Annotated in this window: 103 protein-coding genes, 1 tRNA gene and 1 pseudogene (2 of these 105 running past the window's edge); 48 read left to right on the top strand and 57 right to left on the bottom strand. The window is 66.9% G+C overall.

Going from position 1 to position 115,343, the window contains the following annotated elements:
* The 5 genes from QP045_RS07470 to glmM all read right to left on the bottom strand — a co-directional run.
* Positions 1-134 carry the beginning of a site-specific DNA-methyltransferase gene (locus QP045_RS07470; protein WP_422514345.1) on the bottom strand. The gene continues 997 nt to the left of window position 1, outside the view, so the window shows 134 of its 1,131 coding nt (coding positions 1-134); it begins with the start codon at positions 132-134; the stop codon falls past the left edge of the window.
* A gap of 182 nt (positions 135-316) precedes the next feature.
* Positions 317-925 carry a ribonuclease HII gene (locus QP045_RS07465; RefSeq protein ID WP_422514344.1) on the bottom strand — a complete coding sequence of 203 codons (609 nt, stop codon included), beginning with the start codon at positions 923-925 and terminating at the stop codon, positions 317-319.
* Entirely contained in the window at positions 918-2,111 is a 1,194-nt protein-coding gene (gene thiD, locus QP045_RS07460; protein WP_422514343.1) for a bifunctional hydroxymethylpyrimidine kinase/phosphomethylpyrimidine kinase, read from the bottom strand. The genes QP045_RS07465 and thiD overlap by 8 nt, the downstream gene beginning before the upstream one ends.
* Positions 2,108-2,332: a DUF1272 domain-containing protein gene (locus QP045_RS07455; RefSeq protein ID WP_422514342.1), complete on the bottom strand. Its 225-nt coding sequence runs from the start codon at positions 2,330-2,332 to the stop codon at positions 2,108-2,110. Before QP045_RS07455 ends, thiD begins: the two co-directional genes overlap by 4 nt.
* Positions 2,332-3,672, bottom strand: a complete 1,341-nt coding sequence (glmM, locus tag QP045_RS07450) for a phosphoglucosamine mutase (protein ID WP_422514341.1) — start codon at positions 3,670-3,672, stop codon at positions 2,332-2,334. Before glmM ends, QP045_RS07455 begins: the two co-directional genes overlap by 1 nt.
* Before the next feature lie 71 nt (positions 3,673-3,743).
* Between glmM and QP045_RS07445 the strand changes: the two genes are divergently transcribed.
* A complete protein-coding gene (locus QP045_RS07445; RefSeq protein ID WP_422514340.1) occupies positions 3,744-5,027 on the top strand; it encodes a dicarboxylate/amino acid:cation symporter in 1,284 nt (427 codons plus the stop codon).
* Between the two features lie 30 nt (positions 5,028-5,057).
* On the opposite strand, the gene gor is transcribed toward QP045_RS07445, so the two are convergent.
* Positions 5,058-6,407 (bottom strand): glutathione-disulfide reductase, encoded by a 1,350-nt coding sequence (gene gor / locus QP045_RS07440; protein WP_422514339.1) that lies wholly within the window; start codon positions 6,405-6,407, stop codon positions 5,058-5,060.
* A gap of 104 nt (positions 6,408-6,511) precedes the next feature.
* Positions 6,512-8,011, bottom strand: a complete 1,500-nt coding sequence (gene pgi, locus QP045_RS07435) for a glucose-6-phosphate isomerase (protein WP_422514338.1) — start codon at positions 8,009-8,011, stop codon at positions 6,512-6,514.
* 112 nt (positions 8,012-8,123) lie between these two features.
* Here pgi and lepB point away from each other — a divergent pair, with 112 nt between their 5' ends.
* The 3 genes from lepB (at position 8,124) to era (ending at position 10,569) form a co-directional block, all read left to right on the top strand.
* Positions 8,124-8,930, top strand: a complete 807-nt coding sequence (gene lepB / locus QP045_RS07430; protein WP_422514337.1) for a signal peptidase I — start codon at positions 8,124-8,126, stop codon at positions 8,928-8,930.
* Entirely contained in the window at positions 8,927-9,598 is a 672-nt protein-coding gene (rnc, locus tag QP045_RS07425) for a ribonuclease III (protein ID WP_422514414.1), read from the top strand. Before lepB ends, rnc begins: the two co-directional genes overlap by 4 nt.
* Before the next feature lie 68 nt (positions 9,599-9,666).
* Positions 9,667-10,569, top strand: a complete 903-nt coding sequence (gene era, locus QP045_RS07420) for a GTPase Era (RefSeq protein WP_422514336.1) — start codon at positions 9,667-9,669, stop codon at positions 10,567-10,569.
* Between the two features lie 4 nt (positions 10,570-10,573).
* Here the strand turns inward: era and QP045_RS07415 are convergent, their stop codons facing one another.
* A complete protein-coding gene (locus QP045_RS07415) occupies positions 10,574-11,278 on the bottom strand; it encodes an NAD-dependent deacylase (protein ID WP_422514335.1) in 705 nt (234 codons plus the stop codon).
* A gap of 123 nt (positions 11,279-11,401) precedes the next feature.
* Here QP045_RS07415 and QP045_RS07410 point away from each other — a divergent pair, with 123 nt between their 5' ends.
* The 3 genes from QP045_RS07410 (at position 11,402) to nth (ending at position 13,245) form a co-directional block, all read left to right on the top strand.
* The gene (locus QP045_RS07410; protein ID WP_422514334.1) at positions 11,402-11,725 is read left to right on the top strand and encodes a hypothetical protein; all 324 of its coding nucleotides are present in this window, start codon (positions 11,402-11,404) and stop codon (positions 11,723-11,725) included.
* 129 nt (positions 11,726-11,854) lie between these two features.
* Entirely contained in the window at positions 11,855-12,583 is a 729-nt protein-coding gene (gene dapB / locus QP045_RS07405; protein WP_422514333.1) for a 4-hydroxy-tetrahydrodipicolinate reductase, read from the top strand.
* Positions 12,580-13,245, top strand: a complete 666-nt coding sequence (nth, locus tag QP045_RS07400; protein ID WP_422514332.1) for an endonuclease III — start codon at positions 12,580-12,582, stop codon at positions 13,243-13,245. Before dapB ends, nth begins: the two co-directional genes overlap by 4 nt.
* A 66-nt stretch (positions 13,246-13,311) precedes the next feature.
* Here the strand turns inward: nth and QP045_RS07395 are convergent, their stop codons facing one another.
* The 3 genes from QP045_RS07395 to QP045_RS07385 all read right to left on the bottom strand — a co-directional run bounded on the left by QP045_RS07395 (position 13,312) and on the right by QP045_RS07385 (position 15,448).
* Complete coding sequence (locus QP045_RS07395; RefSeq protein ID WP_422514331.1) at positions 13,312-14,187, bottom strand: MipA/OmpV family protein; 876 nt, start codon at positions 14,185-14,187, stop codon at positions 13,312-13,314.
* 81 nt (positions 14,188-14,268) lie between these two features.
* Complete coding sequence (locus tag QP045_RS07390) at positions 14,269-14,718, bottom strand: DUF2141 domain-containing protein (protein WP_422514330.1); 450 nt, start codon at positions 14,716-14,718, stop codon at positions 14,269-14,271.
* Positions 14,624-15,448: a sterol desaturase family protein gene (locus QP045_RS07385; RefSeq protein ID WP_422514329.1), complete on the bottom strand. Its 825-nt coding sequence runs from the start codon at positions 15,446-15,448 to the stop codon at positions 14,624-14,626. The genes QP045_RS07390 and QP045_RS07385 overlap by 95 nt, the downstream gene beginning before the upstream one ends.
* Positions 15,449-15,531: 83 nt before the next feature.
* Between QP045_RS07385 and crtY the strand changes: the two genes are divergently transcribed.
* Genes crtY through QP045_RS07365 form a run of 4 tightly spaced genes read left to right on the top strand, consistent with a single transcriptional unit; the run spans position 15,532 to position 19,775 of the window.
* The gene (gene crtY, locus QP045_RS07380; RefSeq protein WP_422514328.1) at positions 15,532-16,713 is read left to right on the top strand and encodes a lycopene beta-cyclase CrtY; all 1,182 of its coding nucleotides are present in this window, start codon (positions 15,532-15,534) and stop codon (positions 16,711-16,713) included.
* Positions 16,710-18,188: a phytoene desaturase gene (locus tag QP045_RS07375; protein ID WP_422514327.1), complete on the top strand. Its 1,479-nt coding sequence runs from the start codon at positions 16,710-16,712 to the stop codon at positions 18,186-18,188. The genes crtY and QP045_RS07375 overlap by 4 nt, the downstream gene beginning before the upstream one ends.
* A 35-nt stretch (positions 18,189-18,223) precedes the next feature.
* Positions 18,224-18,805 (top strand): TIGR00730 family Rossman fold protein, encoded by a 582-nt coding sequence (locus tag QP045_RS07370; RefSeq protein ID WP_422514326.1) that lies wholly within the window; start codon positions 18,224-18,226, stop codon positions 18,803-18,805.
* Between the two features lie 4 nt (positions 18,806-18,809).
* On the top strand, positions 18,810-19,775 hold the full coding sequence (locus QP045_RS07365) for a phytoene/squalene synthase family protein (protein WP_422514325.1): 966 nt from the start codon (positions 18,810-18,812) through the stop codon (positions 19,773-19,775).
* Positions 19,776-19,927: 152 nt separating this feature from the next.
* On the opposite strand, the gene QP045_RS07360 is transcribed toward QP045_RS07365, so the two are convergent.
* Positions 19,928-20,014 (bottom strand) — tRNA-Leu (locus QP045_RS07360).
* A gap of 194 nt (positions 20,015-20,208) precedes the next feature.
* On the opposite strand from QP045_RS07360, the gene QP045_RS07355 reads away from it, so the two are divergent.
* Positions 20,209-21,549, top strand: a complete 1,341-nt coding sequence (locus QP045_RS07355; protein ID WP_422514324.1) for an MATE family efflux transporter — start codon at positions 20,209-20,211, stop codon at positions 21,547-21,549.
* On the opposite strand, the gene QP045_RS07350 is transcribed toward QP045_RS07355, so the two are convergent.
* Complete coding sequence (locus QP045_RS07350; protein ID WP_422514323.1) at positions 21,536-22,336, bottom strand: MJ0042-type zinc finger domain-containing protein; 801 nt, start codon at positions 22,334-22,336, stop codon at positions 21,536-21,538. The genes QP045_RS07355 and QP045_RS07350 overlap by 14 nt on opposite strands.
* Positions 22,337-22,486: 150 nt before the next feature.
* Between QP045_RS07350 and ftsE the strand changes: the two genes are divergently transcribed.
* From ftsE to QP045_RS07330, 4 genes are read left to right on the top strand one after another with little or no spacing between them, the layout of a single operon-like run.
* Positions 22,487-23,197 (top strand): cell division ATP-binding protein FtsE, encoded by a 711-nt coding sequence (ftsE, locus tag QP045_RS07345; RefSeq protein ID WP_422514322.1) that lies wholly within the window; start codon positions 22,487-22,489, stop codon positions 23,195-23,197.
* On the top strand, positions 23,197-24,078 hold the full coding sequence (locus QP045_RS07340) for a cell division protein FtsX (RefSeq protein WP_422514321.1): 882 nt from the start codon (positions 23,197-23,199) through the stop codon (positions 24,076-24,078). The genes ftsE and QP045_RS07340 overlap by 1 nt, the downstream gene beginning before the upstream one ends.
* The gene (locus QP045_RS07335; RefSeq protein ID WP_422514320.1) at positions 24,075-24,614 is read left to right on the top strand and encodes a YdcF family protein; all 540 of its coding nucleotides are present in this window, start codon (positions 24,075-24,077) and stop codon (positions 24,612-24,614) included. Before QP045_RS07340 ends, QP045_RS07335 begins: the two co-directional genes overlap by 4 nt.
* The gene (locus QP045_RS07330; protein WP_422514319.1) at positions 24,611-25,312 is read left to right on the top strand and encodes a lysophospholipid acyltransferase family protein; all 702 of its coding nucleotides are present in this window, start codon (positions 24,611-24,613) and stop codon (positions 25,310-25,312) included. The genes QP045_RS07335 and QP045_RS07330 overlap by 4 nt, the downstream gene beginning before the upstream one ends.
* A 7-nt stretch (positions 25,313-25,319) precedes the next feature.
* On the opposite strand, the gene QP045_RS07325 is transcribed toward QP045_RS07330, so the two are convergent.
* Together QP045_RS07325 and QP045_RS07320 are read right to left on the bottom strand one after the other, a co-directional pair.
* Positions 25,320-26,081: a molybdopterin-dependent oxidoreductase gene (locus tag QP045_RS07325; RefSeq protein ID WP_422514318.1), complete on the bottom strand. Its 762-nt coding sequence runs from the start codon at positions 26,079-26,081 to the stop codon at positions 25,320-25,322.
* Positions 26,078-26,791, bottom strand: coding sequence for a cytochrome b/b6 domain-containing protein (locus QP045_RS07320; RefSeq protein WP_422514317.1), 714 nt, complete (start codon positions 26,789-26,791; stop codon positions 26,078-26,080). The genes QP045_RS07325 and QP045_RS07320 overlap by 4 nt, the downstream gene beginning before the upstream one ends.
* A gap of 68 nt (positions 26,792-26,859) precedes the next feature.
* Between QP045_RS07320 and QP045_RS07315 the strand changes: the two genes are divergently transcribed.
* Entirely contained in the window at positions 26,860-27,471 is a 612-nt protein-coding gene (locus QP045_RS07315; protein WP_422514316.1) for a flavin reductase family protein, read from the top strand.
* A 42-nt stretch (positions 27,472-27,513) separates the two neighbouring features.
* Positions 27,514-28,188 carry a hypothetical protein gene (locus QP045_RS07310; protein ID WP_422514315.1) on the top strand — a complete coding sequence of 225 codons (675 nt, stop codon included), beginning with the start codon at positions 27,514-27,516 and terminating at the stop codon, positions 28,186-28,188.
* Here the strand turns inward: QP045_RS07310 and QP045_RS07305 are convergent.
* The 4 genes from QP045_RS07305 to QP045_RS07290 form a co-directional block, all read right to left on the bottom strand.
* Positions 28,179-28,934, bottom strand: a complete 756-nt coding sequence (locus tag QP045_RS07305) for a sulfite exporter TauE/SafE family protein (protein ID WP_422514314.1) — start codon at positions 28,932-28,934, stop codon at positions 28,179-28,181. The genes QP045_RS07310 and QP045_RS07305 overlap by 10 nt on opposite strands.
* A gap of 7 nt (positions 28,935-28,941) precedes the next feature.
* Complete coding sequence (gene rlmN, locus QP045_RS07300; RefSeq protein ID WP_422514313.1) at positions 28,942-30,156, bottom strand: 23S rRNA (adenine(2503)-C(2))-methyltransferase RlmN; 1,215 nt, start codon at positions 30,154-30,156, stop codon at positions 28,942-28,944.
* A gap of 68 nt (positions 30,157-30,224) precedes the next feature.
* Entirely contained in the window at positions 30,225-30,716 is a 492-nt protein-coding gene (locus QP045_RS07295) for a hypothetical protein (protein WP_422514312.1), read from the bottom strand.
* Positions 30,713-31,369, bottom strand: coding sequence for a histidine phosphatase family protein (locus QP045_RS07290; protein WP_422514311.1), 657 nt, complete (start codon positions 31,367-31,369; stop codon positions 30,713-30,715). The genes QP045_RS07295 and QP045_RS07290 overlap by 4 nt, the downstream gene beginning before the upstream one ends.
* 138 nt (positions 31,370-31,507) lie before the next feature.
* Between QP045_RS07290 and QP045_RS07285 the strand changes: the two genes are divergently transcribed.
* Positions 31,508-32,161: an outer membrane protein gene (locus QP045_RS07285; protein ID WP_422514310.1), complete on the top strand. Its 654-nt coding sequence runs from the start codon at positions 31,508-31,510 to the stop codon at positions 32,159-32,161.
* 185 nt (positions 32,162-32,346) lie between these two features.
* The gene (gene dnaN, locus QP045_RS07280) at positions 32,347-33,465 is read left to right on the top strand and encodes a DNA polymerase III subunit beta (protein WP_422514309.1); all 1,119 of its coding nucleotides are present in this window, start codon (positions 32,347-32,349) and stop codon (positions 33,463-33,465) included.
* A 60-nt stretch (positions 33,466-33,525) separates the two neighbouring features.
* Here the strand turns inward: dnaN and QP045_RS07275 are convergent, their stop codons facing one another.
* On the bottom strand, positions 33,526-33,855 hold the full coding sequence (locus tag QP045_RS07275; RefSeq protein ID WP_422514308.1) for a hypothetical protein: 330 nt from the start codon (positions 33,853-33,855) through the stop codon (positions 33,526-33,528).
* Positions 33,856-33,959: 104 nt separating this feature from the next.
* Between QP045_RS07275 and recF the strand changes: the two genes are divergently transcribed.
* The 5 genes from recF to QP045_RS07250 all read left to right on the top strand — a co-directional run bounded on the left by recF (position 33,960) and on the right by QP045_RS07250 (position 42,316).
* Positions 33,960-35,027, top strand: coding sequence for a DNA replication/repair protein RecF (gene recF / locus QP045_RS07270; RefSeq protein ID WP_422514307.1), 1,068 nt, complete (start codon positions 33,960-33,962; stop codon positions 35,025-35,027).
* A gap of 187 nt (positions 35,028-35,214) precedes the next feature.
* The gene (locus QP045_RS07265) at positions 35,215-36,618 is read left to right on the top strand and encodes a DEAD/DEAH box helicase (RefSeq protein WP_422514306.1); all 1,404 of its coding nucleotides are present in this window, start codon (positions 35,215-35,217) and stop codon (positions 36,616-36,618) included.
* Between the two features lie 97 nt (positions 36,619-36,715).
* Entirely contained in the window at positions 36,716-37,474 is a 759-nt protein-coding gene (locus tag QP045_RS07260; RefSeq protein WP_422514305.1) for a ZIP family metal transporter, read from the top strand.
* Between the two features lie 58 nt (positions 37,475-37,532).
* Positions 37,533-40,049: a DNA topoisomerase (ATP-hydrolyzing) subunit B gene (gene gyrB, locus QP045_RS07255; RefSeq protein WP_422514304.1), complete on the top strand. Its 2,517-nt coding sequence runs from the start codon at positions 37,533-37,535 to the stop codon at positions 40,047-40,049.
* 254 nt (positions 40,050-40,303) lie between these two features.
* On the top strand, positions 40,304-42,316 hold the full coding sequence (locus QP045_RS07250) for an FUSC family protein (RefSeq protein ID WP_422514303.1): 2,013 nt from the start codon (positions 40,304-40,306) through the stop codon (positions 42,314-42,316).
* On the opposite strand, the gene QP045_RS07245 is transcribed toward QP045_RS07250, so the two are convergent.
* The 12 genes and pseudogenes from QP045_RS07245 to QP045_RS07190 form a co-directional block, all read right to left on the bottom strand.
* Positions 42,288-43,520, bottom strand: coding sequence for an SLC13 family permease (locus QP045_RS07245; RefSeq protein ID WP_422514302.1), 1,233 nt, complete (start codon positions 43,518-43,520; stop codon positions 42,288-42,290). The two genes, QP045_RS07250 and QP045_RS07245, sit on opposite strands and share 29 nt — an antisense overlap.
* A gap of 80 nt (positions 43,521-43,600) precedes the next feature.
* Positions 43,601-44,836 carry an ammonium transporter gene (locus QP045_RS07240; RefSeq protein WP_422514301.1) on the bottom strand — a complete coding sequence of 412 codons (1,236 nt, stop codon included), beginning with the start codon at positions 44,834-44,836 and terminating at the stop codon, positions 43,601-43,603.
* A 25-nt stretch (positions 44,837-44,861) separates the two neighbouring features.
* A complete protein-coding gene (gene yut, locus QP045_RS07235; protein ID WP_422514300.1) occupies positions 44,862-45,911 on the bottom strand; it encodes an urea transporter in 1,050 nt (349 codons plus the stop codon).
* A gap of 19 nt (positions 45,912-45,930) precedes the next feature.
* Complete coding sequence (locus QP045_RS07230) at positions 45,931-46,866, bottom strand: urease accessory protein UreD (protein WP_422514299.1); 936 nt, start codon at positions 46,864-46,866, stop codon at positions 45,931-45,933.
* 3 nt (positions 46,867-46,869) lie between these two features.
* Entirely contained in the window at positions 46,870-47,523 is a 654-nt protein-coding gene (gene ureG, locus QP045_RS07225) for an urease accessory protein UreG (RefSeq protein ID WP_422514298.1), read from the bottom strand.
* Positions 47,524-47,545: 22 nt separating this feature from the next.
* Positions 47,546-48,259: an urease accessory protein UreF gene (locus QP045_RS07220; RefSeq protein WP_422514297.1), complete on the bottom strand. Its 714-nt coding sequence runs from the start codon at positions 48,257-48,259 to the stop codon at positions 47,546-47,548.
* The gene (locus QP045_RS07215) at positions 48,256-48,855 is read right to left on the bottom strand and encodes a hypothetical protein (protein ID WP_422514296.1); all 600 of its coding nucleotides are present in this window, start codon (positions 48,853-48,855) and stop codon (positions 48,256-48,258) included. The genes QP045_RS07220 and QP045_RS07215 overlap by 4 nt, the downstream gene beginning before the upstream one ends.
* Before the next feature lie 43 nt (positions 48,856-48,898).
* The gene (locus QP045_RS07210; protein ID WP_422514295.1) at positions 48,899-50,617 is read right to left on the bottom strand and encodes an urease subunit alpha; all 1,719 of its coding nucleotides are present in this window, start codon (positions 50,615-50,617) and stop codon (positions 48,899-48,901) included.
* A gap of 137 nt (positions 50,618-50,754) precedes the next feature.
* Positions 50,755-51,072, bottom strand: a pseudogene (locus QP045_RS07205) (urease subunit beta); the annotation flags it as partial.
* Between the two features lie 14 nt (positions 51,073-51,086).
* Positions 51,087-51,389, bottom strand: coding sequence for an urease subunit gamma (locus QP045_RS07200; protein ID WP_422514294.1), 303 nt, complete (start codon positions 51,387-51,389; stop codon positions 51,087-51,089).
* A gap of 197 nt (positions 51,390-51,586) precedes the next feature.
* Positions 51,587-51,985 (bottom strand): CrcB family protein, encoded by a 399-nt coding sequence (locus tag QP045_RS07195; RefSeq protein WP_422514293.1) that lies wholly within the window; start codon positions 51,983-51,985, stop codon positions 51,587-51,589.
* A gap of 37 nt (positions 51,986-52,022) precedes the next feature.
* Positions 52,023-52,403 (bottom strand): fluoride efflux transporter FluC, encoded by a 381-nt coding sequence (locus QP045_RS07190; RefSeq protein WP_422514292.1) that lies wholly within the window; start codon positions 52,401-52,403, stop codon positions 52,023-52,025.
* A gap of 356 nt (positions 52,404-52,759) precedes the next feature.
* Here QP045_RS07190 and QP045_RS07185 point away from each other — a divergent pair, with 356 nt between their 5' ends.
* Positions 52,760-53,359, top strand: coding sequence for a HupE/UreJ family protein (locus tag QP045_RS07185; protein WP_422514291.1), 600 nt, complete (start codon positions 52,760-52,762; stop codon positions 53,357-53,359).
* A gap of 108 nt (positions 53,360-53,467) precedes the next feature.
* Positions 53,468-56,143 (top strand): phosphoenolpyruvate carboxylase, encoded by a 2,676-nt coding sequence (ppc, locus tag QP045_RS07180; RefSeq protein WP_422514290.1) that lies wholly within the window; start codon positions 53,468-53,470, stop codon positions 56,141-56,143.
* A gap of 27 nt (positions 56,144-56,170) precedes the next feature.
* On the opposite strand, the gene QP045_RS07175 is transcribed toward ppc, so the two are convergent.
* The 5 genes from QP045_RS07175 to QP045_RS07155 form a co-directional block, all read right to left on the bottom strand.
* A complete protein-coding gene (locus QP045_RS07175) occupies positions 56,171-57,742 on the bottom strand; it encodes a peptide chain release factor 3 (RefSeq protein WP_422514289.1) in 1,572 nt (523 codons plus the stop codon).
* 105 nt (positions 57,743-57,847) lie between these two features.
* Positions 57,848-58,861 carry a DNA polymerase III subunit delta gene (gene holA / locus QP045_RS07170; protein WP_422514288.1) on the bottom strand — a complete coding sequence of 338 codons (1,014 nt, stop codon included), beginning with the start codon at positions 58,859-58,861 and terminating at the stop codon, positions 57,848-57,850.
* Positions 58,858-59,367 carry an LPS assembly lipoprotein LptE gene (gene lptE, locus QP045_RS07165; RefSeq protein ID WP_422514287.1) on the bottom strand — a complete coding sequence of 170 codons (510 nt, stop codon included), beginning with the start codon at positions 59,365-59,367 and terminating at the stop codon, positions 58,858-58,860. Before lptE ends, holA begins: the two co-directional genes overlap by 4 nt.
* The gene (leuS, locus tag QP045_RS07160; RefSeq protein ID WP_422514286.1) at positions 59,364-61,865 is read right to left on the bottom strand and encodes a leucine--tRNA ligase; all 2,502 of its coding nucleotides are present in this window, start codon (positions 61,863-61,865) and stop codon (positions 59,364-59,366) included. The genes lptE and leuS overlap by 4 nt, the downstream gene beginning before the upstream one ends.
* 16 nt (positions 61,866-61,881) lie before the next feature.
* Positions 61,882-62,322 (bottom strand): DUF3576 domain-containing protein, encoded by a 441-nt coding sequence (locus QP045_RS07155; protein ID WP_422514413.1) that lies wholly within the window; start codon positions 62,320-62,322, stop codon positions 61,882-61,884.
* A 212-nt stretch (positions 62,323-62,534) separates the two neighbouring features.
* Between QP045_RS07155 and QP045_RS07150 the strand changes: the two genes are divergently transcribed.
* Positions 62,535-63,224, top strand: a complete 690-nt coding sequence (locus tag QP045_RS07150) for a hypothetical protein (protein ID WP_422514285.1) — start codon at positions 62,535-62,537, stop codon at positions 63,222-63,224.
* An 11-nt stretch (positions 63,225-63,235) separates the two neighbouring features.
* On the opposite strand, the gene QP045_RS07145 is transcribed toward QP045_RS07150, so the two are convergent.
* On the bottom strand, positions 63,236-63,727 hold the full coding sequence (locus QP045_RS07145) for a thiamine phosphate synthase (protein ID WP_422514284.1): 492 nt from the start codon (positions 63,725-63,727) through the stop codon (positions 63,236-63,238).
* Positions 63,728-63,785: 58 nt separating this feature from the next.
* Between QP045_RS07145 and QP045_RS07140 the strand changes: the two genes are divergently transcribed.
* Positions 63,786-64,451 carry a YggS family pyridoxal phosphate-dependent enzyme gene (locus QP045_RS07140; RefSeq protein ID WP_422514283.1) on the top strand — a complete coding sequence of 222 codons (666 nt, stop codon included), beginning with the start codon at positions 63,786-63,788 and terminating at the stop codon, positions 64,449-64,451.
* Positions 64,451-65,113: an HAD family hydrolase gene (locus QP045_RS07135; RefSeq protein WP_422514282.1), complete on the top strand. Its 663-nt coding sequence runs from the start codon at positions 64,451-64,453 to the stop codon at positions 65,111-65,113. Before QP045_RS07140 ends, QP045_RS07135 begins: the two co-directional genes overlap by 1 nt.
* Positions 65,114-65,137: 24 nt before the next feature.
* Here the strand turns inward: QP045_RS07135 and QP045_RS07130 are convergent, their stop codons facing one another.
* Complete coding sequence (locus QP045_RS07130) at positions 65,138-67,210, bottom strand: M3 family metallopeptidase (RefSeq protein ID WP_422514281.1); 2,073 nt, start codon at positions 67,208-67,210, stop codon at positions 65,138-65,140.
* Between the two features lie 257 nt (positions 67,211-67,467).
* On the opposite strand from QP045_RS07130, the gene QP045_RS07125 reads away from it, so the two are divergent.
* The 7 genes from QP045_RS07125 to QP045_RS07095 all read left to right on the top strand — a co-directional run bounded on the left by QP045_RS07125 (position 67,468) and on the right by QP045_RS07095 (position 76,699).
* Positions 67,468-68,187, top strand: a complete 720-nt coding sequence (locus QP045_RS07125; RefSeq protein ID WP_422514412.1) for an ImuA family protein — start codon at positions 67,468-67,470, stop codon at positions 68,185-68,187.
* Complete coding sequence (locus tag QP045_RS07120) at positions 68,105-70,276, top strand: DUF6504 family protein (protein ID WP_422514280.1); 2,172 nt, start codon at positions 68,105-68,107, stop codon at positions 70,274-70,276. Before QP045_RS07125 ends, QP045_RS07120 begins: the two co-directional genes overlap by 83 nt.
* Positions 70,273-73,632, top strand: coding sequence for an error-prone DNA polymerase (locus QP045_RS07115; RefSeq protein WP_422514279.1), 3,360 nt, complete (start codon positions 70,273-70,275; stop codon positions 73,630-73,632). Before QP045_RS07120 ends, QP045_RS07115 begins: the two co-directional genes overlap by 4 nt.
* Positions 73,633-73,711: 79 nt before the next feature.
* A complete protein-coding gene (locus QP045_RS07110; RefSeq protein ID WP_422514278.1) occupies positions 73,712-74,485 on the top strand; it encodes a TSUP family transporter in 774 nt (257 codons plus the stop codon).
* Positions 74,486-74,890: 405 nt separating this feature from the next.
* Positions 74,891-75,307: a hypothetical protein gene (locus QP045_RS07105; RefSeq protein ID WP_422514277.1), complete on the top strand. Its 417-nt coding sequence runs from the start codon at positions 74,891-74,893 to the stop codon at positions 75,305-75,307.
* Positions 75,297-75,593 carry a hypothetical protein gene (locus QP045_RS07100; RefSeq protein ID WP_422514276.1) on the top strand — a complete coding sequence of 99 codons (297 nt, stop codon included), beginning with the start codon at positions 75,297-75,299 and terminating at the stop codon, positions 75,591-75,593. Before QP045_RS07105 ends, QP045_RS07100 begins: the two co-directional genes overlap by 11 nt.
* Positions 75,590-76,699 (top strand): acyltransferase family protein, encoded by a 1,110-nt coding sequence (locus QP045_RS07095; protein WP_422514275.1) that lies wholly within the window; start codon positions 75,590-75,592, stop codon positions 76,697-76,699. The genes QP045_RS07100 and QP045_RS07095 overlap by 4 nt, the downstream gene beginning before the upstream one ends.
* Here the strand turns inward: QP045_RS07095 and QP045_RS07090 are convergent.
* Positions 76,696-77,715 carry a cell wall hydrolase gene (locus QP045_RS07090; protein WP_422514274.1) on the bottom strand — a complete coding sequence of 340 codons (1,020 nt, stop codon included), beginning with the start codon at positions 77,713-77,715 and terminating at the stop codon, positions 76,696-76,698. The two genes, QP045_RS07095 and QP045_RS07090, sit on opposite strands and share 4 nt — an antisense overlap.
* A gap of 108 nt (positions 77,716-77,823) precedes the next feature.
* On the opposite strand from QP045_RS07090, the gene QP045_RS07085 reads away from it, so the two are divergent.
* Positions 77,824-78,231, top strand: a complete 408-nt coding sequence (locus QP045_RS07085; protein WP_422514273.1) for a Rap1a/Tai family immunity protein — start codon at positions 77,824-77,826, stop codon at positions 78,229-78,231.
* A 38-nt stretch (positions 78,232-78,269) separates the two neighbouring features.
* Here QP045_RS07085 and QP045_RS07080 read toward each other — a convergent pair whose 3' ends face one another.
* From QP045_RS07080 to QP045_RS07060, 5 genes are all read right to left on the bottom strand, one after another.
* Positions 78,270-80,489: a GumC family protein gene (locus QP045_RS07080; RefSeq protein WP_422514272.1), complete on the bottom strand. Its 2,220-nt coding sequence runs from the start codon at positions 80,487-80,489 to the stop codon at positions 78,270-78,272.
* A gap of 130 nt (positions 80,490-80,619) precedes the next feature.
* Positions 80,620-81,228, bottom strand: a complete 609-nt coding sequence (locus QP045_RS07075; RefSeq protein ID WP_422514271.1) for a polysaccharide biosynthesis/export family protein — start codon at positions 81,226-81,228, stop codon at positions 80,620-80,622.
* A 204-nt stretch (positions 81,229-81,432) separates the two neighbouring features.
* On the bottom strand, positions 81,433-83,847 hold the full coding sequence (locus QP045_RS07070; protein WP_422514270.1) for an O-antigen ligase family protein: 2,415 nt from the start codon (positions 83,845-83,847) through the stop codon (positions 81,433-81,435).
* A 275-nt stretch (positions 83,848-84,122) separates the two neighbouring features.
* On the bottom strand, positions 84,123-84,383 hold the full coding sequence (locus tag QP045_RS07065; RefSeq protein ID WP_422514269.1) for a hypothetical protein: 261 nt from the start codon (positions 84,381-84,383) through the stop codon (positions 84,123-84,125).
* Between the two features lie 174 nt (positions 84,384-84,557).
* Positions 84,558-85,391: a metallophosphoesterase family protein gene (locus QP045_RS07060; protein WP_422514268.1), complete on the bottom strand. Its 834-nt coding sequence runs from the start codon at positions 85,389-85,391 to the stop codon at positions 84,558-84,560.
* A 224-nt stretch (positions 85,392-85,615) separates the two neighbouring features.
* Between QP045_RS07060 and QP045_RS07055 the strand changes: the two genes are divergently transcribed.
* The 5 genes from QP045_RS07055 (at position 85,616) to QP045_RS07035 (ending at position 91,243) form a co-directional block, all read left to right on the top strand.
* Positions 85,616-86,137, top strand: a complete 522-nt coding sequence (locus tag QP045_RS07055) for a glucuronosyltransferase (RefSeq protein WP_422514267.1) — start codon at positions 85,616-85,618, stop codon at positions 86,135-86,137.
* Positions 86,134-86,652, top strand: coding sequence for a glycosyltransferase (locus QP045_RS07050; RefSeq protein ID WP_422514266.1), 519 nt, complete (start codon positions 86,134-86,136; stop codon positions 86,650-86,652). Before QP045_RS07055 ends, QP045_RS07050 begins: the two co-directional genes overlap by 4 nt.
* 471 nt (positions 86,653-87,123) lie before the next feature.
* On the top strand, positions 87,124-87,675 hold the full coding sequence (locus QP045_RS07045) for a polysaccharide biosynthesis/export family protein (protein WP_422514265.1): 552 nt from the start codon (positions 87,124-87,126) through the stop codon (positions 87,673-87,675).
* A gap of 119 nt (positions 87,676-87,794) precedes the next feature.
* Complete coding sequence (locus QP045_RS07040) at positions 87,795-89,060, top strand: outer membrane beta-barrel protein (RefSeq protein ID WP_422514264.1); 1,266 nt, start codon at positions 87,795-87,797, stop codon at positions 89,058-89,060.
* Between the two features lie 62 nt (positions 89,061-89,122).
* On the top strand, positions 89,123-91,243 hold the full coding sequence (locus QP045_RS07035) for a GumC family protein (protein ID WP_422514263.1): 2,121 nt from the start codon (positions 89,123-89,125) through the stop codon (positions 91,241-91,243).
* A gap of 459 nt (positions 91,244-91,702) precedes the next feature.
* On the opposite strand, the gene QP045_RS07030 is transcribed toward QP045_RS07035, so the two are convergent.
* The 9 genes from QP045_RS07030 to QP045_RS06990 all read right to left on the bottom strand — a co-directional run bounded on the left by QP045_RS07030 (position 91,703) and on the right by QP045_RS06990 (position 103,339).
* Positions 91,703-94,030, bottom strand: a complete 2,328-nt coding sequence (locus QP045_RS07030) for a hypothetical protein (protein WP_422514262.1) — start codon at positions 94,028-94,030, stop codon at positions 91,703-91,705.
* A gap of 118 nt (positions 94,031-94,148) precedes the next feature.
* The gene (locus tag QP045_RS07025) at positions 94,149-94,970 is read right to left on the bottom strand and encodes a WecB/TagA/CpsF family glycosyltransferase (RefSeq protein WP_422514261.1); all 822 of its coding nucleotides are present in this window, start codon (positions 94,968-94,970) and stop codon (positions 94,149-94,151) included.
* Positions 94,936-96,114 (bottom strand): hypothetical protein, encoded by a 1,179-nt coding sequence (locus tag QP045_RS07020; protein WP_422514260.1) that lies wholly within the window; start codon positions 96,112-96,114, stop codon positions 94,936-94,938. Before QP045_RS07020 ends, QP045_RS07025 begins: the two co-directional genes overlap by 35 nt.
* Before the next feature lie 113 nt (positions 96,115-96,227).
* Positions 96,228-97,586 carry an O-antigen ligase family protein gene (locus tag QP045_RS07015; protein ID WP_422514259.1) on the bottom strand — a complete coding sequence of 453 codons (1,359 nt, stop codon included), beginning with the start codon at positions 97,584-97,586 and terminating at the stop codon, positions 96,228-96,230.
* A 9-nt stretch (positions 97,587-97,595) separates the two neighbouring features.
* Complete coding sequence (locus QP045_RS07010; RefSeq protein ID WP_422514258.1) at positions 97,596-98,720, bottom strand: glycosyltransferase; 1,125 nt, start codon at positions 98,718-98,720, stop codon at positions 97,596-97,598.
* Positions 98,717-99,868, bottom strand: coding sequence for a glycosyltransferase family 4 protein (locus QP045_RS07005; RefSeq protein WP_422514257.1), 1,152 nt, complete (start codon positions 99,866-99,868; stop codon positions 98,717-98,719). Before QP045_RS07005 ends, QP045_RS07010 begins: the two co-directional genes overlap by 4 nt.
* Positions 99,865-101,187, bottom strand: a complete 1,323-nt coding sequence (locus QP045_RS07000) for an oligosaccharide flippase family protein (RefSeq protein ID WP_422514256.1) — start codon at positions 101,185-101,187, stop codon at positions 99,865-99,867. Before QP045_RS07000 ends, QP045_RS07005 begins: the two co-directional genes overlap by 4 nt.
* Entirely contained in the window at positions 101,184-102,176 is a 993-nt protein-coding gene (locus QP045_RS06995; RefSeq protein ID WP_422514255.1) for a glycosyltransferase, read from the bottom strand. Before QP045_RS06995 ends, QP045_RS07000 begins: the two co-directional genes overlap by 4 nt.
* Positions 102,173-103,339, bottom strand: a complete 1,167-nt coding sequence (locus QP045_RS06990; protein WP_422514254.1) for a glycosyltransferase family 4 protein — start codon at positions 103,337-103,339, stop codon at positions 102,173-102,175. Before QP045_RS06990 ends, QP045_RS06995 begins: the two co-directional genes overlap by 4 nt.
* Positions 103,340-103,416: 77 nt before the next feature.
* Between QP045_RS06990 and QP045_RS06985 the strand changes: the two genes are divergently transcribed.
* Positions 103,417-105,330, top strand: a complete 1,914-nt coding sequence (locus tag QP045_RS06985) for an acyltransferase family protein (RefSeq protein ID WP_422514253.1) — start codon at positions 103,417-103,419, stop codon at positions 105,328-105,330.
* Here QP045_RS06985 and QP045_RS06980 read toward each other — a convergent pair.
* Positions 105,305-106,741 carry an O-antigen ligase family protein gene (locus QP045_RS06980; RefSeq protein WP_422514252.1) on the bottom strand — a complete coding sequence of 479 codons (1,437 nt, stop codon included), beginning with the start codon at positions 106,739-106,741 and terminating at the stop codon, positions 105,305-105,307. The two genes, QP045_RS06985 and QP045_RS06980, sit on opposite strands and share 26 nt — an antisense overlap.
* A gap of 434 nt (positions 106,742-107,175) precedes the next feature.
* Between QP045_RS06980 and rsgA the strand changes: the two genes are divergently transcribed.
* The 3 genes from rsgA (at position 107,176) to QP045_RS06965 (ending at position 109,244) form a co-directional block, all read left to right on the top strand.
* Positions 107,176-108,210, top strand: a complete 1,035-nt coding sequence (gene rsgA, locus QP045_RS06975; RefSeq protein WP_422514251.1) for a ribosome small subunit-dependent GTPase A — start codon at positions 107,176-107,178, stop codon at positions 108,208-108,210.
* Between the two features lie 3 nt (positions 108,211-108,213).
* Positions 108,214-108,369 carry a hypothetical protein gene (locus QP045_RS06970; RefSeq protein ID WP_422514250.1) on the top strand — a complete coding sequence of 52 codons (156 nt, stop codon included), beginning with the start codon at positions 108,214-108,216 and terminating at the stop codon, positions 108,367-108,369.
* A gap of 170 nt (positions 108,370-108,539) precedes the next feature.
* Positions 108,540-109,244: a DUF2161 family putative PD-(D/E)XK-type phosphodiesterase gene (locus tag QP045_RS06965; protein ID WP_422514249.1), complete on the top strand. Its 705-nt coding sequence runs from the start codon at positions 108,540-108,542 to the stop codon at positions 109,242-109,244.
* Between the two features lie 25 nt (positions 109,245-109,269).
* On the opposite strand, the gene QP045_RS06960 is transcribed toward QP045_RS06965, so the two are convergent.
* Together QP045_RS06960 and QP045_RS06955 are read right to left on the bottom strand one after the other, a co-directional pair.
* A complete protein-coding gene (locus tag QP045_RS06960; protein WP_422514248.1) occupies positions 109,270-111,177 on the bottom strand; it encodes an NPCBM/NEW2 domain-containing protein in 1,908 nt (635 codons plus the stop codon).
* 14 nt (positions 111,178-111,191) lie between these two features.
* Positions 111,192-113,867 carry a glycoside hydrolase family 3 C-terminal domain-containing protein gene (locus tag QP045_RS06955; RefSeq protein ID WP_422514247.1) on the bottom strand — a complete coding sequence of 892 codons (2,676 nt, stop codon included), beginning with the start codon at positions 113,865-113,867 and terminating at the stop codon, positions 111,192-111,194.
* Between the two features lie 696 nt (positions 113,868-114,563).
* Between QP045_RS06955 and QP045_RS06950 the strand changes: the two genes are divergently transcribed.
* Positions 114,564-115,343 carry the 5' portion of a TonB-dependent receptor plug domain-containing protein gene (locus QP045_RS06950; RefSeq protein ID WP_422514246.1) on the top strand. The gene runs 2,193 nt beyond the window's last position, so only the first 780 of its 2,973 coding nucleotides appear in the window; it begins with the start codon at positions 114,564-114,566; its stop codon lies off the right edge, out of view.

Below are 115,343 nucleotides of genomic sequence, written 5' to 3'. Positions count from 1 at the left end.
TCGACCGACGCAGTCGGCAGCGCGCGCATGTGCGCGATGCAGTCCCCCTGCAGGATGGTGTCCAGCGGCAGGGCCGCGCGCGGTCCGGACGCCGATTTCGGCGTACGCGTCCGCACTTTCTCCAGCACCCCCATTGATTCACGCCCCCTTGTTAACCTGTGCGATCCTGCGGATCGGCGGACTCGGGTCAAGCAAACATTTGTTTACCAGATTCGCCCGCGATTCCCGGGAGATTCCCGAACGGGACCCCGATCCGAAGATGTTGAGTCTGTTGTTGCCATGATGCCCCCACCACTGGTGGTGTGGCGCAAAGGACTCAGCCGGCAGTTTCCAGCGGCAGCCACGCCTGGGCGACCGGCGCGAAGGAGCGGCGGTGCAGCGGCGTCGGCCCCAGCGACTTCAGCGCCTCAAGATGCGCCTTGGCCGAATAGCCCTTGTTGGAGGCCCAGCCATAGCCGGGATGCCGGGCATCGGCCTCGATCATGATGGTGTCGCGATGGTGCTTGGCCACGATCGAGGCGGCCGCGATCGACACGCACAGCGCATCGCCGCCGACCAGCGCGCGCGAAGGGTGCGGCCAGTCCGGGCAGCGGTTTCCGTCGACCAGTACCATGCCGGGGGCCACCCCCAAGGCGTCCACGGCGCGGTGCATCGCCAGCATCGTCGCCCAGAAGATGTTGATGCTGTCGATCTCCTCGACGCTGGCGATCCCGATGCCGACCTTGGCGCAGGCCAGGATCTCGCCACACAGGCGCTCCCGGCGCAGCGCGGTCAGCGCCTTGGAGTCATCGATCCCGTCAGGGATGCAGTCGGGGTCGAGCACCACTGCGGCGGCGACGACGGGACCGGCGAGGGGGCCGCGACCCGCCTCGTCGACGCCGGCGACGGGCCCCGGGTGCAGGCGTTCATGGGCGTAATCAGGCATTTGCGATGCGCCATGGCGGAAACCGCCGCATCTCGCCAGCCTGATAGAGACAGATGGCATTGCCGGCGGGATCGGTGAGCCGCGCCTCGCGCCAGCCCCAGGGCTGCTCGACCGGCTCCTGGGTGAAGACCACGCCCTGCTGGCGCAGGTAGCGCACCGCGATTTCGAGGTCGCCGACCTCGAAATAGACGACGGGACGATCGGTCGCCTCGGCCATTTCGATCGAGAAGGTGGCGCCGCCCTCGCTCTCGAACCGGGCGTAGCGGCGGCTGGAGCGGACGATCTGGCGCAGGCCGAGCATGCGGTAGAAGCGCTCGCTTGCGGCAAGATCAGTCGCGGGCACCGTCACCTGGTTGAGCATGGGCGACCAGCGGCTGGCGTTGAGGTCGAGCCGGACGCCCTGCTGCGCCATCGGGCCATGGCCCTGGCCCAGCGGCTCGGCACCCAGCATCGCGATCCGCACGAACCGGCGCGCCCGCGCGATCGCTTCGGGGAGGCTCCACTCGCCCGCAAGACCGCAGGCGATGGCGGTGGATAGGGTGCAGCCGGTGCCGTGTGTCGCGGTGCTGTCGATGCGGGGGTCGCTCCACTCCACGACCGGCGGCCCGCCGCGTTCGGCAGGGTAAAGCCGGTCGACGACGGTCGGCCCATCGTCATGGCCGCCCTTCACAAGGACGGCGCAACCATGCGCCCTTGCGAGCTGCCTCGCCGCTTCGGCGCGCGCTTCGACGGTCGGGAGCGCCGCGTCGACCAGCGCCTCGAGCTCCGGGAAATTGGGCGTGACCAGCGTCGCCCGCGCCATCAGCCGCTCGAACGCGCCGATGGTGGCGCTGTCCGCCAGGCGCGCGCCGCTGCTCGCCACCATCACCGGGTCGAGCACCACCGGGATGCCCGGCAGCTGTTCGAGCCGTTGGGCGAGGGCAAGCGCGGTGCGTGCCGATCCGATCATGCCGAGCTTGATGGCGTCGACGCCGATGTCGGAGATGACCGCTTCGATCTGCGCCAGCACCATGTCGGTGGGGATCGCGTGGACGCCGTCGACGCCCAGCGTGTTCTGGGCGGTGATCGCGGTGATCGCCGTCATGCCGTGGCCGCCCAGCATGGTGACGGTCTTCAGGTCCGCCTGGATGCCGGCGCCGCCGCCCGAATCGGAGCCGGCGACGATCAGGATGCGGGGGATCCTCACGCGCGGAACCGCCGCTCGGTGGAGGCGGGGTGGTCCTTCAGCGCCTTGCCGACGCGCGCCGGCCGGTCGAGCAGCTCGCCGCCGCAATTGGGGCAGCGCTCATCCAGCGCGTCCGCGCAGTCGGCGCAGAAGGTGCATTCGAACGAGCAGATGAAGGCGCCGCCCTGGTCGGCGGGGAGGTCCGCGCCGCAGCGCTCGCAGTCCGGGCGCATCTCCAGCATCAGGCGGCAGCCTTTTGCACGGCGTCGCAGATGCGGGTGACGACCGCCTCGACCTGCGCGCGATCGTCGCCTTCGGCCATCACCCGGATCACGGGTTCCGTCCCCGATGGACGGATGACCAGCCGGCCGCGGGTGGCGAGCTCGGCCTCGGCCTGGGCGATGGTTTCGATCACGCGGCGATCCTCCAGCGGCTTGCCCCCCAGGAAGCGCACGTTGCGGAGCAGCTGGGGAAGCGGATCGAAGCGGTGGAGCACCTCGCTCGCGGGCGCGCCGGCGCGGGTAACCTCGGCAAGAACCTGTAGGGCGGCGACCAGCCCGTCGCCGGTGGTCGCATAGTCGGACAGGATGATGTGGCCGGACTGCTCGCCCCCGACATTGTAGCCGGACGCGCGCATCTTTTCGAGCACGTGACGATCGCCCACCTTCGTGCGGACCATGCCGAGCCCCTGTGCTGCGAGATGCCGTTCAAGGCCGAGGTTGGACATGACGGTGGTGACCAGCCCGCCGCCCTTCAGCCGACCCTGACGCGCCCAGCCGGCGGCGATGGTCGCCATCAGCTGATCCCCGTCGATGACGCGGCCGGTCTCGTCGACCACGATCAGCCGGTCGGCGTCGCCATCGAGCGCGATGCCGATCGCGGCGCCTGAAGCCACCACGGTCTCGCTGAGCAGCGCCGGCGCGGTCGAGCCGACGCCATCGTTGATGTTCTTGCCGTTGGGCGAGACGCCGATCGCGACGACTTCGGCGCCGAGTTCCCACAGCGCCGAAGGGGCCACCTGATAGCCGGCGCCGTTGGCGCAATCGACCACGATCCGCATGCCGTCGAGCCGCAGGTCCCCGGGGAAGGTGGATTTGGCAAAGTGGATGTAGCGGCCTTGCGCATCGTCGACGCGGCGGGCGCGGCCGATGTCCGGTCCGGGGGAAAGCGGGATGTCGCCGTCGATCAATGCCTCGATCGCGGCCTCGTCCGCGTCCGACAGCTTGAAGCCGTCGGGCCCGAACAGCTTGATGCCATTGTCTGCGTAGGGATTGTGGCTGGCCGAGATCATCACGCCGAGGTCAGCGCGCATCGAGGTGGTGAGCATCGCCACCGCCGGCGTCGGCATCGGGCCGACCAGCACCACGTCCATGCCGACCGACGTGAAGCCCGCAACCATCGCGTTTTCAAGCATATAGCCCGACAGGCGGGTGTCCTTGCCGATCACGACGCGATGGCGGTGGTCGCCGCGCAGGAAGTGCGCGCCCGCAGCCATGCCGACTTTCATCGCCATCTCTGCGGTCATCGGTGCCTTGTTGGTGGCGCCGCGAATTCCGTCGGTACCGAAATATTTTCTTGCCATCGGCTCAGCTGCCCTCAGGTTGTGCCGCACGTGATCGGCGTGGATAGCGCGCGTTTTGACGAAGGGCGAGCATGTCGCAAGCGGCACGTATTCTGACCGGACTGGTGGCGGGGCTGGCGCTGGGCGTATTGCTGGCCGCGCAGGCGCCGCAAACGGCGATCGCCGGCATCGCCTGGGCGGAGCCGGTCGGCACCGCCTGGCTCAATGCGCTGCGCATGACGATCGTGCCGCTGGTGGTCGCGCTGCTCGTGACGGGCGTCGCCCAGACGGCCGAGGCGGCGCGCGCCGGCCGGGTCGCGACCCGATCGATCCTGCTGTTCGTAGTGATCCTGTGGCTGTCCTCGGCAATTGGTGCCGCCGTCACCCTGGGGCTGCTCGACTGGTTTCCGCTGCCGGATACCGCTGCCGCGGCGCTGCGGGCGACCTTTGGCCAGGCCGGACCCACCGCCGAGGTGCCGCCCTTCACCGAGTTCCTGGTGGCGATCGTGCCGACGAACCCGGTCGCTGCGGCTGCGAACGACCAGTTCCTGCCGCTGATCCTGTTCACGCTCGTCTTCGCCTTTGCGCTCACGCGCCTTTCCGGTGAGCCCCGCCACCTGATGGTGCGGCTGTTCCAGGGGCTGGCGGATACGATGCTGATCGTGATCCGCTGGGTGTTGTGGCTGGGGCCGCTCGGCGTCTTCGCGCTCGGCTATGTCGTCGGCGCGCGGGCAGGCACCGCCGCCTTTGGCGCGCTGGTCCACTATGTCCTGATCGTCATGGCCGTCGGCATGGTCGTGTGGGTGTTCGCCTATCCGCTGGCGATGGCCGGCGGGCGCGTGCCCCTCGGCCGGTTCCTGCGTGCGACCGCCCCGGCCCAGGCGGTGGCGATCAGCACCCAGTCGTCGCTCGCCTCATTGCCGGCAATGCTGCGCGGCGCCGAAGAGGCGGGCGTGCCGGTCGCCACGTCGGGGGTCGTGCTGCCGATGGCGGTGGCGCTGTTCCGTGCGACCGGACCCGCGATGAACGTCGCGGTGGCCGTCTATGTCGCGCATGTCTTTGGCGTCCACCTGGGGCCGGGGCAGATCGCGGCGGGCATCGCGGCGGGCGCGATTACGACGATGGGGGCCGCGAGCCTTCCCGGCCAGATCAGCTTCGTCTCCTCGATCGCCCCGATCGGCGTCGCGATGGGCGTGCCGGTCGAGCCGCTGGCGCTGCTGGTGGCGGTGGAAACCTTCCCCGACCTGGTCCGCACCCTCGGCAATGTGACCATGAACCTGGCCGTGACCAGCGTGATCTCGGAAAGAGTCGCGGGCAAGACGATGCGGACCGAGGCGGACGCGCTGCTGGCCGGCGAGGAATTGCCGGCACGCTGACGGGGCGGGCCGCGGGGCGGCCCCCGGCGCCTAGCGCATCAGCACCAGTTCCTCGGCCATGCTCGGGTGGAGCGCCACGGTCTGGTCGAAATCGTCCTTGGTGAGCCCAGCCTTCACCGCGATCGCCGCCGCCTGCAGGATCTCGGGCGAATCGGGTCCGATCATGTGCAGCCCGACGACACGACCCGTGTCACCGTCGCAGATCATCTTGTAGAGCGCGCGCTCGTTGCGGCCGGCGAGCACGTTCTTCATCGGGCGGAAGTCCGACTGGTAGACCTTTACCGAGCCCAGCTTGGTCCTGGCCTGCGCCTCCGTCATGCCGACGCCGGCGATCGGCGGGTGGCTGAACACCGCAGAAGGAATGTTCTCATAATCGACGCGGTGCGGCTTGCCGCCGAACACGGTGTCGGCGAACGCCTGCCCCTCGCGGATCGCGACAGGGGTCAGCTGCACACGATTGGTGACGTCGCCCACCGCATAGATGCTGTCGCAGCTCGACTTGCTGTCGGCGTCGACCTTGATCGCACCCTTTTCGTCGAGCTCGACCCCGGCCTTTTCCAGCCCCAGGCCTTCGGTATTGGGGACCCGGCCCGTGGCGAACAGCACGCAGTCGACCGTGATCGGATCATGGTTCGACATCTTCACCGTCAGGCAGCCGTCCGCGCCCTTTTCGATGCCTTCGAACTCGGCATGGAAGCGGAAGTCGATGCCCTTGAGCATCGAAATCTGGAGCAGCCGGTCGCGGATGGTCTCTTCATAGCCGCGCAGGATCACGTCCGTGCGATTGACCAGCGTCACCTTGCTGCCGAATTCGTTGAAGATCCCGGCAAACTCGTTGGCGATATAGCCCGCGCCTGCGATCAGGATGCGCCGTGGTACCGCGTCGAGGTGGAAGACCTCGTTGGAGGTGATGCCGTGCTCATGCCCGGGGCAGGCCGGGACCGCCGGTCGCGCGCCGACGGCGATCAGGATCCTGGCCGCGGTGATCGTGCGGCCGGATGCCAGCGTCACCTGGTGCGCGCCCGATACCGTCGCCCGCTCCTCGATGATCTCGACGCCGTGGTTGGTCAGCGTGCCCGTATAGGCCTTGTTGATCCGGTCGACCTCGCTCAGCACATTGTCGCGCAGGCGGGGCCAGCTGAACGCGCACTGGTCCGGAACGTCCCAGCCGAAGTGCCGGGCATCGCGCAGATCCTCGGCAAAGTGGGCGCCATAGACGAGCAGCTTCTTGGGCACGCAGCCGCGAATCACGCAGGTCCCGCCGACGCGAAATTCCTCTGCGACCGCCACCTTCGCCCCATGTGCGGCCGAGACGCGCGCGGCGCGAACGCCGCCCGATCCGGCGCCGATGACGAAGAGGTCGTAGTCGTAGTCTGCCATGATGCTCGCCTGAAGGAGGGCGCGGGGGGTGCGCGAAGGATCGTGGGTATAAGGTGTGGTCGGCGTGCGGGTGGCGCAACGCCCCCGCACGCCGATCCAGCGGATCAGTCGCCGAGGCCGGCGCGACGCAGCAGGTCGGTGGTCGAGGGATCGAACGCCATGCCGCCCTTGTCGGCGGCCTTGGCCATTTCCTTGCCCAGCTCGACGCCGAACTGGTCGAACGGATTGATGCCCAGCAGCACCGCGTTCACGAAGGTGCGGTGCTCGTAGAAGGCGATCAGGGCGCCCAGCGTGCGGGCGTCGACCTGGTCGAGCAGCAGCGTCGAGGACGGCCGGTCACCGGGATAGGCGCGCGCCAGGTCTTCATTGTCGCGTCCCGCCATCAGTGCCGCGCCCTGCGCGAGCGCGTTCAGCAGCAGCTGGCGATGGTGCGCGTCGTTGAGGACGTCGCCCGGCTCGATCGCGGCGACAAACTCGACCGGCACCAGGTGCGTGCCCTGGTGGAGCAGCTGGAACACGGCATGCTGCGCGTCGGTGCCGACGCCGCCCCAGGTGATCGGCGCGGTCGGGCGGGTGACCGGCTGCCCTTGCGCCGTCACGCGCTTGCCGTTCGACTCCATCTCCAGCTGCTGCAGATAGGCGGGAAGCAGCCGCAGCCGCTCGTCATAGGCGAAGGTCGCGCGCGTCTCCGCCTTGCGAACCTGTGTGTAGTAGAGGTCGGCAAAGGCCGCGAGCACGGGCGCATTGCGCAGCGGCTCGGAAAGGCGGAAGTGGCGGTCCATCTCCGCCGCGCCTTCCAAAAGCTCCTCGAACACGTCCCAGCCGAGGCCGATCGCAGCCGGAAAGCCAATCGACGACCACAGCGAATAGCGGCCGCCGACGCTTTCGGAGAAGGGCAGCACGCGGGTTTCGTCGACCCCCCATTCGATCGCCTGCTCCGGGTTGGCGGTGAGCGCGATCACCTGGCCATAGGGATCCGCAACGCCATTTTCGGTCATCCACCCGATCGCGCTTTCGGCGTTCAGCAGCGTCTCCGTGGTGGTGAAGGTCTTGGATGCGATCACCAGCAGGGTTGCGGCAGGATCGAAGTCCTTGATCGCTTCCTCGAGCGCCAGCCCGTCGACGTTCGAGACGATGGCGACGTCGTAGCGGTTCGAGTCGCGGCCCAGGGCGTCCATCAGCAGGTCCGGGCCGAGCGCCGAGCCGCCGATGCCGATGTGCAGCACGTGGCGAATCGGGCCGAGCGCATCCGCCTCGATCGCGTCGATCAGCGCGCGCATCCGCGCCTGGAAGCCGCGCGCCTGGGCGACGCTGTCCGGGCTGCCCTCGCCGCGCTGGGCGGTGTGCTCGGCGGCGCGGCCCTCGGTGACGTTGATCGCTTCCCCCGCGAACAGCGCGTCGCGCCGTGCGGCAAGCCCGGCCGCATCCGCCAGCTCGGCGAATGCCCGGAGCCCGGCGGCATCGAGGTGTGTCTTGGACCAGTCGAAATGAATTCCGGCAACGTCGAGCGTCAGCGTCTCGAGCCGGTTGGGCTCTGCCGCGAACAGCTCGGTCAGGGGCTGGGGCGTCAATGCCTCCACGGCCTTCCAGGCGGTGTCCGTCATGCGTTTTCTCCTTCAAGCCGTCGTCGTGCGGGGACCTAGCGTGGCACAGCCTGCTCGGCTACTCCCCAACCGCCGACTTGACGCGGCGGGGACTCCCCCGCAGAGCAGTTGCATGGCCACTAAACCCGCCGCCCGTCCCCCGCGCTCCGAGCTGCGCGAGACGGTGCTGTTTTTCCTGAAGCTAGCGATCTTCGTGTTCGTGATCCGCAGCTTCCTCTTCTCGCCCTTCAGCATTCCTTCGGGATCGATGCTCCCGCGGATGATGGTGGGCGACTATCTGTTCATCACCAAGTGGAACTATGGCTATTCGCGGTACAGCCTGCCGTGGAACCTGCCGCTGATCCCGGGCCGCATCTTCCCAAGGACGCCCGACCGGGGCGACGTGGTGGTATTCAAGGCGCCTCCGGAGGGGCGGGACAATTGGGTCAAGCGCGTGATCGGCCTCCCCGGCGACCGGGTGCAGATGCAGCACGGGCAGCTGTTCCTGAACGGCAAGCCGGTTCCCAAGCAGCGCATCGCCGACTTCGTGCTGCCGGTCACACCCAATTTCGGCTGCCCGTTCCAGTTCCAGGATGAGGACGCGGCCGGCAAGCCGGTGTGCCGCTATCCGCAGTATGAGGAGACGCTGCCCAACGGAAAGCGTTTCCGCGTTCTCGACCAGGGTACGACCCCCGCCGACGATACCGGCGTCTACACGGTGCCCGAGGGTCACGTCTTCCTGATGGGCGATAACCGCGACGACAGCGCGGACAGCCGCTTCCCCGTGGCCGCCGGCCAGGGCATCGGCTTCGTTCCGATGGAGAATCTTGAGGGCAAGGCGGTCGTGACCTTCTGGTCCACCGACGGCAGTGCCCAGTGGCTGCTGCCCTGGACCTGGATCAGCGCCGCGCGCTTCAGCCGGATCGGGGAAGGCTTCTGAGCACCGCCTCCCTCTCCAGCTGGCTCGCGGAGACCTTTGGCCGCAGCGACCTGCCCCTCAAACCGTTCGAGCGGGCGATGACGCATGGCAGCCATGCGGGCGAAAGCTATGAGCGGCTCGAGTTCCTGGGCGACCGGGTGCTGGGGCTGCTGATGGCCGAATGGCTGTTCGAGCGGTTCCCCGAGGAGCCCGAGGGCAAGCTGTCGCGCCGCATCAATGCGCTGGTGACCGGCCCGGTGTGCGCCGAAGTCGCGCGCGACCTTGGCGTCGTGCCGCACCTGCGCTTGGGCAAGCAGGCCCGCGACGATGGCGCGACGCAGAGCGACAATGTGCTGGGCGACGTGATGGAGGCGCTGATCGGCGCCTTTTATCTGGAGGCGGGCCTGGACGCGACCCGGGGCTTCGTGCGCCGGCTGTGGGCCGACCGTATCGAAACCCAGGTGCGCGCGCCCAAGCATCCCAAGTCCGCGCTGCAGGAATGGGCCGCCGCCCACGACCGGCGCCCGCCCGAATATACGGTGGTCGATCGCTCCGGACCCGGCCACGCCCCGCGCTTCACCGTGAAGGTGTCGATCGGCAAGCTTGCCGAGGCGTCGGCGCAGGGCACGTCCAAGCAGGAAGCGGAAACCGCCGCTGCCAAGGCGCTGCTGCGCGAACTGGAGCGTTGAGGCGCTATCCGGTTGATCGGCGACCTTCTGCGTCCCACAATCTTTCTTTCCAGCATTTAGGCTAGCACATGAACTCCTCCACCCAACGCTGCGGCCTTGTTGCCGTGGTCGGCGCCCCCAATGCGGGCAAGTCCACGCTGGTCAACGCGATGGTCGGCCAGAAGATCGCGATCACCAGCGCCAAGGCACAGACCACGCGCACCCGGCTGATGGGCATCGCCATCGAGGGCGACACGCAGCTGCTGCTGGTCGACACCCCCGGCATCTTCGATCCGCGCCGCCGGCTCGACCGCGCCATGGTTGCCGCCGCCTGGGAAGGCGCCGAGGGCGCAGACGCGATCGCGTTCGTCGTCGATGCCAAGGGTGGCCTCGGCGCCAAGGTGACCGACATCGCCGAGCGGCTTGCCCATCGCCGCGAGCCCAAGCTGCTGATCCTCAACAAGGTCGACATCGCCGACAAGCCGCGGCTGCTGACGCACGCGGCGCGTCTCAACGAGCAGATGCACTTCGACGAGACCTTCTTCGTCAGCGCCCAGACCGGCGACGGCGTCGCCGAGCTGAAGGCGGCGCTTGCCGCGCGCATGCCGGAGGGGCCGTGGCACTTCCCTGAGGACCAGGTGTCCGACGCCACCGACCGGATGATGGCGGCGGAGATGACCCGCGAGCAGATCTACCACCAGCTCCACGCCGAGCTCCCCTATTCGATCGCGGTCGATACCGAGCTCTACAAGGAGCGCGACGACGGATCGGTCGAGATCCATCAGCAGATCCTGGTCGGCCGCGAGAGCCAGCGCGCGATCGTGCTGGGCAAGGGCGGAGCCCGCATCAAGGAGATCGGCGCCAAGGCCCGCGCGGAGCTTCAGGCGGTGATGGGCGTGCGCGTCCACCTCTACCTCCACGTCAAGGTCAAGCCCGACTGGGAGAACGACCGCACCCTCTACCGCGACATCGGCCTCGACTGGGTGGAGTAAGCGCTCAGCCTTGGGCGAGCAGCCCGTCCACGCATTGGGGCACCAGCTGGGTGGCGGGGCCGAGCCGGCTTTCTTCGAACCAGTGGCTGCCGGCGGAGCGTTCGAGGTTGAGCTCGAGCGTCGCGGCACCGAAATGCGCCGCCATCTGGACGAAGCCGGCGGCGGGGTAGACCGCGCCGGAGGTTCCGATCGAGACGAACAGGTCGGCCTCCGCCAGTGCCGCCTCGATCCGGTCCATGCCGTAGGGCATCTCCCCGAAGAAAACGATGTCCGGGCGGAGCGCCGCCGCCCCGCACGCCGGGCAGGGGGAGGCCGGGGGCAGCGCGCCCTCATGCCGGTTGCGGGTGCCGCAGGCAGCACAGAGCGCCGAGCGCAGTTCGCCGTGCATGTGGAGCAGCCGCCGCGCACCCGCACGCTCGTGCAGGTCGTCGACATTCTGGGTGACGATCAGCAGTTCGCCCGGCCAGCTGGCATCGAGCCGCGCCAGCGCTTCGTGCGCGGCATTGGGAGCGACATTATCCAGCGCGGCACGCCGCAGGTCGTAGAAGCGGTGGACCAGCGCCGGATCGCGGGCGAGCGCCTCGGGCGTGCAGACGTCCTCGACGCGGTGGCCCTCCCACAGTCCGCCCGGGCCGCGGAAGGTGGCGAGCCCGCTCTCGGCGGAGAGACCAGCGCCGGTGAGGAGGACAAGGTTGCGGATCGACGCCATTCGGCTGATGTAGCGTCGTGGCGGGACAGTCGCCAATGCACAAAGCGGCTTGAAGCGGTCGCGGTGTGCGACTAGCTGCCTGCTGCGATGCAACAAATGCTTGAACTAGCCCGTTCCACCCCTGTGAGCGACAGCCAAGAAGACCGTGCCAGCAACAGCGACATCCTGCGCTTCGCGATGATGCAGCGCATCTGCGTGTCGGCGGTGTACAACAACATGGACATGCTGCTGGCCCCGCACATGCTGTGGACCAAGCATGGCGACCTGCACGTCGATGCCGTGACGGTCGAGCGCGCCGGCGGCGCCCCGAAGGTCGCCAAGCTCGGCACCTTCAAGCTGGCCGGGCTCAGCAACCTTGCGCTGACCTCGCGCCTGTTCACGCCCTTTCCGGACTTCAAGGCGAACGATCCCAAGTACGCCGAAGCGCCGATCGCGCACGTCGCCTGATTCATCCTCTGTCGCTCCGGCTTGTCGGCGGCGGCGGCTTTCTGTCATGAGTTGCGTTCACCGGTCTTCCACGTGGAGGGCCGGGACTTCCCGTGCGCATGGGCCGCGGGGCACAACATGGCGGGGCAGATGACAGGCATCGGAATCTATGGGCGGCTGGGCCGTATGGGGCAGGCGATCGCGGCGGTGATTCCGGAGCTGGGCGCGACGCTCGCCGGGGGCGCGGACGCGGGCGAAAGCCCGGACGGCATCGCGCGCAAGGCCGACGTCCTGGTCGATTTCTCCGCAGCCGTGGCGCTCGACGCGCATCTGGCGGCAGCGCGGGCGGCCGGCACCCCGATCCTCATCGGCACGACCGGGCTTTCCCGGGCGCAGCATGCCCGCATCGACGAAGCGGCAACCGAGATCCCGGTGCTCCAGACCGGCAACACCTCGCTTGGCGTCGCGTTGCTGTCGCGGCTGGTGCGCGAAGCCGCGGAACGGCTGGGGTCGGAGTGGGACATCGAGATCGTCGAGATGCACCATCGCATGAAGGTCGACGCCCCTTCCGGCACCGCGCTGATGCTGGGCGAGGCTGCGGCGAAGGGTATGGGCGTGGAGATGTCGGAGGTTGCGGTGATCGGCCGGGCCGGGCTGGTGGGCGCCCGGGCACAGGGCACGATCGGCTTTGCGGCACTCCGCGGCGGGCGGGTCGTCGGCGACCACCAGGTGATCTTTGCGGGCGACGGCGAGCGCATCGAGCTCTCCCACCGGGCCGACGACCGCGCGATCTTTGCACGGGGCGCGGTGAAGGCGGCGCAGTGGTTGGTGAACCAGGCGCCCGGGCGCTACAGCATGGATGCGGTCCTGGGCCTTTGAAGCGCGCCGACGTCTTCGAATTCTACCGGCGGCTGGCCGAGGCGAACCCGCATCCGGAGACCGAGCTCGAATCGGTCAACGACTTCACCCTGCTGGTGGCGGTGGTGCTTTCCGCCCAGGCGACCGACGCGGGCGTCAACAAGGCGACGCGCCGGCTGTTCGCCGAGGTCGACACGCCTCAGAAGATGGTCGCTCTGGGCGAGGAGGGGCTGAAGCAGCACATCAAGACGATCGGGCTGTTCAACACCAAGGCCAAGAACGTGATCGCGCTGTCGCAGGCGCTGATCGCCGATCATGGTGGCAAGGTGCCCGCGGATCGCGACGCCCTGGAAAAGCTGCCGGGGGTGGGGCGCAAGACCGCCAATGTCGTGATGAACGTCGCCTTTGGTGCCGAGACGTTCGCGGTCGATACGCACATCTTTCGTATCGGCAACCGCACCGGCCTGGCCAAGGGAAAGACGCCGCTGGCGGTGGAGCTGGTGCTCGACCGGGTTACGCCGCAGCCATTCCGCCTGCACGCGCACCACTGGCTGATCCTGCACGGTCGCTATGTCTGCAAGGCGCGGACGCCGGAATGTTGGCGCTGCATCGTGGCGGACCTGTGCGCCTACAAGCCCAAGACGCCGCCGCCGGCAGCGCGAAAGGCACCGGCTGCCGCCTGATCGACAGGGCCCCACTCGGCTGCCGGTTCCCCGTAGGGACCGACAGCCGGGGCTCTCCCAAGCTCGTTAGAAGCTGTACGCGAGGCCGACCGAGCCGAGCCACTGGTCGCGGTCGCCCGCGATGCTGGTGACCGGGCTCTTGGCGAAGTCGTTGAGCAGGCGGCGATAGACGACGCCACCGAATGCCTGGAGACCGCCGCGCAGGTCGCCGGTGAGCGACACCGCGCCGACGCCGCCCAGGGTCCAGTTCTTCCAGCCGCCGCGCGCGTTGAACACCGGCAGGCCGCTGTCTTCGCTCTGCTCCGGATTGATCCCGAAATAGCTGCGGGCATAGCCACGCTCGGCCCGCTCGCCGGACACGAAGACGCTGACGATCGCCTTGGTGCTGAGCGGCGTCAGGTAGCTGATGGTCGGCGTAAAGATGCCGGCCGAGTGCGCGCCGGTCACGCCCTTGCGATAGCTGGCCGAGAAGGACACGCGATCGAACTCGCTGGTGATCACGCCGGTCTTGGCGATGCCGAGGTAGCCGCCGAGCTCGAGCGCGGCCTTGCGCTTGCCAAGGGCCTTGATGCGCTCGTCGTCGATGCCCTTGGTGCTGGCGCGGTTGAGGTTCAGGACGGCGACGGGGCCGGCCTGGAAATCGATCCCGGGACCATAGTTGTCCGGGACCAGGTCGACGCTCAGGCGGTTGCCGGCGAGCGTGAAGTTGAAGCCGGAGACGCGGCCGATCGCGGCCGGGATCGGCGAGAAGCCATAGTCGTCCGAGCCCTCGTAATCGGGGAGGACGGCGGCGCCCAGGCCGACGATCGCAAAGTCGCTGCCGTCGTCGGTGTTGCGCATGGTGGAGGGATCAGCGTTGTCCTGCGCAAAGGCAGGAGCGGAGCCGAGGGCGCAGAGAGAAAGCGCCAGCGCGGCGGTGGCGGTGCGGAAGATGGTGGCCAAGGAACGGGTGCCTTTGAAGGTTGTTACTGCCGCGTAACGCCGCGTCCCGACCTTGGCTCCCGCGCTTCGTCTCAATTCGTATTACAACAGATATCGAATACGAATCTGTTGCCGATCTGCATCACCGGGCAGCGCGAATTGCGCAGCGGAGAATCGGGGCGGACCAAAGCCCATCGCCGGGTTCCGCGAGAAGCCAAAGCCCTCGCGCGGCATGCCGGCAAAGGTGTCGAGCTTGCCGTTGCCGTTCTCGTCATGGATCACCGACACCGCATAGGTGCCGGGGGCGAGCCCCTCGATCCGGACCACATGCTGCGAGGCGGGCACGGAGCGGGTCACGGCCGTGGGATCCTTGCGACAGCCGGGAAAGCTCTTGGGGTTGGTGGTGACGCACAAGCGGATCATCCCCTTGTCGTTGCGCACCTGCGACAGCGTGACCTCAAGCGTCGTGGCCGGCGCCGCCCCCGTCAGGAACAGCAGCGCTGCTGCGCCCCAGCCGAACCGCAGCGCTGTTGCGCGGGCGTGCATCGTCATTCTTATTCTTTCCAAAGCTGCCGAGTCCGTCATCGGTCCCGCACAGGCGGTCCCAGAAGCGGAAGTAGAGTCCGAAATTGCAGCCATAACGCTGATGGTGCCGCTGGTGATGGCTGGCGGTGATCAGCCAGCCGCCGAGCGGCCCGCCCCAGACCGCACGAGGAAAAATCTCCCACCCCATGTGATTGGTGACCCCCATCACGGTCATCACCGTGAGCACCACTGCCAGCGCACCGACATGGATCGGGATCAGGAACACCAGCAGCGGAATCACGAAGGCGCCGGTGACGGCCTCGATCGGATGGAACGCCATTGCCGCCCATGCCGTCGGCGGGCGGCTGGCATGATGGACCGCATGCGCGACGCGGAACACCTTCGGGCGATGCATCCAGCGATGGCTCCAGTAGAACCAGGTGTCGTGGAGAAAGAGGTAGAGCAGCACCGACAAGGGCAGCCACCAGAGCGGCCGGTCGTGCAGGTCGGTGTAGATCTGCGTCCAGCCGCGGTTCTGCCAGCCCCAGGCGACGACACCGGCGGGGATGCCATAGATCGCCGCCGAGATCAGGCTCCAGCGGATCTCGCGCACGATCTGCTGGTCGAGTCCCTGGTAGAGGCCGGGCTGGCGCAGCCGTGTCGCAAAGGCAAACCCGCCCGACGCCAGCAGGTAGCGCACGCCCACGATCGCGGTCATCGCGATGGCAGAAAGCAGGATGGCAAGGGCGACCGACATGGGTGCGCTGTAGCGGTTCCGGCCCCCCGGCGCCATGCCGCGCTACCCTTTCACCGCCGCACAAGCTCGGCTAGGCGTGCGGAATGCCGACCTATCATACCTGCGACCTGGCGATCCTCGGCGGGGGACTTGCCGGTGGTCTGATCGCACTGGCGCTTGCCGAGCGCCGGCCGGAGCTGGTGCTGCGGCTGGTCGAGACCGGCGAGACCTTTGGCGGCAACCACCTCTGGTCGTTCTTCGACAGCGACGTGGCACCCGCCGATCGCTGGATTATCGAGCGGGTCATCGGCCACTCCTGGCGTGGCTATGACGTCGCCTTCCCCGGGCACCAGCGCACCCTCGATGCGACGTATAACAGCGTCGAGTCGGAGCAACTGGACGCGGTGTTGCGCGCGACCTTGCCGGCGGACGCGCTCCTGACGGGCCGCCGCGTACTGGCGGCGAGCGCGACCGCGGTGGTCCTCGACGACGGCGACCGGATCGAGGCCGGGGCCGTCATCGACTGTCGCGGCCCGGGGGATCTGTCGATGCTCGACTGTGGCTGGCAGAAGTTCCTGGGCCAGGAACTGGTGCTGGAGCAGCCCCATGGCCGCGAGCGGCCCGTGGTGATGGATGCGCAGGTCGCGCAGCTCGACGGCTACCGCTTTGTCTACTGCCTGCCGCTGGGGCCCGACCGGATGTTCGTCGAGGACACCTATTACAGCGACGGCCCGGACATCGACGACGCGGCCCTGCGGCAGCGCATCCGCGACTATGCCGAGGGGCAGGGCTGGCGCATCGCCGAAGTCGCGCGCGAGGAGCGGGGCGTCCTGCCGGTGGCGATGGGCGGCGACTTCGACGAATATTGGCGATCCAGCCCGCCGATCGCGAAGGCGGGAATGCGCGCCGGGCTGTTCCACCCGCTCACCGGCTATTCGCTGCCAGACGCGGTTCGCACCGCATCGGCGATCGCGGCGACCAACGATCTTTCCGCCGCGGCGCTGGGCGAGTTGACGCACGGCCTCGCGCGCACGACATGGAGGCAGCGGGGATTCTACCGCATGCTTTCCGCAATGTTGTTCAAGGCAGCGCAGCCAGAGCTGCGCTATCGCGTGCTGGAGCGCTTCTACCGGCTGGACGCTGCCCTCATCGGGCGCTTCTATGCCGGCGGGTCGAACTGGGCGGACAGGGTGCGTGTGCTCGCGGGTAAGCCGCCCGTCCCGGTGGGGCGCGCGATACGAACGATTTGGGACATGCAGGCCAGCGGCCGGGAGAAACGATCTTGAGAACGGCAACGGTGATTGGCGCAGGGTTCGGCGGCTTGGCGCTTGCCATCCGCCTGCAATCGGCCGGGGTCGAGACGACTCTGATCGAAGGCCGCGAAAAGGCCGGTGGCCGCGCCTATGTGTTCGAACGCGACGGCTTTACCTTTGACGCAGGGCCCACGGTGATCACCGATCCCGATTGCCTGCGCGAACTGTGGCAGCTGTCCGGCCACGACATGTCCGGGGACGTGACGCTGGAGCCGGTGCTGCCCTTCTACCGGCTCAACTGGCCCGACGGCACCAACTTCGACTATTCCAACGACGATACGCTGCTGCGCTCGGAGATATCCAAGCTCGATCCGCAGGACGTCGACGGCTACGCGCGCTTCCTGGAATATTCGAAGGGCGTGTACGAGGAAGGCTATGTGAAGCTGGGAGCCAAGCCGTTCCTGGACTTCCGCTCGATGCTGAAGGCGGCTCCTGCGCTCGCCAAATACCAGGCGTGGCGTTCGGTCTATTCGATGGTCTCGACCTTCGTGAAGAACGAGAAGCTGCGCCAGGCGCTGAGCTTCCACACGCTGCTCGTGGGCGGCAATCCCAGCACGACCAGCGCGATCTATGCGCTGATCCACAAGCTGGAGCGCGACGGCGGCGTCTGGTTCGCCAAGGGCGGTACCAACCAGCTGGTGTCGGGCATGGTCGCGCTGTTCGAGCGGCTGGGCGGGACGCTGATCCTGGGCGACCCGGTCGACGAGATCGAAACGCTGGGCGACCATGCGACCGGCGTCGTCACCCGCAGCGGCAAGCGGATCGCGGCGGACGCGGTCGCGAGCAACGCTGACCTGATCCACAGCTACAAGGACCTGCTGCGCAATTCCCGCAGCGCGCGCCGGACCACCGCCGCGCTGGAGAAGAAGCGCTTCTCCCCGTCGCTGTTCCTCGTCCATTTCGGCATCAAGGGGACGTGGCCGGGCATTCCACACCACATGATCCTGTTCGGACCCCGCTATCAGGGGTTGTTGTCCGACATCTATGACCATGGCGTGCTGTCGGAGGATTTCTCCCTCTACCTGCACCACCCGACCGTCACCGACCCGAGCCTGGCGCCGGAGGGGCATTCGACCTTCTATGCGCTGGCGCCGGTGCCCCACATGGGCAAGCTGCCGATCGACTGGGACACCATCGGTCCGATGTACGAGAAGCGGATTCTGGACGAGGTCGGGCGCCGCCTGATCCCCGACATCCACGACCGGATCGTCACCAAGTTCAGCTATGCGCCGCCCGACTTTGCGCGGGACCTGAACGCGCATCTGGGTTCGGCCTTCTCGCTGGAGCCGATCCTGACGCAGAGTGCCTTTTTCCGGGCGCACAATCGTGACGATCATATTCCCAACCTCTATTTCGTAGGGGCGGGCACGCATCCCGGCGCCGGCATCCCCGGCGTGGTCGGGAGCGCCAAGGCGACGGCGGGGCTGATGTTGGAACACGGCCGCTGACCGCGCCGCACTAGGCAATTTCAAGGACGAGTTTTGTGAAGCGACTGGCAATTTATTGCGGTTCGGCGACCCCGTCGGATCCGGTGTACATCGACAATGCGCGCTTCGTCGGCCGCACGCTGGCGGAGCGGGGCATCGGCGTCGTCTATGGCGGCGGCCGCCTGGGCCTGATGGGCGCGGTGGCCGATGCCGCGCTGGAGGCGGGCGGCGAGGTGATCGGCGTGATCCCGACCGCGCTGGTCGACGCCGAAATGGCGCACCGCGGCTGCACCGAGCTGCACGTCGTCGAGACCATGCACCAGCGCAAGCAGGCCTTCACCGACCTGTCGGACGGGTTCGTGACGATTCCGGGCGGCACCGGCACGATGGACGAGCTGTGGGAGGCGATGAGCTGGGCGCAGCTGGGCTATCACAGCAAGCCCGTGGGCCTGCTCAATGTCGCGGGCTATTATGACGGGTTGATCGCCTTCGTCGAAAAGATGGCGGAGGTCGGCTTCCTGCGGCCCATGCACCACGACATCCTGCTGGTCGAAGACCAGCTCGACGCGCTGCTCGAGCGCATGGCCGGCCATCAGGTCGCCCGCCCGATCTTCTCGATGTCGAGCAGCGAGCTCTAACCGGATGTCGGCTGCGGCGCACGCCGACCGCCCGAGCCGCGACGCGATCGTCGCCACGGCGCGCGAGACGATCGCCGTGGGGTCAAAGAGCTTCGCGGCCGCGAGCCGCCTGTTCGACGCGCGCACGCGGGAGCGGGCCTGGCTGCTCTATGCCTGGGCGCGCGCGTGCGACGACCTGGCGGACGGGCAGGAACTGGGCCAGGGCATGACCGTGGTTGCCGACGCCCCCGCGCGGCTGGCGCAGATCACCGCGCAGACGGACGCCGCGCTGGCAGGGGAGTGGGTCGGCGACCCCGCATTCGATGCGCTGCGCATCGTCGCTGCAGAGGCGCGGCTGCCGCACGCGCTGGTCCATGACGTGATCGCGGGCTTCGCGCTCGACGCCGCGGACTGGCGGCCGCGTACGGAGGACGACCTTTACCGCTATTGCTATCATGTCGCCGGCGCGATCGGGTGCCTGATGGCAGTCGTGATGGGGGTGGACCCGGCCGACGAGGATACGCTCGACCGAGCGTGCGACCTGGGCATCGCCTTCCAGCTTTCGAACATCGCCCGCGACATCGCCGAAGATGCCGCTGCCGACCGCTGCTACCTGCCGGTCGAATGGCTGGTCGAGATCGACGTGCCGCCGGGCGAGCATATGAAGCCGCCGTACCGCCCGCGGATCGCGATGCTGGCAAAGCGGCTGGTGGACCAGTCGGAACGCTATGAGGCCAGCGCGCGCGAGGGGACCCCGGCGCTGCCGTTCCGCGCCGCCTGGGCGGTGCTGGCAGCCGCCGACATCTATGGCGGGATCGGGCGTGCCGTACGGGCGCGTGGCGAGCATGCCTGGGACCATCGCGTGACGACGTCCAAGGCGCAGAAGCTCGCTGCCATTGCGCGGGCCTTTGCAGCGGCGCAGGGGCGGGCGGGACGCTATCCCCGGGCTCCGCGCGACCCTGGACTGTGGCAACGCCCCCGCCACGCGTGACGGGGGTACCCGCGCGGGTCCACCTTCAGGGCCGTTCGCCGACCTGACGCAAAGCGATGGGAATAGCCCGCGCTCGTCTGGATGATGCTTGCCGTAGTGGGAGGTGGGCTGCCTTCCGGTTCCCGGCCGAAGCCTGGGAACCGGAGCAGTTTTGGTGCGGTCGAGAAGACTCGAACTTCCACGGCCTTTCGGCCACAACGACCTCAACGTTGCGCGTCTACCAGTTCCGCCACGACCGCACATGAACTCCGTGGGGAAGAACCCCCGGCTGGTAGGCGAGCGCCCCTAGCAGCCGATTCATGGGCATGCAACCGGCTTCGCCACTTTCTTGCATTACCGTTGGCGTCTAGAGCCCCGGCTCCGCCGCGTTTCACGAGAGATTTCCTTGCCTTCGACCGGAATCGCCCCCGCCGTCCCGTCGCCCCGGGCCGAGATGCTCCGGATGCTGGGGCTTGCCTGGCCGGTGATGCTGACCGGCCTGAACTGGACGCTGCTCCATGTCACCGACGTGGTCGTGGTCGGGCTGGCGGGCACTGAAGAAGTGGCGGCGCTGGGTGCGAGCAGGACGCTGACCTTTGTCGGCATCGTCGTGGTGCTCGGCTGGCTGTCGGGCGTGCTGGTGTTCGCATCGCGGGCGGATGGTGCAAAGGATCTGCCGGCGACCGGCCGGGTGCTGCACGAGGGGCTGATCGTCGCGCTCTTGCTGGGCCTGGCGACCGGTGGCGTGCTGTTCGCCTTTGCCGAGCCGCTGTTGCGGCTGCTGGGGGTCGCTGAGGACCTGCAGCAGCCCGCCGGCGCCGTCGTCCGGGCGATGGCGTTCGCCTATCCGTTCCAGCTGCTCAGCATCGCCACCAGCTATTTCCTGGAAGGGATCAGCCGGCCCCGGCTGGTGGCGGCCGTCAACCTGGGCGTACTGCCAATCAACGCGGTACTCGCCTGGGCGCTGGTCGGCGGTCACCTGGGCCTGCCGGGCATGGGTGCGGTCGGCGCGGCGACCGCGACCGCCATCGCCTCGGCAATCGGCGCGATCGTGCTGCTGGGGTACGTGCTGCGCCTGCCGGATGCGGGGGCGCGCCACATCGGCCGGTGGCGCGGCGAAGCGGCGCCTCGGCTCACCGGCGTGCGGGCACTGCTTGGCTTTGGATTGGTGCCGGCCGTGGCCTCCGGGCTCGAACTGGTCGGCTTTGCAGTGCTGATCGGCCTTTCCACGCAATTGGGCGCCGCGGCCGCACATGCGTTCCAGATCGTGTTCTCGATCCACAACGTCACCTTCGCGGTTGCGCTGGGGCTAGGTTCTGCTGCGGGCGTCCGTGCCGGCAATGCGGTGGGGGAAGGGGTGCCGCGTCAAGCGATCGCCCGTGGCGCGCTCGCGGCAATGCTCGCGGCGGGGGCGACGGGCTTCCTCGCGCTTGTCCTTCTGTTCCTGGGTGCCTGGGTCACCGGGCTGTTTCCAGCGACCGCGGAAGTCCATCTGCTCGCTGCAGCAATGCTGCTGCGTTGGGCGCCGTTCATCCTGTTCGACGGATTGCAGGTCGTGCTGGTCTATACGCTGCGGGCGCTGGGCGACCAGGTGGTGGCGGGGGTGAACAGCATCCTCGCCTTCTTCGTGGTCACCGGCGGTGCCGGCTGGCTGCTGGTCAGCGCCGGGGTCGGCCCGATGGCGCTCGCCTGGGCATCGGGCATCGGCATGCTGGTCGCAGCGCTGCTGCACGGCGCGCGCCTCGCCTGGCTTGCGCGCCGCCTGTCCGCTTCAGCGGCGATCAGAGCCCGCTGACGAAGCTCAGTTCCAGCATCTTGGAATTCGCCGGCACGTCCAGCTTGGCCGAGTTGAACCCGATGGTGCCGCTCGGCCCCAGATCGCGCTGCGAGGGCGTGATCGTCCAGCTGTAGACGACGCGGTCCTGCTGGTCCTTCAGGTCGACGCGAATGTCCGGCACGCGCTGACGCTCGCCGGTCGGGTTCACCACCTTGCCCGAAATGGCGAAGAGTTCGTTGCCGCTCGGCAAGTTGCGGCGCTCGATCTGCTTGTCCGCAAACAGCAGCGGGGTGTCGACCTTCCCGATCGGCAGGCCGACTTTGGCCGCGATGCCGGGGGTGCCGAGGTAGAGAATGGCGGCGATGCCGACGAGCATCGCGATGCTGGCGGCGACTGCAAAGGCAGTCCAACGCCGGATCGGGTTGCGACGCGGGCGAAAGGGCGGGCGCGGTGCGAATGCGTCGTACAGCCGGGGCTCCCCGCGTTCGGCGCGTTCGCCCTCGGGATCGACATAGCGGTGCGCGGCAGCCGGCGCGGTCGGGGCTGCAACCGGCGGCACCGTCGTGGCCGCGGGCGGCGGCGGCGTGACGGGGGCGGCTGGCGGGGGCGGCGGCGGTGCCGGCTCGGCCGCCGGAGCGACAGCGGCGCGCTCAGGCGCTGCTTCGGCCGCGGCCAGGTCCAGCAGCGGGGGCCGCTGGAACCAGCTGTGCTTGCAACTGGCGCAGCGCACGGTGCGGCCGTCGGGCCCGATCGCATTGTCGGGCACCACATAGCGCATGTGGCATTGGGTGCATTCGAGGATCATCGACGCGGCAAATCCGATCTGGGCATAGCAATCCTAAGCATGCCGAAAGCGGTGCTGGCAAGGGTTGCGCCCAGTCGCACGCTTGAGCAGGTCCGGCGGCTGTGCGATGGCGGCGCCGCGAAGCTTCAAACGGGGTGGCCGGCGCCGGCAATGGCCAATATCGTACAGTTCGAGAATGTCGGCCTTCGCTACGGCAATGGGGCAGAGACGCTGTCGGACGTGAGCTTCACGTTGACGACCGGCTCCTTCTATTTTCTCACCGGCCCTTCGGGCGCGGGCAAGACCTCGCTGCTCAAGCTGCTCTACCTCGCCCAGCGTCCGAGCCGGGGCGTGATCCGCCTGTTCGGGGAGGATGCGGTGACGTTGCCGCGGGCCCGGCTGCCCGGCTTTCGCCGGCGGATCGGCGTGGTGTTCCAGGACTTTCGCCTGGTTCCGCACCTGTCGGCTTATGACAATATCGCGCTGCCCCTGCGTGTCGCGGGCGTGCCGGAAGCCGATGTCGCCGTCCCCGTGAACGAGATGCTGGCCTGGGTGGGGCTGTCGGATCGCGCCGACGCGCCGCCCCCGACACTGTCGGGGGGCGAGCAGCAGCGGGTCGCGATCGCGCGCGCGGTGATCGGCCGGCCGGAAATCCTGGTTGCAGACGAGCCGACCGGCAATGTCGATCCGGACATGGCCGAGCGGCTGTTGCACCTGTTCGATTCGCTCAATCGCTTGGGCACCACGGTCGTGGTGGCGACCCATGATTATGAGCTGCTCCAGCGCATCCCGGCCGCGCGCATGATGCGGCTGGAAAAGGGCAAGCTCGCCGATCCCACGGGGCAGATCCGCTTCCCGCCGTCGTCGGACGGGGCGCGCTGATGGCGATGCGCGCAAGCGACCGTCGATTGCTGGGGGACCGGCAGGGGCGCCGCACCATGGTGTGGATCATGGCGATCATGATTTTCCTGACGGTGCTGGCCGCCGCCATGGGCCTTTCGGTCGCCGGCGCCGGCGCCGCGCTCGACCGGCAGCTCGCCGGGCGGTTGACCGTGCAGGTGGTGGAAGCCGACGCCGCCAGGCGCGACGCGGCAGTCGCCCGCCTGCTTGCCGGGTTGCGCCGCGAACCCATGGTCGCACGCGCCGTCGAGGTCGATCGCGCCGAGCTTGCCGAACTGATGCGGCCCTGGCTGGGCGAGGCGGGGCTCGACGCCGACCTTCCGATCCCGGCGATGGTCGACGTCGACCTGCGCCAGAACGACGATGCGGCGGTGGCGGTGGTGACCCGCGTGGCCCATGCCGCGACCCCGGCCGCGCGGGTCGACTGGCATGCCAGCTGGCTGGCGCCGGTACGCGGATTCCTGCGCACGCTGGGCTGGGTCGCATTCGGACTGGTGGCGGTGATGGCGACCGCAACCGCCGCGGTTGTGCTGCTGTCGGCGCGCGCGGGGCTGGACACGCACCGCGGGACCATCGACATTCTCCACATGCTCGGTGCGACCGATGTCCAGATCGCCCGCCTGTTCCAGCAGCGGATCGCCGTCGACACCCTCGCCGGTGGGCTGATCGGCACCCTCGCGGGGCTGGCAGTGGTGCTGGTCGTGGGGCTGCAGATCGGCAGCCTCGATTCGCAGGTGCTGGCAGGCCTCGGTCTCTCCACGAGCGACTGGCTGCTGATCGTGGCCACGCCGATCGCCTTCATGCTGCTGGCCATGATCGCCGCGCGGATCGCCGTCTTGCGCGCGCTGGGGCAGGTGCTGTGATCTGGCGCGTGCTCTCGGTCGTGGTCATCGCCTGGGTGCTGGGCTTTGCACTGTTCACCGTCGCCCTGCCGCGGCCAGCGCCCGACGTGCTGGTGACCGATGCCGTGGTGGTGCCCACCGGCGCACCGGGGCGAATCGACCGTGGGCTCGCGCTGCTGCAGGCCGGAAAGGCCCAGCGGATGCTGGTGACGGGGGTGGACCCGGATGTGCGTCCCGGCGAACTCGCCGTCGCCTATAAGGTGCCGGTGCAGGTGATCATCTGTTGCGTGGACCTGGGCCATGACGCTGTCGATACCCGCTCCAACGCCGACGAGACGGCGACCTGGGTGCGAACCCACGGCTATCGCACGGTGCGGCTGGTCACCTCCGACTGGCACATGGCGCGGGCAGCGCTGGAGCTGCGCTATGCTCTGGATGCGGACGTGGAGGTGATCGCCGACCCGGTCCCCGGCACGCCGCGCTTCGGCATCCTGTTCGATGAGTACAATAAATATCTGGTGCGTCGCGTCGTGCTGACGCTGGGGGTGCGCATATGATGCCGCGGCTGCGGACGCTCGTGTTCGACGTAATCTTCAGTATCTTTACCCTGTGGGTGGTGATCACCGCGCCGTTGATGGCGCTGCTCGGTCCGCGCGCGCTCAAGTGGCATGCCGAAGGCTGGGCGCGGGTGCAGGGCGTCCTCGCCCGCTGGCTGCTGGGCGTTGAAGTTCGGGTCGAGGGGACCATCCCGGAAGGGCCGTTCCTCTTTGCCGCCAAGCACCAGGCGATGTTCGAGACGCTGGAGCTCGCCTGGCGGATCGGTGCGCCGATGATCGTGATGAAGCGCGAACTCACCCAGATCCCGCTGTGGGGCTGGGCAGCGCAGCGCTATGGCAGCATCGGCATCGACCGGGCAGGCGGCGCGGAGGCGCTGCGCGCGATGCTGCGGGAGGCCAAGGAGGCACGCCGGGAGGGCCGCGCGGTACTGATCTTCCCGGAAGGTACTCGCGTCCTGCCGGGCGAAACGCCGCCACTGCGCTCCGGCTTCGCCGGGCTCTACAAGGCGCTGGGGATGCCCGTGGTGACGGTGGCGCTCGACAGCGGGCGGCTATGGCCGCGCAAGGGGATCAAGCGGTCCGGCACGATCACGCTGCGGTTCGGCGAGCCGATTCCGACGGGGCTGAGCCGGACGGAGGTCGAGGCGCGGGTCCATGCCGGCATCAACGCGCTGGAGCCGGCGTTCACTGCCGACTGAGCATCGTTCAGATGCCCGCGTACCAGTCGTAATCGGCGATATCCTCCCAGAGGCCACCCTTGCCCCCGGCGATGCCGTCCAGGCTGGCGACCGCCTCGATCCGCTCGACGTACTTCGCGTGCTTGTAGCCGAGCTGCCGCTCCACCCGGAGGCGCAGCGGCGCGCCGTTCGGGATCGGCAGCAGCCGGTCGTTCATCGCCCAGGCGACGATCGTCTGCGGGTGGAATGCGTCGATGAGGTCGATCGATTCGTAATAGGGCCGCCCGCCCAGCCGGTCGGCGCAGTGGAAGACGATGTAGCGGGCGCCGTCGCGAAGTCCGGCCAGGTCGAGCAGGCGCGAGAGCCGCGGCCCGCTCCACTTGCCGATCGCGCTCCAGCCCTCGACGCAGTCGTGGCGGGTGATCTGGGTGCGCGCCGGCATCGAGCGGATCTGTTCGAGCGACAGGGACAGCGGACGTGCCACCATTCCACCGATTGCGAGCCGCCAGTCCGCGAAACCAGCCGCCGCATGGGCGGCATAGGCGGGCGTGTCCGGCCGGGCGGTGCCGTTGGAGCGGAAGATCGGCGAGCGCTGGTCCGGCCGGTATTCGGGCGCGAGCGCGTTGCGCGCCGTCAGCCCGCGCTGAAGCCAGCGCTGCGCATCCTCTCCCTTGAACAGCAGGTCGCGAACCGCGGGGGCATTGCCCAACTGGTCACAGCCGGCCACGAGCCCGGCGGCACCCGCCGTCATCCCGGCGAGCACGCGGCGGCGCGTGAGGATGCGGCTCATGGCTGCTCATTCTCGGGCACGCGCCACCATCCCGTCACCATCGAGCGCACCTCGTTGATCGGGCCCGCGAGGATGACCAGCGTCAGGTGGACAATCGTGAACAGGGTGATGGCGGCGGCGGCCAGGAAGTGGATCGACCGCGCCGACGCGCGCCCTCCGAACAGGTCGAGCAGCCACGGCCATGCCGCGTTCATCCCCGGCGACAGGGTCAGGCCGCTCAGGATCACGACCGGGAGCGCCACGAACAGGATCGCGATGTAGCTGAGCTTCTGGAAGCTGTTGTAGTCGCGCGGCGATTCCGGATCGTGGAACCGGAAGGCGAGGTGGGCGCGGAAGTCGGCCCGCAGGTGCCGCCGCGACCATTCCCCGCGGCGGATGGCAAGGTCGCGGGCGATGTGGCGGTTGAGCACGCTCCCGATCAGGAAGACCAGCAATCCAAACGCCAGCACCAGCGCGAAGAACAGGTGCCAGCGGCGCGCGAGCGCAAGATTGTAGGTGGAGGGGATGGTGATCCAGCCGGGAAACCGGTCGAAGCGGATCCACGCCTTGTCAAAGTTCGCGCCATATTCGCCCCAATAGAGCTGCGGATGCGCGTTCAGGATCATCAGGCCGCTGCCGATCATCACGAAGATCGCCACCGCATTGACCCAGTGCCACAGCCGCGTGAGCGGGCGGTGACGATAGACGGCGCGGGGCGGCTGGCGGCTCACGGGGCGACGATAGAGGGTGTGGCCGGCGTCGGGTAGCCCCCAGGCCGTTCCGCGCGTTAGGAGCGCGCATGACCGACTTCCACTTCTACGAGCCCGCCTCCGGGCACGGCTTGCCGCACGACCCGTTCAACGCAATCGTCGCGCCGCGTCCGATCGGCTGGATCAGCACGCTGGGAGCCGATGGCCGCCGCAACCTCGCGCCATACAGCTTCTTCAACGCGTTCAATTACAAGCCGCCGCTGATCGGATTCGCCTCGCAGGGGCGCAAGGACAGCCTCGCCAATGCCGAGGCGAGCGGTGAGTTCGTCTGGAACCTGGCGACGCGTGCGCAGGCGGAGGCGATGAACCTGAGTTCGGCGGTGACGGATGCGGACGAGTTCACGCTGGCGGGGCTGGAGGCGCTGCCCTCCCGCCTGGTGGCGCCGCCGCGAGTCGCGGGCAGTCCGGTCCAGTTCGAATGCAAGGTCACCCAGATCGTTCGCTTGGAGACCAAGGAGGGCCGGGCGCTCGACCAATGGCTGGTGCTGGGCGAGGCGGTCGGCATCCACATCGACACGGCGTTGCTGGAGGACGGTATCTATCAAACCGCACGCGCACGGCCGATCGTGCGCGGCGGCGGCCCGGCGGATTATTTCGAGATCGCCGAGGATTCGCTCTTCCAGATGCGGCGGCCTGGCTAGAAGTCGCTCGCGCTGCCGGGCGGCACCTCCTATCGGGCAGGGATGAGCGAACACGATCAAGCCAGCGAGACGGAACGATATTGGCGCGACGGCTATGTGCCTCTGCGCGCACTGTTTCCGCGCGAGGTGCTCGACGCCTTTTACATGCAGATGCGGGGCGATCTGGAGGCGGCGGGCAGGCCGTTGCAGTCGTTCGTCGCCGAAGGGCCGCTGCTCCGCGGGCGCGCCATCGAGCTCTACGCATATCAATATGCGCCGATGCTGACCTTCCTGTGGGGTCTCACCCCGCGCATGTCGGCGGCGACCGGGCGCGACCTGCTGCCGACCTATGCCTATTTTCGGGCGTATCAGCGCGGCGACATCTGCCGGGTCCATTATGACCGCCCCTCGTGCGAGCACAGCCTCTCCCTGACGATTGCCTATGCCGAGGATAAGCCCTGGGCGCTGTCCGTCGCCACCGATGCCGGGGACGGGCCAAACGGCAACGTCACCGAGGACTTCGGCAGTCAGGCATACGGATCCGTCGAAATGGCGCCCGGCGATGCCGTTCTCTACCAGGGGACGCATCGCTTGCACGGGCGCCTGGAGCCCAATCCCAACAGCTGGTCGGCGCACCTGTTTCTGCACTGGATCGAGCGGGGCGGCCAATATGCCGAACATGCGTTCGATCGTCCCGCGATCGAGCGGGCCACCCGCGGACGGCCGGGTCAGCCGTAGGCGCGCCAGAAGAAGGCGGCGGTGGTGACTGCGGTCACGCCGAGTGTCCACAGCCGGATGGTGCGGGGCGAGAGGCGGTCGCCGAGCCAGGCACCGGCCGAGCCGCCGACGATCCCGCCGAGCAGCATCGGGACGCAGGCCGCCCAGGCGACCATGCCGAAGGTGATGAAGACGGCCGCTGCGGCCAGGTTCGCGGTCGCCAGGATCAGGGTGCGCGGTGCCGCCATCCGCTTGGGATCCGCTCCCACCAACAGGCCGAAGACGGCGGTCACCATCATGCCGATGCCGCCGCCGAAATAGCCGCCATAGATGCCGAGGAGGAGCTGCGCCGCCACGAGCGTGCGCGGGCCGATGGTGGTGTGCGACTGCAGCCAGGCGGCGCCCCGCTGGCCCGCGGCGATGGCCGAGAAGGCGCACAGCAGCAGCCAGGGTACGATCACGTCGAACGCGGCAGGCGCGGTCACCACCAGCAGGTAGCTGCCGATCAGGGCCGCTGCGAAATTGACGCTGTTGAGGAGGCGGAGCGAAACCCCGCCGAGCGGCCCCAGGCCGCGGCGATAGGTCCAGGCGCTTGCCATGGCGGCAGGCTGCATCGCGACATTGCTGGTCGCGTTGGCGATGGTGGCGGGCAATCCGATCCCGACGAGTGCGGGCATGGTGGCGAAAGCGCCGCCGCCGGCCAGGGCATTCATCGCGCCGCCGGCGCAGCCGGCACCGGCTGCGAGCGCGATGACCCCCCAGTCCACGACGCGATCAGCCGAGCGCCGCCAGCTTCTCCTCGGCCTCGCGATCGAGTTGCGCGCGGCTCTTCTTCTCGGCTGCGGTCTTCAGCTGTCCGCAGGCCGCGTCGATGTCGCGGCCGCGCGGGCGCCGTACCGGGGCGGAGATGCCGGCCTCGAACACGATGTCCGAAAACGCGTTTACCCGCGCCGGCGTCGAGCATTCATAGGCCGCACCCGGCCACGGATTGAAGGGGATCAGATTGACCTTGGCCGGCAGCTTGTACTTGCGCAGCAGACGAACGAGCTCGTGCGCGTCGGCGTCGCTGTCGTTCTTGTCCTTCAGCATCACATATTCGAACGTGATGCGGCGCGCATTGTTGGCGCCGGGATAATCGGCGCAGGCCTGCAGCAGCTCTTCGATGCCGTACTTGCGGTTGAGCGGCACGATCTCGTCGCGCACTTCCTTGGTGACCGCATGGAGCGACACGGCAAGGTTGACGCCGATCTCCTCGCCCGCGCGCGCCATCATCGGCACCACGCCCGAGGTTGAGAGGGTGATGCGCCGCTTCGACAGGGCCAGGCCGTCACCGTCCATAACGATCTGGAGGCCGGTCTTCACCTCGTCGAAATTATAAAGCGGCTCGCCCATGCCCATCATCACGATGTTGGTGAGCATGCGCCCCTCGGGGCTGGACGGCCATTCGCCGAGCGCATCGCGCGCCAGCATGACCTGGCCGACGATCTCGCCCGCGGTGAGGTTGCGCACCAGCCGCATCGTGCCGGTGTGGCAGAAGGTGCAGTTGAGCGTGCAGCCGACCTGGCTGGAGACGCACAGCGTACCGCGGTCGGCGTCCGGGATGAACACCATCTCGTAATCCTGCGCGTCGGGAGATCGCAGCAGCCACTTGCGGGTGCCGTCCGACGAGACCTGCGCCTCGACCACATCCGGGCGGCCCACGACGAATCGCTCGGCCAGCCACGGGTGCTGGGCCTTGGCGATGTCCGTCATCTGGGTGAATTCGGTCGCGCCGCGATTGTAGATCCAGTGCCAAAGCTGCTTGGCGCGGAGCTTCGCCTGGCGAGGCTCGAGACCTGCGGCCTCCAGCGCCTCGCGGATCGCGGGCTTGGGCAAACCGACCAGGTCGACTCGGCCATCCGGGCGCGGTGCCTTGGCCGTCGTGCGGGGCACGGGCACGGGATCGATGTGCCCGGGAATGGGCATCGGCGGCGTCGACACTGTCAGCATGGGCGCGCATATAGTCGATTTCGCGGGCAAATTCCATGCCCGCCGCATTTCCCGCCCGCCGCTGTCGCTTAGCCCTTGAGGCAGGCCAGCGCCGCCGCGTCGATCGCGGTCGCCGCGCCCTTCAGCGCATAGACGTCGACGAAGGGCCTGCCGCCCTGTGCCACGCTCTCCACGCTCATGCTGCGACCGCCCCGCATTGCCGCAACGATCGCAGCGTCGGCGGCGGCATCGGGCGCCCAGGCATCCATGTCGCCGGCGCGCAAGGGAAAGCGGCGGTCGCCGATTGATAGCGCCACCAGTGCGGACGGCGCCCGCCGGCGGCTGAGCCGCAGGTGGAGCTGGTTGCGGACGTGCGCGCCCGGCCAGGTCGCGACGCTCGCAAAAGGGTAGAGCGCGGTCCGGCGCGAAATCGGCTTGGAGATCGCATAGCAGCGCCGCGGCGCGGCGTCGGCAAAGGCGCCCCAGCGTTCGAAGATGCCGATGGTGCGGCGGTTCGGGGGGGCAGCAGCGGGCGCCGTCGCCTGGACGAGTGCCGCTGCGGCCAGCAGGATTGCGATCACGCCGGTGCCGAGTGCGAGATGTCGCCGCTGCCCCGATGCACCACCGTCTCGACCCCGTGGTCGATCCGGACGATCGAGCCCTGCGGAAGATCGGGCGCGAACGGCGCGCCGAATTGCGGCAGCACGTCCTGGCCCGTCATCACGCCCCGAAGGACGCGGCTGGACATGCCGTGGGTGATCACCAGCCGGTCGCCGGGATCCGCATCCGTATCTGCCAGCCATCCGGAGACGCGGGTGGCGATGGCGTCATACCACTCCCCGCCCGGTGGCGGGCGGCGGTAGAGGCGATATTCATAGTCCATGAAGTCGGGTGCCTCTTGTGCGACGTCCCGATAATAGCGTCCGGTCCAGTCGCCCATGTTGATTTCGACCAGCCGCGCGTCGGTTCGCGCCGCGTGCCAGTCGAGTTCCAGATGCTCCGCGATGATCGCAAGAGTTTGCAAAGCACGGCCGCTGGTGGACGCCCACAGCGTCAGCGCCGGCTTCGGACCCAATAGCTCTCGCAGCGCGATTCCCATCGCATCTGCCTGGGCAAAGCCTGCCCGGGTCAGCGGGGTGTGCGGGTGGTTCCCCTGCATCCGGTGCGCGACATTGTAGACGGTCTCACCGTGCCGCGCGATGAAGTCGCGCCCCTGCCGTGCCTTGTTCACCATCGCCCTGTTTTCAAGCCCCTGTTGCGTGAATGCAACAGAAAACGCCGTTTATGTGAGGTTCATGAAACATCGCCGCCGGCCACCTATTTGAGCGCCGTGCCCGGCGTAACTCGGGCAAGTAAATGGGAGTTTGTTGTTATGCGTTATGTTGCTCTGGGCCTGTTGGCCGCTTCTTCCGCATTTGCCGCGCCGGCCATGGCGCAGGACAACCCGAACTTCACTGGTCCTCGTGTCGGCGTCGTCGCCGGGTACGACGCCGTGCGTCCGGGCAGCAGCGAGGATTCGGATATCGACGGGGATAACCAGACGGTTGACGGCTTCCTGTACGGTGTTGACGTCGGCTACGACTTCGCGGTTTCCGGTGCAGTCCTGGGTGTCGAGGCGGAACTGACCGACTCGACCGGTAAGGTGAACCCGAACCGTACGGATCCGAACTACTTCGGCTATGGCCGCGTGGCCCCGGGCCGTGACATCTATGTCGGCGTCCGCGCCGGTGTGCTCGCGACCCCGCAGACCCTGGTCTATGCCAAGGCCGGCTACACCAACGCCAAGCTGAACGTGACGGGCGTGAACGGCGCCGTCGACCTGAAGCGCAACTATGAGCTCGACGGCTTCCGCGTCGGCGCCGGTGTTGAGCAGGCGATCAGCGAGAACACCTACGCCAAGCTCGAATACCGCTATTCGAACTACTCGAAGGCGGACTTCCGCTTTGGCGACGGCACGACCACGGACCGCTTCGACGTCGACACCGACCGCCACCAGGTGCTGGTCGGCGTGGGCATGCGCTTCTAAGCGGCTTTCCGCTTGCAGCCTCCCCGGGATGCCCGTCGCGCCCGGTGATCGCGTCGCAATCGGAACAAGGAGGGCCGGAGCAGCTTGCTCCGGCCCTTTTTTGCGCGCTAGAGGTGGCGGGATAGACCAATCCCACCCGTTCGGGTGGCCAGGACGAGGGCGGGCGCCCGGGGGTTTTTGAAAAGATGAAGGCGACGATCGAACGCGCGACCCTGTTGAAGGGCCTGAGCCACGTCCAGTCCGTCGTCGAACGGCGGAACACGATTCCAATCCTGTCGAACGTGCTGATCGAAGCGGCGGAAGGCGGCACTATCCGCCTGATGGCGACCGACCTCGATCTCCAGATCGACGAGACGGTTGCAGCCGCGGTCGACCAGCCGGGCGCGATCACGGTGTCGGCGCACACGCTGTTCGACATCGCGCGCAAGCTGCCGGAGGGCGCACAGGTGCAGCTGTCGGCGGCAGAAGGCCGGCTGACGGTGGTCGCGGGCCGTGCCCGCTTCAACCTTGCGACGCTGCCGCGCGACGATTTCCCGGTGATCGCCGAGGGCGAGCTGCCGACTCAGTTCGAGTTGCCGGCGGAGATGCTCAAGCAGATCATCGACAAGACGCGCTTTGCGATCTCGACCGAAGAGACGCGCTACTATCTCAACGGCATTTTCCTGCATGTATCCGAGGATGCCAACGGAGAGCCGGTGCTGAAGGCGGCGGCGACGGACGGCCACCGGCTGGCGCGCGTCACGCTGCCGCGTCCCGAGGGCGCGGAAAAGATGCCCGACGTGATCGTCCCGCGGAAGTGCGTGGCCGAGCTGCGCAAGCTGCTGGACGAAGTCGATGGTTCGGTCGGCGTGTCGCTCTCGGGTTCCAAGATCCGGTTCGACCTGGGCCAGGCGATCCTGACGTCCAAGCTGATCGACGGCACCTTCCCGGATTATTCGCGCGTCATCCCGACTGCGAACGACAAGCTCCTCAAGCTCGATCCCAAGAGCTTCATGGAGGGCGTCGACCGCGTGTCGACCATCGCCACGGAAAAGACCCGTGCGGTCAAGATGGCGCTCGACCGGGACAAGATCACGCTTTCGGTCACCAGCCCCGAGAATGGGGCTGCGGCCGAGGAAGTGCCCGGCGATTACAGCTCTCAGCCGTTCGAGATCGGCTTCAACAGCCGCTACCTGCTCGACATCCTCGGCCAGATCGAGGGTGACCTGTGCGAGGTGCACCTGGCCGATGCGGCGGCGCCGACGCTGATTCGCGAAAACGACAAGTCGCCCGCGCTCTACGTCCTGATGCCGATGCGCGTGTGACTGCCGCGCCGGAGGAGCAATCCTCCGGCATCGGCGCCTCCGTTGCGGGGGCGGCTTCGGCTAGCTGGCGAGGAGGGCGCTGGCGCGGGCCTTGCCCGCGTCGCGAATCGCGCGGGCCTTGGCCTCTGCCTGTTTCTTGACCAGCTTGGCCTCTCGCTCCTGCGCTTCCGCGCGGACCTGAAGCCGCTGCGCTTCATAGCCGCCGTCCTGACCGGCCTGCTGGCGCAACTGCTCGGCTTCGGCCTGCATGCCCGCGACGATGTTGCCCGCCTCGGCCTCGATCGCGTCGGCCTGGGCGTCGGCCACCTCGCGCAATTGCGCGGCCTGTTGTTCCTGCGGCGTCTGGGCGCCGCAGGCGCTGACGGCGAGGGCCGCCGCGACGATCCACATTCTCCGCATCATCATCCCCTCTGTCGTTTCGCTTGAGGCAATTCTCCGCGAGCCGGAAGGTTGCGTCGCACTGGGGCGCGGCATGCGCTACAGCGGCGGCACCGATGCTCGTGCGCCTGTCCCTTACCGATTTCCGCAACCATGCCGACGCGGTGCTGGCGCCCGGACCCGGCTTCGTCGTGCTGTCCGGCGACAATGGGGCGGGCAAGACCAACGTGCTGGAGGCGGTGTCGCTGCTTGCGCCCGGCCGTGGCCTGCGGCGGGCACCGCTGTCGGATATGGCGCGGCAGGGCGGCAGTGGCGGTTTCGGGGTGGCGGCGGCCCTCGCGGACGGCAGCGCGCTCGCGACCGGCACCCGTCCCGACGCGCCGGAACGGCGGCTTGTGCGCATCAACGGCGCGGCAAGTGCCGCCAATGCGCTTGCCGAGTGGCTGACGGTGTTGTGGCTTACGCCCGCGATGGACCGGCTGTTCGTCGAACCCGCCGGCGAGCGGCGGCGATTCCTCGACCGGCTCGCACTAGCGTTGGTACCGGGCCATGCCCGCCACGCCAGCCGCTATGAGGCGGCGATGCGCGAGCGCAACCGCCTGCTCACCGACGAGCGCCCGGCCGACCCGGACTGGCTGGCGGCGCTCGAGGTGCGGATGGCCGAGCACGGCGCCGCGATCGATGCCGCTCGCCGCGCGACTGTGGCGGCGCTCCGCGAGCGAATCGCTGCCAGCCCCGAGAGCGAGTTCCCGCGCGCCGGGCTGAAGGTCGAGGGGTGGGGCGGTGATGCCGATCGGCTGCGGGCGGAACTGGCCGGGGGCCGCGGGCGTGATGCCGCCGCCGGGCGTGCACTTGCCGGACCGCATCGGTCGGACCTGGCCGTGACGCATCTGGAAAAGCAGCAGGCGGCGCACCTGTGCTCGACCGGCGAGCAGAAGGCGCTGCTGTTGGGGCTCGTGCTCGGCCATGCTGCACTGGTGGCGGAACGCGCTGGGCGGCCGCCGCTGCTGCTCCTGGACGAGGTGGCCGCACACCTCGATCCGGGCCGGAGAGCAGCGCTGTTCGAGCGGCTGGCAGGCGGTGGCCAGGTGTGGCTGACCGGCACCGAACCCGGATTGTTCGACGCGATCGGGGCTGACGCGACTCGCTTCCATGTCGCGGATGGACGGGTGCTCGATGCCTAACCTTGACTTTTGCGGGGTTTGCGCGCATTTGCGGCATTGCAGCGACGCTTAACCAAGCAGCGTGATCCGGCCTTGCGGCCGAGGCTCGCGTCGCGCTCACCGGCTTCCCAAGTCACGCGGGTCGCATTTTTGCCCCGCCCCCCGTGTGTCCGTTTGGGCGCATGCGCCGGCTACCTACAGGCTTTCCATGTCCTTCCAGTCCCTTGGTCTTTCCAAGCCGCTTCTCGATGCGCTTGCCGAAAAGAACTATACCGATCCCACCCCGATTCAGCGCGACGCGATCCCGCTCGTGCTGGAACAGCGCGACCTGCTCGGCATCGCCCAGACCGGCACCGGCAAGACGGCCGCCTTCGTGCTCCCCTCGCTCGACCTGCTGGTGAAGGCAAACGTCCGCCGCAAGCCGATGCGCTGCCGCATGCTGGTGCTCGCACCGACGCGTGAGCTGGTCAGCCAGATCGCCGACAATGCGCGCACCTATGCCAAGTACACCAAGCTGAATGTCGCGACCGTGTTCGGCGGCACGCCCGTCAGCCGCAACATCCGTGACGTCGCCGCCGGCGTCGACATCCTGGTGGCAACCCCGGGCCGTCTGCTCGACCTGATCGACCAGCGCTGCCTGGCGCTCAACGAGCTCGAGATCCTGGTGCTCGACGAAGCCGACCAGATGCTCGACCTGGGCTTCATCCACGCGCTGCGCCGCATCGTGTCGATGGTCCCCAAGGATCGCCAGACGCTGTTCTTCTCGGCCACCATGCCCAAGGACATCCGCGACCTCGCCGACAAGTATCTGACCAACCCGGCCGAAGTGAAGGTGGCGCCCGTCTCCTCCACGGCCGAGCGCGTCGAGCAGTATGTCACGTTCGTGCAGCAGCAGGAAAAGCAGGCGCTGCTGACGATGTTCTTCCGCAACACCAAGGTCGATCGCGCGCTGGTGTTCACCCGCACCAAGCATGGCGCCGACCGCGTCGTGAAGCTGCTGGCGGCCAATGGCATCGCCTCCAACGCGATCCACGGCAATAAGTCGCAGCCGCAGCGTGAGCGCGCGCTGGGCGAGTTCCGTTCGGGCAAGGTGCCGATCCTGGTCGCGACCGACATCGCCGCACGCGGCATCGACGTGTCGGGCGTGAGCCATGTCGTGAACTTCGAACTGCCCAACGTCGCCGAGCAATATGTCCACCGGATCGGCCGCACCGCGCGTGCCGGTGCCGATGGCATCGCCTTCGCATTCTGCGCGGAGGACGAGCGTTCCTACCTGCGCCAGATCGAGAAGCTGACCCGTCAGAAGATCGATGTCGTGCCGCTGCCCGAGAACTTCCTGGCCGAGGCGGCGAACATCAAGGCGACGCGCGCCCCGCATGCGCCCGATCGGCCCGAGCGTGCTCCGGGGGATCGCCAGTTGCCGCGTCCGCGTGCCACCCACAGTGCCAAGCCCGCGGGCTCGGGCCGTGGCGGTCCGGTCGGCAACCCCTCGCGGGGCGGCGGCGCGGGCAAGCCGGCCGGCGAGCGTCCGGCAGGCGCGCGCGCGGGCGGCCCGCGTCGTGGCGGCCGTGGCGGCCGCCCGAGCAGCGGCGGCCAGGGCATGGCGCGCTAAGCGCCAGCTTCTTTTAACCCAAGGCACAGATCGACCCCGTGCGCGTTGAACGGCGCATGGGGCTTTGCCTGAACATCCCGAACACCGTGCCCCGCTGATGCCAGGTTGGCTGGAAGCGGGCCTTTGGGGCCTGCTCGGCGGTTCCGCGCTGTTGATCGGCGCGGCCATCGCCTGGATCGCGCCGCTGCCGCAGCGGCTGGTCGCGGCCGTGATGGCGATCGGTGCGGGCGTACTCATCTCCGCCGTCGCGTTCGACCTGATGGACGATGCGTTCGCGCGTGGCGGGCTCGATTCGACGGCGGCCGGCTTCGTCGGCGGTGCCGCACTCTACACGCTCGGCAATGTCTGGCTGTCGCGCCGCGGCGCTCGACATCGCAAGCGTTCCGGTTTCAACGAAGACCGGGCACAGACGCATGCCAGCGAGGGCGGCGGGCTGGCGATCGCGCTGGGCGCGCTGCTGGACGGCATACCCGAATCGATCGTGATCGGCATCAGCCTGATCGGCGGCGGTGGCGTGGGTACCGCGGTGCTTGCCGCGGTCTTCCTCTCGAACATTCCGGAAGGCCTGTCGTCCGCTGCCGGCATGAAGAAGGCGGGGCGCTCTGCCACCTATGTCTTTGGCGTGTGGAGCGGGATCGCACTGGCGAGCGGGCTGGCCGCATTGCTGGGCAACCTGATGCTGGCGGGCGCAAGCCCGGACGTGGTGGCGCTGATCACTGCCGTGGCCGCGGGCGGGATCCTGGCGATGCTGGTGGACACGATGATCCCGGAAGCGACCGAGAACACGCATGAATTTACGGGGTTGATCGCCGTGGCGGGATTTTTGGCCGCATTCTGGCTCAGCAAGGCCGCATAGGGCGCCCGAAACCCGCATTTTGCTTCCGTTTGTCGGGTCGAATCCCTATATCCTCGGTATGGCGACGAACCCCAATACGAACGATTATGGCGCGGATTCGATCAAGGTCCTGAAGGGGCTGGACGCGGTCCGCAAGCGTCCTGGCATGTACATCGGCGACACCGACGACGGCTCCGGCCTCCACCACATGGTGTTCGAGGTGAGCGACAATGCGATCGACGAGGCGCTTGCCGGCCACTGCGACCGGGTACTCATCACGCTGAACGCGGACGGCTCGGTTTCGGTCGAGGACAATGGCCGCGGCATTCCGACCGGCATCCACGCCGAAGAGGGCGTGTCTGCGGCCGAGGTCATCATGACCCAGCTGCATGCCGGCGGTAAGTTCGAGAACACCTCCGACGACAATGCCTACAAGGTGTCCGGCGGCCTGCACGGCGTGGGCGTGTCGGTGGTGAACGCGCTGTCCGAATATCTCGACCTCACCATCTGGCGCGATGGCGAGGAGCATTACATGCGCTTCCGCCTGGGCGATGCAGTGGCGCCGCTGAAGGTCGTCGGCCCGTCGAACGGGAAGCGCGGCACGCGCGTGACGTTCCTGCCCTCGACCGAGAAGGTCCCGGGCGACGGCGGCACGTTCAAGAACCACACCGAGTTTGATTTCGACAAGCTGGAGCATCGCTTTCGCGAGCTCGCGTTCCTCAACTCGGGCGTGCGGCTGGTGCTGGTCGACGCCCGGCGCGAGGAGCCGCGCGAGGTGGAGCTGTTCTACGAGGGCGGCATCGCGGCGTTCGTGAAGTGGCTCGACCGCAACAAGCAGCCGCTGATGCCGGATCCGATCGCGATCACGGGGCACCGCGACGATGTCGGCATCGACGTCGCGCTGGAGTGGAACGACAGCTATTATGAAAACGTGCTGTGCTTCACCAACAACATCCCGCAGCGGGATGGCGGCACCCACCTGGCGGCGTTCCGTGCGGCGTTGACGCGCACGCTCAACAATTATGCCGACAAGTCGGGGGCCCTGAAGCGCGAGAAGGTGACGCTCACCGGCGACGACATGCGCGAGGGCCTGACCGCGATCGTCTCGGTCAAGCTGCCCGACCCGAAGTTCAGCTCGCAGACCAAGGACAAGCTGGTTTCCTCGGAAGTCCGCCAGCCGCTCGAAAGCCTGATGGCCGACAAGCTGGCCGAATGGCTGGAGGAAAATCCCCAGGTCGCGCGCCAGATCATCCAGAAGGTAATCGACGCCGCCGCTGCACGCGAAGCTGCCAAGAAGGCGCGCGAACTCACCCGCCGCAAGGGCGTGATGGACATCGCGTCGCTGCCGGGCAAGCTTGCCGACTGCCAGGAGCGCGATCCCGCCAAGTCGGAACTGTTCCTGGTGGAGGGTGACTCCGCCGGCGGCTCTGCCAAGCAGGGCCGCAACCGCCACTTCCAGGCGATCCTGCCGCTGCGCGGCAAGATCCTAAACGTGGAGCGCGCGCGCTTTGACCGGATGCTCGGCAGCCGCGAGATCGGCACGCTGATCCAGGCGATGGGCACCGGCATCGGCCGCGACGACTTCAACCTGGAGAAGCTCCGCTACCACAAGGTCGTCATCATGACGGACGCGGACGTCGACGGCGCCCATATCCGGACGCTGTTGCTGACCTTCTTCTATCGTCAGATGCCGCAGATCATCGAGGGCGGGCATCTCTATATCGCGCAGCCGCCGCTCTATAAGGCCACCAAGGGCCGGTCCGAGGTGTATCTGAAGGACGACGCCGCGCTCGACACCTATCTGGTCGACGCGGGCATCGCGGCGCAGGTGCTGGAGACGCCGGTAGGTGCGCGCAGCGGCAGTGACCTGAAGACGCTGGTCGATCATGCCCGCCGCATGCGCACGCTGATGCGCTATGTGCCGCGGCGCTATCTGCCCGAGATCGTCGAAGTGCTGGCGCTTGCCGGTGCCCTCGATCCCGAGGTGACGCGTCCGCAGCGGGAAGAACGCCTTGCCGACGCGGTCCGCCGCCTCGACAGCACGGACGGCGATGCGCGCTGGAGCGCCAGCATCTCCGAAGACGGCGGCCTGCACTTCCGCCGCGTATGGCGCGGGGTCACCGACCATCATGTGATCGAGGCCGCGTTCCTGACCTCCACCGAGGGGCGCAAGCTCCACACGCTGACGGCCGAGGAAGCGGAGAGCTATGCCGCGACCGCCAAGCTGGTGCCGGCGCGCGGCGTGCAGCAGACGGACGCGAGCGACCCGATCGCCGACCTGGAAGAGAGCGAGGCCGCACCGGTCGCCGGCAAGGGCGAGGTGCTGATCGCCCGGCCGAGCCAGCTGCTCGACGCGATCCTGGCCTCCGGGCGCAAGGGTCTGTCGATCCAGCGCTACAAGGGCCTCGGCGAGATGAACGCGGAACAGCTGTGGGAGACCACGCTCGACCCGCAGAACCGCTCGATGCTGCGCGTCGCGATCGAGCAGGCGGACGTGGCCGACGAGATCTTCACCCGCCTGATGGGCGACGTGGTCGAGCCGCGCCGCGAGTTCATCCAGGAAAACGCGCTGAGCGTCGCCAACCTGGACGTCTGAGACCGCCGCACGGCGCAACCAACGTCGATGATCCCGCAGGCGCCAGACCGGCGCCTGCGGGACTGCCCTAGCCGACTTCGCCATTTACGAATGGGACGAATCCTTTTCCCGGCTATTCCTGGGGCAGAGGTGGCTATGCCAGAGCACGTCCACGTTCTTGCCTGTCGGCCGGACGGTCTCGATCCCGCCGCCCTTCGGCTGCCAGGGGACGATCGCCCGCGTGGCGCCGGCGTTCCTCGCTGTGCTCGGACGCGATGACGCCGGCGACCTTGACCCGCTTCGACCGGATCAGGCTTGCCGTCCTGGCTGCGGATCCGGCGCTTTCGGCCCTGCGCCTGTCCGGCTGCATTGTCGCCGCGATGGCGGGGGTCTGCGGCATCCTGATGCTCATCGGGCATTGGTATCCCCTGCCCCGCCCGGCCTTTGTCCTCGCGCTGATCGCGACCATGCAGGGCTCGCTGCAGATCCACGACCGTACGGCGTCCGGCCAGGCCGTCACTCGCCTCTATGCCGGCACCGCCGCCTTTGCGGCGGTCGCGCTCATCTCTGCCGTTCACGGATCGCTCCACCAGATCAACGTCGCGCTGGTGATCATCGTTTTCATCGCGACCTATGTTGCGCGCTTCGGGGTGCGGTGGCGCGCCGTCGGCATGTTCACGGTGATGTGTGCGGTCGTCGCCGCGTACCTGAAGGAAGACGAACGCGACCTGAGGACGGTGGCAGCGGCGTTGATCGTCTCCGGCATCGTCGTTCACGTCGTGCAGAACATGCTGACCCCCAGCCGGCCGGAGCGGGATTTCAGGCGTCTGGTGAGCACAGTCCTCTCCGTCTCCGGAAAACTGCGCAGCATCGTCGGCGTCGCGCCCCTGGAGGAGGGCATGACGGAGCGGGAGAAGCGCCGCCGCCACGAGGATCTGCGCCTGGCCGGGGGTGCCCTCACCGCCGATATCCGGACGTGCGAGGCGGCGCTGCCCCTCGACGCTCCCGGCCAGGATGCGGGCGAAACGGGGGTCGCCCTCAAGCTGCTCGACCTGCAGCTCGCCGCCGAGACCCTGCTCGCGCTTACCGGCCCGCACGGTGACGCCGCGGGGCAACCTGCCACGGACCGTATCGAGCGCGCAGTCCAGGATCTTCGGGACGCGGAAGAGGCGCTGGAGACGGCCGTGACGGCGCTGCCCGTCAATTTCCCCTCAGCGGCCGCGGGCGCGTCGCCTGCCCAGGCCGCGCCATTTTTCCCAAAGCGGGGGGAGTGGTTGCAGGACCGGATGCTGCGCCAGTCCCTTCAGGTGACGCTGGCCTGCGCCATCGCCGCGAGCCTTGGTGAGGCGATCTCCACCCAACGGTGGTTCTGGGCGGTCATCAGCGCGTTCATGATCTTCAACAACGCGCAGTCGGGACAGGCAGTCGCGGTGCGGGGGCTGGATCGCGCCTGGGGCACCGCCCTCGGCATCGTGATCGGCATCACCCTTGCCACGCTGACGCACGACCATCTTGTGTGGCTCGGCGTCTCGCTGGCGTTTTCCGTCTTCATGACCTTCTTCATCGCGCGGGTTTCCTACATCGCGATGAGCCTGTTCCTCACCATCTCGCTGTCATTGATCTATGGGCTGATCGGCATCTTCACCCCCGAACTGCTGGTCCTCCGCCTGGAGGAAACCGCGATCGGCGTGGGCTCCGGCATGCTCGCCGCGCTGCTGCTGTTTCCGATCAGCATCCACCAGCAGGTGATGAAGGCGATGGACGGCCTTTTGTCCTCGCTGGGCGACTTGTTGCAGGCGATCGCGGAGGGACGGGGGATCGAGGATGCGCGCGCGTTGGCGCAGCGGGCCGCGGCGACGGATCGTGCGCTGGGCGGGGTGCTGACGGCGATCGGGCCGATGCGAAGCAACTGGGCGGTCGGGGCGATGGGGACCGCGGGACGCGACACCCTGCGCACGGCATATCTGATGGCTTCTGCAGGGCATCGGCTGGAGCGCCGCTTCCGCGAGGCCCGGCCGACCGAAGCGGATGCCGCGCGATTGCTTGCGCTGAGCCGACGCCTTCGCAAGGTGGCGGGCAAGGAGGTCGCCGACAACCCCACCGGCGGGGCCAGGGTGGACACCATGCCGGGCGTAACTCCTGAGCCCGACGACATCGTCGGGCGATCGGTGGGGATCCTCTCCAGGATGCTGGATTCGATCGAGGCGGCGCGGCGCCCCGGCGGCAAGCCTCACGACCCGCTAGCGTCCGCCTCCGCGGTCAGATCACAAGCCAGATCGCGGCGATGATCATGGTCAGGAAGGTCACGATCACGCCGGCTTTCGAAAACTCGGCGGACGAGATGTGCAGCCCGCGATCCCCTGCCTGCTCGACGATGAAGATCCCCGCAAGGCTCCCGAACACCACCAGGTTGCTGGAGAAATGCGTGCCGAGCGAAAGCGCCGCGCCCAGGTAATCCGCGTTGGTGTGCGCCTGGAGATAGGGGACCAGCATCATGACGGCCGGATTGTTGCCGACCACGTCGCTCAGAATGCTGCTCGTCAGGAACAGGACGGGCGGGCTGTTGATGTCGATGCCGCTTGCAGCGAAATCGGTCAGCATCTTCTGCGGCAGCCCGGTCGCCGAGAGGCCGGCGTTGACCACGAACAGGCCCATGACGAGGAGGATGAGTTCTCCGTCGACTTGCTGGAGGACCGACTTCGACGAGACCTTCCTGCTGATCAGGAGAAAGCCCGCGGCGGTCAGCGCAATGATTTCGCGCGGCCAGTCGCTGAAGATGAACGCGATGATGACGACTAGGGCAGTCACCGTCGCCTTGATCGTCTCGACCAGAGAGAAGGATGGGGGCTCGTCCCCGGCGTTCACCGCCTTTCCCGACGCGGGCGCCGAGGCTATCCAGCGATCGCGGTACAGCATCGAAATGACGATCCAGATCACCGGCAGCGACAGCAGCGCCGGGATGGCGGTGATCTCGGAAACGCCGGCAAAGGACAGGTGCAGCTTCTGTGCGGCGATGATGTTCTGGGGGCTGCCGATGATGGTGCCGGCGGCACCGGTGTTGGCCGCAAAGCAGAAGCCCAGCAGGAAGGGGACGGGGTTGAGGCCGCGGGCCAGGGTGATCGAGATCAGCAGCGGGCACATGGAAACCGCGACGACATCGTTGGTCAGAAACGCCGCCGTGATGCCCCCCACCAGGATCAGGATCGCCAGCAATGCCCGTGGAGAAACCTTCGCGCCGGCGGCCTTTTGCGCCAGCCATCCGTAGCAGCCGGCCACCTCGAACGCGCCGGAGACGATCATGAGGCCGAACAACATGCCCATGGTCGAATAGTCGATCGCGTTCCACGCCTGCTGCGGAGTCAGGCTGCCGACCGTCATCATGGCCATGCCGCCGATGACCGCAGCCCCGGTGCGGCCCACGCGGAAGCCCGGCAACGACCCCAGGGCCATGGCCAGATAGACCAGGAAGAAGATGAGGAGCGTCAGGTCCATGGGAAAACTCGTCCACCCCGCGTTGCACGGCCGGTGAGGCGATGCGGAAGGATCGCCTCACCGGAAGGAAGGGCGGCGGGTCAGTCGGGGCTACCCGACTTCATGCCCCACAGGCTGTAGGCCCGCTCGCCGTACATCTCTTCGTCGAGGCCCTCGCGCTGCACTGCCTCAGGCACCCGGAGCCGGGTGAGCTTGTCGAGCACGAAGAGGATGATGCTGGTGACGACGACGGCGTAGATAACGACGATCGCGACGGCCAGCGCCTGTACCGAGAGCTGGTGGCCGCTGGCGGAGACTGCGTTGATCGCGGGACTTGCCAGGACGCCGATCAGGAGCGAGCCGGTGATGCCGCCGATACCATGCGCCCGGAAGACTTCCAGCGTGTCCTCGACCTTCAGCCAGGTCTGGATGTACTTGGCGAAATAGCAGGCGGTGGCGCCCAGCGCGCCGATGAGGAGCGCCGCCATCGGCTCCACATAGCCCGAGGCGGGGGTGATCGTGGCGAGGCCCGTCACCGCACCGACGAGGACTCCGGAAAAGGACGGGCGTCCGGCGTGGCGCCATTCCCAGAACATCCACACCAGCATCGCGATCGACCCGGCGAGCATGGTGTTGGTGAAGGCATAGGCGGCCAGCGCATCGGCGGCATAGGCGCCGCCAGCGTTGAAGCCGAACCAGCCGAACCACAATAGCCCGGCGCCGAGCGCGACAAGGGGTAGGCTGGCGGGAACCGGTCCGCTTTCCCCGGTCGGGCGCCGGCCCAGGTAGAGGGCGGTGATCAGCGCGGAGGACCCGGCCGAGGCGTGGATCACGATGCCGCCCGCGAAATCGACGACCCCCATCTCCGACAGGAAGCCGCCGCCCCAGATCCAGTGCGCGACCGGCAGATAGACGAAGATCGTCCACAGCGCGACGAACCAGAGGAAGGGAGCGAAGCGCATCCGCCCGACAAAGGCTCCGGTCATCAGTGCCGGCGTGATGATGGCGAACATCATCTGATAGCCGAACACCAGGATGAAGGGGACGTTGGCAGCATAAGTGGGGTCCGCCGCCACGCCGATGTCATGCATGCCGAAATAGGTGCGGATGTCGCCGATGAAGCCCCCGACGGACGGCCCGAACGCCATGCTGAAGCCGCCGAACACCCAGATGATCCCGACCACCCCGATGCAGACGAAGTTCTGGATCATGACCGACAGGACATTCCGTTCCCGAACCAGCCCGCCGTAGAACAACGCCAGGGCCGGCGTCATCATGAGGACAAGCGCGGTGCAGGCCAGCAGAAAGGCGGTATCGCCCGGTTCAATTCCTCTCATCAGCGCTTCCTCTCAGTATTTAGGGTCAGGCAGGAGCTTTCGTCATGGGCGGCAGACTGTCCGAGGAGCCGGGGTCTCCCGCGGCGGGAGCATGTCCCGCTCGGCCGAGGGCATGATCGGCAAGCGGCGTGTGCGGGTGCGGAGGCGCGAATTTGCGCGGCGCGATGAACAGGTACATCGTCAGCACATAGGCGGAGGTGAACGCCGGCAGCCCGATCGGCGCCAGGATCAGGTCGAACGCGCCCTGCAGGAACACCGTCACGATGACGCCGAGCGCGGCGTACCCGACCACCAACGCCGACGGCTGGACGAAGACGACGCTCAGCGCCATCGCCGTCAGCACCGGGCTGAACCCGTACAGCCCCTGCGATACGAGCGACGGATCGGCGCGCATTACGAAGGCCGTCACCAGGGCGAGGAGCGATCCGCCCACCGCCGCGATGCCGGCGGGGCGGGAAGCGACGAAGATGCCGAGCAGGATGATCGCGCCGCTGATCCAGCTGTCCAGCAGATAGACCTGGCCGATGTTGCGGAAGAAAATCTCGACCAGTTCGATCGGCCTCGGCAACGCCGCCGCACCCATCAGATAATCGGACGCCAGCTTTTGCGTTTCGCTGAGGACCCGCAGCGATCCGAACGAGTAAGAACCGGCCATCAACAGCCAGCCGGTCAGGACGAAGGGGCCGGTCGACCCCGGCACGCCCCAGCTCTTGGTCAGCGTCGCGGCGAAGGCTGCGGTCACGACGGTGGTGAGCGCTGCGCCGACGATGATGTACAGCCACAGTTGCGGAGATGTCGCGACGAACGTTGGCAGCGCGATCCCGATCAGGATGCCGTTGAACCCGAACAGGCCCTGCAACCGCGAGCTTTCGTCGAACGCGAGGATATTCGCGACGGCGGTCGCGACGACCACGCCAAGGATCGCCCCGAGCGACGTCGCCCATACGCCTGAGACGAAGGACGCATAGAAGATCGCGAGGAAGAACAACGCCCCTGTGATCGCATTCTCCATGAAGAAGACTTGCGAGGTCCCCTTCAGGCAGGTCGTCAGGAAGTTACCATTCTTACCACGCATGATCATTCCCTTTAGAATGTCACTGCCACAGGAAATCTTTTGCCAGAGTGCGCCCGCATGCCTCCTCGCGAACCGCGGTCCAGAACCGCTTGACCTCTGCACGCACGTCGTAGCTTTCCACGCCGATCGCGCGGAACATGAGGCCCGCACCGCCCGGCAGCTTGGAAACCCCCGACATCGCGCGCGGCTGGTCAGGGCCTGCGTTGATGCCGATCCGTTCGTCGATCCGCGCCGCCGTGTCGGGCGGCGTCAGGCACAGCACGTTGGCAAAGGCGTCATAGCCGCGCGCCACCGCCGGCAGTTCGATCGTGTCGTTGCCTTTTTCGACCAGCAGCTTTTCTGCGAAGATCAGCCGTCCGTCGGGGCGGCGGGCGCGCACCCGCGTCGACAACAGGTCGAAGCCGAAGCGTTCCGACGCATGGTGATGCTTGCGCCCGCTCATGATCATGTCGGCGTAGAGGACCGTCGCGGTTTCGTCGGCGACGATCTCGGTCTCGCTGACGAAGCGGGAGTCGCGATAGGGCAGGGTGAAGTTCGGCAGATATTCGAGATAGGAGCCCGCCGCGGCGCGCACCTCCTGATATTGGGAGGCGTAATTGGCATCCATCCGGTGGATGCGATTGAAGCCTTGCGAGGTGACGTGCGCGCACGCGCCTTCCCCCACGTCGATGGCGATGCGGTAGCGATCGCCCTGGAGGATGCCGCCGCCGACCGAGATGACCGAGACGATCGGCAGCTCTGGCATCGCCTCGTCCCAATACAGCGCCTGCTGCACCAATAGCGGCGCCACGCGGTAGAGGTCGTCCAGCACCGAGCGCCCGTCCCGCAGCGAGAAGCCCAGTCGCAGCTCGCCGACCTTGCCCGGCCCGGCCGCGCGCATCTGCGCAGGCTCGGTCTGGAACCCTGCGAGCTCCCGGTATCCGTCGATCCGTGCGAGTTGCTCGTCCAGGGCCATCTTCTATCCCCGCGCCGCAGCCGCCGCCAAGGGGGCGGGGCTGACGTCGAACAGCGCCATGTCCATGATCATGTCCATCAGCGTCTCCACCCCCTCGCCGGTCTTGCAGTTGGTGAAGACGAACGGCTTGGTCCCGCGCATCAGGCGGGAGTCGCGGTCCATCACCGCAAGGCTGGCGTCCACGAACGGGGCGAGATCGATCTTGTTGATCACCAGGATGTCCGACTGGCAGACCCCGGCGCCGTTCTTGCGCGGGATCTTGTCCCCGGCCGCGACATCGATGACGTAGATGTAGAAATCCGCGAGCGCGGGGCTGAACGTCAGCGTCAGATTATCGCCGCCGGATTCGATCAGCACCACGTCGCTGTCGGGATAGCGACCCTCCAGTTCCTCCACCGCGGCGATGTTCATCGAGGGATCCTCGCGCACCGCCGTGTGCGGGCACGCGCCGGTTTCGACGCCGACGATCTTCTCCTCGACCAGGATGCCCTGCAGCGTCCGGCGGACCTGCTTGGCATCTTCGGTGGTGACCACGTCGTTGGTGATGATGAGCGGCCGCACGCCGCGATCGATCAGGCGGGGCGTGATCGTTTCGATCACTGCCGTCTTGCCGGATCCGACCGGGCCGCCGATGCCAATGCGCGTGATCTTCTTCATCGGTTGCTCCCGGTTGGGCAGGTCAATTCATGAACAGGCGCAGGTGCGTCCTGGTGTGATGGGCGACGACGATCTCGAACATGGGCGCGAAGCCGGACATCTCCTCCAGATCGAGCGAGCGCACCGCGCGGTAATGATCGTCGGTGGAGGACTGCGCATCGAACAGCAGCCGCTGCGTCGTGACATGGTCGATCCGCATCAGCCGCAGCGCGGCGTTCAGCACCATCGACGCCAGCCCATATTGGTGGACGGTGAAGGCTTCGGCCTCATGCGCACCCAGGCCGTCGAGGATGATCGCCTGCGCCACCGGAAAGCACCCGGGCGTCGCGCCTTGGCGGATGTCGCCCAGCCAGCGCGTCAGCATCGGCGACGGCGCGATGGTGGCGGCGAGCTCGGCGAACTTCTTGCCCATCCGGGCCAGCATCATCTGCTGCTCTTCGCCGACGCGGCGGATCCAGAGCGCATGATCGGCCTCGACCACCCGCTCATACTCCCCCCGGGAAGCGGCCCGGCACGCATTGAGAAGCGCGACGCCGTCCATGTACGCGGCTTGGCGAAGGACCAGCGTCAGGTAATCCTTCAGGGTCGCCGCATCGTGGACGACCTGTAGCTGCACCGCCGATTCCAGCCCTTGCGAGAAAGAGAAGGCGCCGACAGGCAGCGTCGAATCCGCAAACTGAAGCAGGCGCGTCAATCGGCTGAGGTCGGGGCCGACAAGCTGCGCCTGGATCTTCACTGGCCGACGCCCTGTAGCTGGCCGGGGCGCTCGCCCTGGTCCTGCCCGTTCGCTTCGCCGTGGTGGTGGTGCGGAGTCGCGTCGGCACCCCCGAACAGCAGCCGGATCTCCTTGGGATCGAGGCGCTGTGCAACCTCCTCCCCCGGCTCGAACCGGATCGACGCATGCTGGAACGCGTGCGTCCTCATGACGGAGGACATGACCTTGCGATCGACCGACAGCGGCACGTAGATCGTCTGGTCCTTGATCACGGCGGGCCAATGCTGGTTGCCGAGCGCATGGCCCAGCTCGAACACCAGCCGCAGCATTTCGGACCGCGCCATGATCGGCGGCAGGTCCAACTCGATCACCATCACTTCCTTCAGCGGGATGCGGGCGACCACGATGCGCTGGGTCGCGGGATCATGGTGGAGCACGTCGCCGTCGTGCAGATGCTCCGACCGGGGCAGCGAGATGGCGAGTTCGATGCCGCTTTGCGTGGCCTTGCGCAGCCGGCTCTTGGGCGCTTCCCATTGCTCGAGGACAAGATCCTCGACTGTCGCACCCTTCCACCCCTGATCCCTGACGTTTCCGAGTATCTTTTCCACCAGGATCATCATTCTCTCCGCTTGGTGTCGAACCTCGCCCGCGCCGGCGGCGTCAGCTGAAGAAGTGCAATTGCGTGAGCGGAAGCGATTGCGCCGGCTCGATCGTGGCGTGGACCCCGTCCACCGTCACCGCGAACGTCTCCGGATTCACCTCGATGACCGGCAGCGCGTTGTTGCGGACCATGCTCGACTTGCCGATCGTCCGCGTGGCGTAGACCGGGACCACCTTCGACTTGAGCTCGTACCGGTCGACGATGCCGTCCTCGAGCGCGGCGCGGGAGGTGAAGGTCACGCGCGTCCGCGCCAGCGCGGACCCCATCTGCCCGAACATCGGCCGGTACATCACCGGCTGCGGCGTCGGCAGGGAGGCGTTGGGGTCGCCCATCAGCGCCCAGGAAATGAACCCGCCCTTGATCACCATCTTGGGCTTGGCGCCGAAGAAGGCAGGGGACCACAGGACCAGGTCGGCCATCTTGCCGACTTCGATGGAGCCGATGACCTGGCTGACGCCCTGCGTGATCGCCGGGTTGATCGTCACCTTGGCCACGAAGCGGAGCACCCGCTCATTGTCGTTGTTCGACTTGTCGCCATGATAGGCGCCGCGCCGCGCCTTCATCAGATGGGCGGTCTGGATCGCGCGCATCCACGATTCCCCGACCCGCCCCATGGCCTGGCTGTCGCTGGAGATGATCGAGATCGCGCCAAGGTCGTGCAGCACGTTTTCCGCCGCGATTGTCTCCGGCCGCACGCGGCTTTCGGCAAAGGCGACGTCGGTCGGGATCTTGGGGCTGAGATTGTGGCAGATCATCGTCATGTCGAACAATTCGGCCTGCGAGTTCACGCCGTAGGGCAAGGTCGGGTTGGTCGAACTGGGAAGGACATTGGGCAGCCCCGCCACGCGAATGATGTCGGGCGCGTGGCCGCCGCCCGCACCCTCGGTGTGGTAGGTGTGGATCGTCCGCCCCTCGAAGGCGGCGATCGTGTTTTCGACGAAACCCGCCTCGTTGAGCGTGTCGGTATGGATGCAGACCTGCACGTCGAACCGGTCGGCCACCGACAAGGCGGATCGGATCGCTGCCGGGGTCGATCCCCAGTCCTCGTGGATCTTCAGCCCCATCGCGCCGGCGACGAGCTGTTCCTCGATCGGCCCGGCCGTCGAGCAATTGCCCTTGCCCAGCACGCCCGCATTGACCGGCCATCCGTCGAACGAGCGGAGCATCGCCTCGATGTTCCAGGTGCCGGGGGTGATGGTCGTCCCGTTGGTGCCATCGGTCGGGCCGATGCCGCCGCCGAACAGGGTGGTGATGCCGTTGCTGAGCGCCGCCTGCGCCTGCTGTGGAGAGATGAAGTGGACATGGGCGTCGATCCCGCCCGCCGTCAGGATCAGATGCTCGCCGGAGATCGCGTCCGTGCCGGGCCCAAGCGCCAGCGACGGCGTCACATTGGGCATGATCGATGGATTACCCGCCTTGCCAATGCCGCAGATCAGGCCGTTCTTGATGCCGACGTCGGCCTTGATGATCCCCTGGATCGCATCCACGATGGTGACGTTGGTGATGACCAGGTCGGGCGCCCCGCCGGCGCTGGTAAGTTCATTGTCGAACCCCATGCCGTCGCGCAGCGTCTTGCCGCCGCCGTACACGGCCTCCTCGCCATAGACGCGGAGATCCTTTTCGATCTCGATATACAGGTCCGTGTCGCCCAGGCGGATCTTGTCGCCGGTGGTCGGGCCGTACAGGTCGGCATATTGACGCCTGGAAATCTTCGCCATGGTTCAGCTGCCTGATCTTGAGGGGGCAAGAGAGTCGGCGGTGCTCAGGACTGGTCCTTGAACCCGTAGCGCGCGATCCGCTCCTTCGCGTCGGCGAGACGCGGCCGAAATGCGTCGTAGCTCTCGTTCCCGACCCAGCCGTTCACCAGGCCGTTGAACCCGATCGCCCGCTGCCTGCCCTGGAACGGGATCAGCACGACCTCCTTCTCGTCCCCGGGTTCGAAGCGGATCGCGGTGGTCGCCGGAATGTTCAGCCTTCGTCCGAACGCCTCCTCCCGGGGGAATTCGAGCGCCGAATTGACTTCGAAGAAGTGGAAGTGGGATCCGACCTGGATGGGCCGGTCCCCGGTATTGCGGACCTTGATCGTGGTCGTGGGACAGCCCGCGTTGATCTCGATATCGCCGGATGCGAGTATCAGCCCGCCTACAGGCGCCGTGTCGGTTTTTGCGGCCATGACGCGATCCTCGACTACTGGATGGGGTTATGGACGGTGACCAGCCGGCTGCCGTCGGTGAAGACCGCCTCGACCTGGACATAGGGGATCATGTCGACGACCCCTTCCATGACATCGGCCCGGGTGAGGGTCTTGCGGGCCAGGTCCATCACCTCCTCCACCGTCTTGCCGGCACGGGCGCTGTCCAGCGCGGCTGCGGCGATCAGGGAGACGGCTTCGGGATGATTGAGCTTCAGCCCCTCGTCCTTGCGACGCTGAGCCACCATGGACATCATGAAGATCATCAGCTTGTCGGTTTCTCGCGGCGTCAGATGCATGGCGGACCTCTGAAGTCTGGATGCCTCGCTTCGTCCCGCGTCTTTCTTTCGACCGAAAGGCAAGCGCTCGAGGGAGCAAGTGTTCCTACCTCGGGAAGTACTCCAAGGCCGAACCTCCGGCATCTGTGGTATCTACGTAGTAGCGAGGCACCTTTCGCAGGCGTCCCGAAAATCAGCGCAAAGACGCTGCGTGTCGCTCAGGCTTGGTTGTTCTTGGCGCCCAGCGACTCGCCGATCTTCAGGCCCGCCATGACCAGGACGAAGCCCACGACCAGATTGGCGCTGGCGTAGACGACGCCGACGCTTGCCCGCAGTTCCGACGTCGAAAGCAGCACGAAGGTCGCATAGGCGAGGCTCGAAAAGGTCGACAGGCCGCCGGTGAGCCCAGTCCCGAGGAAGAGGTTCGTATCCGCCTGGATCGCATGTCGGGAGTTGAGGCCGTTCACGAGCCCCAGAACAAAGGCTGCAACGACATTGCCCACGAAGATCGACCAGACGAATCCGTCCCGCGCCGTGGGTACCCCCATCATCAGTAATTCCCGGATCACCGCGCCTGCAGCGCCGCCGACGAAGACCAAAGCGATTGCGCGGATCATTCGAACCTCCATGCTACAGGGCGCGCGCCCGTTCGGGTTAGCCCGCGTGCGCCAGGGCCGCGCCAAGACCGGCCGCCGCGACTCCGACGGCCACTTGGACCACAAGGTAGAGCGCTGCCTTGCCGGCAAATCCGACGCGGGAGATCTTTGCGGCGTCGAGCTCCATCGTGCTGAAGGTCGTGTAGCCGCCGAGCAGGCCAGTCAGGACCGCGGACTTCAGGAAGCTTCCGTACCGGTCGTGCCACTCGACCGAGAACAGCACCGACAGATACCCGATCGCGAACGCCCCGGTGATGTTGATGAAGACGGTCGACCAGGGGATGCCGCCCCGACCGCTGCTGGGGAAAAGCTTGCCCACGCCCCAGCGGAGGAGCGATCCCGTGCCGCCGCCCAGCGCCACCAGGGCAACGTCAGACATCAGCATGGCGCACCTTTGGCAGCAGGAGGCACCGGAGAGGCGCGGCCCAGGGTCGGTGGATGGAGGCCGGGGAGCGGGGATAGTGGCTGCATTGCCTGGAATCCGATCACACGGGTTGACCGGAAGCCGCGCCGGCAGCGCGATCGCCGATCCGCTATTCGCAGGAACCGCGCCCTGTGCCTCGGCACGGCCGACGCTCGGCAAAACGGGTGCGGTGGACGATGACGATCCTAACGTCGCGGCAGGTCGCTGACACCATAGTATTATTCCTGATCTACTTTCCCGCCACTCTTGCCCATTGAGCTAGTGGAGTTCGCGCAAGTGTATCGAGCGACAGGGTGACAGGAGATGCGTCCATGACCGTGAGAAATTCCATTCGCGTCTTGGGCCTCGCCCTGGCTGTGCTCCCCGGTACTGCCTTTGCCCATCCAGGCCATGAACTCGTTTCTGGTGCGGCAGGCGGGTTGATGCATCCCTTCACCGGGCTGGACCATATCCTGGCGATGCTGCTCGTCGGGATCTTCGCCTATCAGCTTGGCGGTCGCGCGCTCTGGGCGTTGCCGCTCACCTTCCTCGCAGCCATGGCGGCGGGTGGCCTGCTCGGGTCGGCCGGTCCCGAGTCCTGGATGGTGGAGACCGGCATCGCCCTGTCGGTGATCGGCCTTGGCGCCGCGGTGGCGCTCAATGTCCGGGCACCGGTCGCCCTCGCGGCGGCGGCGGTCGGGGTGTTCGCGGTCTTCCACGGGTTCGCCCATGGCGCCGAAATGCCGGCGACGGCGGACGCGGTCTCCTATGGCGCCGGCTTCATGCTCGGGACCGCCATCCTCATCGGGACCGGGATTGGCGCAGCATTCGCGCTGAACAAGGCGCGGGGAGAACCTGCCGGCGGGCTGATGCGCTCGGCGGGAACGGTCGCGGCAGTCGCGGGCGTCGGAATCCTCACGGGCATGGTGTGAGCATCGCGGGCGGGCGCGGCGACGGGGTCGCTGTCGCCCCGCTTCGGCGACAGGGGCCGTCGGCAAGAGCCGGTTGACCCAGCAGGCTTGGCAGCGCAGCAATTGCACATGGCCAGTCTTCCTTCGATCACCAACGATCCTGACATCCGCTTTCTCGGACGCCTGCTCGGCGACGTGATCCGCACCTATGGCGGGGAAGATCTGTTCAAGCGGATCGAATATATCCGGGCGGCATCGGTCGATCATCATCGCGGCGTCGCCGACGCCGACGCCGTCGATCCCGGGCTCGACCGGCTGAGCCTGGACGAGATGATCGCGTTCGTGCGCGGCTTCATGCTGTTTTCGATGCTCGCCAACCTCGCCGAGGACCGGCAGGGCGTCGCTGCCGAGGAGGGGGCGGACGTCGCACATGCGCTGGAGCGGCTGGCAAAGCACGGCATCGGCCGCGACGCGGTGGTCAAGCTGCTGGACAATGCGCTGCTGATGCCGGTGCTGACGGCCCACCCGACCGAGGTGCGGCGCAAGAGCATGATCGATCACCGCAATCGCATCGCGGACCTGATGGCATTGCGCGATGCGGGCGTGGAAGAGACCGAGGACGGCGACCAGGTCGAAGAAGCCATCCTGCGGCAGATCGCGCTGTTGTGGCAGACCCGCGTGCTGCGCCGCGAGCGGCTGTATGTCGCCGACGAGGTGGAGACGGCGCTGAGCTATCTGCGCGACGTGTTCCTGCCGACGCTGCCGGCGCTCTATGCGCATTGGGAGCGCGTACTGGGTGCGCGCCCCGCGTCGTTCCTGCGGCCCGGCAGCTGGATCGGCGGCGACCGCGACGGCAATCCCTATGTGACTGCCGACTCGCTGCGCCTGGCGCTGTCGCGTTCGGCAGAGGCGGTGCTCGGCTATTATCTCGACGGCATCCACGCGCTGGGGGCGGAGCTGTCGATCTCGACCGAATATGCCGAGGTCGAGGAAGCGGTAGAGGAACTGGCGGAAAAGAGCGGCGACACCGCCGCGAGCCGCGCCGACGAGCCTTTCCGGCGGGCGCTGTCGGGCATCTATGCACGGGTCGCAGCAACCTATCAGGCGCTGACCGGCAAGGTGCCGCCCCGGCCGGCCACGCTTCCTGGGGAACGCTATCCGGACCCCGGCGCCCTGCGTGACGATCTGACGGCGATCGCCCATGCGCTCGCCACCGGCGGCATCGGTCCGCTGGCGAGCGGGGGTGCGCTCGGGCGGCTGATCCGCGCCGTCGACACCTTTGGATTTCATCTGGCGACGCTCGACATGCGCCAGAACAGCGCGATCCACGAGCGCGTCGTGGCAGAGCTGCTGAAGGCTGCGGGCGTGGAGGCGGACTATGCCGCGCTCGACGAGGACGCGCGGGTGGCCCTGCTCCGGCGTGAACTGGAAAGCCCGCGGCCATTGGCCTCGCCCTATTTCACCTATTCCGATGAAACCGCGTCGGAGCTGGCGATCCTGCATGCGGCTGCCGAGGCCCATGCCCGCTACGGCCGCGACTGCATCCGCCATTACATCGTGTCGATGGCACAGTCGGTGTCCGACCTGCTGGAGGTCAACCTGCTGCTGAAGGAAGCTGGCCTCTATGTGCCGGGCGATCCGCCGCAGGCGCATGTCATGGCGATTCCGCTGTTCGAGACGATCGGCGACCTGCAAGCGGCGCCCGAAATCATGCGCGCCTGGTTCGCGCTTCCCGAAGTTGCCGCCGTCGCCCGGGCGCGCGGGCATCAAGAAGTGATGATCGGCTATTCCGACAGCAACAAGGACGGCGGGTATCTCACCTCGACCTGGCAGCTCAGCCGCGGGTCGACGGCGCTCCAGCCCGTGTTTGCGGAAGCGGGCATCGGCATGCAGCTGTTCCACGGCCGCGGCGGCGCCGTCGGGCGCGGCGGCGGGTCCTCGTTCGCGGGCATCCAGGCGCAACCGCCCGGCACCGTCCAGGGCCGTATCCGCATCACCGAACAGGGGGAGGTGATCGCCGCCAAATACGGCACGCGGGCAAGCGCCACCGCCAATCTGGAAGCGGTCGCATCCGCCACGCTGCTCGCGAGCTTGGAGCCGGAACGGCTGGCGACCGCCGATTACGAGCGCTTTGCAGGGGCGATGGACACGCTCTCCGAGAGTGCGTTCCGGGCCTATCGCGGCCTCGTCTACGAGACCGAGGGCTTCCGCACCTTCTTCCGGCAGATGACGCCGATCAGCGAGATCGCCGGCCTGAAGATCGGCTCGCGCCCGGCCAGCCGCAAGAAATCGGACGCGATCGAGGATCTGCGCGCGATTCCCTGGGTGTTCAGCTGGGCGCAGGCGCGGGTGATGCTGCCGGGCTGGTATGGCGTCGGCCAGGCCATCGCCACGTTCGAGGACAAGGGACTGCTGCGCGAGATGGCGGTGGGTTGGCCGCTGTTCGCCGCCACGCTCGACAATATGGAGATGGTGCTCGCCAAGTCCGACATGGGGATCGCGGCGCGCTACGCCGGGCTCGTCGAGGACCGGGCGCTCGGCGACACGATCTTCGGACGGATCCGGGACGGTTGGCAGCTGACCCAGGACGGGCTGCTCACCGTCACGGACCAGTCGCGGCTGCTGGAAAAACACCCGTCACTCGAGACCTCGATCCGGTTGCGACTGCCCTATATCGAGCCGCTCAACCTGCTGCAGATCGAGTTGCTCAAGCGGCACCGCGCGGGCGAGGACGATGCCCGCATCGGCGACGGCATCCTGTTGTCGATCAACGCCATCGCGACGGCGCTGCGCAACAGCGGCTGAGGCTGAGGCTGAGGCTGAGGCTGGGCCTCAGCGCTCGCGCGTCGCCGCAAAGCGGACCTTGGGATAGCGGTCGGCGACATAGCCCACTTCCCACGCCGACTTGGCGAGGAACACCGGGTTGTCGTCCCGATCCCTGGCCATGGAGGTGCGGTTGAGATCGGCGAACGCCTTGAGGTCCGCAGGGTCTTCCGCCGAAACCCAGCGGGCGGTTTCGAAGGGGGCAGGCTCAAGCCCGGCCGCGACCTTGTACTCGGCATCCAGGCGGCTCAGCAGCACCTCGAGCTGGAGCTGGCCGACGACGCCGATGATCCAGTTGGAACCGATCTCGGGATAGAAGACCTGGGTCACGCCCTCCTCGGCCATGTCGTCGAGCGCTTTGCGAAGCTGCTTGGTCTTGGTCGGGTCCTTGAGCGCCACGCGGCGGAGGATTTCCGGCGCGAAATTGGGGAGCCCCGTGAAGCGCACCTCCGCCCTTTCCGACAGCGTGTCGCCGACGCGCAGCGTGCCGTGGTTGGGGATTCCGATGATGTCGCCGGGAAATGCCTCGTCCGCCAGCTCGCGCTCGCGGGCAAAGAACAGGATCGGCGAATGGACCGCGATCGGCTTTCCATGGCCGCTCGGCGTCAGCTTCATGCCGCGCTTGAAGGTGCCCGAGCACAGCCGCATGAACGCGATGCGGTCGCGATGGTTGGGGTCCATGTTCGCCTGGACCTTGAACACGAAGCCGGTGACTTCCGGGTTGCTCGGATCGACGGGCGCCGGTTCGGCGGGCTGCGGGCGCGGCGGCGGCGCGTGTTCGGCAAGCGCCTTGATCAGCGAATCGACGCCGAACTCCTTGAGCGCGGAGCCGAAATAGACCGGGGTCAGGTCGCCGTTGCGATAGGCTTCGGCGTCGAACTCGGCATAGCCGGCCATCGCCAGCTCCGCGTCCTCGCGCAGCTTCGCCACGCCTTCGGCCGACAACAGCTCGTCGAGCTTCGGATCGTGGAGACCGGTCGTCTCGACCACCTTGCCCTGGAACTCACGGCTGGGACCCTCTGGCAGCAGCAGGCGGTTGCTGCGCAGGTCAAAGATGCCCTCGAACGCGCCGCCCATGCCGACCGGCCAGGTCATCGGCGTCACGTCCAGCTGGAGCAGGTCGGCGACCTCGTCCAGGGTCTCGAACACCGGGCGGCCCTCACGGTCGACCTTGTTGACGAAGGTGATGATCGGCACGTTGCGCAGCCGGCACACCTCGAACAGCTTGCGCGTCTGGCTTTCGATGCCCTTGGCGACGTCGATCACCATCACCGCGGAGTCGACGGCGGTCAGCGTGCGGTAGGTGTCTTCCGAGAAGTCTTCGTGGCCCGGCGTGTCGAGCAGGTTGAAGGTCACGCCCTCGCGCTCGAACGTCATCACCGACGAAGTGACGGAGATGCCGCGCTGCTGCTCGATCTTCATCCAGTCGGAGCGCGCACGACGGGCAGCGCCGCGCGCCTTGACCTCACCCGCGAGATGGATCGCGCCGCCGAACAGCAGCAGCTTCTCGGTGAGCGTGGTCTTGCCGGCGTCGGGGTGGGAAATGATCGCGAAGGTGCGGCGGTCGGAAACGGTGGGCATCAATATTCCAGCAAATGGGGGAGGGCCCCCCTTGTCGGCGGAAGCCCTGCCCTGCTTTTGATCGGGCGTCAAAGTACGGTGCCGCGACCCCGAAAAACGTGGGGGCTATCGCCGTACGCTGCGGGCGGCGGCGACCGTGACATGCGCGGTGAGAACGTCACCCGCGCTTGCACCGGACATGGTGGCGCGCTCGGTCTGGCGCAACCGTTCGACCGCGCGCGCGATCTGCGGCGAGCTCCACCGGCGCAGTGCATCCAGCGTGGGCTGTTTCTCGCGGAAGAAGACACGATGCCGCTCGACCACTTCCGCAGCGCGCGCGCCGGCGTCGATCTCGGCCCGCATCTCGGCGAGCGAGAGCAGGCGGCGGACGGTCATGCGCAGCAGCGGGACCGAATGATTGCCGGCCGCTTCCAGCGCCGCCACCTCGCTGCCCGCAGTCGCGGCGTCGCCGCCGATGATGGCCGCGATGGCGCCGAACATCTCGGCTTCGCCGAGATCGGCACCGATCGCCTCAAGCGCCGGGAGGCCGGCGTCGCGGGGCTGATCGGGTGCGGCGTCGAGGTACAGGGCGAGCTTCTCGATTTCGCGGGCGAGGATCGCGCGGTCGCCGGCGCTGGCGACCGCCAGCCGTTCCGCGGCTTCATGGGAAAGCCGCAGCCCCTGTTCGCGCGCGATCGCGGTCGCGAGTCGCCCGGCCGCCTGAGCGTCCGGCACATAGCAGGCGCATTCGAAGGCGTTGGGGGATGCGGACACCAGCTTCACCAGCTTGCCGGTGTTCTTTACCGAAGGCGCGAGGGCGACCACCGGGTTGCCGGCGCGTTCGGCTGCCAGCAACAGGGTCACGGCCTCCAGCGATTCCTCCCCCATCCCGTTGACGCGGATGTGGCGGGCCCCGCCGAACAGCGACAACGAGGCGGCCTCGTCGGCTAGCGCGCCCGGGCGCGCCTTCAGCGCCGCGCCGTCAAATTCGATCCGCTCGGCATCCGGGCCCATCGCGCGGGCGAGCCGCTGGGCGAGTTCGGCCGCACCCGCTTCATCCGGGCCGTGCAGAAGATAGAGGCGGATGTCGGGGGCCGGCTTGTCGAGCCGCGGCCCGAGTGTGTCGGGCTTGGCCTTCACTGCTCGACGGGCGCGTCGGGCTGCCGTGCAAACAACGCCAGCCGCGCGACGATCTGGTCCGCGACGATCGCCGACAGCCGTTCCAGTGCCGACTGTTCGGCGGCGATGGTCGCATATTCGGAGCTGACCACGTCGATGCCGACGTCCGACCCGGCGGTATCATCGAGTACCGTTTCGCCACTGGTGGCGTCGATCAGCTGGTAGCGCGCGCGCAGCGACCGGCGTTCGCGCGTGACGGCGTCATCGCGGCGCACGCCCAGTCCAATGATCTCATCGTCCAGTGCCACCTGGAGACGATAGCGCGGCGTACCCTCGGCACGGAGCCGGTCCTGAAGCGCCGTCGACACCAGCCAGCCGCTCTGGCCCGGGATCGGCTCCACCGTGACACCCGAAAGCATCGTGCGCACCGGCCCGGACTCGCCGCCTGCATAGAGCGGGCGAAGACCGCAGCCGCCCAACAGCAAGGGCATGCAGGCGAGCAGCAGCGGGGCGGCGCGCCGGATCATGCGACGATGTTCACCAGGCGATCGGGAACCACGATCACCTTGCGGGGGGGCTTGCCCTCCATGGCGCGCTGGACGTTGGCCGAGGCGAGCGCTGCCGCCTCCGCATCTTCGCGCGAGGTGCCCTTGGCCATGGTGAGCGTGTCGCGCAGCTTGCCGTTGACCTGCACCGCGACGGTGACTTCGTCCTCCACCAGCAGCGCGGGGTCGACTTTCGGCCAGGGCGCATCGGCGATGAGCCCGTCGCCGCCATTGGCGGCCCAGGCTTCCTCGGCGATGTGCGGCACCATCGGCGACACCAGCCGCATCAGCGTGCGGATCGCCTGGGTCCGCGACGCAGACGGCGCCGCCTTCTCGATCATGCCGGTCAGCTCATAGAGCTTGGCGACCGCCTTGTTGAATGCCAGCGCCTCGACATCGACGGCGATGCCGGCGATCGTCTGGTGCAGCTTGCGGTCGAGCGCCTTGTCGTTGCCCTGCGCGTCCGCCTGCTCGGCTAGACCGTCGAACAGCCGCCACAGGCGCTGGACGAAGCGCCAGGAGCCCTCGATGCCGGCTTCGCTCCACGGCAGGTCCCGCTCGGGCGGGCTGTCGGAGAGCATGAACCAGCGCACCGCGTCGGCACCATATTGGTCGACGATGGGGCCCGGATCGACGGTGTTCTTCTTGGACTTGGACATCTTTTCGACGCGGCCGACCGTGATGGCCTCCCCCGTCGCGATTTCCACGCCGTCGCGAACCTCCGCCGGGCCGAGCCAGCGACCGTCCGAGGACTTGTAGGTCTCGTGCGTCACCATGCCTTGCGTGAACAGGCCGGTGAACGGCTCCGCCACGTCGATCAGCCCGGTGCGCTTGAGCGCCCGCGTCCAGAAGCGCGCATAGAGCAGGTGCAGGATCGCATGCTCGACCCCGCCGATATATTGCCCGACCGGCAGCCATTGCTCGGCAACCGCCTTGTCGAAGGGTTTGTCCTTGGGCTGGCTGGCAAAGCGGATGAAGTACCAGGACGAATCCGCAAAGGTGTCGAGCGTGTCCGTCTCGCGCCGGGCCGGCTTGCCGCAGCTCGGGCAATCGACGTGCTTCCACGTCGGATGGCGGTCGAGCGGATTGCCCGGCACGTCGAAGCTGACGTCCTCCGGCAGCACCACGGGCAGCTGGTCCTGCGGGACGGGAACGGCGCCGCAATCCTCGCAGTGGATGATCGGGATGGGTGTGCCCCAGTAGCGCTGGCGCGAGACGCCCCAGTCGCGCAGGCGCCACACCGTGGTCCCTTCGCCCCAACCCTCGGCCTCGCCGCGCGCGATGACGGCTGCCTTGGCCGCATCGACGTCGAGGCCGTCGAGGAAGTCGGAATTCACCAGTCGGCCGGCGCCGGTATAGGCTTCGTCCCCGGCGAAATCGCGCTCGACATGGTCGCCGTCGGCCACCACGCGATGGACCGGCAGCTGGTATTTGCGTGCGAAATCCAGGTCGCGCTGGTCGTGCGCCGGCACGCCCATGACGGCGCCGGTGCCATATTCCATCAGCACGAAGTTCGCGATGAACACCGGCAGCGGCAGGCCCGTGAACGGGTGCGTCGCGGTTGCCCCGGTATCGTAGCCCAGCTTCTCCTGGGTCTCGATTTCGGCCGCGGTGGTGCCGCCCTGCTTGCAGCGATCGATGAAGGCCTGTGCCTCCGGATCGCGGGCAGCGGCTGCCTGGGCGATCGGGTGGTCCGCGGCGACCGCCACGAAGCTTGCGCCATAGATCGTGTCGGGGCGCGTCGAGAAGACCTCCACCGACTGGCCGTCGGAGACCTGGAAGCGGATCTTCATGCCGCGGCTCTTGCCGATCCAGTTCTCCTGCATCAGCTTGACCTTCTCGGGCCACTGATCGAGCGTCTGGAGGCCGTCGAGCAACTCGTCGGCGAAGTCCGTGATCTTGAGGAACCACTGCGAGAGCTTGCGCTTCTCTACCAGTGCGCCCGAACGCCAGCCGCGGCCGTCGATCACCTGCTCGTTGGCGAGCACGGTCATGTCGACCGGGTCCCAGTTAACCGCCGATTCCTTGCGATAGACGAGGCCGGCCGCATAGAGGTGCAGGAACAGCGCCTGCTCATGCCCGTAATAGTCCGGCTCGCAGGTCGCGAGCTCGCGGGTCCAGTCGAGCGCAAAGCCCAGCCGCTTCAGCTGCGCCTTCATCGTGGCGATGTTGTCGCGGGTCCAGCTGCCGGGGTGCACGCCCTTTTCCATGGCGGCGTTTTCGGCGGGCATGCCGAATGCATCCCACCCCATCGGGTGCAGCACTTCATAGCCCGTCATGCGGCGGAACCGCGCGAGCACGTCGCCCATGGTATAGTTGCGGACGTGGCCCATGTGGATGCGCCCCGACGGATAGGGGAACATCTCGAGCACATAGCTCTTGGGACGCGGACTATCGTCGCGGGCGGCGAAGGTGCGGCGTTCTTCCCACAGCTTCTGCCACGCTGCGTCCGCCTTCAGTGCATTGAAACGCGAGGCCATTTCAGGGGTACTTGCCTCAGCCGATCAGCGCGCCGCGGCGCAGGTCGCGCGCACGGGTCAGGATGATGTCTTCCAGCTTCTGGACGGTCGCGGCCTGGACCGGCGCTTCCACCCACTGGCCGTTCTGCTGCACCTGGCGCAGGGCCGCCACGCGCAGGGCGTCGGCGCGCAGATCCTGGTCGAGGATGCTGACCGTCACCTTCATGCGCTCCGTCGGCGTGGCCGGGTTCACATACCAGTCGGTGACGATGACGCCGCCGTTCGAGTCGGTCTGGAGCAGCGGCATGAAGCTGAGCGTGTCGAGGCTTGCGCGCCACAGGTAGCTGTTGACGCCGATGGTCGTCACCTTGGAGGCGGCGAGATCGGTCTTCAGGCCTTCTTTGCGCCCGCCGCAGGCAGTGAGCAGGAGGGCAATCGCGAGCGGACCCAGGATCGCGGTGCGCAACGGGCGGATCATCGGCGTTTCCTTGGAAGAACGGAACATCGGTGCTTCTATAGAGGGTAGCGGTGCAGCCGCAAGCGGCGTGGCTGGGCGGGCGCAAGCCACGGGCCTGTGGGACGTTTGCAACACTTGCCAGGAATCGTGATCAGCCGGTGGCGAAACGCAACGGAATCATGCTAGCGCTATTTTGTAGTGGGAGGAGGACTGGGGTGCTTACGAAGCGCGGCATGGCAGGATTAGGGATCGGGGCGTTGACCGCCGCGGTGGCCTTGGTCGCGCCCGCGCTTGGCGCGCCGGACTCTCCCCGCGTGACGACGATCCGCCAGACGATCCCCGCCGGGATCATCGGCGGTTTCACGCCTTCCTCGGCCGATCCCAAGCTTGCCGCCATCCTGGCACGCAGCGGTATCGATGGCAGCGGCTTCCGCTTCACGCCGTCCGAAGGGCAGCGCGTCAGCAAGCGGGCGGTGACCGTGGCAGTACGCGCCCGCAGCCAGCCGGCAGCGATGCCGGAGCGTGGGGCAGTCGACACCAACGTCGGCCCGACGCTCGCACCCATCGCCTACAATTTGGGTACGTCGGTAGGCTGGAAGCGTTTTGCCGCTGCCGGCGATCTCTCCAAGCTTGATCTTGGCGTGCAGCCGAGCAACCCGGATCGCATCGGCGCCGGGACGGGCAAGACTGGCCGTCGTGCGAGCAGCATCTCCATCGTCACCGACAAGTCGGGCGAGCCGGCGAAGCTGATCGCGGAGGCACCTGCTGCCACGATCGACGTCGGCGGATCCTATTCGCTGACCCGTCATTTCGACGTCACCGCGGGCGTGCGCTACAAGTCCGAGAAGGACCGGCTCCTGCGACTCGAAGATACGCGTCGCGACAGCCAGGCGCTGTACGTAGGCACCGCCTTCCGCTTCTGATCGGGCGGGCGTTACCGCGTCCAGGCATCGATCCCAGCCCAGCCGTGAACGCCCAAAAGGCGAAGACTGCGCGCGCGCCGTTCGTCCATGCCGCCGAGCGCGATCACCGGAATGCCCGAGTCGCGGGTCAGCAGGCCGAAGCGAACCCACCCGAGCGCGGCGGCGCCGGGATGCGAGCGAGTCGGGAACACGGGTGAGACAAGCACGGCGTCCGCGCCCGCGCGGCGAGCGGCGACCAGATCGCGGCGGTTGTGCACGGGCCATGTGACGAGACCGCGGTTCGGGCCCCTGTTGCGCGCGCCATGCTGCCCGTCGGCACCCGGCAGCCGCGGCCCGGCCGCCAGCAGCACCAGGTGCCGGCGTCGTGCAACCCGGCGGACGCGGGCGTAAAGCTCGCCACGCTCCCGCTTCGGCAGCTGATAGTGGCGGAACACCACGCCCGCGCCCCGCGGCAGCCGCTCCAGCGCGCGCCACAATCCGTCGCCCATTCGCGGATCGGTCATCAGCCAGTGGCGGGGGAGGGGCTGGCGGGGGCGCATCGCGCTACCTATAGCGCCCCCGATGACCACCGACGATGCCCCCCAGCGGCTGGCCGATGTGCGCGAACGGATCGCGCGCGCCGAACAGCTTGCCAAGCGCCCTGCCGGCGCCACCACCCTCATTGCGGTCTCCAAGACGCATGCGGCGCCCCAGATCACGCCGCTGATTGCGGCAGGCCAGCGCGCGTTCGGCGAGAATCGCGTGCAGGAGGCGCAGGGCAAATGGCCTGCGCTGCGGGAGGTGACCCCCGACCTCGAACTGCACCTCGTGGGACAGCTCCAGTCGAACAAGGCGGAGGATGCGGTTGCGCTGTTCGATGCGATTCATTCGGTCGACCGGCCGTCGCTGATCGCCGCGCTCGCCCGCGCAATGGACCGTCAGGACCGGCGCCCAGCCTGCTTCGTCCAGGTCGACATCGGCGATGAGCCGCAAAAGGGCGGCGTCGCGGTGACGGGCCTGCCCGCGCTGCTGGCGGAGGCGCGTGCGGCAGAGCTGCCGGTGGTCGGGCTGATGTGCGTGCCGCCCGCCGGGCTGGAGGCAGCGCCCTGGTTTGCGTTGCTGGCGAAGCTCGCCGACGACCACGGGCTGCCGGGCCTCAGCATGGGCATGTCGAGCGACTATGAGACCGCGGTGACGCTGGGTGCCACCCACGTCCGCGTCGGCACTGCCCTGTTCGGGGAGCGTTGATGCGGTTCGACGCGATCCTGTTCGACTTCGACGGGGTGCTGCTGGAGAGCGAATGGGCGGGCAACCGCCACCTCGCCGAGTATCTGACCGCCGCCGGCCACCCGATCGGCACCGACGAGGCGATGGCACGCTTCATGGGACGCGCGGGCAAGGACTTCCTGCATGAAGTCGAGGCGTTCCTGGGGCGCCCCGTTCCGGCCGATTTCCACACGGCGCGTGCCGCAGAGGATGCGCGGGCAGTCGCGGAGGGCGTCGAGGAAGTGGCGGGTGCCGTCGCGTTCGTGCGGTCGCTGCCGCCCGAGCTGCCGCGCGCGATCGCCTCGTCGAGCTCGACGCGCTGGATCACCGCGCACCTCGATCACCTGGGCCTGCGCGATGCGTTCGGTGACAAGATCTTCAGCGGCCGCGAGCATGTCCGTCGCGGCAAGCCGGCACCCGATCTCTACCTCTATGCCGCCAAGGCACTGGGCGTGCCGATCGAACGCTGCGTGATCCTGGAGGATTCGCCGATCGGCGCGACCGGCGCGGTCGCGTCCGGCGCCCATGTCATCGGGCTGTGCGCCGGCCAGCATTGCGGCATCGGCCATGCCGATGTGCTGCGCGACATCGGCGTCCACGACATCGCCGCCAATTTCGACGAGGTGGCGCGGCTGGTCGCCTGACCCGCCGCGCCCCCGCCGCCCCGCTTATTGCGCGGGGAAGCCCCGCCGCTTGAACAGCGCGTTGACGTCCGGATCGCGGCCCCGGAAGGCGCGATAGGCTTCCTTGCGGTCGGTCTCGTTGCCCGTCGACAGCAGCATGGTGCGGAAGCGATCCGCCGTCGCCTTGTCCCAGACGTTGCCCGTCTCGGTAAAGGCGGCCCAGGTGTCCGCGTCCATCGTCTCCGACCACAGGTAGCTGTAGTAGCCGGCGCTGTAGGCGTCGGACGAGAAGAGGTGATTGAACTGCGGCAGGCGGTGCCGCATCACCATCTCCTTGGGCATCCCCAGTTCGGCGAGCGTGTCGCGTTCGAACGCGTCGACGTCGGTCACCGGCGTCTCGCGATCGTGCAGCTTCATGTCGACGATGGCCGACGACAGATATTCGACGGTGTCGAAGCCCTGGTTGAAGGTCGACGACTTCTCGATCTTGTCCACCAGTGCCTGCGGCATTGGCGCGCCCGTCTGATAGTGCTTGGCATAGCGATCGAGCACGTCGCGCGTGAGCAGCCAGTTCTCGTTGACCTGGCTGGGGTACTCCACGAAGTCGCGCGGAGTGCCGGCTAGGCCGGGGTAGTTCACATCCTGCAGGAAGCTGTGGATGGCGTGGCCGAACTCGTGGAACAGCGTGGTCGCGTCGTCCAGGCTGATGAGAGTCGGCTGGCCGGGTGCGCCCCGCACGAAGTTGTTGTTGTTCGACGCAAGCACGTTGCGGTGGCCGCCCAGCTCCTGCTGGCCGCGATAGCGCGTCGCCCACGCCCCCGAACGCTTGCCCGAGCGGGCGAAGCCGTCGAAGTAGAAGACGCCGACATTGTGGCCATCGCGCTTGTCGGTGACGACGAAGGTGCGGACCGCCGGATCGAAGACCGGGATCTCCCCGGTGTTTTCCTTGAAGTCGAGGTCGTAGAGCCGACCGGCGGCGTAGAAGGCGCCCGCCAGGATGTTGTCGAGCTGGAGGTAGGGCTTCACCTCGCTCTCATCGAGGTCGTACTTCGCCTTGCGGACCTTCTCGGCATAGAAGCGATAGTCCCAGGGCTCGATGGTGATGCCGGCGCCCTCCTGGTTGGCCAGCGCCTGCATGTCGGCGACCTCCTGGCGCACGCGCGCGACCGCGGCCGGCCACACGCGCATCATCAGCGCGGAGGCATTGGCCGGCGTCTCCGCCATGGTGTCGTCCATGCGGTACCAGGCATGGTTCTTGAACCCGAGCAGCTTGGCGCGCTGCTGCCGCAGCTTCAGGATCTCGGCGATGGTGGCGTTGGTGTCGTTGGCACCGCCATTGTCGCCGCGGTTGACGAACGCGCGCCAGACCTTCTCGCGCAAGCCCCGGTCGGTCGCATAGGTCAGCACCGGCGCCACCGAGGAGCGGGTGTTGACGATCGCCCATTTGCCCGGGAGCTTGCGCTCGTCGGCGGCTGCCTTCAGCGAGGCGACGAAGCTGTCGGGAAGCCCGGCGAGCTGCTTGGGGTCATCGACGACGATCCAGGTTTCCTCGTCGGCCAGCACCTTTTCGCTGAAGCGATTGTACGCGACCGACAGCGCCTGGTTGAGCTGCGACACCTGCGCACGCTGCGCATCCGTCAGGAGGGCGCCGCGCCGCACGAAGCTGCGATAGGTGCGCTCGAGCAGCCGCAGCTGCTGGGGCGTCAGCTTCTGGGAGGCGCGGCTGTCATAGGCCGTCTTCACCCGGGCGAAGAGCTTGGGGTCGAGGTAGAGCTCGTCATAGAAGGCGGAAAGCTTGGGGCGCCATTCGCGGTCGATCGCCTGCACTTCCTTGGTGGCGAGGTTGCTGGTGTAGACCCCCCACATCGAGCCGACCCGGTCCATGAGGTCGCCGGCGAGCTCCATCGGCTCGATCACGGTCTTGAAGGTCGCGGGCCGCTTGTCGTCGCGGATCTTGAGTATTTCGCGGCGCAGCTCCGCCATGGCGACCGGATAGGCGGCGGGGAACATCGCCGGCGTCACCTTGTCCCAGGGCGGGACCCCGTCATACGGGCCGGTCCAGGGGGCGAGCAGCGGGGCCGGGTCGACCGACGTCGCAGCGGCTGGGGTCTGTGCCATGGCGGCTCCGGCAGGGGAAAGGGCAAGGATCGTGGTGGCGGCCAGAACGGCGCGCAGGCATGCAGTCATTGAGGACTCCGATAGGGGTTTGGGAGAGCCTAAGCATCGGGAATGGAATGGCAAGCAGGGGGCCGGCCATGGATCGTGCCGATCGGTGGTTGACTCAGGGCGGCATTAGAACAGAATAGGAACATATCGAGTCCCTGCGAGTCCTAGCTGTTGTCGTGACCCATGCTCAAGCCCCTGTCCTGGACGCATTGCGTGCGCAGCTGCGCGCCATCGAATGCGGCCGCTATCGCCGGCGCGAGGTGCTGCCGTTCGGGGTGCCGGCGCTCGATGAAGTGCTGGCCGGAGGCGGCCTGGCGCTCGACGCGCTGCACGAGGTTGCGGGCGCGGGCCCGGACATGGCCGACGATTGCGCGGCCACGCTGTTCCTGGCTGGCATCGCTGCCCGGGCCTGGGGGCCGGTGCTGTGGGTAGTGCGCCGCCGCGACCTGTTCGCGCCGGGGCTCGCCCAGGTGGGGCTCGGGTCACACCGGGTGATCTATGCCGAGGCTGCCGACGACGCCGAACTGCTCCAGCTGATGGAGGAGGGGCTGCGCCATCGCGGCCTGGGCGGCGTCATCGGCGAGGCCAAGCGCGTGCCCATGTCGGCCACTCGCCGGCTGCAGCTGGCAGCCGAGGGCGGGCGCACCATCGCGCTGCTGCTGCGCCGCCACGGCCGCGCGGACGCCGATCCGCTGGCGGTCCCCTCGGCCGCATCGACGCGCTGGCGGGTAGCATCCGCGCCCTCGACGCCGCTGCCGGTGGCGGGCGTCGGTCGCGCCCGCTGGAAACTCTCGCTTGTCCGCCAAAAGGGTGGCGAGCCCCGCGACTGGACCGTGGAGGCATGCGATGAAACGGGTCGCTGCGCTCTTCCTGCCCGACTGGTCGATCGACCGGCTGCGGCAGGCAGAGCGAACCGTCGCGCCGCCTGAGGCCCGCGCAACCAGCAGGTTCGAGGCAATCGGCCGAGCCGCCGAAGGGGAGCGCGCAAGCCAATGCTCGGTCCCCCGGGGCGGCGGGTGGCGGCCGGGCGCGCGCTGGGCACGCGCCGAGGTGGAGGCTGCGATCGAGCAACTACCCTCGCACCAGCGCCCGCCGCAGCGGGAGCTGGGCCGTACCAGCGTGGCCGCCGACAATCCCTTCAAGGCTGCGCGGCCGATCAGGGATGATCATCGCCAGGGCCGTCCCCTCGACGCTTCGCCGGCCTCGGCCGCCTGGGCGGCGGACGCCGGCGCCGTGGACCGGGCGATCGCGGCGATGCCGCTGCACCAGCAGCCGCCGCTTCGAGAGCTCAGCCGCCGTTCGGAGGTGATGGACCATCCGTTCAAGGCGATGCCGTCGGACGAGGTTGGAGGCGCGCGCCCTGTGCTGGCACCGCCGCCGCTCGCGCAGGCGATGCCCGATCGAGGCGAAGGCGATGATGCCGCAGGTCGCTTCTTCCAGACCGGGCGCGCGCTCGGCGGCCTTGTCGCGCGGGTAGGCGTGGAGGAAGTGCGGGCCGCTATCCCGCAGGGGAGGGACGCGGTCCCGTTGGTCACCGTCCAGCGCGAGGGCGGTCGCGTGGCGATCGTGGCGGTATCGCGCGCTGCGCAGGCGCTGGGATTGCGGCCCGGGATGGCGCTGACTCAGGCGCGCGCGCAGGTGCCCGACCTGCAGGTGCGCGATGCCGATCCTGCCGGCGACCGGGCCGACCTGCGTCGCCTAGCGATGATGCTCGCCCGGCGCTGGACGCCGGTGGTGGACCTGTCCGACGCCGACGGGCTGCTGCTCGACCTGACAGGCGTCGCGCACCTCCATGGCGGCGAGGCGCGGATGGCGACGCGGCTGGTGCGGCTGCTGGCGCGGCATGGCGTGCACGCCTGTGTGGGCATCGCCGATACGGCGGGTGCCGCCTGGGCGCTGGCCCGGCATGGACGAGAGGCGGTGTGGATCTGCCCGCCCGGCCGCCATGTCGAGGCGATGGATCCGCTGCCGGTGGGGCTGCTGCAGCTTTCGGAAGCGGGGGTCGAACTGCTCGCGCGGCTGGGCGTGACCCGGATCGGGCAATTGCGGACCCTCCCGCGTGGGCAACTCGCGCGGCGGCTGGGCGGTGCGGTGCTTGCGCGGCTGGACCAGGCGATGGGCGCCCGTGCCGAGCCGCTCGACCCGGTTGTGCCGCCCGAGCGAATCCAGGTCGTGCAACGCTTTGCCGAACCGATCGCCACGGCAGAGGCGATCGCCCACTGGCTCGGCGAGCTGGTGCCCAGGCTGGTGCGGGTCTTGCGCGAGGACGGGCTGGGGGTGCGGCAGGTGGAGCTGGCGCTCGACCGGGTGGACGGCGTGCCGCAGCGTCTGCGGATCGGGCTGGCCCGCGCCAGCCGCGACCCCGAACATCTGTTGCGCTTGCTGGGACGGCGGATCGAGACAGTGGAGCCCGGCTATGGCATCGACGCCATGGCGCTGCACGTGCGCCGCGCCGAGCCGCTGGCGGCGCAATCGCTCGCCCCCGCCTTGGTCGAGGAGGCGTTGCCCGACCTGGGCGTGCTGGTCGACCAGATCGTCAATCGGATCGGTACAGCGCGGATGTGGCGCGTGGCCCCGGTCGAAAGCGACGTGCCCGAACGCATGCTCAAGCGAGTCGCGCCGCTGGATGCCGAGGCGCTTTTGGCAGCGCCCTTGCCGGAAGACGACGTCCGCCGCCTGGACGGGCGCGAAGCCGACCACCCCTGGCACGTGCGCTGGCCGCGTCCGGTGCGGGTGCTGCGCCGGCCAGAGCGGCTCGACCATGTCATCGCCGAACTGCCGGACCAGCCGCCGCGACGCTTCACCTGGCGCGGGACGATCCACCAGGTGGTCCGTGCCGATGGGCCGGAACGGATCGCAGGGGAATGGTGGCGGCGTCCTGCAGAGCGGCACGCGGTGCGCGACTATTTCCGGGTCGAGGATGCGGAAGGACGGCGTTTCTGGCTGTACCGCAGCGGCGATGGCCTGCGCGCCGAGACCGGCGATCTCAGCTGGTGGCTGCAGGGCATGTTTGCGTGACCTATTCGGAGCTTCAGGTCACCACCCATTTCTCGTTCCTGCGCGGTGCGTCCTCGGCGGAGGAGCTGTTCGCCACCGCGTCGGAAATGGGGATGCCCGCGCTCGGCATCACCGATCGCAATTCGGTGGGCGGCATCGTCCGCTCGCTGGTGGCGGCTGAAAAGGTGAGTGCGCAGGGCAATCCCATCCGGCTGGTGGCGGGATGCCGGCTCGACCTGGTCTCGGGCGCGTCGCTGCTGGTCTGGCCGGAGGATCTGGCGGCCTGGTCGCGGCTCACCCGGTTGCTGACGCTGGGGAAGAACCGCGCCGACCCAAAGCGGGGCGAAAAGGGCCAGTGTTTCCTCCATTGGGAGGATCTTGCCGATACCCGGGGGCTGGTGGGATCGCTCGTGCCCGGCATGGACGGCGTAGGTGAGGACGAGCTGCGCTGGATGGCGGACCTGTTCGGCAGCGATCGCGGACATGTCTGCCTGAGCCATCAGCGGCGTCCGGGCGACCGGATGCGGCTGCACCAGACCGTACAGGCCGCCGCCCGCCACGGGCTTGTCCCGCTCGCCACCGGGGACGTGCTGTACCACCACCCCGATCGCCGCCTGTTGCAGGATGTGCTCACGGCAATCCGCTGCAAATCCACCATCGACGACCTGGGTCTGCGCCGCGAACGGTCGGCCGACCGCTGCTTCGTACCGCCCCGGACGATGGAACGCCGCTTTGCCGAATTGCCGGAGGCGATCCGCGCGGGAGCGGCGATCGTGGAGCGCTGCACCTTTTCGCCGCGCGAGCTGAGCTACCAATATCCCGACGAGATCGTGATGAGCGGCAAGACGCCGCAGCAGGCGCTGGAGCAGCTGGCGCGCAAGGCGCTCGATGCCCTGTTCCAGAAGCCGCCGTTCAACGGGCGACCGGACCCGCGCTATGTCGAGAAGCTCGAGTATGAACTCGAGCAGGTCCGGCTGATGGACTATGCGCCCTATTTCCTGACCGTCAATTCGATCGTCACCTATGCCCGCGCCCAGGACATCCTGTGCCAGGGGCGCGGATCGGCCGCCAATTCGGTGATCTGCTATGTGCTGGGCATCACCTCGATCGACCCGATCGAGCACCAGCTGCTGTTCGAGCGCTTCATCTCCTCCAGCCGCGGCGAGCCGCCCGACATCGATGTCGATTTCGAGCATGAGCGGCGCGAGGAGGTGATCCAGTGGATCTACCAGACCTATGGCCATGAACATGCCGCGCTGACGGCGGTGGTGAGCCGCTTCCGCGCGCGGGGTGCCGTGCGCGAGGTCGGCAAGGCGCTGGGCCTGCCCGAGGACATGACCGGGGCGCTCGCCGGGCAGGTATGGGGCTGGTCGAGCGAGGGCGTGGCCGACGCGCATGTCGACGCGCTCAACCTCGACCGTTCTGACCCGCGCTTGGCGCTGACGCTGGAACTGGCGCGCGAGCTGATCGGCACGCCCCGCCACCTGTCGCAGCATCCCGGCGGCTTCGTGCTCGCGCGCGATCGGCTCGACGGCCTGCTGCCGGTCGAGCCTGCCGCCATGCCGGATCGCTGGGTCGTGGAATGGGAGAAGGAGGATATCGAGGAGCTCGGCTTCATGAAGGTCGATATCCTGGGCCTGGGCATGCTCGGCTGCATGCGGCGCGCGTTCGATCTTCTGGAGGCGCACAAGGGGCTTTCGCTGACGCTCGCCTCGCCCGAGCTTCAGAAGGAAGATTCAAAGACCTTTGCCATGATCCAGCGTGCCGACACGCTGGGCGTGTTCCAGATCGAAAGCCGGGCGCAGATGGCGATGCTGCCGCGGATGTTGCCGGCGACCTTCTACGACCTTGCGATCCAGGTCGCGATCGTCCGGCCGGGCCCGATCCAGGGCGACATGGTCCACCCCTATCTCAAGCGGCGCGAGCAGAAGCGGCGCAACCCCGACATCGAGTTTTCCTACCCAAGCCCGCGCCTGAAGGCGGTTCTGGAAAAGACGCTGGGCGTGCCGCTGTTCCAGGAACAGGCGATGAAGGTCGCGATCGAGGGCGCCGACTTCACGCCTGCGCGCGCCGACGAGCTGCGCAAGGCGATGGCGACCTTCAAATATACCCAGGGCGTCGGCCAGTTCCGCGAGGAGCTGATCGCCGGCATGAACAAGAACGGCATCTCCGAAGAATTCGCCGACCGGCTGGTCAAGCAGATCGAGGGCTTTGGCAGCTATGGCTTTCCCGAGAGCCACGCCGCCTCCTTTGCCAAGATCGCCTATGCGTCCTCCTGGATGAAGTGCCACCATCCCGACGTGTTCTGCGCGGCGCTGCTCAATGCCCAGCCGATGGGCTTCTATGCCCCCGCCCAGATCGTCCGCGATGCGCGCGAGCATGGCGTCGAGGTGCGGCCGGTGTGCATCAACGACAGTCGCTGGGACACGCGGCTGCTGGGCGGAGCGACGGGGGACCTGGCTCCCGACGCGGCAGCGGCGCTCCGCTTGCCGCTGCGCCTGGGGTTCAAGGTGGTCCACGGCCTTTCCAATGCCGATGCCGCGCGGCTGGTGATGACGCGGGGCGAGACGCCGTTCACCTCGGTCGAGGATGCGTGGCGGCGCTCGGGCGTGCCGCTTGCTGCGCTGGAGAAGATCGCGCGCGCCGATGGCTTCCAGGCGCTGGGGCTCGACCGGCGCCAGGCCTTGTGGGCGATCAAGGGACTGGCGGCGGCGCCGCTGCCGCTGTTCGCGGCCGCCGACGCGCGCGAGGGCGCGCTGACCCCGGAAGTGACGGAAGCGCCGGTCGCGTTCGAGCCGCTCACCGCCGGGCGGGAGGTGGTGGAGGATTACCGCGCCACCCAGCTGTCGCTGCGCGCCCATCCGCTCGCCTTCCTGCGCGGGACGCTGCGTGCCGAGGGGGTGGTGCAATGCGCCGACCTCAAGACGCTGAAGGACGGCAGGCGTGTCGAGGTCGCCGGCGTGATCCTGGTCCGCCAGAAGCCGGGCAGCGCCAAGGGCGTGCTGTTCATCACCATCGAGGACGAGACCGGCGTCGCCAACGCGATCCTGTGGCCCGACCGGTTCGAGGCGCAGCGGCGCACGGTGATGTCGGCGGCCATGATCTCGATCGTCGGCCGGCTCCAGCGGGAGGGGGAGGTGATCCACGTCATCACCGACCGGGTGGTCGACAGGACGCCGATGCTGCGCAGCGTCGGCGATCTCGACCTGCCGCGCCTGACGGGCCGGGGCGACGGTGCCACGAACAGCAGCGGTCCCGATCCCCGGGAGCCGCGCGATCCGGCCGTGTGGAAGCCGCGTTCGCACTACCACCCGCCGTTCCGGACCGGCTGCGACCCCGAGGACGCGATCCCCATCCGCTCGCGCGACTTTCATTAAGCGCGAGCGTGGGCATTAAGCGCAAGCGCGGGGGCCGCGAACGCTAGCCGCAGCCGCCGGCCCCGCCTAAGCGAAGCACATGCAGCTCACCATCGAGACCATCGCCTTTCTTGCTGCCGTGGCATTTCTGGCCGGGACCATCGATGCGCTTGCGGGTGGCGGCGGATTGCTGACCCTCCCTGCGATGATGGCCGCGGGCGTGCCGCCGGTGGCGGCGCTTGCCACCAACAAGCTGCAGAGCACGATCGGCACCTCGTCGGCATTCTTCACCTTCTGGCGGGCGGGCCACGTCGACCTGCGACAATTCGCGATCCCCGCGATTGCGGCGTTCGCGGGCTCCGCGCTCGGGGCGACCGTGGTGCAGCACGTCAGTTCGACGTTCCTAACCGCCCTTATGCCGGTGCTGCTCATCGCGATGGGGCTCTATTTCCTGCTCGCCCCGCCGATGCAGCAGGTCGATCGCCATGCACGTGTCGGCCGGCTCGGCATTACGCTGATCGTCGCTGCGATCGGCTTCTACGACGGCTTCTTCGGCCCCGGCACGGGATCGTTCCTGACGCTGGCTCTGGTGGCGCTGGCCGGCCTCGGCCTGGTCCGTGCGATCGCCAATACCAAGCTGCTGAACCTGTCCACCAACGTGGCCGGGCTGCTCGCCATGATCGCGGGCGGGCATGTGCTGTGGCAGCTTGGCGCCGTGATGGCGCTCGGCAATGTTGCCGGCAACCAGCTGGGTGCCCGCCTGGCGATCCGCTTCGGGGGCACCGGCGTGCGCCCGCTGCTGGTGATCCTGTCGGCAGCGCTGACGGCCAAGCTGCTCGCAGACCCCGCCAACCCGATCTGGCAACTGTTTTAGGTTGGCCGATCGCGGGATTTCGGCTGCTCGCGAGTTGAAGTCCCGGCGCTCGCCGACTGGACGTTGAAGCCTGTGCTTGCAGGCTTTGCGCAACCGGAGACTGCCGGGTCGCCACCTGTAACTTCTTGTTCGTGCTCGTGAAAAGAGGTCGCAGGCTTGCTGCAGTATAACGCATAGGCGCCAAGTCCGCGCGCCTGATAATGAGGCCGAGCCGGTGAACAGGGCAATCCTCGACTGCGAAGTCAAACGCGGCACAAAGCTTGTCGGCGAGGGAATCGCCCAGTTCGGCTGAGATGTCCGATCGGGCATCGCGGCTCTTCTATTGTTCGCAACCGTCCCAGAACGCGCAGTCTGATGCAGTTCCTCTGTGTTGCCGACTTCGGCTTGCTCTGACATACGAGCCGAGTGTCCAAATACGCCTCTTCCGGCCTTAATCATTCTCGTTGGTCCAAACGGGTCAGTCGATGGATTGACGGCGTCTGTCTCGTGGCGTTGATCGCGGTGATCGTGACCGTGATATATGGGTTTTGGCTGCGCGCGATCTGGGCGAATGGCTATTATCTAGCGGTGGCAGTCGCGATCGTCGGCGCGTTCGTCATCCTCATCGGGCTTGCACAACAGGCGATCGCCGCACGCGACGTGGCAACTTGGCGCGATATGGCGGAATGGCAAATTCGCGCCGCGCGCGCCAAGGCAGCGCAGGTAAGTCCGGTGGAGTCCGAAGAGATTGAGCCCGATTCGGCAGCCTATTACGAGGTTCTTGTGAACACGCTGGTCCGCCAGACCGAAGATCAGGAAGAGGTCTACACGCGTGAGCGGTGACCCGCATCTGGAACTCGGCGAGAGCGTCCCGCGCTTCTTCTCACATTGGCTGGCGGCATGTTTCGGACACTTCCTGATGGTGTTGCTGCCGCTCATTACCGACTGGGCCGACGTACAGGACGCGACGTGGCCTAGCTGGTGGTCGTTGTTGCTGCTGGCGGCGTCGACCTCCCTCATCGCAGCGATCATCAACGCGAACCTGCCGGTCACCCCGCGCGAGATGATCAAGAGCGTGGCTCTCGGCTTTGCGCTGAACGCCACGGTCGTGATGTTGCGGCTCGTTTGACGACTTTAGTACGTCCCGACCGTGACCCGATCGTGCCGCTGCAGTTCTTGCGGGGGCTCGCGGCTTCGGGCGTGGTGCTCGAGCATCTATTCGATCGGTACAAACGACGCGGCGTGATGCCGGAGGGCGTGCCGGAATTGCTCGGCAATCTGGGTCAGACGGGCGTTGCGACGTTTTTCGCGATCAGCGGCTTCATCATGGTCTATATCTCGCTGCGCAGCGGCCAGGCGCCCCAGGGCGGTCTCGCCTTCTTGCGCGGTCGCTATCTCCGCATCGCCCCACTCTACTATCTGACCACGATTTTGATGGTCGTGTTCGCCTGGGCCACCAGTGGCGCCCGCGCGGATCCGAACTACCGCCTGCCGACTGCAACCGAGTGGGTGCTTTCGGCAGCGTTCGTTCCGCACCGGGGTGCCAAGGGCGTGATCCAGCCGATCTATGAGCTGGGATGGACGCTGCACTACGAGATGTTCTTCTACCTGCTGTTCGCGATCGGATTGTCGCTGTTCGCGCGTCGCGGCGCGTACCTGACACTAGGCCTCTTAGCCCTGCTTGTTGCGATCGGGACCCGGATCGGGGCCCCGCCCGATGTGGTGGGACCGCGGGTCCTCGCCTATGTGTTTACGCGTCCCATCGTCGTTTACTTCGGGATCGGGATTGCGGTCGCGCTGCTCCGGGATCGGTTGAGCCGGCAGTTTCCGGCCCTGCCCGTGCCCATTCTCATCGTGACGCTGGCGGCCGCCTTGATCGTCGCGTCTCTCGATATTTCCGAGCTGATGACGATGGTCGCGGTCGCGATCGCGCTCGTCGTGACGGTGCTGCCCTGGCGGGCAAGCGGGAAACCGGGCCGAGTGTCCGCATTCTCCCGCGCGTTCGGCGATGCTTCGTACAGCATCTATCTCACCCACAGTTTCCTGCTCGGTGCATTCGCCGCCGCTACCGCGTCGATTGCTGCACGCGGCCTTCCGGCGCTGGCGGCGATGGGCCTGCTTTCCTGCCTCCTGTGTTTCGCAGTCGGCTGGCTAACATGGCGGCTGGTGGAAACGCCGATCGGCAACCGCATTCGTGGACGGCGGCCTACCGAGATCGATCGTACCGCGCCCTAGTCGGCAGATCGCGGCGACCCCGGCAAGGCATGCCGTTCAGGAAATGCGGGCGGTTCGCCGACAACAGGCGCGTGCGATAACACGCGGCGCTCGCCTAACCCGACCGAAGCGGCGGACTCGCCGACGCGCGGTCCTGTCAGCACTGGCCGCTCTGTCGGAGGCACAGCACCCGCCGAGCGGGTCTCGGTCGCGCCAGTGCCGCGAGTGGGGGCGGCCGCCACAGGCTGCAGCGGAAGCGCCGGCTCGTTCCCGGCATAGACACCCCGAAACGCCTGCGACCGGCCTGCCCGCCCGCTCCATCGGTAAAAAATGTGGGGCCCGATGATGGCGACCTTGTCCAGGCTGGCTGCCCAATAAGGAACGACATAGTTGGCGTGGTAATGGGTTGCCCAGCCAACGGGCGCGAAGACTGCGCCGCCCAATGCCGCCGCTGCGACTGCTCGGGAGCGGAGCCAACCCTGCCGGGACGGGGTGCGTGCCCGCGACCCATCGCAGACAAAGGTGAACTGACACCCCGTGCGGCGTTCCGCACCGTCGAGCACGACGCCGCAGACGGTTTTGGGATAGGCGGGATGGCGGACGCGGTTGAGGATCACCTGGGCGACCGCGCGCTGGCCGTCGTCCGTTTCGTTGCCCGCCTCATAATAAAGCGCCATCGTCAGGCACTCCAACGACCGCTGAAAGTCGCTCGCCTTACCGGTTCGCAGCAGGAAGGTGGAGGCCGCCTCGGACGCACTGGCAGGTGCGGGCGCAGCCGCATTCCACGCAATCGCCTGTTGGCGTGAAAGTGGCCGCAGGGTCGCCGGCGCAAATGGGGCCTCGATCCGGGCCTCGCCCAGTTCGCGCGCCGTCGCAGGCATTGCCGTGCTCTCGCCCGGTCCCTGCCGAAGGCTCACCACTGCGAAGGCGATCGACCCGACGATCAACAAACCCGCGAGCGCCGCAAGGAGCAGGGCAACGCCGTGCCGGCGGCGGGGCGGGAGGGCGGAGACATGCTGCGGGTCCAGCAAGAGCATCGGCGTCGGGAGGCCGCCTGGCACTGGTGGCCGTCGCATAGGGTCCATGAGATCCACGCCGCTGGTTACTGCGTTGATACGGCACGCGCCACCACGTAACGAAAGATCATGATCCCAGCATTCGCCCTCCTGCTCGCCTTGTCGGCGCCACAAGCAACGTCCCGGAACGACGCACTTGTCGCTACACCGACATCTCCGTCGGGAGGGTTGTTCAGCGCCGGTCAGCTACGCCAGCGTTGTCTCTCCAGCGGGGCGGCGGACGCCTCGTACTGCTTTGCCTATATTGCCGGCGTGCATGATGCGGTGCGCGCATATGAGGCGTGGCTGAACCTGCGCGAGTTCTGCGCGCCGCGCCGTGTGCCCCAGGGAGACCTGCGGCGTGCGTTCATGAATTACCTGAGCGAACATCCCAACGACGTGGGCGGTGAGGCAGCCTCGGTCGTCGTCGTGTCGCTGAAGATCGCCTATCCCTGTTCCACCGAGGAGCGGCAGCCAGGCAGCCCCGGGACGCCCTGACCACCCTTGTGGTCGGGCCCGCCCCGGTTGCCTATGTCCTACTTCGAGGTGTCGTCGTATTTGTAGCGATGATAGTCATAGGCGTCTCCGTACCCAGACTTCTTGGCGTTATACTTGGTCATCACGCATCCGATGACGTTGCCGTTCGCGCGCTGCAGGCGTGACAAGGCCGTGCGTGCCTGGCCAAGCCGCGCCCCCGAGGCTTCGGCGACGAACACCGTCGCCTGCACCGACGCAGTAAGCTGGACGGCATCCGCGAGGGCCAGCACCGGCGGGCCATCGATGATGACGAGGTCATAGTCGTCCTGCAGCGAAAGCAGCAGGTCGCGCATCGCCGAACCGGCAAACAGGGTAGCGGGATCGGGAGGCAACTGGCCGCTCGGGAGGAAGCTCAGATTTGTAATGCCGGTCGGCACGATCGCAGCGTCTCGCATCGTGATTCGGGCGAGTACCGACGAGAGGCCGGTCTCGCTGAGCGGCATGCCCAACGCGCGATGCAGCGACGGACGCCGTAGATCGGCATCGACCAGCAGCACGCGACGCCCGAGTCCGGCAAAGTCACGCGACAGCGCGAACGACGTCGTCGACTTGCCTTCCGACTTGCTGCTGCCGGTGACCAGGATCGAGCGCGGCGGCCCCTGGTTCGACGACAAGTCGATGGAGGTGCGGATCGCGTGGTACGCTTCCGAAATCTCGGATTTGGGATCGTCGAGCGCTTCGGCGGGCGCGACACCCTTGCTCTCCGGCACGACGCCCAGCAGCGGTACGTGAAGCTTTTCCTCCACATCCTGTGGATCACGGATCGAATCGTCGAGATAGTCGCGGCCGAACGCGTAGAACAACGCCAAGACCATACCCAGCAGCAGCGAGAGCGCGACGTTGAGCAACGGACGGGGCGACGTCGGGCGGCGGGGCTGTTCTGCCGTATCCACGCTCGACACGTTGTTCGACGTGATTCCTGCCTCGGCGCTCACTTCCTTGTACCGCTGCAGCAGGCTCTCATAGAGCTGGCGGTTCGTATCGACCTCGCGCCGCAGGATATTGTAGCGCACGCTGCGCGCCTGTTCGGCAAGCGTCGCCCCCTGCAGCGAGACGACCTGCTGCGTCAGCGCCTTGTGCTGCCGTTCCGCGGTCAGATACTGGTTGTGGATCGCGCGGCGGGTCTCTTCGGCGAGCTGACGGATCTGCTGCTCGAGAGCGCTTATCTCGGCCAGCGTCTGGACGATGACGGGATGCTCGGGCTTCAAGCGCCGACGAAGTTCGCTGAGGCTGGAAATATCCTCCGCGCGCTTCTGGCTGAGCCGCTGGATGGCCTCGTTGGCTTGGACCTCGGGAAGCGTCATCAACGGTGCGTTGCGCGCCTGCTCCCAGCGTTCGCGCATCCGCAGCCGGGTTGCTTCGGCCGTTGCCGAATCCGCGTTCAGCTGGACAAGGTTCGATGTAACGAGCGACCGGGGAGCATTGTCGCTCTCTGCCTGCCGCGCGCCGGCACTGGCGTCGATCAAGCGCGCGGAACGCGCATATTCGATCAGTTCGCGCTCCGACCCCTCAAGCCGTGTCTTGGCCAGAGCCAGCTGGTTCTGGAGGAAGCGGCGCGAATAGGATGAGGCGGAGAATTTCCGCTGGATGTTCGCTTCGATGAAGTTAGTCGCGTAACTGTTCGCGATCTCGGCGGCGAGCGCAGGGTCGCGGCTTACGAAGATGATATGAACCACGCGCGAGTTGCGACGCAGGTCGATCGTCAGGTTCTTTTGCAGCACGTCCACGACGATGTCCGCGATGCTGCCTTCGCCGGGCTTCAGCTCGATCTGACGCGCACCGGTCATGCGCTTCAGGAATTCGTCGTTCGCAGCCAAACCCAGGCTGTCGGACACGCGCCGGGCAAGCGCGCGGCTGTTGAGCACGTCGACCTGGGTCTGCAGAAAGCGGTCGGCATCGCTGCCTGCGACCTGCGGTTCCGAATCTTCCGTGCCGAGCACCTTGGCGACCTGCTGGTCGATCTGGATGCTGGCTTCCGCCGTGTATTTGCGCGGCATCAACAGGACGGAGGCGACGCCGAGCAGCAACGCGGCAACGACGATCGCGATCATCACGTAGCGATGGCGAAACACCGTCGACCAGACGGCCCGCAGGTCGATCGCGGGCTCCTCTTCCAGGGGTTCGTCCCGCTCGTGGAACTGCATTGCGGCGATCCGCCGGTCGTTCGGCGTCAGTACACCGAGAGAGACGTCGCTCCCCATCATCAGTTCGCTTTCCATTGGCTAAGCGTCGTTCGTGTGCTGAGCCACAAGCATGTTCCGGCTCCCCCGGCCTTCGAAGCTACGCTCGGAAGTGCTGCCTGGGCCGTGCGCAGCAGGAAGGGGCAATGCGGTGTGGTCAGGATCGGCATCAGAATTGCGCGAAGACGCCCAGCAGCGGTGCTGCCCGCAGCATGTCATGCCACGCCGCCTTGCCGATCGAATGACCGACGATGATCGTGTCCCGCGGCGCAATCGCCGGATCCGCATCGTCGCCGCGTCGAATCCGCTTCAGATCGAACACCGCGCCCGTCCGTTTGCCGTCAATGTACCGGATCACGATCACCTGCCGGAGGGCGGCGTTCTCACTCTCCCCCTTGGCGAGCGCGATGGTGTCGAGCAGCGTCGTGGGACCCGATATCGGGTAGATACCCGGCTCCTTGACGTCTCCCTGTACGGTCACGCGCTGCGAGACCGAGGTGGCGACCGTCACGGTAAGCTGTGGATTGACGTAGAACCGCTCACCAAGCTTGGCGGTCAAGATGTCGGCAAGCTCGATGCTCGTCTTGCCCGCCGCATGCACTCGCCCGATCAACGGCATCGAAATAATTCCGGCGGCATCGACAACGACGCCGCGCGCGGAAATGTCGGGTTCCTGATAGACTGCGATGTCGAGCGTATCGAGCGCGCCGATCCGATACTCTTCTACCCGCGGCTCTCCAGCGGGGGCCGGGATCGTCTCATATGCGCGGGCGCCCATATGAAGATTTTTGCCGATGTTGTCGTTGGAGCAACCGCCAAGCGCAACGCTAAGCGCGGCTGCGCCGATCAAGGATGCTCGCATTGGTAGAATTTGCCCCTTACCCCCGTTAAGCACTCGCATTCCCTAATACGCGCGGTCAAGTCCGAACAGCGGATGGTCGATAGTATTCGCATGACTCTAGCCGTCGATGTCGGGGCGTGTTCACCCACTTGAAATCTGGATGGCGTCGATCGAAATCCGGCTGTTCTGCCCGCCCCGGTCGCGCAAAGTCACGCCGATCTGTTGCACGGGGCAATCCGGGCCGATCATCACGACTCCGCTGACGGGCCGCCATGCGGCATCGGATCCATCCAGCGCGATGTCACCCGCGAGCGAAGCCTTGCCGTCCGTGATGCAAGCAACGGTTAGCGTGGCTGGGACGTCGCTACCGCGGACCATCCCGCTCACGCGCCAGCGACCCGGCGGCAGCGCGACGATCTGTGCGAGTGCCGTTCCGCTTGCCAGCCCGTCCGACACGATCTGGATCGCATGTCGGCTCGTCCCCGCACCGCGATCGATTGGGAAGACGCGCACGCCCGGGAGGCTTGGCGCACCCCAGGCGTAAGGGGGAACCCCCGCAGGGATCTGCGCGGGCAGTGCTTCGAAGTCCCCATCGGCGATCGACCCACGACCACCGCTCGCGAGCCAGACTTCGCGAGCGGCGCCGACATCACCTCGATCCGCGAGCCGCCAGCGCATCAGCAATGTTTCATGCGGGGTGGCAGGCACGCCGGCGACGCGCAATTTCGCCAGGAAATCGAGCGTCCGCGGGACCGACGCGGCCGAGTCATCGGCGATGGTGTTGAAGAAGCCCTGCCGCCAATAGGGCCGATCGGCGAGCCGGCCGATCAAGGCCTCGACCCCGGTGGGCATCAGATAGGTCTCGCGCATCCGTGGCATAAGCGCGTCGGGCAATTGCGCGCGGCGCAGCAGCGCATCGATCCGCTCGGCCGCGACCGCCGTGCTGCCGACCTCAAGCGCGCGTTGCGCCAGCCACAACTGCATCAGCGTATCGCGCCAACCCAGCGCCGCGCCCACCTGGAGCAACTGGCTACCGCGATCGGGTGCATCGAGGGTGAGATCGGCAAAGCCGTGCGCGCGGACCGCCGCGGCATCAATCGGTACGATCGCCAGCGCCCGTTCTGCAGCGATTCGGGCCTGTTTGGGCCGACCCGCGAGCTGTTCCTGATCGGCGAGTGCAGACCAGGCGGCCGCCGACCAGGGCGCAACAGCGGTTGCCGCAGCCGGCTTCTTGTTGAGGACCAGGAACCGGCCAAGCGTATCGCCGCTTGCTACGATGCCGACGAGGAGCGCGACGAAGGCCGTACTCCACGCCCACCATGGCCGCGCTTGCCCGGTGGCAGCAGCCGGGCGCCCGACCGCTGCGAGCAGTCCCAGTGCTGCCCCGAACACGCCGGCAATCCCGGCCATGCGCAGGGGGTAATCGACGAGTGAGAAAAGGAGGATGAGCGCAATCGCCGCCCCGGCCGCTACGACGGTCGCGCGCTCCTGACGGTCGCGACCCGTCTTCCAGGCCGAGATCAAAGCGACGATCAACACTACGAGGGCGAGCACAAGCAGGACCGCAGCGGGCAGGCCGCCCTCAAGAACCACTTCAAGCCAATCGTTATGCGCGTGATTGACGCTCAGCGGCGAGACTTGCCCCAGAGGTTCTACGGCGCGGTATACTCGCTCGAAACTCCCGAACCCGCTGCCAAAGGGGAAAACTTCTCGCACCAGATAGGCGGAGTTCTCCCAATATTGGTAGCGCAGTTCCTCGGCGACGGTTGCGAACCGCGCCAGTACTTTCTGCACGAGCTCCGTCCGCAACAAGAGGAGGCCGCCGACCAGATATAGTGTCGCCGCCCCGGCCAGGGGGCGCCCGCTCCGGCGCACTCCGACGATCAGCGCGAGCGCGACGATCAAGGCCAGCGGCAACAGCATCAGTGCGGTGCGCGAGCTTGTCGCGAGGATGCCGAGCGCCAAAAACGCGACCGTGCCCAGGGTCACGGCGAGCCGCGCAGGGCCGGTGCCCAGCACCCCCGGGACTGCCGCAAACGGGATCGCGACGAGCAGCAACATCGCTTGATGGTTGCGATTCACGAAGAAGCCGACGCCGAATCCCCGGTGCGCGGTCTCGTACAGGATCGGTGCGCTGGTGGCACCTGCCGCGACCTGTAGCGCCGCAAATACGGTTCCGATGGCTGCCGCGCCGACGATCAGCCGAAGCATCATGATCCTGTGGCGCAGCGAGAGCGCCGCGACGGTCACCATGGCCGCGAACGGAACCAGAAACGACAGCAACGCGGCAAGCGTCGCGTCGGGCGCGAGGCTGAGGGCGTGCCAGCGATCACTCCATCCGAGAATCCCATAGACCTGGACAGCGGTTTCTCGGCCAGGGAGCGCCTGCCACCACGTCGGCGGCAACGGTGGGAGCTGCAGCGCCAAGACGAGTGCGGCCGCCGCGAACAGCCACAGGAACTTGCGGAGGGCAGGGGTGGTAGACCCCATTGAGCCTGACCACACCGCACCCACGATCAGACCCAGCGCAAGCAGCTGCGCAACGAGCTCGACCAAGGGGTAGCCGGTTCCAGCACCTCCGCCGAATACCAAGACGGCAAGGAAGAGGAAGGAAGGGACTTTGGCTGTCTCGATGGTAGCAAACGGACGGCGAACGGAAACGCGGCTCATTGCGGCTGTCTGCCACGAATCGACTTAAGAGACACGTTAATCTGTGGCTGCGGCGCGATAGATTGATGGCCGGCAGGAGAGATGTGCATAAAAAAGCGGAGCGCTCTTCACGAGCACTCCGCCTTTATCATTCGCACGAGCCAGCAACAGCTCAGTGAGAGTTAGTTCGGGCTGGAATCATCATCACCGCCGCTCGCGACGATCGCGACCACAGCGACCAGGGCTCCGACGCCCAGCAGTGGCAGCAGGATCGGCGTGCCGGCAAGGTCGTTCTCGCGACCAGCCGAGGTGCTCGCGCGCGGCGATACCTGCGTCGACTGGACGCGCTTCACGCTGTCGAAGCTGACAGCCTGCGGGCGTGCAGGGGCTGCATAGGCTGCGAAAGCAAAGGCTTGGCTGGCGACTGCGGCTCCGAGAAGCAACTTCCTGAACATAACGACCCCTTTTGAACGGTGCAAAACACCTTTCGACCAGTTACGCATGCTCCACTGCTGAAGTCAAGAAGACGCGCTGGTCCTGATGCAATCGAGAGAATCATGGCAAGGCTCGAGGCGATTAATCGGAGAGTTCACTTCGCTCGCATGCCGGCTTTGTAATCAATGGTCTTGGCCCGGAACGCTTGGCGCGGTCCGATCGTCCAGCGTGCTGACGATGACTTCCTGCTTCTCGCCTTCCAGATAGATCGCGCTCAGCACGCCTGTACGGTATGCGCCGGTATCGACGCAGATTCGATTCGCCCGGATTTCGGCCCGCGGCGTAACACTATGGCCGTGCACGATAACTGCGCCATGGTCGCGCCGGTCTTCCAGGAAATCATCGCGTATCCAGAGCATGTCGTTCCGGGTCTGGCGGTGCAGCGCGACCCCGGGGCGGATGCCGGCATGGACGAAGTAATAGTCGCCAGACCGCACGCTGAGCGGCAGCCTGCGGAGCCAGGCGATCCACTCCCGCGGAATTGCGGCCCGGGCACGCTGGAGGTAGGCGCGGCGATCCTCGTCGGGACGGAGCGGCGCAACGCCGAAACTGGCCAGTGTCTCCTCGCCGCCGACGGCAAGCCAGCCGCGCAGCGCGTCCATGTCGCCGTCCAGGGCCTGCAGCATCGCTTCTTCGTGATTGCCCAGCAGGACGATTACATGATCGGTCTTGCGCTGGAGATCGTAGAGCATTTCCATGACCTCGGCACTGTGCGGGCCGCGATCAACGATGTCGCCTACGAAGACGAGATACAGCGAGCGCGCTGGCGGTAGGGCATTGGAATGTGCCCCAATTTTATCCAGCAGCAGCCTCAGCAGATCAAGGCGTCCGTGGATATCACCAATGGCGTAGATGCGTTCCCCGGAATCGGTACTTGGCAAGGGATCGTCTCCGGTATAGCGTTCTATACAGTTGTCGCGGGGGCGGCGCGCCTTAGCGTTATCAGGCCGATACAATCAATTCGATGGTATGTGATTGTTTCGGGGGGCGGCAGTAAATTGTGGGGCGCGGGCTTTAGCGGATGGCATTGCTCCGACAGAGCGAGGGTGCAAATGCTGCGAGCCCTAGTTATGCGCCAGTGAATGGATACGGGAAGTCGAGGGGCTGAGAATTGGTCGGGGTTGTATCAGCATCGGCCGTTGTTGCGCCCGAACGCCCGCGTACGGATAATGGCGGCAGGTTGCTCGCCGGCGATCGCGTCGCCATTCCGGCGGTCTCGGGGCAGCGCGTCGGGGGGCGTGACGGGACTGAACGCCTGCGTATTTTGCTCGTCGCCTCGGCTGGCGGCCACTGGACCGAGTTATACCGTTTGCGGGATGCGTTCAAAGGAGCGGACTGCCAGTTTGTCAGTACCGCGCCGGGGCTTACGGCGCCGTTAGGGGAGCGAGAGGTTCTGTCGGTAGCCGACACGGCCCGCGATACCATCCCCACATTATTGCCAACGATCGCCAAGCTGATGCGGATCATCCGCCGGTTCGATCCGCAGCTTGTCGTATCAACCGGCGCTGCGCCTGGTGCTCTTGCCCTATTTATTGCCAAGCTGTTCGGAGCACGGACGATCTGGATCGACAGCATTGCCAACAGTGAGGGTCTCTCCCTTTCAGGCAAGCTGGTGCGACCGGTTGCGGATCTTCGGATTACCCAGTGGGAGCATCTGGCCCAGGACCATCCATCGTTGCGGTTTTTCGGCCAAACCCTGTGATTCTTCTTTCGGTTGGCACGCAGTTGCCTTTTGATCGTCTTGTCCGAACAGTCGATCACTGGGCGAGGGATCAGGGTCGCACGGACGTCGTCGCGCAAATTGGCGTGACGCGTTATCGTCCGGTCGCCCTGCGGCATTTCGCGCACCTTGGGTACGATGAGTTCCGCGAGCTGCAGCGGCAATGCACGCTGATGGTCTGCCACGCCGGTATGGGGTCGATCATCACGGCAATGGAGTTCGGCAAGCCGATCATCGTCATGCCTCGCGATCACCGGCTTAGGGAGCATCGCAATGGGCATCAATATGCAACGCTGCGCCAGTTCGGCGGCCGCCCGGGCATCTACCCGGCCGAGAACGAAAAAGAGCTGACCTCCCTTCTCGACCGGACCGATATGCTGACGGCAACGCCGACCGCCGGTACCCACGCAGACGCAGGGTTCGTCGAGCAGTTGGCCCACATCGTCAATCAACCCGTGGGTTCGCCGCTCCTCCGGCGCATTCGGCGCTTCTTCTAGCTGGGATCGGGACTTCTACTAGGCGGCCCTCCGATCCGAAGTCTGCTTCTGCGACGGTGCGTACGCACTCCAGGGGAGTGTCCGACGACCTCGTGACTATACCCCACAAGATAAGGTTAGGTCTCGTGGCGATCACGAAGACCACTCCTCGTTGTAGCGACGTCGACGGATCGTTTCTCGGGACTAATCCGTCAGGATGAAGGACAGGCGTTTCGAAACATATTGGTAGTATGTCCGGGGTCCTCGCACGACGAAGGCCCGTCGCCAGCGCGCAGGCGGATGCTCGCGGCGGTCATACTCCTGTCATTCGGCTCCTTAGCATTTGGGATGCCGTAAACCGATTAGGGCGTTCGTGGGCTAGGCCGTTGTTGCAGCGCGCCAAGTTGCTTGCTGGCCTCTCCCGTGCCTGTTAGGAATGGACTGTGTGTAAAGGGCTTGGGGGGTCACGTGAGTAAAATAGCGGCGTTTACAATGACAGCCGCACTTGTGCTTGCAGGATGTTCGAAGTCGGGTCCTCCGCCTATCTCGAGCGGAGAGCGGTACGTTGCCGGCGAAGTCAACGAGGACGTCTATCGGCTTGGTGCAGGCGATAAGATTCGCCTCCTTGTTTATAACGAGCCCCAGCTGGGCGGTGACTTCTCGGTTAGCTCGGACGGCGAGCTCTCGCTGCCACTGATCGGCAACGTTCAGGTCGCCGGCAAAACCGTTGAGAAGGTATCGCAGGAAGTACAGGCTCGCCTCTCCAATGGATATCTGCGCGATCCGCGCATCAACATGGAAGTGGTGACCTATCGTCCGTTCTTCATCCTCGGTGAAGTGCGCTCGCCCGGACAATATCCGTATCTGAGTGGTCTGACCGCGATGAACGCGATCGCGACCGCGCAAGGTTACACGCCGCGCGCCGCCAAGAAGACGGTGCGAATTCGGCGGTTCGGGGAACAGTATGAGCAGGAGTATGTCCTGACGCCGAACCTGCGCATTCTGCCGGGAGACACTATCCGCCTTACCGAACGGTTCTTCTGATATTGCGTGCGGTTTGGGGGGGGCGATCCTTCCGTGCTCGTTCACCAAAGACGAGTGCGGTACGGCCCGTGGCGCAGAGATACGGTTCTAGCTGCGCGGCACTGTGTTTCGGTGGCGCAATGCTCGCCGTGCCCGGTGTCGCGATGGCGCAGGTCAGCAGCCTGTTGTTGCCACCCGCCACCAGCAGCGGCGATGTCTACGATCGCGGCCACAACGTCAGCGTGACGGAGCGGGCGCGTCCTGAATATGATGCGCTCGGCGTCCGTGTAGGAAGCTTCATCGTCAATCCGCAGCTCACGTCATCTGTCGGCTACAGCGACAACGTCTTCAACGACAATGGCAACAAGCGGTCCGACGTCTATGCGTCCCTCGAACCCTATGTGAACCTGGCCTCCGACTGGTCCGTACACCAGTTCCGGCTGACAGGGGCGGCGGATCTCCGCCGCTATGCCACGCAGTCGCTGCGTGACCAGAATGCGTGGAATGTGCAGGCGACGGGGCGTGTTGACGTGACGAGCGCGCTGAACGTTCGGCTCGATGGCCAACTAGACCGAACGTACGAGTCGCCTTTCTCGTCCGACGTCGTCGCCAATCTGACCCGCCCGTCCCGGTATCGGCGCAGCTTCGTGGGAACGCGCACGACCTATGATGCCGGCCGATCGCGGGTCATCGCTACGCTGGATCGCACGTCCTACGACTTCAGTTCGATCCGGTTCGGGGACGGCAGCGTCCGCGATCAGGGCTATCGTGACCGGACGAGCTATAGCGGAACTACGACGTACGAACTCGGCTTTTCGCCGAGTCTTTCCGTCTATGCCCGGGCGGAAGCAGACCGGAACAACTACGACGTGGACCGCGCTTTCGGAGCGCCCAATCGCGACTCGAATGGCTATCGGGCGGTGGTCGGCTCGAACTTCGATATAGCGGGTGTCGCGCGCGGTACGATCGGCGTCGGGTACAGCTATCGCCACTTCGATGCGCGGGAAACCTATCGGAACACGCAAGGTTTGTCGGTAGAAGCGCGCGCGGACTGGTTTCCGAGCGAACTTACCAGCGTTGGCATCTTGTTGCAGCGCCGCCTCGTCGACGTCGACTTGACCAATATTGGCACGTCCTGGGAAAACCGGATCCGTGTCACGCTCGATCACGAACTCCTTTACAACTTGATCCTAAGGTTCGGTGGGGAAGTCGGCCAGCGCGACTATCCAGAACGCGATGTCTCGACAGATATATATCGCGCTGAGCTTAGCAGTCGGTATCAGATGACGCGATGGCTGGGTCTTGAGGCGAACATCGGATATGGATCTAGCCGTCCCAGTCAGGACGGTCTCGGTAGACCCTTCGACGAGTTGCGTGGCGCTGTCTCTGTTCGTGTCAGGCGATAGGGCGCGTATGTTGTTTCCGGTACCTAATTCGATTTTCTCCAGATACGTAGGAAGACTTTGACATGAAGGTCGTCAACGCGGCTGAGCCCGAAACGCGCCTGGGCGATCTGATCCGCTCGGTGCGTGAGGTGGTGCGCCGCCGAATCCTGATGCTGGTGGGCATCACGGTAGCGGTCGCCGCCATCGGCATCGTGTTAACGCTACGTATCACGCCGGTGTACCAGGGCGTCACCCGACTGCAGATCGACCCCAGCCGGACGCCCTTGGCGCGGACGCAGAGCGAGGCGCAGGCGCAGCTCGCGAGCGAGGCGATCGAGACGGAGGTATCGGTCATCCGCTCGATCGATCTTTCGCGAAACGTCGTGAAACGGCTTGGTCTCATCAATGACCCTGAATTCGGCGGCGGGCCGACGCCCGAGGGAGAGCCGGTGCTTTCTCCGGCCGCAAAGCTCGACGTCGTCGCGCGTGAGGTGAACAGCCATCTCGACGTTTCGCGCGATCGCCTGACCTATATCCTGGTCATCAAGTTCAATTCGGAGTCTTCCGAGAAGGCTGCGCGCATCGCCAACGCCTTCGCTGCTGCTTATCTGGACACCAAGGTCGGCAACAAGATCGGTACCGCCGAGCGGCAGTCGCAATGGTATCAGAAGCGGATGGCCGAACTGGCAGCCGAGATCCGCGCGGCAGACGAGCGCGTTGCGGAGTTCCAGGCACAGGCGGGCATCGTGCGGGGTACGTCGAACCAGGTTGGAACTATCGTCGACCAGCAAGTGGCGCCTTTGTCACTTCAGCTGGCCAGCGCCGAATCCGTTGCGGCCGAGGCCCGCTCGAGGGAGCAGGCGGCACGCCGCCAGGTTCTCAGCGGAAGGCTGGATTCGATCTCGGACGTGCGTCAGTCGGCAACCGTCCAGGACTTGCGCAACAAGCGTGCCGTCCTGACGCAGACCCTTGAGGATGTTCGCGGGCGCTATGGCGAGCGCCATCCCGACTTTATCAAGGTCCGGGATCAGGTGGCGGCGATCGATGCGGAACTGAAAGAGGAAATGGGGCGCGTCGTTCGTTCTCTGGACGCCGATGCCGGTGCCGCAGAGGCTCGGGCAGCGAGCCTGCGCGCGGCAATGACGCGGCTTGAGGAAAAGCAGGCGGGCAACGCGCGCGCCTCGGTCATTGCCGCCAGCCTTCAGCGCGACGCGGACGCCAAGCACAGTGCGTACGAGAAGATGTCGCAGATGGCGCTGGAGTCGCGTCAGGCTGCGCAGAACTCGATCGCGCAGGCGCAGATCATCGACAATGCCGAACCGGCCCAGGCGCCGAGCTGGCCCAACCGTCCCCTCCTGTTCCTGCTCTCGCTTATTGCGGGTCTCGGCGTTGGTATCGCCGTGATCGTCACGCAGGAATTGATGGTCACCGGTCTCAGGAGCATCGACGAGGTCGAAGGCGAACTGGGCGTGCCGTTGATCGCGGCGGTTCCGAATATCCGCACGGATCATCCTGCGGATATCGTGGTCGACAAGCCTACGTCGCAATATGCCGAGGCGCTCCGGAATGCGCGCGCGTCGCTGATTGGTGTTCGCGGGAAGGAGCGACCCAAGATCATCGCATTGACCTCGGCACTGCCGAGCGAGGGCAAGACGACGACCGCGCTCGCGCTCGCACGGGTCATGGCGATGAACGGTGATCGCACGATCATCGTGGATGCAGACGTGCGGCGTGCGCAGCTCCGCATGCTTACGCCGACCCGCGCCGATGGCGTTGGCCTTATCGAAGTGCTTCACGGGGAAGCGACGCTCGATGAGGCGATCGAGCCGAGCGCACTCGAGAATCTCGACCAGATCATCGTTCACAAGCCGTATTTCTCGTCGGAGAATCTCTTCGGCAACGACTTGATGCCGAAGATTCTTGAGGAGTTGTCGGAGCGGTACGACACGATCATTCTCGACCTGCCGCCGCTCGTGGGTCTTGCCGACGCGCGCTTCCTGGCGGCCCTGGCCGACGCGGTCGCGCTGGTCATCCGCTGGAACAAGACGCCGAAGCATGCTGTCACGTCTGCGGCGTCGTGGCTTCAGTCGGACGGCGCCAATCTGGTCGGCTCGATCTTCACGATGGTCGACACCAGCTCGCAGAGCGTCGGGTCGTACTATTACTACTCGAAGCAATACTCGCAATATTACCAGGAGGCGTGATCCTTTCCGCCAAGCGTCATTCCGCTGACCGCAGGATGACGCTTGGCGACTGAGGAAGAGTAGCGTCGCGGCAAGAGCCTGATCAGCGGTCAAGCTGTTCCCTTGGGCAGGCGGCAAAGCGGAACACCGTCCGGGATCGTATGGCTGAGCCGATCAAGGACCACTCGGCAACCTGCCGCGATCAGCCGGCAATAGAGCCTGCCACAATGAGCGCCTCAGCCGCGGCTCCAGCGTAGTCGCAATTGTCGCGCGAGCTGAGCACTCCTCGGCCGACGACCGCTTCGAGCATCCCGGCCTAGTGTGAGGCAGCGCAAATCGCTCCACGAGCGGTCGGGGCGCGCTACCTTCGCCGGCCAACCATCACAACCAACCGTCGAGGACGCGGAACCGGTAGGCCGCCAGTGAGAGCGGCCTACCCTTTCTTCGCGACGGCAGGTCGCCGGCGGTGCGGCGATACCGTCACCGCACCGCGGCGCACTGACTGGCTGCGAATGGCTGATAGGGCGCCGGCTTGCACGGGGCCGGCTCGCCCCAGATCCAGGAAGACCCGACATATCCCAGGTACACGCGGCCGAAGACGTCGGGATCCGCGCCAACCACACTCACCTGATCAAGCGTTCCCGCTGGAAAATCGACGAGCCGCTGCCAGCTCGCAGCATTATCGATAGACCGCCAGATGCCGTACTCTCCAGAGACCTTCCCGGAGAAAAAGATCGTGGGATAGCGGGCGCCCTTGGCGGCCTTTCCGAAGGCGATATCATCGACCCGCGTGACGTTGGGTACGATCTGCCAGGTGCGGCCGCCATCGGTGCTGCGACGCAGGGCCGTGTCCCCGGTATGTTCGAACGCGGAGGTGAAGAACAGGTGGCCGGCATGGCCGGGGACCGACCGCAACTTGGCGGCCATGTCGCTCGAAGGCGCGATTTCACCCTCGAATACCTTGTTCCAGGATTTGCCGCCGTCTTCGCTAAGCCAAAGACCCTGAAGGGCGGCATTCTCTCCGCCGCCACTATGATAGTGGTAGAAGGTGGCCGGCAGGGTCTTGTCGGCGGTCATGGTCTTGCGCTGTAGCCACAGGTCTCGAAATGACCCCGGCGTCTCCCCCACGGCACCGGGCAGGCGCACGGCCGTCCAGCTGCGGCCGCCGTCGAGGGTGTAGAAGGGCAGCCGGTTGAACGCCGGGGCCCAGATGATGTTGTCCGCATCGCTCGCCGAAACCGCGATCGTGCCGAACGACATCTTCCAGGGATCGTCCTCCTTGGTGCCCGGCGGCGTCGGCAGCGTGCTGAACTTGCGCCACTTGCGCCCGCCATCAGTGCTGACGCCCGCCATCACGGCGTTTCCGTCTTCCCAGCAGCATCCTGTCCGGGCGTCGGACGCATTGGTGACGACGAAGCCGGGCTTGGCCGGAGTCCAGTCCATCTGCTGCACCGACATCAACGACCGCTCATTCGGCCCGAAGGTGGTCGAGAAGGCGTTGAGGTCGTCCTTCACATGCATGCCGAAGTCCCAGCCGGCGAAGATGGGGGAGTGCCCCGGCGGCTGAATCACGTCGTTGGCGACGAGCTCCTCGATACCGCGCGTCTGGCTGATCCAGTCGAGCGACACGATCCCGGGTGGGACATCGGCGTAGAAAACGCCGGTTCCCGCAGCCACCCACAGGCGGTTCGGCACCGCCGGGTCGAACATCAGGTCCGCGGTGGTGAAGAAGCTTCCGTTTGCCACGCGCAGCCATGGTGGGTCGCCGGCGCCCGGCTTCGAGCTGTGCGAGATGCTGCTCCAGCTCGCGCCACCATCGTTGCTCATATAGCCTTGGCCGCCGCGGTCGACGGCGATCACCTGATCGCTGCGGGGGTTCGCGACTACCGCCGCGTACTCGCGCGCGGTCAGGCCTAGTTCGGTCGTCAGATCGCGCCAGCGGCTACCGTCGTACGACCACATCGACTTGGTCAGATCGTCGACGCCGAAGAACGTGCCCTTTCGATCGAATGTCCCGCGCTGGAGCGTCATGGGCTGCGCACCGGCCGCGGGCAGAGGGGAGAAGGTCGCGCCGCGGTCGGTCGAAACGAACATTCCGTTGCCCGGTGACAGCGCGAAAAGGCGCAAAGGCTTGCCACGGACGGCAGGCTCGAACCACAGCATCGTCCCCGGCGCCTGTGCACCGGCATCGGGCTTGCGATCCTTGCTGACCGGAACGGATGCGACCCGCGCCCAGCTCGCGCCTGCGTCCGCCGAGCGCCACAGGCCGGCTGCCGGGGTTCCGAGCAGGACGACGTCCGGGTTGGTGGGATCCACTGCCATGAACGGCCCGTGCAGGCGGAACTCGCTGTTCGCGTCCCAGATCAACGGGAACGGATTCCCTGCGCTCGGCTGCGTCCAATGCTTGCCGGCATCGTCGGAGCGATAGACCCGTCCCTGAAGTGCCATGTAAATGCGCGTCGCGCGCGACGGCGCCACGACGATCTCGTACACGCCGGCCGCCGCCCCGTTCTGGGTGCGCACGGTGTCCGGCATCGAGGCTGCGGTGACCAACTGGCTCCAGCGGTTGGCGTCCGCGTTCCAGATATAGGCCCCGTAGACATCGGTGCGCGCAACGAAGGTCTTGCCGGCGGCGTCCGTCGACAGGCCGGAGATCATGCCTCCGCCACCGATCGCGACATGTTTCCACTGATAGGCTTCGCCCGCGACCGGCGCGCCTGCCTGAGACAGTGCTGGCGGAGGACTATGTGCCTCCGCATCCGCGGTGAACCAAAAGGCCGCCGCAGCGGCGAGCGCAAGCACGATCACGGCAGCCGCGATCCACGGCCACCGGCGCGGGCGAGGTTTGACAAAATCCTGATATCGGACGGCCCGGCGTGCATGTGGCTCCATCGAACTCCCTGCGGTTCCCTGATTGCGCTTTCGATCAGTCACGTGTTCTGGTCGCGAGATAGTAGATCGCCAACGGGCTGGTCACCAGGTAGCGCCAACCCAGCCGGACCGGTTCGCGCGCTGCGCGGTACAGCCACTCGAGGCCCGCTGTCTGCATCCACCTGGGTGCTCTTGAGACGCCGCCCCCGTAATGGTCGAATAGTCCGCCGCACGTCCTGATCCAGGCGACCCCACCCAGAAGGTGCCGGTGGTCGACTGCGAAGCGTTCCTGGACCGGGCTGCCCATGCCGACCCAAAGCACGTCCGCGCCCGAAGCGCGAATCCGTGCGCAGATTTCCTCAGCCGCCTCGGGCGGAAAGAAGCCGTGTCGTACACCCACCACCTTCAATCCCGGAAAGCGGCTGCGCAGATGTTCCGCTGCGCGTGCCGCGACGCCGGGGCGCGAGCCGAGAAAGAAGAAGCGGATGTCGGTGCGCGCAGCAAGGCTCGCGGCATCGAGCAGGAAATCGGTGGTGGCGATCCGCTCTTCGAGCGGTTCGCGACAGTATAGCCGGCTTGCGAACACGATCGGCATGCCGTCGGCGTCGATCAGATCGGCACCGTCCATCAACTGTCGATATGCTGGGTCGCGATTATAGGCTGCGATCACGCTGCCGTTCGCCGAGGTGACGATGCGTGGAAGTGCACGCTTGCCGCTGCGCGCGCGCTCGACATCCGAGACCATCAGCGCGGCCAATTCCTCGCGACGAAGTCGGGCGATCTTCATCCCGCCGATTGTCGCGGTGCGCACAGGATCGAGATCATCCTGGTTCGGCAGCAATTCAGGTCTCAACGCCTCGGCCTCCACCAAGTCCATCGCGTACCTTGCGGGCAGACACCAGCGTAGCGCAAAGAAAGCACATCATGGGGTACAAGAGATAGGTGTAGCGCGACACAGGCTGGAATGGCAGCATCAGTAATGTCGTGGCCAGCACCATGATCGCAGGATAGATCGCACCGTCGCTTCCTGAGCGCCGGATCAATACCGCCAGGCCAAGCAGGCCCCCCAAGCCGATCGCCTGGAGCATGAACGCGCGGATGCCACCGGTAATGCTATGGTTCGGATCGATGATCCAGCGATCGGGGATCAGCATCTGGCGGCCATGCCGCAACCACAGGCGCGCCGCGGCAACCGGATTCTCCGCTATCCACGCTCTGCTTTCGGCGCCGCGCGCATCGGCATACGCCACCTCTCCAAACTGGATGACCTGGCGGCGCGCTTCTGGATTTGCGGTTGGATGGATGGTGCGCAGACGCTCCGCCATTGCGGCTGACTGGTCTGCCGCCTCCGCCATCTCCCGATTGTTCGCGATCGCAAGTTCAAGCCCCGCATTGCTGCGCAACGGCACAAATTCGCCCAGCACCAGACCATTGCGGACCGTCCATGGTACGATCGGTACAGACAGCATCCCGACAGCGACCGCTGCGGCGGTGATGTTCGCGCGCATCGGCAGTCTTGATATGCCGAGGAGTGCCAAGCAAACGAACGCGCTCACCCCGAGCGGGGGGTTAACGAAGAAGAGCGTGCAGGCGCAAAGGATCGGCGCGACCGGATATGTTGTCGCCCCCAGCGGAACACTGCGATACGCCGCAAGCACGCGCTCCAGAAACAGCGCCGCCAGGAACGTGGCCAATCCGCCTTCCCAGACACGGAAGTCGACGGTCTCGGCCGTGAAATAGGCCGGAGCGAGCATCCCGACTGCCAAGCCAGTGAGCCGTGCGGGGCGGGGGACACGGAGGTGATCGAAGGCGCAATACAGCAGGATGTAGGTGCCCACGGAAAGGGCGATCGACCAGCCCGCCAGGATGACCTCGGCAGCGGGCGACCGGGGCGCAAGAAAGCGGTACACCAAACCTGCTAGCGCCGGGCCGAGGGGCAGCAGGTGCGCGGTTGCGCCATGCCCTGCTCCGTAAGCGCCCGCCAGCCCGCGCCCCTCGCCCAGGGCGATGGCGACGTTCATCGCCTCTCCCATCGCACCGTTCGCGGGCCGCAGCATCGCCGATGCAGCCCGTTCGACAATGCCGCCCAGCGACAAGAAAATCTCAGGCGCGTAGCCCCGAAGCGCGCGCGCCATCAACGACGCGCAAGCACTTGCCGGCGACGCAATATCCTGGTCAGCCGCGTCCGTAGGCGGTGATGCGCACCCGCACTGGCGTTCGATTCCCGATAGGTGATTGCGATCGCAACGATCAGGAACACCTCGACCAGCGCGGCACCGTTGAGCAGGCTCGATTCCGTCAAGTTGTGCCCCAGGCAAAAGGCGATGAGCGTCAGCAGCAGCGACCGCCGCGGCTTGGGGATCGAGAGGCTGAGCAGCAACCGCAGCAACGGCCAGATTGCCAGCGCAATCAGCCCCAGAACCAATCCCGGGATGCCCATGGTCACAAGCAGGTCCAGGTAGCCGTTATGGCCGTGGGGCGCATAGACCGCGACCCAGCCCGTCGTCAGTGTCCAGATCGGGCTCTTGTCGCCAATCAGCCAGAACGAGCCAAAGCCCGCACCGGTCCAGGGGTGCTCGCGGGCGTACTCGATCAGCAGCGGCCAGATCGAGCCTCGCCCCGTCAGGGTGCCGGGATCATTGACGATTTCGGCAAGCGCGGCGCTGTTCATCGAGAGGATTTGCGCTGCGATGGCAGCGACAATCAGCAGGAACACGCCCAGCGCAGTCCGGTGGTTCGCGCTGTACGGCCGGATCGCGAACCCCAACAGCATCGCAGGGATCAGCAGGACCTGGGAGGTGCGAGAGTTGCTGAAAAACAGGAAATTCGCGGCCGCCACGATCACCAGCGCGGAGGCGATCTTGGGAAACTGCTTGTTGTCGAACAGGAACAGCAGGATCGTCAGGGCGCAAGCCGCCCCGGCGACGTTCTTGTGCGGGATGATTCCGCGCCAGTCGCCGACAACCGACGACTGCTCCCCGAAGACCTCCCCATGCACACCGAACGGCGTGTAGAAAACGACCAGATAGTTGATCACCAGCAGCAGGATCATTGCCCACCGAAGCAGCCGCAACGTGCGTGCGGGGCCAAGATCGCCGACATGTCGGAAGACGAGCCAGATCACGATCGCCGTCTGCGCGACCCGACGCAGCGAGATCAACGGAGCGATGGCCCAGGTTACGCTGAGGAAACAAAGGGCAAGTAGCAGAGTGAGCGCCGCCGGCACGCATAAAAGCTCGCTCTTGCTCGGTATCCCGGCTCCGACCAGCAGGATCAGCAGGACGCCGACATATAGTATCTGGTTGACCGCGTCGCCTTCGCCGATCGGAATCTGGAACGCCCATTCCTGCAGCGGCGCGGTTCCCACCAGAACGAGCCAAAGAAAAATAGCAAAGGTGAAGTTGGCGACGACGTATCGACGGCGCGCGCGCTTCCCCATCGGCTGCGCGCCAGAAAAGGGGCGGCCATGCGCCTGGCCGATTACGGTCGCCATGTGGTTTTCCTATCCCGCACGTAGCACCGGGGCTAGTAGCGCTTCGTACGCATCCAGCATTCGGGCGTTCGAGGCTTCGCCACCAAGATGTGTCGCCAGCGCTGCCCAATGTGCCCGTGTCGCCGGCTGCCGCATCTCCATGATCGCAGCCGCCAGTGCCCGTGGATCATCTAGCGGCACGATGATGCCGCATTGCGTGCCGTCTTCAGCGGTGACCCCCTCAACTTGCACAGCCACGTCCGACACGATGAGCGGAAGGCCGAGCCGTGCCGCCTCGATCAGGGCGAGGCTGTGCCCTTCATAGCGGCTGACCTGCACGAACACGTCGGCGGATGCCGCCTTCGCCAGCGCCACGTTCCTTGGAAGCAGCCCACAAAGGGTTACGCGGTCGCCAAGACCCAGTTCGGCAATCAACGCGCTGAGGGCCGCGTGTTCTTCGCCGCCGCCGATGATTTCGAGCACCGCGTCGGGCACATGCGCCATCGCGCGGATCAGAACGGGATAGTTCTTCTGATAGGCAAGGCGACCGATCGCCACCAGACGCAGGGGCCCGTCGGCGCCGTGCCGCCTGGGCAGAGTATCGAGTAAGCGCTCGATCCGTTCGGACAAGGCGTTGTGGATCGTTCGCGTTTTGGCGCGATACGCGTCGGGCTTGCCGGACAGGGTCGCCGTCACTGCGTGGGACACGCTGACGATCCCCGCCACGCAGGGAAGGCACCCGGTCCAGCCGTCGATCCGATCGAGCAAGCGATTGTGGGTGGAAATCGGCGAGTGGTGCGACACGAATACGCGGGTCGGTACCCGTGCGACCGTCACCGCGATAGGCAACAGCACGTTGGCGGCCGGCATCGACGACACCACCACCGCCGGTCGATGGCGACGCAGATAGCCGACGAGGGCCGCAACCATGCGGAGCGCCGCGATCGGCGAGCGCGGGCGCCGGGAGACGACCGGATGCCATTCCTCCTCGTCGGCAGCTTTCGCATCGGGGTCCGGCGGCGGATACAGCACGAGGCCGGCAGTCCGATGGCCGCGTTCGCGCAGTCCCTCGGCGATGTCGGCCCAAAGCTCCAGGATGCCACCTGCCGTCGAATGGGTGATCGCGAAATGGATCGTGTTGTCGTGGTCGCTCATGCGACTGCGTGCCTCGCAAACCAGGCGCGATCTTCGCGAGAATCGCGCATCCATCGGTCGATCATCTCGCCCCATTTCACGGGGTTCTGCATGCGGTGCCACGCGGCTGCGGAGCCCTTCGAGACGCGCGCGTACAGTGCCGGGTCGGACACCAGGCGTTGAACCGCCTCTGCCAGCGCGCGCGGCTTTCCTGCCGGAAAGATCAGGGCGCTCTCGCCATCTTCCAGGTGGCCTGCGAACATGGGGTGGTCCGAGGCGATGACGGGCGTGCGGGAGGCGAGGCCTTCGAACAAGGTCAGCGGCAGGCCTTCAGGGAAGCTGTGCCTGCTTGGCACCACCACCGCGTCCGCTGCCTGCATCATGCCGAGAATCAATCCGTTGGGAACCAGGCCGAGGAAACGAACGCGGTCGGCTATACCGAGCCGAGCGGCAAGGGCGGCGAATCTGCGGGTCGCGCCCACTCCGACGACATCGAGCCGAACATCCAGGCCGTCTTTCAACAATGCGCTCGCGCGGATGAGGTCGCCGATGCCCTTCTTGGCGCTGACGGAGCCGACATAGAGGAGCTTGAGGGGCGACTGCCCGGCCTGCGCCTTGGTCGGTTGCGCTTCCGGCGTGCGGTGATGGGGGAAGTCCCAGGCCAGAACCTTTTCCGGTCGCACGCCGATGCCAACAAGCGCACGGGCGGCGTTCGCGCCATGATTGGCCACCAGCGTGATTCGTGGATCGTTGAGCAGCCGCGGGAGGGTGCGAAAACGGACCCAGCGATAATAGGGATTGGCGAAGGAGTCGGCCATGATCACGCCGAGCCTCACCGAGTTGGCCAAGCCCCATCGTATCAACGGCAACATCGGACCAAAGACGATGAGGTGAGTCGGGGCGAAGCGCTGGATCTGAGCGATGACGGATGCCGGGTCCCGATCGGGGTTGGCATTGGCGCCGATCACGGTCACCCCGTTTTCAAGCTTCTCGAAATAGGCGGGTGCAAGCGAACAGAGGAAGCCGACCTCGGCATATTGCGCCTTCAACGCCTCGAGCTGGTCGAGGATGTAGCCGTGCCCGTAATAGACTTCTTCACCGGACTCGCGCCGCAGCCGGTCGGCCTCGCGGAAATCGCCCGCGTAATGAACGATCAGCAATCGAGTCACGCGCCACCCCCCAGTGGACTGCCCAGATCAAGCTGCCAGCGCATCGCGAGGACGAGGACAACCACGGCGGCGGCGGTGCCGATCGCCCTGACATCCTGCAGCCAGAAGTTCATGCGCACGCGCTGCAGCCCGACAGCAATGTAGCAATATTGCAGCAGTTCGGTCGCAGCAACTGCCACGACCGCGCCGGGGAAGCCAGCAAGAGCATAGCCTGCGGGCATGAGGATCCCGAGCGTAATCAGTCGCAGCACATTGGCGATACTGCCGTAAACGGGGCGCCCGGCGCTCAACAGCAGCGCTTCGTTGAGGTTGGAGAGCACCGCGAACACCGCGCCACCCAAGAGTATCGAAAGCATCCAGCTCGCCTGCTGGTAGCGTTCATCGTAGATCAGCGCGATCAACAGGTCCGCAATGGAAGCCGCCATTCCGAGCCCGGCGCATACCACGAGCGTGAAGACCGCACGCGATCGCGCGATCGCGACCATCTGGCCGGCGCGATCGTCGGTGGCGACGCTCGCCAGTGCAGGGAAAATGATCTGGTAGCTCATCCGGCGCGCGAGCGTGGTCGGCAGTTCGGCAATCGCGCGCGCAATGCCATAGATCCCGACCAGCGCGAGCGGCGCAACCTTGCCCAGATACAACCGGTCGAGATTGGTCGCGGCGTACATGACGAGCGAGGTGACCGCGATCCACTTGCCGAAATGCAGGATGCGGCGGACCACGTCCGTATCGAAGCGCAACCGCTGGCCGGGCTCGGGGAGCAGGTAACTGAGCGCCGAGCGGATCGCGACCGCCAGGACGAGCCCGATCACCGGCGCCCAGACGGAGCGGAGCCACGCCGCCAGCGCCACCTGGACCGCAAAAGCCAGAATCTCGCAGGTCAGCTCGAACAGGTTGCGCCGGCGGACTTCCATCCGCTTCACCAGCGCGAAGATCGCGGTCGAATGCGCACCGCCGATCACCGGGGACAGGGCGGCGACCAAGAAGATGCGGACGTCGATGTCGTAGGCCTGCGCGAGACTGGGAGCGGCGACCACGAAGGCGAGGGTCAGCAATGCGCCACGGATGAATTGCAGCGTCCAGGCAGTGTCGCGGAAATCTCGGTCGAGGCCATCGGGGTGGTGAATGATGTTCTGTTCGATGCCGACGTCGGTCAGCAGTTCGACCCCCAGCCGAATCGCGTTCACGACCACCATCACGCCCAGGATCTGAGGCGCGAGGAGGTAGGCCAGGACGATGTTGAGGCCGAACTTCAGTCCCGCCGAAAGGACGAACGTCCCTGCGGTCCAGACGAATTTTGCGAGGTAACCGCCGGTCACGCCTTGGAAACGTCCCTTGCGGGAACGACGGCGCTGGTGGGACGCCGCGGCCGGCATAGCCCCTGGAGCATGCCGATCGCGATCACGTTCCATGTCGCCAGGGAATAGAGGCCGACACGGAGGCTTCGGCGCCGGATCGTGAGGAAAACCAGAGGAAGCAGAAGGAACAGCAGGGCTGCGATCGGCGCTCCGGCGAGCATCGCCAAGAGCAGCGCCAGCCACCAGCCATACACGACCACGCTATAGCGAAGCTGCGAGAAGTTGCGGGCGATCTGCCCCCAGTGCGGCTGACCCCAGGCGGCGCGCACCACCTCGCCCGGCCCGCCGGCATAGCCGCTGCGAAGCCGGCGCCACATCAGCCGATAGCCACCTACGGTGTGGCCGTGATGCTCCACTGCGGGAACGTCGATCCTCGCGAGTTTCCAGCCGGCGGCGCGCAGCCTGGCGCCGAGCTCAAACTCCTCGAACGCGTGAAGATTGCGATCTGCGAAATGGCCGACGGCGCGGACCGCGGCGACGCGGTACAGCCCGCCGCAGTCGAGCCGATCGACGTCACCTGCCAGCGAACTTCCCTTCACACGGTCGTTATGCGCCCGCAGTTCGAACTCGATGCTATCGGTGTTGGCCTCCCGCACCCGGCCGCCGACCGCGGCATGGTGCGGATTGGCCTCAAGAAAGGCAATTCCCGCTTTGAGGAAGCCTGGGTCGAGGACCATGTCGCCGTCCAGGAGGTAGAAATAATCCGCGTCCGACACCGACTGGAACGCGAGCTGAGCGCCGGCGCCGCACGACCGCTGCGTCGGGTCCGCGAGTTGCAGGATCCGGACGCCGTGGCGGCGAGCGAGTTCGACCGTGCCGTCGCCCGATCCGCTGTCCGCGAGCACGATCAGCCCGCCGCCGACGCTGTCGAGCGCCGCACGCGCGCTGGCGATCGCCGCGTCGATATGCGCGGCTTCGTTCAGCGCCTTTATCCCGACCGCGACCTTCAATCCGCCCCACCCTTTTCCCGCCCGAGCGCGCGATAGCGCGCCAGATAGGCCGACGCCATGACTTCGGAGCTGAATCTCTCGGCAAGAACATCCCCGTAGCGGACCGCGGTTTTCTGCGCTTCTACCGGATCGTTGATCACGGCTGCCAGATGTGTGCCGAGTGCCGCGACGTTGTCGACCGCCGCCTTGAAGGGGTATTCAGGGGGAATAACCTCATCAAGGCCCGGTGCATCGGTTGTCACGACGGGGAGGCCGGCAAGTAGCACTTCGGCCGGAAGCAACCCGAAACCCTCGAAGCGTGAAGGCACGAGCACCACATCATGCTCAGCAAGCCGTTCGGGCAGCCGCTCGATCGGCTCTGTCATCCGCACGTTCCAGCCGGGCAGTTCTCCGGCCACCCCCTGCTTGACTGCATCATGCAGAATGCCCGAGCCGGCGATGACGACTTCCACGTCACGACGGGCGGTACTTGCGTGCGCGACGGAGAGAATGGCGGGCAGCAGGTCTGCGCCCTTCTGGTGGACAAGACGGCCCGCGAACAACACGCGCACCGGGGTGGGCGCCCCTCCGATCGGAACGCGTGGCGGCCGCGTGATGCCATTATACACCACGGTTGCGGGAGGGCGCCGGGTTGACGTCGCGATGGCGGCATCGGCGGCCGCGGCATAGTTCGAGACTGCAACTGCCTGCCCGTGCGCGAGACGCTGCGTCACCCAAGCGCCGAGACGATCCCAGGCGATCCACAACTCGCCGTTGTGAACCGTCCGCAGCAAAGGCGTGCGGCGTACCCGGCGCGACATCAGGCACGCGACCGCGAGGGTCATTTCGGGAATCTCGGTGTGGACATGGACCACATCGGGTCGCTGCTGCGCGATGGTGCGGGCCAGCGCACGAGCCGCCAGGATCACCCCGCCGGATTTGAAGAAGCCGCCGACGCCGAAGCGAAAAGGCACCCGCCGTCGTTCGAGCCGCTCGACCATGTCCCGGCCGACGGCCCCTTGGGAAGACTGGCGTAGGACGGCGAATAACGAGAAATCGACTTGCGTGTGCAGAGCATCGATCAGCGCGAGCGCAATCATCTCTGCCCCGCCCATGTCCAGGTGCGTGATAACGTGCAGTACACGGGGTCGGCGCTCGGCCTTGGAAGGGATGGGCGTAGTCACGGTGCTCCCCCTAGCAGGCTGCGACTGTTCGCTATAGACCGCGGATCAACTGTCGCGCGGGTTGGGGGAATTAAAAATTGCGGGTAGCTGCGCCCAATTCAGGGGAGGTTGTTGCCCTGCGCTACCGGCCTGATATCGACGGATTGCGCGCGCTGGCGATCCTGCCGATCCTGCTGCTGCATTGTGGCGTCACACGGCTGCGCGGCGGGTTTGTCGGCGTCGACATCTTCTTCGTGATCTCGGGGTTCCTGATCACCGCGATCATGGTGCGTGATATTGCCGAGGATCGCTTCTCGATCACGCGATTCTATCGTCACCGGATCGTCCGGATCCTGCCCGCTTTACTTGTGATGATGGCCGTTACGCTTGTACTCGGCTGCATCATCCTGCTGCCCAACCAGTTGCGAGATCTCGGGCGCAGCGCGGCTGCGACGAGCGCCTTTGCCTCGAACATCTATTTCTATTTGACGTCGGACTATTTTGCGGCGGCGTCGGACGCAAAGCCACTGGTCCACACATGGTCGCTCGCGGTGGAGGAGCAATTCTACTTGCTCTATCCGCTCCTCTTGTGGGCTCTTCGCGGTATGGCGCGGCAGCTGCTCGCCTGGGTGATCGGCGGGATGGCGCTCGTCTCGTTCGTGGCAGGCGGGTGGCTCGCGATCTATCAGCCTTCTGCCGGCTTCTTCCTGCTGCCGGCCCGCATCTGGGAGTTGTCGCTCGGCGCGCTTGTTGCGCTTGGTGCGGTGCCGGCCGTGAGGCGGGGATGGCAGCGTGCCGTCCTGTGCATCTCCGCGATCCTGGTGATCGCCGCCAGTTGCGTTGTCGTCAGCAGCGCGTGGCCGTTCCCGGTCCCCTTTGCCCTGCCGGCGGCGGTCGCTGCAGCGGTGCTCATCGCCTATGGCCGCGACGGGCCCTCGGCGCGGCTGCTCGGTTGGACGCCGCTACGCGCGATCGGCCTGATTTCGTATCCCGCCTATCTCTGGCATCGTCCGATCATTGCCTTCTATCAGGCGCGGCACGGTTCGACGCTGGCGCCCCAGGAGACGGTGCTGTTGCTCGCCGCGACGCTGACGGTAGCCTGGGCGAGCTATGCGCTGATCGAACGCCCGGCGACGCGGCGCTGGCGTAGCGGAACCGGGCTGATGCCGCACGGTGTCGCGATCGCGTCCCTGGCCGCAATGGGGGCGGCGGGGCTGACGATCGCGGCGAACGCAGACGCCATTCGCCCGTTGCCGCCGAAGCTGGCTCGAGCGGCCAGCTATATGGGATGGGACGCAACCCCCGAGGGCAAACGGCAATTCGCGGCGGACCGCTGCTTTGCGCTGCCGACGGGTCCTGCCTTCTCGCCCGACTGTCTTCGCCTGTCCGCGACGCAGCCCAATATCGCGCTGTTCGGGGACAGCCATGGCGCGCACTTCTCGCAAGCGCTGCACGAGCTGATGCCGCATGCCAACATCGTGCAGGCGACCGCGGCTGGGTGCCGGCCGCTGCTGCGCGGGAAGGGCTTGGCTCCATGTCGGGTAACGATGGACATGGCATTTTCCACGTTGGACTTTGCGCGCATCGATACCGTCATCCTGTCGGCACGGTGGCTCGACTTCGAACAGCCGGCGCTGCTCGCCACGATCCGTTGGCTTCGCGCACATGGTACGCACGTGCTCGTGATCGGGCCGTCTGTGGAATATGACGCGGATCTGCCGGTGCTGATGGTTCGAGCCGCGCGCGAACACGACCCCGCGCTTCCCGAGCGCTACCGGTTAAACGACCGGATGGAGCTTGATCGCGCGATGGCAGCGCCGGTGCGGGCGGCGGGCGCAACCTATGCCTCTGCCATCGAGACGGAGTGCGGGGCGGAGGGATGCCGTCTTGCCACTGCCGATGGCACGCCGCTCCATTTCGACCATTCCCATTTCACACCGGCGGGCGCGCGCGCTGCGCTTGCCGGGATCCTGGCGCGCTATCCGGTCAGTCGGCCCCGCCCGGCGTCATGACCGGCCGGTGGCGGCGACGCTTGCGCATTTCCCGCATCAGATCGTCCCCCTCCTGCTTGGTCGGGGCGACCCGCTTTTCTCCGAGCGTTGCGTAGTGCGCAAAGGCGGCCGCGAAGAAGAACATCGTGCTGACGATGCCATCCCGTTCGAACAGCCCGCTTTCGGTGATGTTGTGGCCGATGCAGAACATCAGCATTGCCGCGATCAGCGCGCCTTGGCCGTTGGAGATCCGCTCGCTGACCAGCAACCGCGTTAGCGGCCAGACGGCCATCGCGAAGACCATCATCGCGAGGCCCGGAATGCCGACCGCCACGAGTTGGTCGAAATAGCCGGAATGGCCGATGTAGATCATCGTCACATAACCCTGGCCATATTCGAACACCGGGCTCAACTTCTGGATGTTCCAGAACGAGCCGAACCCCGCCCCGAAAATCGGATGATCGGCGGAGTAACGCAGCAGTGTCGACCAGATTAGTCCGCGCCCGGTGAACGCCTTGGGGTTGAGAAAGTTGGAGGTGACCATGTCGGCATAGGCGCTGGTCAGAAACCAGACCAGCGACCCGCCGATGGTCAGGATCGGGATCAGATAGCGCCTCATCTTCAGGCTCACGAACTCAAAGATCAGGCCCCCCAAGGACGCGAGCACCAGCATCCCGCCGGAGGTCTTCGACTGCGACCTAAACAGGAAATAGCCCGCCACCACGATCGCCAGGATCCGGACAGCGGCGGGGATTCGCTTTGCGTCGAATATGAACATGATGATGCAGAGTGCGCAGACCGCGCCGGCGAAGTTCTTATGGCCCAGGAATCCGCGCCAGTTCCCGATCAACGCCGTGGGTATTTCTGAATCGCGCATCAAGTGGATGCCGATCACCGGGTTGGTCGCGACAAAGATATAGGAGAGCAGCACCGAGATCAGCAGCGCATATCGCAGAATGTCGGAACTCAGCTGGTAGCCTGCGTGGCGTACGAGGCTGAATACCGTCCACGCGACAAGCGTCGTCGCGAACACGCGGCGAACCGCCACGCCGGGGTCGATCGCCCAGGTCAGGCTGAGCCAGCACCACGCAAATGCGAGCAGTAGCGGCCAGGGCATGGCGATCAGAGACGTCGGCGTCGCGGTCGGCCGGATTGCATAGAGCGTCAGCCCGAAGATCAGGATGTAGCCCAGCTGACGCTCGACGCTGCCTTCGCCTGCCGCGGTGCCCTCGACGATCGTCATCAGGGGGCCGAGCATCACAAGCGCGATCAGCGCCATCAGTGCGATCTTGAGAGGTGTACGACGATCCGGAACGATCACGCCCGCGCGCGATCCGTCGGATTTCAGGTTCGGCGCGAGGTTGTTGAGCCATGCGCCAGACGAAAGGCCCGCGCCCTTCGGTTTGTTCGCGCTGCCGGGGCCTGAAGTCATGGAAGAACTCATGTAGGAAGGATGCGTTCGGCGCGTGAACGGAGGATGCGCTGCGCCGATGTTCTACGGATTGCTTCGACAAGCGTCCAGCGGCCGCTCGTGCTGTACGTCGCGGACCAGAACATCTGCGGCTTAAGTTGTGCCGTGCTGATCAGCAGGCCAATCCCGGCACGCTGCCTCACTGGCCCTGGGCACATCAAAAGGATCGCGGCGGTCCAGCCTCGCTCGGTTAGAAAGGGGTCAGTCTTGAGGGGCGCGCGAAGGTCTGGCGGTCGACGCTATCGCGCTGGCGGATCGCAATCCGGTGCCTGGAGCCGATATAAAGGTGGCGTGCGTTGAAGTCCCGGATTACCCGCACAAAAGCGGAAGAGTATCCCTCGGATGCTCGCTCGCGCGGGTGCGCTGCGCTCTGATGAAAACCGCTGTTGAGGCCCATGGAAACACCCAGCTCGACCCTTCTCCAACTCGGCTGGAAGCCGTTCTTTAGCCGGCAGCTGTCGGGCGAGGACTGGCAACAGTGCCAGCCGGTCCGGGTGATGTCGGTGCATCGGGGCATGGTGAGCGTCGCGGGCGAAGCGTTCGACGATTCGATCCCTTCCAGCCTGTCAGAGAGCAAGGGGCCGGAGGACCGGCCGACCGTCGGCGACTGGGTGCTGATGGATCGCGAGAGCCGGCGGATCGTGCGCATTCTCGACCGGACGAGCCTGTTCAAGCGGCCCGCCCCCAGCGACGACCGGCGGCTTCAGCTGATCGCCGCGAACGTCGACACGCTGTTCATCGTCACGTCGTGCAACCAGGACTTCAACGTCGCACGGATCGAACGCTATCTGGTGCTGGCGCGCGAGGTGCGCGTGCGGCCGGTCGTCGTGCTGACCAAGGCGGATCTGGCGCCGGAACCCGAGCAGTTCGTCGAAGCGGCACGGGCGCTTCAGGCGGAACTGCAGGTGGAAATGATCAACGGGCGCGATCCGGCGAGCGTCGCGCCGCTGGCGGCCTGGTGCGGGGTGGGGGAGACGGTCGCGCTGGTCGGATCGTCCGGCGTCGGCAAGTCCACGCTCGTCAATTCCCTGACCGGCTCCGATCGCATCGCGACGCAGGCGGTGCGCGAAAGCGACGGCAAGGGGCTGCACACCACGACGGTGCGCGAGATGCACCGGCTGGGCTCGGGTGCCGAGGGCGGTGGCTGGCTGGTCGACACGCCCGGTATCCGCGAGCTTTCGATGTCCGAAGTGCCGGTAGGCGTCGCCGAGGTGTTCGAGGACGTGACGGCCCGCGCGCTGGAATGCCGGTTCACCAATTGCGGACATGCGGATGAGCCCGGATGTGCCATCCGCGCCGCCATCGCAGAGGGCGTGCTCACGCCCGCCCGCGTCGAACGTTGGCGCAAGCTTGCCAGCGAGGATGTGGTCAATACAGGGTTCGCCGCGGTCCGCCGCGCCCGCATGGCCGGGACCCGCAAAAGGAGATGACACGTGGCTGATCTATACCTCAGGGCATTGGAGTCCGAGCGCCGCAAGCTGTGGGCCGAATGCCGCCTGAAGGGGCTGGCGAAGGGTACGCCGGAGCGGCTTCGCATCGACGAACTCGACCGGCTGCTGGCCGAGCACAAGGCGAAGTCCGCTAACTGAGCGGAAGCGGCCGGGGCTTCACGGAGGCCCCCGCTCGGGCGCGATGCCCGACAGCGGAGGGGGCGACGGCTGGTGGCAAAGCTCCGGACGTCGCGGTAAGCGCGAGGCGTGCAGTCCGTTCCAGATCCGGCTCCCGGTCGACACCCCCCTATTCACGCCCATGGCATAGCGTGGACGCCCGCCGGGTGCCCAACCAGGGCTTTCTCTTGAGTTCGGCCGCCGCCCAACTTGCCGAGACGGCGCTGTATCCGCCGGTGAAGGCGTTCCTTGAGCAGCAGGGCTTTGACGTCAAAGGCGAGGTCTGCGGCTGCGACGTGGTGGCGGTGCGCGGCGGGGACGCGCCGATCCTCGTGATTGCCGAGCTCAAGCTTTCCTTCACGCTGGAACTCGTGCTGCAGGCGGTCGACCGGCTGCGCTGCGCCGACCGCATCTACCTCGCCGTCGTGGCGAGCCGGAGCGGCCGCGACCAGGATCGACGGGTGCATCGCCTGTGCCGGCTGCTGGGCCTGGGGCTGCTGGCGGTAGACCTGAAGCTGCGCGCGGTATCGGTGGTGACGGAGCCCTCCGCCTATCGGCCGCGCGCCGACCTGGCGCGGCGATCGCGCATCCTGAAGGAGCATGGCAGGCGCAAGGGCGACCCGACCGAAGGCGGATCGTCGCGCCAGCCGATCATGACCGCCTATCGCCAGCGCGCGATCGCCTGTGCGCGGGCGATCGGCGGCGGCACTGCCCGGCCACGCGACCTGAAGCATCTTGCCGACGACGCCGGCGCCATCCTGCTTCGCAACGTCTATGGCTGGTTCAGCCGGGACAAGCCGGGCGTGTACCGCCTCTCCGACGCGGGCAGGACGGCGCTGGCGAAGCTGGAAAGCTGAGGGGCCGGCGAGGGCCCCAGGGTGATTACTTCAACAGTGCGGCATCGGCCCAGACGGCGGGCTGGGAGAGGCCGTTCGCAGGGGCGCCGGCACGGGCGACCAGTTCGACGATCTTGGCGCCGGCGACCTTCGCCTCCAGCGTGGTCGGTGCCTCCCCGAACTTCATCGGCCGCGACTTGGCGAGCAGCCGGCCATCGGCCCAGACCTCGAAGGTGATCGTGCCGGACTGCGGATTGCCGGAATCGTTCACGCCGACCTTGGACGAGAATCGCGAGAAACCCTGGTTGCGGACTTCGAAGCGGGAGTTGGCGAGCACGCCGAGCCCGGTGTCGAATTCCTTGCCGGCGACGCGCAGCAGCTTGCCGCGCGGCGCGCGATCCGCCTCTGCACCGCCCCAGCCGCCATATTGCGGATGCTCGCCGGCACCGCGGGTGCCGGTCCAGGGGGTGATCGAATGATAGATGGTCGGGTCCGGCTCCGGCGTCTGGACGCCGTCGGCGGCCGGATTGACCATGCCGGTCATCTCAGAGAGATAGCGCCCGTCGGGAAGGCGGCGGGTGCCGGTGGCGCGGAACACCAGCGTTTCGTGCGGGGCGAGCGTGACCGGCAACTGGCCACGGAATTGCTGCTCCTGCTTGCTCCACAGGTCGCGCAGGCGCACATCGGCGGTCCCGAGCATCTTGAGATGGCCGGCGGTGAGCGTCGCCTTTGCTGGCTGTGCGGTGCGGTTGAACACGGCGACGCCCTTGCTGCCATCGGCCAGCGTCTTGACGAAAATCTGGACCTCGTCCGAGTCATAGGCGAGCACTGCCTGGTTACCGGCCGGATCCTGGTTAAGCGCGACGAGGTCGGCATTGCCGAAGATCGAGAGCAGTTCCGGCGTCAGCTTGCGCAGGTCGTAGCCGATGATCAGCGGCGCGTTGAGCATCGCCCATAATGCAAAGTGCGAGCGCGCCTCCACCAAGTGGGCCGCATCGAAATCGCCGGTGCCGACGTAGAGCATGTCGGGGTCGTTCCACGAACCCGGATGGGCATAGAGCGCGCGGTGAGTGACGGTGTCGAGGTTGGTGAGCATTCGCGCCCACACCGGCTGGATGTCGTCGCTGGTCCGCGAGGAATTGCCGACGTCCTTGCCCCAGGCGCGCACGTCGCCCGCACCCCACAGGCACAGCGAATAGACATAGGGGCGACCGCCCGCATGGGTACGGATGGCGGTGCCGACCTGTTCGTACAGGCGGCGGACGGCGGCCACGTCGGATCCGCCGAGCGACTGCATGTCGACCAGCGGCGTGAGCGCACGATAGAGGCCTGAGCGGACCCGCGGCGCATTGGCCGGCAAGCCGCGGATGCCGCAGGCGTCGACCTTGATGAAGTCGAAGCCCCATTCGGCGAAGAACAGGCGGATATCCTGGTCGACATGGCCGTAGAGGCCGACCTCGCGCTCGGCGACGCTGCCCTCTGGCTGGTTCTTGAAATCGGGCGTGTAGATCTGGCCGCAGCTGTTGCGGCCGATGTCGGAATAGATGCCCGCCTTCAGCCCCATGGCATGGAGCTTGTCGGTGAGCGGCCGGAAGCTGGGGTTCTTGCCGGTCGCTGCCGAGGGGAAGTGGCTGGTGCGGATCATCAGCCGGCCGTCGGGCTGGCGACGCTTCAGCCACCAGCCGTCATCGATGTTGACGTAGCGATAGCCGAGTGCCGCCAGCCTGGTGTCGAGAAGCGCCTGGGCCGAGGCGAGCACCTTTTCCTCGTCCACGTCGCTGTTGAACGCGTTCCACGAGTTCCAGCCCATCGGGGGCACGGGCGCGTGCCCGTCGGTGTTGGCACTCCAGCGCCCGGTGGGAGCGAGCGGGTCTGCCGAAGCAGCGGTGCCGCTGAGTGCGAGCAGGGCCGCGCCCGCCAGTGCCAGGCGGTGCAAACGTGCCGGCCGAACCATCTTGTGTCCTTTCATTATTTCGGAAGCACCGGCGACTGGCGCGCGGTGAAGGTCGCGGTCTCCCCGGGCGCGCCGGTTCCCGGCTGGCCCCCGCCGACCGTCACGCGATAGCTGCCCGGGGCGACCGAGCGGGTGCCGTCGACCGCGACCGAGCTGAGGTCGCGCGGCGACAGGTCGAAGGTGACGGTGCGGCTTTCGCCCGGGCGCAGGGCCACGCGCTGGAACCCGCGCAGCGCGACGCGCGGGGCGCCGGGGCGGTGGGGGAAGTTGAGGTAGAGCTGGGCCACTTCCTCGCCCGGGCGATCTCCGGTGTTGGTGAGCCGGGTTGTCACGCGCAGGCCGTTCTCGGCACCTCCGCGCGCCGGTGCGACCGTCAGCGGACCATAGCCGAACCGCGTGTAGCTGAGGCCATGGCCGAACGGATAGACCGGGGTCCCCGTGAAGTAGCGATAGGTGCGCCCTTCCATGGCATAGTCGCCGAACGGCGGCAGGTCCGCGACACTGCGATAGAAGGTGAGCGGCAGGCGGCCCGAGGGGTTGGTGCGGCCGGTCAGGATGTTGGCCGCGGCAAGGCCGCCGACTTCGCCGGGGTACCACGCCTCCAGGATGGCGCCGGTGTTCTCCTTGGCCCAGGCGAGGTTGATCGGGCTGCCGTTCATCGCGACGAGGACGATCGGCTTGCCGGTCGCGCGCGCCTGATCGAGCATGGCGAGCTGATCGGCGGGAAGGTCGAGCGTGGTCTTGTCGCCGCCCGAGAAGCCGGGGACGGTCACGCCGGTCTCCTCCGCCTCAAGATCGGAAGTGAGGCCGACCACGGCGACCAGCACGTCGGCGGCGGCCGCGGCGCGCTTCAGCTCGGCGGCCGGGGCGTCCGACACCCGTTTCCAGACGAGATCGACGCCCTTGCCCTCGATGCGGAAGGGATAGCGCTTGCCGCCGGTCAGCTTGACGGTCGTCATGCCGGGCAGGTCGTTCCAGCGCGCCTTGCGCCGGTCGGAAATCCGGGTGCCATCGAGGTCCAGCGTGGCGCCCGTCCCGGCAAGGCCGACGCGATAGGTGCCGGTTTCGGGCGGCACGAGGAAGCCGGTCCAGACGGTGCGATGCACGTCGGCGACCTTGGCAAGTTCCAGGTTGCGGTCGCCCACATCCGGCTCGATCCGGGTGACGACCGGTTCCGACTGGTATTGGACAGTCGCCAGCACCTTGTCGCGGGTGCCCGGCGCGAACTTGGCGGGGACCGGGGAAGCCGGATTATAATAGCGCGCCAGCACGCCCGGCTTGCCGTCCGGCGTCTGCAAGGCGGAGGTGGGAACCCGGTCGCCGTCGGTCATCGATTCGCCGAACGGCACCAGCGTCACCTGGCTCGCGCCAAGCGTCGAGCGCAGGCCGTCGACGACCGAAATCGGTGGCCCCGACAGGGTGGCGGAGTAATTGCCGCGCAGCACGCGGGTCGCATCGCCCAGCGGGCCGATCACGGCTACCTTCACGCCGGTGCGCAGCGGAAGGATGCCGTCGTTCTTCAGCAACACCATCGAGCGCTCCGCCGAGGCGAGTGCGAGGCGACGATGCTCCGGCGCGCCGACGGCACTGGTCGGGATCTTGCCCGGCGCGCCTGCCAGGCCCGGCAGGTCGCCGGTGCGATAGCGCGCGGCAAAGAGGCGGATCAGGCTGCGGTCGACATCCGCCTCGGTGATGAGGTTGCGCTGCAACGCCTCCCGGTAGCGATTTTCCAGGCCGGCGGTGTCGTTCATGGTCGAGTTGTTGCACTCGCTGTCGACCCCGGCGCGCATTGCCGCGGCAACCGCCGCCGCGCTGTCGGGTGCGTATTTGTGGTGGTCGGCGATGTCCTTCACCGCGTCGCAATCCGACACGACATAGCCGTTGAACTGCCATGCGCCGCGCAGATGTTCCTTCAGCAGCAGGTCGCTGGCGCAGGCGGGCTGCCCGTCGATCCGGTTGTACGCGCACATTACCGATCCTGCGCGACCCTCCACGATCGCGGCGCGGAAGGCGGGGAGGTAGGTGTCCTCCAGGTCATGCGCCGATACGAACACGTTCGCTTCATGGCGAGTGCCCTCCGGACCGCTGTGCACCGCGAAATGCTTGGGCGTGGCGATGACATAGGGGCGATCGGGGTTGGGGCCCTGCATGCCGCGCACGAACGCCACGCCCATCGACGCGGCGAGGAACGGGTCCTCGCCATAGGTTTCCTGGCCGCGGCCCCAGCGCGGATCGCGGAAGATGTTGATGTTGGGCGACCATGTGTCGAGCCCCGTGCCCATGCGCCCGTTGCGGCCGGTCTCCCGGCCCAGCGTGTGCAGCGCGCGCACTTCGGTGCTGATCGCGCCGGCGACATCCTGGATCATCGGCGCGTCGAAGGTCGCGGCGAGGCCGATCGGCTCCGGAAAGTTGGTCTGGGAAAGCGGGCCGAGGGCGCCGTGCAGCGACTCCGTCCACCAGTTATAGGCGGGGATGCCCAGGCGCTGAATGGCGGGCGCGACGTTCAGCAGCTGTGGAAGCTTCTCCTCGATCGTCATGCGGGCGACCAGATCGCGCGCCATGACGATGGCCGGGTCCGCCTGTGCCTGCTGGCTCGCCGTCGCGGTCGCGGGCTTGCGCGCCAGTGCCGGTGCGAAGGCCAGCGCGATGCCGGCAGTCGCGAGTGCTGCCGCCTTGATGTGCATCCCCATCATCCTCTCCTTGCTTGCAGGGTGCGCCGCTGCGCCCGTGCCTGGTGTCGTTGCATTTTGGGACGGCTGATCCGGTATCGGGAACGGCCGACCGCACGGTCCGGCGAGAAGCGCAAGAGCGCGGAAGGTAGCGCTCACAATATTCGCCATGTTCTTCAATGCAAGGACTCAGAGCGTTGCAGCCGATTTATGGGCGCCCTGCGTAGTCGAGGGGCGTCGCCAAGAGTCCGGAAACACGAGATCTTTTGCAGTGATGCACGGCGCCTAACGACTTGGGTCCGGGGCAGCAGCTCTCCTTGCAGGGGCTGCCGGACAGGGCGGGCGGGAAGTAGCCGGGACTTGAATAGGCGAAGGATCGGCAGGTTCTTTCAAGCTGATGTCGGACTATTGACAACATCCAGTCGCCGTTTAAGGGGACATGGTAACGTTACCTAAGATGATCGCCAAGATCGCGGGGGTTTCGACGTGGTGCCGCGGAGCGGTGCGCACGACGCGCAGGAGAGGATAGCCAAGGTGGAAAATCGGCCTGAACGAACGCTTCGCATGCCGCGCCACCGGGTGATGGGCTGAAACCGATAGCGGCCGATCGCCGCGCGGGGGCCAAGGCCTCCAGCTAGCCAAAATCAATCAACGCTCCGAGCGATCCATGCCGCGGCAGATGCCGGAGCCAAGCAAACAACAAAAAAGGGAAAACGGATGCACGCGAAGAGGTTTCTGAACGATAGCGCTCACATCCGGCCGGGCGTCGCCCGGCTGGCAATCGCTGTCGCGTGCCTGATGCCGGCCACTGCCTGGGCGCAGGATGCAGATCAGGCTCCGCCGGCCGCGGAAGTCGTGGCCGTACCCGGAGCAGAGCCGGAAACCGCCGCGAGCGCCCCTGAGGATATCGTTGTCACCGGTTCGCGCATCACCTCGAGCGGCTTCAACGCGCCGACGCCGACGACGGTGATCGATTCGAGTGCAATCGCCGCCAATGCGCAGCCCAACGTCTTCACCACCATCGCGCAGCTGCCGTCGCTTCAGGGCTCGACCGGCACCAGCACCGGCACGTTCAGCACCTCGAGCGGCCAGCAGGGGCTGAGCTCCTTCTCGCTGCGCGGCGTGGGCGCGATCCGCACGCTGACCCTGCTCGACGGCCAGCGCGTCGTCGGCGCGAACGTGACCGGCGTGCCGGACATCAGCCTGTTCCCGCAGCTGCTGATCAAGCGCGTCGACGTGGTCAACGGCGGTGCATCGGCATCCTATGGCTCCGACGCGGTCGGCGGTGTCGTCAACTTCATCACCGACACGCGCTTCGAAGGCTTCAAGGGTAACGTCCAGGGCGGCATCACCACCTATGGTGACAACGAGCAGGGCCTCATCCAGCTCGCTGCGGGCAAGAGCTTCCTGGGTGACCGTCTGCACGTCGTCGCCAGCGGCGAATTCGCGAAGGAAGCGGGCGTCAGCGGCGACGGCTTCGGCATCGACCTGGCCGGC

Source organism: Sphingomonas sp. 3-13AW (assembly GCF_049311085.1).
In the GTDB taxonomy this organism is placed as follows: domain Bacteria; phylum Pseudomonadota; class Alphaproteobacteria; order Sphingomonadales; family Sphingomonadaceae; genus Sphingomonas.
This window is presented reverse-complemented; position numbering and strand designations above follow the sequence as displayed.

Excerpts from the sequence above, each read along its gene's own strand:
- recF (WP_422514307.1), top strand. The coding sequence starts at position 33,960 with ATGCTCGTGCGCCTGTCCCTTACCGATTTCCGCAACCATGCCGACGCG.
- QP045_RS07130 (WP_422514281.1), bottom strand. The coding sequence starts at position 67,210 with ATGGCACAGACCCCAGCCGCTGCGACGTCGGTCGACCCGGCCCCGCTG.
- lepB (WP_422514337.1), top strand. The coding sequence starts at position 8,124 with ATGGCCACTAAACCCGCCGCCCGTCCCCCGCGCTCCGAGCTGCGCGAG.
- QP045_RS07260 (WP_422514305.1), top strand. The coding sequence starts at position 36,716 with ATGCCAGGTTGGCTGGAAGCGGGCCTTTGGGGCCTGCTCGGCGGTTCC.
- QP045_RS07415 (WP_422514335.1), bottom strand. The coding sequence starts at position 11,278 with ATGGCGTCGATCCGCAACCTTGTCCTCCTCACCGGCGCTGGTCTCTCC.
- QP045_RS07110 (WP_422514278.1), top strand. The coding sequence starts at position 73,712 with ATGCAGCTCACCATCGAGACCATCGCCTTTCTTGCTGCCGTGGCATTT.
- QP045_RS07290 (WP_422514311.1), bottom strand. The coding sequence starts at position 31,369 with ATGGTGAACAAGGCACGGCAGGGGCGCGACTTCATCGCGCGGCACGGT.
- QP045_RS07025 (WP_422514261.1), bottom strand. The coding sequence starts at position 94,970 with ATGGACTTGGTGGAGGCCGAGGCGTTGAGACCTGAATTGCTGCCGAAC.
- QP045_RS07190 (WP_422514292.1), bottom strand. The coding sequence starts at position 52,403 with ATGTCTGACGTTGCCCTGGTGGCGCTGGGCGGCGGCACGGGATCGCTC.
- QP045_RS07085 (WP_422514273.1), top strand. The coding sequence starts at position 77,824 with ATGATCCCAGCATTCGCCCTCCTGCTCGCCTTGTCGGCGCCACAAGCA.
- QP045_RS07150 (WP_422514285.1), top strand. The coding sequence starts at position 62,535 with ATGGCAGGATTAGGGATCGGGGCGTTGACCGCCGCGGTGGCCTTGGTC.
- QP045_RS07040 (WP_422514264.1), top strand. The coding sequence starts at position 87,795 with ATGCTCGCCGTGCCCGGTGTCGCGATGGCGCAGGTCAGCAGCCTGTTG.
- QP045_RS07340 (WP_422514321.1), top strand. The coding sequence starts at position 23,197 with ATGGCGATGCGCGCAAGCGACCGTCGATTGCTGGGGGACCGGCAGGGG.
- rsgA (WP_422514251.1), top strand. The coding sequence starts at position 107,176 with ATGGAAACACCCAGCTCGACCCTTCTCCAACTCGGCTGGAAGCCGTTC.
- QP045_RS07080 (WP_422514272.1), bottom strand. The coding sequence starts at position 80,489 with ATGGAAAGCGAACTGATGATGGGGAGCGACGTCTCTCTCGGTGTACTG.
- QP045_RS07120 (WP_422514280.1), top strand. The coding sequence starts at position 68,105 with ATGAAACGGGTCGCTGCGCTCTTCCTGCCCGACTGGTCGATCGACCGG.
- QP045_RS07325 (WP_422514318.1), bottom strand. The coding sequence starts at position 26,081 with ATGAGCCGCATCCTCACGCGCCGCCGCGTGCTCGCCGGGATGACGGCG.
- rlmN (WP_422514313.1), bottom strand. The coding sequence starts at position 30,156 with ATGCTGACAGTGTCGACGCCGCCGATGCCCATTCCCGGGCACATCGAT.
- QP045_RS07310 (WP_422514315.1), top strand. The coding sequence starts at position 27,514 with ATGAGCGAACACGATCAAGCCAGCGAGACGGAACGATATTGGCGCGAC.
- QP045_RS07090 (WP_422514274.1), bottom strand. The coding sequence starts at position 77,715 with ATGCTCTTGCTGGACCCGCAGCATGTCTCCGCCCTCCCGCCCCGCCGC.
- era (WP_422514336.1), top strand. The coding sequence starts at position 9,667 with ATGAACTCCTCCACCCAACGCTGCGGCCTTGTTGCCGTGGTCGGCGCC.
- QP045_RS07210 (WP_422514295.1), bottom strand. The coding sequence starts at position 50,617 with ATGGCGAAGATTTCCAGGCGTCAATATGCCGACCTGTACGGCCCGACC.
- QP045_RS07175 (WP_422514289.1), bottom strand. The coding sequence starts at position 57,742 with ATGCCCACCGTTTCCGACCGCCGCACCTTCGCGATCATTTCCCACCCC.
- QP045_RS07285 (WP_422514310.1), top strand. The coding sequence starts at position 31,508 with ATGCGTTATGTTGCTCTGGGCCTGTTGGCCGCTTCTTCCGCATTTGCC.
- ftsE (WP_422514322.1), top strand. The coding sequence starts at position 22,487 with ATGGCCAATATCGTACAGTTCGAGAATGTCGGCCTTCGCTACGGCAAT.
- QP045_RS07365 (WP_422514325.1), top strand. The coding sequence starts at position 18,810 with ATGTCGGCTGCGGCGCACGCCGACCGCCCGAGCCGCGACGCGATCGTC.
- QP045_RS07265 (WP_422514306.1), top strand. The coding sequence starts at position 35,215 with ATGTCCTTCCAGTCCCTTGGTCTTTCCAAGCCGCTTCTCGATGCGCTT.
- QP045_RS07315 (WP_422514316.1), top strand. The coding sequence starts at position 26,860 with ATGACCGACTTCCACTTCTACGAGCCCGCCTCCGGGCACGGCTTGCCG.
- QP045_RS07185 (WP_422514291.1), top strand. The coding sequence starts at position 52,760 with ATGACCGTGAGAAATTCCATTCGCGTCTTGGGCCTCGCCCTGGCTGTG.
- glmM (WP_422514341.1), bottom strand. The coding sequence starts at position 3,672 with ATGGCAAGAAAATATTTCGGTACCGACGGAATTCGCGGCGCCACCAAC.
- dnaN (WP_422514309.1), top strand. The coding sequence starts at position 32,347 with ATGAAGGCGACGATCGAACGCGCGACCCTGTTGAAGGGCCTGAGCCAC.
- QP045_RS07135 (WP_422514282.1), top strand. The coding sequence starts at position 64,451 with ATGCGGTTCGACGCGATCCTGTTCGACTTCGACGGGGTGCTGCTGGAG.
- gor (WP_422514339.1), bottom strand. The coding sequence starts at position 6,407 with ATGGCAGACTACGACTACGACCTCTTCGTCATCGGCGCCGGATCGGGC.
- QP045_RS07355 (WP_422514324.1), top strand. The coding sequence starts at position 20,209 with ATGCTCCGGATGCTGGGGCTTGCCTGGCCGGTGATGCTGACCGGCCTG.
- QP045_RS07250 (WP_422514303.1), top strand. The coding sequence starts at position 40,304 with ATGACGCCGGCGACCTTGACCCGCTTCGACCGGATCAGGCTTGCCGTC.
- QP045_RS07330 (WP_422514319.1), top strand. The coding sequence starts at position 24,611 with ATGATGCCGCGGCTGCGGACGCTCGTGTTCGACGTAATCTTCAGTATC.
- QP045_RS07385 (WP_422514329.1), bottom strand. The coding sequence starts at position 15,448 with ATGTCGGTCGCCCTTGCCATCCTGCTTTCTGCCATCGCGATGACCGCG.
- QP045_RS07075 (WP_422514271.1), bottom strand. The coding sequence starts at position 81,228 with ATGGGCGCCCGCGCATATGAGACGATCCCGGCCCCCGCTGGAGAGCCG.
- leuS (WP_422514286.1), bottom strand. The coding sequence starts at position 61,865 with ATGGCCTCGCGTTTCAATGCACTGAAGGCGGACGCAGCGTGGCAGAAG.
- dapB (WP_422514333.1), top strand. The coding sequence starts at position 11,855 with ATGACAGGCATCGGAATCTATGGGCGGCTGGGCCGTATGGGGCAGGCG.
- ppc (WP_422514290.1), top strand. The coding sequence starts at position 53,468 with ATGGCCAGTCTTCCTTCGATCACCAACGATCCTGACATCCGCTTTCTC.
- pgi (WP_422514338.1), bottom strand. The coding sequence starts at position 8,011 with ATGACGGACACCGCCTGGAAGGCCGTGGAGGCATTGACGCCCCAGCCC.
- QP045_RS07195 (WP_422514293.1), bottom strand. The coding sequence starts at position 51,985 with ATGATCCGCGCAATCGCTTTGGTCTTCGTCGGCGGCGCTGCAGGCGCG.
- QP045_RS06955 (WP_422514247.1), bottom strand. The coding sequence starts at position 113,867 with ATGGGGATGCACATCAAGGCGGCAGCACTCGCGACTGCCGGCATCGCG.
- crtY (WP_422514328.1), top strand. The coding sequence starts at position 15,532 with ATGCCGACCTATCATACCTGCGACCTGGCGATCCTCGGCGGGGGACTT.
- QP045_RS07155 (WP_422514413.1), bottom strand. The coding sequence starts at position 62,322 with ATGATCCGCCCGTTGCGCACCGCGATCCTGGGTCCGCTCGCGATTGCC.
- QP045_RS07200 (WP_422514294.1), bottom strand. The coding sequence starts at position 51,389 with ATGCATCTGACGCCGCGAGAAACCGACAAGCTGATGATCTTCATGATG.
- lptE (WP_422514287.1), bottom strand. The coding sequence starts at position 59,367 with ATGATCCGGCGCGCCGCCCCGCTGCTGCTCGCCTGCATGCCCTTGCTG.
- QP045_RS07010 (WP_422514258.1), bottom strand. The coding sequence starts at position 98,720 with ATGAGCGACCACGACAACACGATCCATTTCGCGATCACCCATTCGACG.
- QP045_RS07350 (WP_422514323.1), bottom strand. The coding sequence starts at position 22,336 with ATGATCCTCGAATGCACCCAATGCCACATGCGCTATGTGGTGCCCGAC.
- QP045_RS07230 (WP_422514299.1), bottom strand. The coding sequence starts at position 46,866 with ATGGCCCTGGACGAGCAACTCGCACGGATCGACGGATACCGGGAGCTC.
- QP045_RS07035 (WP_422514263.1), top strand. The coding sequence starts at position 89,123 with ATGAAGGTCGTCAACGCGGCTGAGCCCGAAACGCGCCTGGGCGATCTG.
- QP045_RS07275 (WP_422514308.1), bottom strand. The coding sequence starts at position 33,855 with ATGTGGATCGTCGCGGCGGCCCTCGCCGTCAGCGCCTGCGGCGCCCAG.
- QP045_RS07020 (WP_422514260.1), bottom strand. The coding sequence starts at position 96,114 with ATGAACGTCGCCATCGCCCTGGGCGAGGGGCGCGGGCTGGCGGGCGCT.
- QP045_RS07015 (WP_422514259.1), bottom strand. The coding sequence starts at position 97,586 with ATGGCGACCGTAATCGGCCAGGCGCATGGCCGCCCCTTTTCTGGCGCG.
- QP045_RS07045 (WP_422514265.1), top strand. The coding sequence starts at position 87,124 with ATGACAGCCGCACTTGTGCTTGCAGGATGTTCGAAGTCGGGTCCTCCG.
- QP045_RS06960 (WP_422514248.1), bottom strand. The coding sequence starts at position 111,177 with ATGGTTCGGCCGGCACGTTTGCACCGCCTGGCACTGGCGGGCGCGGCC.
- QP045_RS07465 (WP_422514344.1), bottom strand. The coding sequence starts at position 925 with ATGCCTGATTACGCCCATGAACGCCTGCACCCGGGGCCCGTCGCCGGC.
- QP045_RS06980 (WP_422514252.1), bottom strand. The coding sequence starts at position 106,741 with ATGACTTCAGGCCCCGGCAGCGCGAACAAACCGAAGGGCGCGGGCCTT.
- ureG (WP_422514298.1), bottom strand. The coding sequence starts at position 47,523 with ATGAAGAAGATCACGCGCATTGGCATCGGCGGCCCGGTCGGATCCGGC.
- yut (WP_422514300.1), bottom strand. The coding sequence starts at position 45,911 with ATGCGTGGTAAGAATGGTAACTTCCTGACGACCTGCCTGAAGGGGACC.
- QP045_RS07140 (WP_422514283.1), top strand. The coding sequence starts at position 63,786 with ATGACCACCGACGATGCCCCCCAGCGGCTGGCCGATGTGCGCGAACGG.
- QP045_RS07215 (WP_422514296.1), bottom strand. The coding sequence starts at position 48,855 with ATGATCCTGGTGGAAAAGATACTCGGAAACGTCAGGGATCAGGGGTGG.
- QP045_RS07145 (WP_422514284.1), bottom strand. The coding sequence starts at position 63,727 with ATGACCGATCCGCGAATGGGCGACGGATTGTGGCGCGCGCTGGAGCGG.
- QP045_RS07390 (WP_422514330.1), bottom strand. The coding sequence starts at position 14,718 with ATGACGATGCACGCCCGCGCAACAGCGCTGCGGTTCGGCTGGGGCGCA.
- QP045_RS07455 (WP_422514342.1), bottom strand. The coding sequence starts at position 2,332 with ATGCTGGAGATGCGCCCGGACTGCGAGCGCTGCGGCGCGGACCTCCCC.
- QP045_RS07445 (WP_422514340.1), top strand. The coding sequence starts at position 3,744 with ATGTCGCAAGCGGCACGTATTCTGACCGGACTGGTGGCGGGGCTGGCG.
- QP045_RS07240 (WP_422514301.1), bottom strand. The coding sequence starts at position 44,836 with ATGAGAGGAATTGAACCGGGCGATACCGCCTTTCTGCTGGCCTGCACC.
- gyrB (WP_422514304.1), top strand. The coding sequence starts at position 37,533 with ATGGCGACGAACCCCAATACGAACGATTATGGCGCGGATTCGATCAAG.
- QP045_RS07245 (WP_422514302.1), bottom strand. The coding sequence starts at position 43,520 with ATGGACCTGACGCTCCTCATCTTCTTCCTGGTCTATCTGGCCATGGCC.